102 protein-coding genes, 1 pseudogene and 2 riboswitches (2 of these 105 running past the window's edge) are annotated in these 115,343 nt (G+C 53.3%); of the genes and pseudogenes, 46 read left to right on the forward strand and 57 right to left on the reverse strand.

Features of this window, described 5'->3' with window-relative positions:
- The 3 genes from tehA to OGX84_RS14990 all read left to right on the forward strand — a co-directional run.
- Positions 1–415, forward strand: partial view of a dicarboxylate transporter/tellurite-resistance protein TehA gene (gene tehA, locus OGX84_RS14980; protein ID WP_112002074.1) — the 3' portion only. It extends 587 nt beyond the left edge of the window; 415 of the gene's 1,002 nt are visible here — the last part of the coding sequence; the start codon falls outside the window, past its left edge; the stop codon is at positions 413–415.
- Complete coding sequence (gene tehB, locus OGX84_RS14985) at positions 415–1,011, forward strand: tellurite resistance methyltransferase TehB (RefSeq protein ID WP_012132341.1); 597 nt, start codon at positions 415–417, stop codon at positions 1,009–1,011. The genes tehA and tehB overlap by 1 nt, the downstream gene beginning before the upstream one ends.
- Positions 1,012–1,162: 151 nt before the next feature.
- Positions 1,163–1,831 (forward strand): DUF3313 domain-containing protein, encoded by a 669-nt coding sequence (locus OGX84_RS14990; RefSeq protein WP_047463635.1) that lies wholly within the window; start codon positions 1,163–1,165, stop codon positions 1,829–1,831.
- Positions 1,832–1,863: 32 nt separating this feature from the next.
- On the opposite strand, the gene OGX84_RS14995 is transcribed toward OGX84_RS14990, so the two are convergent.
- Positions 1,864–2,772 carry a DMT family transporter gene (locus tag OGX84_RS14995; RefSeq protein ID WP_012132343.1) on the reverse strand — a complete coding sequence of 303 codons (909 nt, stop codon included), beginning with the start codon at positions 2,770–2,772 and terminating at the stop codon, positions 1,864–1,866.
- Positions 2,773–2,965: 193 nt separating this feature from the next.
- Between OGX84_RS14995 and OGX84_RS15000 the strand changes: the two genes are divergently transcribed.
- Positions 2,966–3,841: an AraC family transcriptional regulator gene (locus tag OGX84_RS15000; RefSeq protein WP_012132344.1), complete on the forward strand. Its 876-nt coding sequence runs from the start codon at positions 2,966–2,968 to the stop codon at positions 3,839–3,841.
- Here the strand turns inward: OGX84_RS15000 and OGX84_RS15005 are convergent.
- Positions 3,818–4,984: a benzoate/H(+) symporter BenE family transporter gene (locus tag OGX84_RS15005; protein ID WP_112002075.1), complete on the reverse strand. Its 1,167-nt coding sequence runs from the start codon at positions 4,982–4,984 to the stop codon at positions 3,818–3,820. The two genes, OGX84_RS15000 and OGX84_RS15005, sit on opposite strands and share 24 nt — an antisense overlap.
- Before the next feature lie 92 nt (positions 4,985–5,076).
- On the opposite strand from OGX84_RS15005, the gene OGX84_RS15010 reads away from it, so the two are divergent.
- The 6 genes from OGX84_RS15010 to patD all read left to right on the forward strand — a co-directional run bounded on the left by OGX84_RS15010 (position 5,077) and on the right by patD (position 11,718).
- Entirely contained in the window at positions 5,077–5,613 is a 537-nt protein-coding gene (locus OGX84_RS15010) for a helix-turn-helix domain-containing protein (protein ID WP_058669186.1), read from the forward strand.
- Positions 5,614–5,691: 78 nt separating this feature from the next.
- On the forward strand, positions 5,692–7,653 hold the full coding sequence (locus tag OGX84_RS15015) for a peptidase U32 family protein (RefSeq protein ID WP_112002115.1): 1,962 nt from the start codon (positions 5,692–5,694) through the stop codon (positions 7,651–7,653).
- A gap of 221 nt (positions 7,654–7,874) precedes the next feature.
- Positions 7,875–8,051: a type II toxin-antitoxin system HicA family toxin gene (locus OGX84_RS15020; protein WP_071818852.1), complete on the forward strand. Its 177-nt coding sequence runs from the start codon at positions 7,875–7,877 to the stop codon at positions 8,049–8,051.
- A 46-nt stretch (positions 8,052–8,097) separates the two neighbouring features.
- Positions 8,098–8,514, forward strand: coding sequence for a type II toxin-antitoxin system HicB family antitoxin (locus OGX84_RS15025; RefSeq protein ID WP_125337124.1), 417 nt, complete (start codon positions 8,098–8,100; stop codon positions 8,512–8,514).
- Between the two features lie 50 nt (positions 8,515–8,564).
- The gene (locus OGX84_RS15030; protein ID WP_110494249.1) at positions 8,565–9,974 is read left to right on the forward strand and encodes an aminotransferase-like domain-containing protein; all 1,410 of its coding nucleotides are present in this window, start codon (positions 8,565–8,567) and stop codon (positions 9,972–9,974) included.
- A gap of 319 nt (positions 9,975–10,293) precedes the next feature.
- On the forward strand, positions 10,294–11,718 hold the full coding sequence (gene patD / locus OGX84_RS15035; protein ID WP_012132353.1) for an aminobutyraldehyde dehydrogenase: 1,425 nt from the start codon (positions 10,294–10,296) through the stop codon (positions 11,716–11,718).
- 98 nt (positions 11,719–11,816) lie between these two features.
- Here patD and yncL read toward each other — a convergent pair whose 3' ends face one another.
- A complete protein-coding gene (gene yncL / locus OGX84_RS15040; RefSeq protein ID WP_071818853.1) occupies positions 11,817–11,912 on the reverse strand; it encodes a stress response membrane protein YncL in 96 nt (31 codons plus the stop codon).
- 191 nt (positions 11,913–12,103) lie between these two features.
- Here yncL and OGX84_RS15045 point away from each other — a divergent pair, with 191 nt between their 5' ends.
- On the forward strand, positions 12,104–12,277 hold the full coding sequence (locus OGX84_RS15045) for a GhoT/OrtT family toxin (protein ID WP_049008504.1): 174 nt from the start codon (positions 12,104–12,106) through the stop codon (positions 12,275–12,277).
- Positions 12,278–12,342: 65 nt separating this feature from the next.
- Here OGX84_RS15045 and OGX84_RS15050 read toward each other — a convergent pair whose 3' ends face one another.
- From OGX84_RS15050 to OGX84_RS15060, 3 genes are read right to left on the reverse strand one after another with little or no spacing between them, the layout of a single operon-like run.
- Positions 12,343–14,505: a virulence factor SrfC family protein gene (locus tag OGX84_RS15050; protein ID WP_012132357.1), complete on the reverse strand. Its 2,163-nt coding sequence runs from the start codon at positions 14,503–14,505 to the stop codon at positions 12,343–12,345.
- Positions 14,502–17,483, reverse strand: coding sequence for a virulence factor SrfB (locus OGX84_RS15055; RefSeq protein ID WP_071258344.1), 2,982 nt, complete (start codon positions 17,481–17,483; stop codon positions 14,502–14,504). Before OGX84_RS15055 ends, OGX84_RS15050 begins: the two co-directional genes overlap by 4 nt.
- A gap of 4 nt (positions 17,484–17,487) precedes the next feature.
- Positions 17,488–18,819 carry an SrfA family protein gene (locus OGX84_RS15060; protein ID WP_112002076.1) on the reverse strand — a complete coding sequence of 444 codons (1,332 nt, stop codon included), beginning with the start codon at positions 18,817–18,819 and terminating at the stop codon, positions 17,488–17,490.
- A 282-nt stretch (positions 18,820–19,101) separates the two neighbouring features.
- Between OGX84_RS15060 and OGX84_RS15065 the strand changes: the two genes are divergently transcribed.
- A complete protein-coding gene (locus OGX84_RS15065) occupies positions 19,102–20,700 on the forward strand; it encodes an ABC transporter substrate-binding protein (protein WP_024130321.1) in 1,599 nt (532 codons plus the stop codon).
- Between the two features lie 17 nt (positions 20,701–20,717).
- Entirely contained in the window at positions 20,718–20,951 is a 234-nt protein-coding gene (locus OGX84_RS15070) for a YdcY family protein (RefSeq protein ID WP_012132361.1), read from the forward strand.
- Positions 20,952–21,033: 82 nt separating this feature from the next.
- Here the strand turns inward: OGX84_RS15070 and OGX84_RS15075 are convergent, their stop codons facing one another.
- A complete protein-coding gene (locus tag OGX84_RS15075) occupies positions 21,034–21,483 on the reverse strand; it encodes a DMT family transporter (RefSeq protein ID WP_071258342.1) in 450 nt (149 codons plus the stop codon).
- Positions 21,480–21,998 (reverse strand): GNAT family N-acetyltransferase, encoded by a 519-nt coding sequence (locus OGX84_RS15080; RefSeq protein WP_049008494.1) that lies wholly within the window; start codon positions 21,996–21,998, stop codon positions 21,480–21,482. The genes OGX84_RS15075 and OGX84_RS15080 overlap by 4 nt, the downstream gene beginning before the upstream one ends.
- 37 nt (positions 21,999–22,035) lie before the next feature.
- On the opposite strand from OGX84_RS15080, the gene OGX84_RS15085 reads away from it, so the two are divergent.
- A complete protein-coding gene (locus OGX84_RS15085) occupies positions 22,036–22,611 on the forward strand; it encodes a helix-turn-helix domain-containing protein (RefSeq protein ID WP_112002077.1) in 576 nt (191 codons plus the stop codon).
- A gap of 48 nt (positions 22,612–22,659) precedes the next feature.
- Positions 22,660–23,697, forward strand: coding sequence for an NADPH-dependent curcumin/dihydrocurcumin reductase (gene curA, locus OGX84_RS15090; protein WP_024130322.1), 1,038 nt, complete (start codon positions 22,660–22,662; stop codon positions 23,695–23,697).
- 75 nt (positions 23,698–23,772) lie between these two features.
- Here the strand turns inward: curA and pqqU are convergent, their stop codons facing one another.
- Entirely contained in the window at positions 23,773–25,896 is a 2,124-nt protein-coding gene (gene pqqU, locus OGX84_RS15095; protein ID WP_286458125.1) for a TonB-dependent receptor PqqU, read from the reverse strand.
- 265 nt (positions 25,897–26,161) lie between these two features.
- Between pqqU and yncE the strand changes: the two genes are divergently transcribed.
- A complete protein-coding gene (gene yncE, locus OGX84_RS15100) occupies positions 26,162–27,223 on the forward strand; it encodes a 7-bladed beta-propeller protein YncE (RefSeq protein ID WP_049009875.1) in 1,062 nt (353 codons plus the stop codon).
- Positions 27,224–27,329: 106 nt separating this feature from the next.
- On the opposite strand, the gene ansP is transcribed toward yncE, so the two are convergent.
- Complete coding sequence (ansP, locus tag OGX84_RS15105) at positions 27,330–28,829, reverse strand: L-asparagine permease (RefSeq protein ID WP_024130324.1); 1,500 nt, start codon at positions 28,827–28,829, stop codon at positions 27,330–27,332.
- Between the two features lie 296 nt (positions 28,830–29,125).
- Here ansP and OGX84_RS15110 point away from each other — a divergent pair, with 296 nt between their 5' ends.
- Together OGX84_RS15110 and pptA are read left to right on the forward strand one after the other, a co-directional pair.
- A complete protein-coding gene (locus tag OGX84_RS15110; protein ID WP_049009879.1) occupies positions 29,126–29,743 on the forward strand; it encodes a glutathione S-transferase family protein in 618 nt (205 codons plus the stop codon).
- Between the two features lie 108 nt (positions 29,744–29,851).
- Positions 29,852–30,079 carry a tautomerase PptA gene (gene pptA, locus OGX84_RS15115; RefSeq protein ID WP_049009881.1) on the forward strand — a complete coding sequence of 76 codons (228 nt, stop codon included), beginning with the start codon at positions 29,852–29,854 and terminating at the stop codon, positions 30,077–30,079.
- Positions 30,080–30,084: 5 nt separating this feature from the next.
- On the opposite strand, the gene OGX84_RS15120 is transcribed toward pptA, so the two are convergent.
- A complete protein-coding gene (locus OGX84_RS15120; protein ID WP_181574540.1) occupies positions 30,085–31,134 on the reverse strand; it encodes a GGDEF domain-containing protein in 1,050 nt (349 codons plus the stop codon).
- A 107-nt stretch (positions 31,135–31,241) separates the two neighbouring features.
- Positions 31,242–31,810: pseudogene (locus tag OGX84_RS15125) on the reverse strand (flavin reductase family protein).
- 234 nt (positions 31,811–32,044) lie between these two features.
- Here OGX84_RS15125 and nhoA point away from each other — a divergent pair.
- Entirely contained in the window at positions 32,045–32,890 is an 846-nt protein-coding gene (gene nhoA, locus OGX84_RS15130; protein WP_110494254.1) for an N-hydroxyarylamine O-acetyltransferase, read from the forward strand.
- A 94-nt stretch (positions 32,891–32,984) separates the two neighbouring features.
- On the opposite strand, the gene narI is transcribed toward nhoA, so the two are convergent.
- The 6 genes from narI to OGX84_RS15160 form a co-directional block, all read right to left on the reverse strand.
- Positions 32,985–33,665, reverse strand: coding sequence for a respiratory nitrate reductase subunit gamma (gene narI / locus OGX84_RS15135; RefSeq protein WP_012132374.1), 681 nt, complete (start codon positions 33,663–33,665; stop codon positions 32,985–32,987).
- Complete coding sequence (gene narW, locus OGX84_RS15140; RefSeq protein WP_112002080.1) at positions 33,662–34,357, reverse strand: nitrate reductase molybdenum cofactor assembly chaperone; 696 nt, start codon at positions 34,355–34,357, stop codon at positions 33,662–33,664. Before narW ends, narI begins: the two co-directional genes overlap by 4 nt.
- Positions 34,357–35,901, reverse strand: coding sequence for a nitrate reductase subunit beta (narH, locus tag OGX84_RS15145; RefSeq protein ID WP_012132376.1), 1,545 nt, complete (start codon positions 35,899–35,901; stop codon positions 34,357–34,359). The genes narW and narH overlap by 1 nt, the downstream gene beginning before the upstream one ends.
- Positions 35,898–39,638 (reverse strand): nitrate reductase subunit alpha, encoded by a 3,741-nt coding sequence (locus OGX84_RS15150; RefSeq protein WP_058669180.1) that lies wholly within the window; start codon positions 39,636–39,638, stop codon positions 35,898–35,900. Before OGX84_RS15150 ends, narH begins: the two co-directional genes overlap by 4 nt.
- 124 nt (positions 39,639–39,762) lie before the next feature.
- Complete coding sequence (locus OGX84_RS15155; RefSeq protein ID WP_012132378.1) at positions 39,763–41,157, reverse strand: NarK family nitrate/nitrite MFS transporter; 1,395 nt, start codon at positions 41,155–41,157, stop codon at positions 39,763–39,765.
- Between the two features lie 215 nt (positions 41,158–41,372).
- Positions 41,373–41,951, reverse strand: coding sequence for a TetR family transcriptional regulator (locus OGX84_RS15160; RefSeq protein ID WP_058669179.1), 579 nt, complete (start codon positions 41,949–41,951; stop codon positions 41,373–41,375).
- A gap of 118 nt (positions 41,952–42,069) precedes the next feature.
- On the opposite strand from OGX84_RS15160, the gene OGX84_RS15165 reads away from it, so the two are divergent.
- Positions 42,070–43,557: an MFS transporter gene (locus OGX84_RS15165; RefSeq protein ID WP_112002082.1), complete on the forward strand. Its 1,488-nt coding sequence runs from the start codon at positions 42,070–42,072 to the stop codon at positions 43,555–43,557.
- Position 43,558: 1 nt separating this feature from the next.
- Here the strand turns inward: OGX84_RS15165 and OGX84_RS15170 are convergent, their stop codons facing one another.
- The 3 genes from OGX84_RS15170 to yddG all read right to left on the reverse strand — a co-directional run bounded on the left by OGX84_RS15170 (position 43,559) and on the right by yddG (position 46,608).
- Positions 43,559–43,999: a GFA family protein gene (locus OGX84_RS15170; RefSeq protein ID WP_024130326.1), complete on the reverse strand. Its 441-nt coding sequence runs from the start codon at positions 43,997–43,999 to the stop codon at positions 43,559–43,561.
- 85 nt (positions 44,000–44,084) lie between these two features.
- Positions 44,085–45,158: a porin OmpD gene (gene ompD / locus OGX84_RS15175; protein WP_112002083.1), complete on the reverse strand. Its 1,074-nt coding sequence runs from the start codon at positions 45,156–45,158 to the stop codon at positions 44,085–44,087.
- 568 nt (positions 45,159–45,726) lie between these two features.
- Positions 45,727–46,608 carry an aromatic amino acid efflux DMT transporter YddG gene (gene yddG / locus OGX84_RS15180; protein WP_012132385.1) on the reverse strand — a complete coding sequence of 294 codons (882 nt, stop codon included), beginning with the start codon at positions 46,606–46,608 and terminating at the stop codon, positions 45,727–45,729.
- A 234-nt stretch (positions 46,609–46,842) separates the two neighbouring features.
- Between yddG and fdnG the strand changes: the two genes are divergently transcribed.
- Genes fdnG through fdnI form a run of 3 tightly spaced genes read left to right on the forward strand, consistent with a single transcriptional unit; the run spans position 46,843 to position 51,437 of the window.
- A complete protein-coding gene (gene fdnG / locus OGX84_RS15185; RefSeq protein WP_077956900.1) occupies positions 46,843–49,890 on the forward strand; it encodes a formate dehydrogenase-N subunit alpha in 3,048 nt (1,015 codons plus the stop codon).
- Positions 49,891–49,903: 13 nt separating this feature from the next.
- A complete protein-coding gene (gene fdxH, locus OGX84_RS15190; protein WP_012132387.1) occupies positions 49,904–50,788 on the forward strand; it encodes a formate dehydrogenase subunit beta in 885 nt (294 codons plus the stop codon).
- Positions 50,781–51,437 carry a formate dehydrogenase-N subunit gamma gene (fdnI, locus tag OGX84_RS15195; RefSeq protein ID WP_012132388.1) on the forward strand — a complete coding sequence of 219 codons (657 nt, stop codon included), beginning with the start codon at positions 50,781–50,783 and terminating at the stop codon, positions 51,435–51,437. The genes fdxH and fdnI overlap by 8 nt, the downstream gene beginning before the upstream one ends.
- A gap of 136 nt (positions 51,438–51,573) precedes the next feature.
- On the opposite strand, the gene maeA is transcribed toward fdnI, so the two are convergent.
- Positions 51,574–53,271, reverse strand: a complete 1,698-nt coding sequence (gene maeA / locus OGX84_RS15200) for a malate dehydrogenase (protein WP_012132390.1) — start codon at positions 53,269–53,271, stop codon at positions 51,574–51,576.
- A 173-nt stretch (positions 53,272–53,444) separates the two neighbouring features.
- The gene (gene sra / locus OGX84_RS15205; protein WP_024130331.1) at positions 53,445–53,588 is read right to left on the reverse strand and encodes a stationary-phase-induced ribosome-associated protein; all 144 of its coding nucleotides are present in this window, start codon (positions 53,586–53,588) and stop codon (positions 53,445–53,447) included.
- Positions 53,589–53,757: 169 nt separating this feature from the next.
- On the opposite strand from sra, the gene osmC reads away from it, so the two are divergent.
- The gene (osmC, locus tag OGX84_RS15210) at positions 53,758–54,189 is read left to right on the forward strand and encodes a peroxiredoxin OsmC (protein ID WP_012132392.1); all 432 of its coding nucleotides are present in this window, start codon (positions 53,758–53,760) and stop codon (positions 54,187–54,189) included.
- Between the two features lie 100 nt (positions 54,190–54,289).
- Here osmC and OGX84_RS15215 read toward each other — a convergent pair whose 3' ends face one another.
- From OGX84_RS15215 to OGX84_RS15245, 7 genes are read right to left on the reverse strand one after another with little or no spacing between them, the layout of a single operon-like run.
- Positions 54,290–55,234, reverse strand: a complete 945-nt coding sequence (locus OGX84_RS15215) for an oligopeptide/dipeptide ABC transporter ATP-binding protein (RefSeq protein ID WP_047463662.1) — start codon at positions 55,232–55,234, stop codon at positions 54,290–54,292.
- The gene (locus OGX84_RS15220) at positions 55,227–56,213 is read right to left on the reverse strand and encodes an ABC transporter ATP-binding protein (protein WP_286458127.1); all 987 of its coding nucleotides are present in this window, start codon (positions 56,211–56,213) and stop codon (positions 55,227–55,229) included. Before OGX84_RS15220 ends, OGX84_RS15215 begins: the two co-directional genes overlap by 8 nt.
- Entirely contained in the window at positions 56,210–57,106 is an 897-nt protein-coding gene (ddpC, locus tag OGX84_RS15225; protein ID WP_115181639.1) for a D,D-dipeptide ABC transporter permease, read from the reverse strand. The genes OGX84_RS15220 and ddpC overlap by 4 nt, the downstream gene beginning before the upstream one ends.
- On the reverse strand, positions 57,103–58,125 hold the full coding sequence (locus tag OGX84_RS15230) for an ABC transporter permease (protein ID WP_012132396.1): 1,023 nt from the start codon (positions 58,123–58,125) through the stop codon (positions 57,103–57,105). Before OGX84_RS15230 ends, ddpC begins: the two co-directional genes overlap by 4 nt.
- A gap of 44 nt (positions 58,126–58,169) precedes the next feature.
- Positions 58,170–59,732 carry an ABC transporter substrate-binding protein gene (locus OGX84_RS15235; RefSeq protein ID WP_049011703.1) on the reverse strand — a complete coding sequence of 521 codons (1,563 nt, stop codon included), beginning with the start codon at positions 59,730–59,732 and terminating at the stop codon, positions 58,170–58,172.
- Positions 59,733–59,748: 16 nt separating this feature from the next.
- Complete coding sequence (ddpX, locus tag OGX84_RS15240; protein WP_049011702.1) at positions 59,749–60,336, reverse strand: D-alanyl-D-alanine dipeptidase; 588 nt, start codon at positions 60,334–60,336, stop codon at positions 59,749–59,751.
- A 14-nt stretch (positions 60,337–60,350) separates the two neighbouring features.
- Positions 60,351–61,217, reverse strand: coding sequence for a MurR/RpiR family transcriptional regulator (locus OGX84_RS15245; RefSeq protein WP_012132399.1), 867 nt, complete (start codon positions 61,215–61,217; stop codon positions 60,351–60,353).
- Between the two features lie 725 nt (positions 61,218–61,942).
- Here OGX84_RS15245 and OGX84_RS15250 point away from each other — a divergent pair.
- The 3 genes from OGX84_RS15250 (at position 61,943) to OGX84_RS15260 (ending at position 65,666) form a co-directional block, all read left to right on the forward strand.
- Entirely contained in the window at positions 61,943–63,886 is a 1,944-nt protein-coding gene (locus OGX84_RS15250; protein WP_286458130.1) for a methyl-accepting chemotaxis protein, read from the forward strand.
- Positions 63,887–64,090: 204 nt separating this feature from the next.
- Positions 64,091–64,405: a helix-turn-helix domain-containing protein gene (locus OGX84_RS15255; protein ID WP_047463672.1), complete on the forward strand. Its 315-nt coding sequence runs from the start codon at positions 64,091–64,093 to the stop codon at positions 64,403–64,405.
- Positions 64,398–65,666, forward strand: coding sequence for a type II toxin-antitoxin system HipA family toxin (locus tag OGX84_RS15260; protein WP_286458131.1), 1,269 nt, complete (start codon positions 64,398–64,400; stop codon positions 65,664–65,666). The genes OGX84_RS15255 and OGX84_RS15260 overlap by 8 nt, the downstream gene beginning before the upstream one ends.
- Before the next feature lie 40 nt (positions 65,667–65,706).
- Here OGX84_RS15260 and OGX84_RS15265 read toward each other — a convergent pair whose 3' ends face one another.
- Complete coding sequence (locus OGX84_RS15265; protein ID WP_286458132.1) at positions 65,707–67,029, reverse strand: glycoside hydrolase family 10-like protein; 1,323 nt, start codon at positions 67,027–67,029, stop codon at positions 65,707–65,709.
- 75 nt (positions 67,030–67,104) lie between these two features.
- Positions 67,105–67,167: riboswitch (Fluoride riboswitch) on the forward strand.
- Positions 67,168–67,217: 50 nt separating this feature from the next.
- On the opposite strand from OGX84_RS15265, the gene OGX84_RS15270 reads away from it, so the two are divergent.
- The gene (locus tag OGX84_RS15270; protein ID WP_286458134.1) at positions 67,218–68,777 is read left to right on the forward strand and encodes a MutS-related protein; all 1,560 of its coding nucleotides are present in this window, start codon (positions 67,218–67,220) and stop codon (positions 68,775–68,777) included.
- Positions 68,774–70,309: a MutS-related protein gene (locus tag OGX84_RS15275; RefSeq protein ID WP_286458136.1), complete on the forward strand. Its 1,536-nt coding sequence runs from the start codon at positions 68,774–68,776 to the stop codon at positions 70,307–70,309. Before OGX84_RS15270 ends, OGX84_RS15275 begins: the two co-directional genes overlap by 4 nt.
- Here the strand turns inward: OGX84_RS15275 and eno are convergent.
- Positions 70,306–71,592 carry a phosphopyruvate hydratase gene (gene eno / locus OGX84_RS15280; RefSeq protein WP_012132408.1) on the reverse strand — a complete coding sequence of 429 codons (1,287 nt, stop codon included), beginning with the start codon at positions 71,590–71,592 and terminating at the stop codon, positions 70,306–70,308. The genes OGX84_RS15275 and eno overlap by 4 nt on opposite strands.
- A gap of 15 nt (positions 71,593–71,607) precedes the next feature.
- A complete protein-coding gene (locus OGX84_RS15285) occupies positions 71,608–72,036 on the reverse strand; it encodes a universal stress protein (protein ID WP_012132409.1) in 429 nt (142 codons plus the stop codon).
- Positions 72,037–72,272: 236 nt separating this feature from the next.
- A riboswitch (Fluoride riboswitch) is annotated at positions 72,273–72,347 on the reverse strand.
- A gap of 202 nt (positions 72,348–72,549) precedes the next feature.
- Here OGX84_RS15285 and OGX84_RS15290 point away from each other — a divergent pair.
- Positions 72,550–73,329 (forward strand): HAD-IIB family hydrolase, encoded by a 780-nt coding sequence (locus tag OGX84_RS15290; RefSeq protein WP_047463680.1) that lies wholly within the window; start codon positions 72,550–72,552, stop codon positions 73,327–73,329.
- Positions 73,330–73,690: 361 nt separating this feature from the next.
- On the opposite strand, the gene OGX84_RS15295 is transcribed toward OGX84_RS15290, so the two are convergent.
- The gene (locus OGX84_RS15295; RefSeq protein WP_275147429.1) at positions 73,691–74,203 is read right to left on the reverse strand and encodes a GNAT family N-acetyltransferase; all 513 of its coding nucleotides are present in this window, start codon (positions 74,201–74,203) and stop codon (positions 73,691–73,693) included.
- A 243-nt stretch (positions 74,204–74,446) separates the two neighbouring features.
- On the opposite strand from OGX84_RS15295, the gene OGX84_RS15300 reads away from it, so the two are divergent.
- The gene (locus OGX84_RS15300; RefSeq protein ID WP_012132412.1) at positions 74,447–75,160 is read left to right on the forward strand and encodes a GNAT family N-acetyltransferase; all 714 of its coding nucleotides are present in this window, start codon (positions 74,447–74,449) and stop codon (positions 75,158–75,160) included.
- 35 nt (positions 75,161–75,195) lie between these two features.
- Here the strand turns inward: OGX84_RS15300 and OGX84_RS15305 are convergent, their stop codons facing one another.
- A complete protein-coding gene (locus tag OGX84_RS15305; RefSeq protein WP_115609309.1) occupies positions 75,196–75,717 on the reverse strand; it encodes a GNAT family N-acetyltransferase in 522 nt (173 codons plus the stop codon).
- Between the two features lie 323 nt (positions 75,718–76,040).
- Between OGX84_RS15305 and OGX84_RS15310 the strand changes: the two genes are divergently transcribed.
- Positions 76,041–76,367, forward strand: coding sequence for a GFA family protein (locus tag OGX84_RS15310; RefSeq protein WP_024130336.1), 327 nt, complete (start codon positions 76,041–76,043; stop codon positions 76,365–76,367).
- A gap of 133 nt (positions 76,368–76,500) precedes the next feature.
- Here OGX84_RS15310 and OGX84_RS15315 read toward each other — a convergent pair whose 3' ends face one another.
- From OGX84_RS15315 to sad, 5 genes are all read right to left on the reverse strand, one after another.
- Positions 76,501–77,952: a tagaturonate reductase gene (locus OGX84_RS15315; RefSeq protein ID WP_286458137.1), complete on the reverse strand. Its 1,452-nt coding sequence runs from the start codon at positions 77,950–77,952 to the stop codon at positions 76,501–76,503.
- Between the two features lie 149 nt (positions 77,953–78,101).
- Positions 78,102–78,461 carry a DUF4186 domain-containing protein gene (locus tag OGX84_RS15320; protein WP_115181650.1) on the reverse strand — a complete coding sequence of 120 codons (360 nt, stop codon included), beginning with the start codon at positions 78,459–78,461 and terminating at the stop codon, positions 78,102–78,104.
- A complete protein-coding gene (gene glsB / locus OGX84_RS15325; RefSeq protein WP_058669100.1) occupies positions 78,461–79,387 on the reverse strand; it encodes a glutaminase B in 927 nt (308 codons plus the stop codon). The genes OGX84_RS15320 and glsB overlap by 1 nt, the downstream gene beginning before the upstream one ends.
- Before the next feature lie 63 nt (positions 79,388–79,450).
- A complete protein-coding gene (locus OGX84_RS15330; protein WP_047457125.1) occupies positions 79,451–81,040 on the reverse strand; it encodes a methyl-accepting chemotaxis protein in 1,590 nt (529 codons plus the stop codon).
- Between the two features lie 102 nt (positions 81,041–81,142).
- Positions 81,143–82,531 carry a succinate-semialdehyde dehydrogenase gene (gene sad / locus OGX84_RS15335; protein ID WP_115614801.1) on the reverse strand — a complete coding sequence of 463 codons (1,389 nt, stop codon included), beginning with the start codon at positions 82,529–82,531 and terminating at the stop codon, positions 81,143–81,145.
- 104 nt (positions 82,532–82,635) lie between these two features.
- Here sad and ptrR point away from each other — a divergent pair, with 104 nt between their 5' ends.
- The 3 genes from ptrR (at position 82,636) to OGX84_RS15350 (ending at position 85,886) form a co-directional block, all read left to right on the forward strand.
- Positions 82,636–83,502 (forward strand): putrescine utilization regulator PtrR, encoded by an 867-nt coding sequence (gene ptrR / locus OGX84_RS15340; protein ID WP_047457132.1) that lies wholly within the window; start codon positions 82,636–82,638, stop codon positions 83,500–83,502.
- Between the two features lie 81 nt (positions 83,503–83,583).
- Positions 83,584–84,528: an L-lactate dehydrogenase gene (locus OGX84_RS15345; protein ID WP_024130338.1), complete on the forward strand. Its 945-nt coding sequence runs from the start codon at positions 83,584–83,586 to the stop codon at positions 84,526–84,528.
- Positions 84,529–84,692: 164 nt separating this feature from the next.
- Positions 84,693–85,886, forward strand: a complete 1,194-nt coding sequence (locus tag OGX84_RS15350) for a sugar transporter (RefSeq protein ID WP_012132421.1) — start codon at positions 84,693–84,695, stop codon at positions 85,884–85,886.
- Positions 85,887–86,547: 661 nt separating this feature from the next.
- Here OGX84_RS15350 and OGX84_RS15355 read toward each other — a convergent pair.
- Positions 86,548–87,213, reverse strand: a complete 666-nt coding sequence (locus tag OGX84_RS15355) for a MarC family NAAT transporter (RefSeq protein ID WP_012132423.1) — start codon at positions 87,211–87,213, stop codon at positions 86,548–86,550.
- A gap of 250 nt (positions 87,214–87,463) precedes the next feature.
- Here OGX84_RS15355 and marR point away from each other — a divergent pair, with 250 nt between their 5' ends.
- Genes marR through marB form a run of 3 tightly spaced genes read left to right on the forward strand, consistent with a single transcriptional unit; the run spans position 87,464 to position 88,549 of the window.
- Positions 87,464–87,898, forward strand: a complete 435-nt coding sequence (gene marR / locus OGX84_RS15360; protein WP_012132424.1) for a multiple antibiotic resistance transcriptional regulator MarR — start codon at positions 87,464–87,466, stop codon at positions 87,896–87,898.
- Between the two features lie 18 nt (positions 87,899–87,916).
- Positions 87,917–88,300 (forward strand): MDR efflux pump AcrAB transcriptional activator MarA, encoded by a 384-nt coding sequence (marA, locus tag OGX84_RS15365; protein WP_024130339.1) that lies wholly within the window; start codon positions 87,917–87,919, stop codon positions 88,298–88,300.
- 30 nt (positions 88,301–88,330) lie between these two features.
- Positions 88,331–88,549, forward strand: coding sequence for a multiple antibiotic resistance protein MarB (gene marB / locus OGX84_RS15370; RefSeq protein WP_058669098.1), 219 nt, complete (start codon positions 88,331–88,333; stop codon positions 88,547–88,549).
- Positions 88,550–88,581: 32 nt separating this feature from the next.
- Here marB and eamA read toward each other — a convergent pair whose 3' ends face one another.
- Entirely contained in the window at positions 88,582–89,481 is a 900-nt protein-coding gene (gene eamA / locus OGX84_RS15375; RefSeq protein WP_047457143.1) for an O-acetylserine/cysteine exporter, read from the reverse strand.
- Positions 89,482–89,676: 195 nt separating this feature from the next.
- On the opposite strand from eamA, the gene ydeE reads away from it, so the two are divergent.
- On the forward strand, positions 89,677–90,864 hold the full coding sequence (ydeE, locus tag OGX84_RS15380; RefSeq protein ID WP_286449518.1) for an efflux MFS transporter YdeE: 1,188 nt from the start codon (positions 89,677–89,679) through the stop codon (positions 90,862–90,864).
- A 46-nt stretch (positions 90,865–90,910) separates the two neighbouring features.
- On the opposite strand, the gene urtE is transcribed toward ydeE, so the two are convergent.
- The 6 genes from urtE to OGX84_RS15410 all read right to left on the reverse strand — a co-directional run bounded on the left by urtE (position 90,911) and on the right by OGX84_RS15410 (position 97,746).
- On the reverse strand, positions 90,911–91,609 hold the full coding sequence (gene urtE, locus OGX84_RS15385) for an urea ABC transporter ATP-binding subunit UrtE (RefSeq protein WP_286458138.1): 699 nt from the start codon (positions 91,607–91,609) through the stop codon (positions 90,911–90,913).
- Positions 91,610–91,618: 9 nt separating this feature from the next.
- On the reverse strand, positions 91,619–92,416 hold the full coding sequence (gene urtD / locus OGX84_RS15390; protein ID WP_112002432.1) for an urea ABC transporter ATP-binding protein UrtD: 798 nt from the start codon (positions 92,414–92,416) through the stop codon (positions 91,619–91,621).
- A complete protein-coding gene (urtC, locus tag OGX84_RS15395) occupies positions 92,416–93,489 on the reverse strand; it encodes an urea ABC transporter permease subunit UrtC (RefSeq protein WP_112002431.1) in 1,074 nt (357 codons plus the stop codon). Before urtC ends, urtD begins: the two co-directional genes overlap by 1 nt.
- The gene (gene urtB / locus OGX84_RS15400; protein ID WP_012132434.1) at positions 93,489–95,063 is read right to left on the reverse strand and encodes an urea ABC transporter permease subunit UrtB; all 1,575 of its coding nucleotides are present in this window, start codon (positions 95,061–95,063) and stop codon (positions 93,489–93,491) included. Before urtB ends, urtC begins: the two co-directional genes overlap by 1 nt.
- A 44-nt stretch (positions 95,064–95,107) precedes the next feature.
- Positions 95,108–96,379 carry an urea ABC transporter substrate-binding protein gene (gene urtA, locus OGX84_RS15405; protein ID WP_286458140.1) on the reverse strand — a complete coding sequence of 424 codons (1,272 nt, stop codon included), beginning with the start codon at positions 96,377–96,379 and terminating at the stop codon, positions 95,108–95,110.
- A gap of 263 nt (positions 96,380–96,642) precedes the next feature.
- Entirely contained in the window at positions 96,643–97,746 is a 1,104-nt protein-coding gene (locus OGX84_RS15410) for a cobalamin-independent methionine synthase II family protein (protein ID WP_012132436.1), read from the reverse strand.
- 329 nt (positions 97,747–98,075) lie between these two features.
- On the opposite strand from OGX84_RS15410, the gene mgtS reads away from it, so the two are divergent.
- On the forward strand, positions 98,076–98,171 hold the full coding sequence (mgtS, locus tag OGX84_RS15415; RefSeq protein WP_000901367.1) for a protein MgtS: 96 nt from the start codon (positions 98,076–98,078) through the stop codon (positions 98,169–98,171).
- 329 nt (positions 98,172–98,500) lie between these two features.
- Here the strand turns inward: mgtS and OGX84_RS15420 are convergent, their stop codons facing one another.
- The 3 genes from OGX84_RS15420 to dcp form a co-directional block, all read right to left on the reverse strand.
- Positions 98,501–99,391, reverse strand: coding sequence for a diguanylate cyclase (locus OGX84_RS15420; protein WP_047457159.1), 891 nt, complete (start codon positions 99,389–99,391; stop codon positions 98,501–98,503).
- Positions 99,392–99,573: 182 nt separating this feature from the next.
- Positions 99,574–100,752 carry a serine hydrolase domain-containing protein gene (locus OGX84_RS15425; RefSeq protein WP_286458142.1) on the reverse strand — a complete coding sequence of 393 codons (1,179 nt, stop codon included), beginning with the start codon at positions 100,750–100,752 and terminating at the stop codon, positions 99,574–99,576.
- Positions 100,753–100,952: 200 nt separating this feature from the next.
- Positions 100,953–102,998, reverse strand: coding sequence for a peptidyl-dipeptidase Dcp (gene dcp / locus OGX84_RS15430; protein WP_286458144.1), 2,046 nt, complete (start codon positions 102,996–102,998; stop codon positions 100,953–100,955).
- A 137-nt stretch (positions 102,999–103,135) separates the two neighbouring features.
- Here dcp and ydfG point away from each other — a divergent pair, with 137 nt between their 5' ends.
- The gene (ydfG, locus tag OGX84_RS15435) at positions 103,136–103,882 is read left to right on the forward strand and encodes a bifunctional NADP-dependent 3-hydroxy acid dehydrogenase/3-hydroxypropionate dehydrogenase YdfG (RefSeq protein ID WP_024130344.1); all 747 of its coding nucleotides are present in this window, start codon (positions 103,136–103,138) and stop codon (positions 103,880–103,882) included.
- A gap of 87 nt (positions 103,883–103,969) precedes the next feature.
- On the forward strand, positions 103,970–104,656 hold the full coding sequence (locus OGX84_RS15440) for a GntR family transcriptional regulator (RefSeq protein WP_012132443.1): 687 nt from the start codon (positions 103,970–103,972) through the stop codon (positions 104,654–104,656).
- Between the two features lie 107 nt (positions 104,657–104,763).
- Here the strand turns inward: OGX84_RS15440 and OGX84_RS15445 are convergent, their stop codons facing one another.
- From OGX84_RS15445 to OGX84_RS15465, 5 genes are all read right to left on the reverse strand, one after another.
- Complete coding sequence (locus OGX84_RS15445; protein ID WP_012132445.1) at positions 104,764–106,236, reverse strand: mannitol dehydrogenase family protein; 1,473 nt, start codon at positions 106,234–106,236, stop codon at positions 104,764–104,766.
- A gap of 175 nt (positions 106,237–106,411) precedes the next feature.
- Positions 106,412–107,791: an MFS transporter gene (locus OGX84_RS15450; RefSeq protein WP_012132446.1), complete on the reverse strand. Its 1,380-nt coding sequence runs from the start codon at positions 107,789–107,791 to the stop codon at positions 106,412–106,414.
- Positions 107,792–107,844: 53 nt separating this feature from the next.
- Positions 107,845–108,864, reverse strand: coding sequence for a Zn-dependent oxidoreductase (locus tag OGX84_RS15455; protein WP_112002429.1), 1,020 nt, complete (start codon positions 108,862–108,864; stop codon positions 107,845–107,847).
- Between the two features lie 13 nt (positions 108,865–108,877).
- Positions 108,878–110,092: a starvation-sensing protein RspA gene (gene rspA / locus OGX84_RS15460; RefSeq protein ID WP_112002428.1), complete on the reverse strand. Its 1,215-nt coding sequence runs from the start codon at positions 110,090–110,092 to the stop codon at positions 108,878–108,880.
- 109 nt (positions 110,093–110,201) lie between these two features.
- Positions 110,202–110,528: a YnfA family protein gene (locus tag OGX84_RS15465; RefSeq protein ID WP_024130346.1), complete on the reverse strand. Its 327-nt coding sequence runs from the start codon at positions 110,526–110,528 to the stop codon at positions 110,202–110,204.
- Between the two features lie 145 nt (positions 110,529–110,673).
- On the opposite strand from OGX84_RS15465, the gene OGX84_RS15470 reads away from it, so the two are divergent.
- Together OGX84_RS15470 and speG are read left to right on the forward strand one after the other, a co-directional pair.
- Positions 110,674–111,015: a DUF1283 family protein gene (locus OGX84_RS15470; protein ID WP_012132450.1), complete on the forward strand. Its 342-nt coding sequence runs from the start codon at positions 110,674–110,676 to the stop codon at positions 111,013–111,015.
- Positions 111,016–111,049: 34 nt separating this feature from the next.
- Complete coding sequence (speG, locus tag OGX84_RS15475; protein ID WP_012132451.1) at positions 111,050–111,610, forward strand: spermidine N1-acetyltransferase; 561 nt, start codon at positions 111,050–111,052, stop codon at positions 111,608–111,610.
- A gap of 4 nt (positions 111,611–111,614) precedes the next feature.
- Here speG and OGX84_RS15480 read toward each other — a convergent pair whose 3' ends face one another.
- Positions 111,615–112,349 carry a YnfC family lipoprotein gene (locus tag OGX84_RS15480; protein WP_024130347.1) on the reverse strand — a complete coding sequence of 245 codons (735 nt, stop codon included), beginning with the start codon at positions 112,347–112,349 and terminating at the stop codon, positions 111,615–111,617.
- Positions 112,350–112,452: 103 nt separating this feature from the next.
- Here OGX84_RS15480 and OGX84_RS15485 point away from each other — a divergent pair, with 103 nt between their 5' ends.
- Complete coding sequence (locus tag OGX84_RS15485; protein ID WP_012132453.1) at positions 112,453–112,761, forward strand: DUF1161 domain-containing protein; 309 nt, start codon at positions 112,453–112,455, stop codon at positions 112,759–112,761.
- A gap of 171 nt (positions 112,762–112,932) precedes the next feature.
- Positions 112,933–115,343, forward strand: the 5' portion of a protein-coding gene (ynfE, locus tag OGX84_RS15490) for a selenate/tellurate reductase subunit YnfE (RefSeq protein ID WP_112002427.1). Its footprint extends 28 nt past the window's final position; only the first 2,411 of its 2,439 coding nucleotides appear in the window; its start codon is at positions 112,933–112,935; the stop codon falls past the right edge of the window.

Raw genomic sequence — 115,343 nt, forward strand, 5'->3', positions numbered from 1 at the left:
ATTACCGGCGGTACTGCGCACATCGCTGGGCATTCAGTTGGCTCCGGCGTTAGTGGCCTGTAGCGCCTGGCTGAGCGTCAACGGCGGAGAAGGCGATACGCTGGCAAAAATGCTGTTTGGCTATGGCTTGCTGCAACTGCTTTTCATGCTGCGCCTGATGCCGTGGTATCTGTCGCAGCCGTTTAATGCCTCTTTCTGGAGCTTCTCGTTCGGCGTTTCAGCGCTGGCGACGACAGGGCTGCATTTAGGGCACGCCAGCGCGTCGGGATTTTTTCATACGCTGGCGATTCCGTTGTTTATTTTTACCAATTTTATCATAGCGTTATTGCTCGTACGCACGTTTGCGCTGCTGATGCAGGGGAAACTTCTCGTGCGCACAGAACGCGCCGCATTACTGAAATCTGAGGATAACTAATGACCCTTCGTGACGAAAATTACTTTACTGAAAAATACGATTTAACCCGCACGCACTCCGACGTCGTTGAGGCGGCAAAGGTGGTCGCGCCGGGTAAAACGTTGGATCTGGGCTGCGGAAATGGCCGTAATAGCCTCTATCTGGCGGCGAACGGCTATGACGTTACCGCCTGGGATAAGAATCCGATGAGCATCGCCAACGTTGAGCGCATCAAAGCGGCGGAAGGGCTGGAAAACCTGCAAGCAAAGGTGGTTGACCTTAACGCGTTAAGCTTCGAAGGCGACTACGATTTTATTCTCTCAACGGTCGTGATGATGTTCCTGGAAGCGAAAACCATTCCGGGGCTGATTGCCAATATGCAGCGCTGCACCAAACCGGGCGGGCATAACCTGATTGTGGCGGCAATGGATACGGAAGATTTTCCCTGCACCGTGGGTTTCCCGTTTGCGTTTAAAGAAGGGGAACTGCGCCGTTACTACGAAGGCTGGGAATTGCTGAAATACAACGAGGATGTGGGTGAACTTCACCGCACGGACGCCAACGGCAACCGCATCAAACTGCGTTTTGCGACGCTGCTGGCGCGTAAAAGCGCATAACGCAATTTTACGATAGCGTTGCAGGCCTGATACGGCCTGCAACTCGCCGTGTTGAATTTGTGCTGGCGATACCATTTATAGTCCATCCAGATTAGTTTCCTTTTGCTACTATTCCAATTGCATATCTGCAAAAACAAAAGGGATAGTTTCCATGCGTACTCATACTTTATTTAAAGTTGCAGTGCTTTCTGGCTTATTGGCTTTATCTGGCTGTGCGTCAAAAATCACTCAGCCGGATAAATATTCTGGGTTCTTAAAAGATTATTCAGGGCTGAAAGAAACAACCTCCGCAACGGGAAAACCGGTGCTCCGTTGGGTTGACTCCAGCTTTGATGAATCTAAATATGACAGCATCGTCTGGAACCCGATAACCTACTATCCGGTGCCAAAACCCACGACGCAGGTCGGGCAGCAGGTTCTGGATAAATTACGAAGCTATACCGATACCCAACTGAAAACGGCCATTGAGAAACGTAAACCTCTGGTAACGACCCCAGGGCCGCGTAGCCTGATTTTCCGCGGCGCGATAACCGGCGTTGATACCAGCAAAGAGGGGCTGCAATTCTATGAAGTGGTGCCGGTCGCCCTGGTGGTTGCGGGTACGCAGATGGCGACAGGTCATCGCACAATGGATACGCATCTTTACTTTGAAGGCGAGCTGATTGATGCCGCCACCAATAAACCGGTGGTGAAAGTGGTTCGTCAGGGCGAGGGTAAAGACCTGAGCAACGAAAATACGCCGATGGCGTTTGAAACGTTGAAAGAAGTGATTGATGACATGGCGACTGATGCCACCATGTTTGATGTCGGTAAAAAATAAGTTCACGCGCCATCTTTGGATGGCGCGTTTTTTTATGCCGCCCGGCGACGGTAAATTAACTTACTCATTAACGCCTCTGGACGCGTGAACATCACCAGATTGCCAACCAGAATCAGCACTAATCCAACAACGGCATTCATTTGCCAGACGTAACCTTCATAGAGTGTGGATATTGTCAGCGCCACCAGAGGAAACAGCAGCGTACTGTAGGCCGCGTTGCCAGGGCCGATGCGTCCCACCAGAGTAAAATACGCGCCAAACGCGATAACAGAACCGAATATTGCCAGATACAGCAGGGCGCCGAGGTAGCTCAACGTCCATTGCGGCGTGAAGTTATCGCCGCGTATACAGGCAATGGCGGCGATCAGCAGCGTGCCGTACAGCATCGCCCAGCTGTTGGTGGTCATGACTTCCAGACCTTTTCTCTGATGGCGCATGCTGATCATATTGCCCAAAGAGAAGCCAAACGTTCCCAGCGCGCTCAGACCAATCCCCAGTAACAGCGAGTGGTTCCAGCCGCTGTTGGCCAGATCCTGCCAGAACAACGTGATAATGCCCGTTAATCCCAGACCAGCAGCGTAATAAAAGCGTAGCGGCGGTTTATGCCCGAAGAACACAAAGCTGTTAACCGCATTAAACAGTACGGCCATTGAGAAAATGACGGACTCCAGCCCCGTGTTGATCCAGGCGGCGGCGCTATAAAAACACCAGAAATTAAAGCAGAAGACGCATCCGCCCTGTAACAGGCAAAACAGGTGGTCGCGCCCGGATAATTTTCGTAATTTCCCGCTCGCCAGCAGGATGAGCATCATTAACGCGCTGGCGACGGCAAACCGCCAGAAAATGGACACGGGCGCCGATACCGGGCCTTGTTGCAGATAAATCGCAATCCAGGTGGTTCCCCAAATGACAACCACCAGACAGTATAATAATGCGTTCATAACACTCTCTTCTTTATCTTTATTATCCGAAGAAGGAATGTGACATGTAAAAAATGCGCGCGCTTGCACCGGTTTGCGGATGACTTGCAAAATCTTGCGCTTTTTTGCCGCTGTCTGACCGGTGAGGGCTGGAAACGGGTCGTGGCTGTTATAGACTGAGATTCTACTTATTACTGCTTTGTGATGTGATGGTATGTCTCAGTCTTATGATGCCTTTGAAAATTTACGCAAACATAATGCCGTGCTGCATGACTCGGTTGCGTTGCATTCGGGTGTCCAGCTGGCGGCATGGTCAAATAAACGTGACAACATTACGCAATATTGCGATCACCATACTCTCAGCCTGTATGTCGCTGACGGCTACGAGAGCTACCACAAAACGCCGGGCGGCTGGAAGAATGGCGGGGGACCGGATCGCTTCTGTCTGATGCCAAAAGAGAGTGAGTCCGTCTGGGACATTCGCGACGACCTGTCGTTTGTCCATCTCTACTGTACAGATGCCCATCTGCGGGATGTTGGGGAAAAAGTCTGGGATAAAAGCCCGTACAGCTTTACCCTGGATGAGCGCACCTTTGGCAACGATCCGGGAATAACGGCGGTTTATCGCCAGTTCCTGCTGGGAAATGACTGGCAGCAACCGGCGAATCATATGACGCTCAGCGCCGCCTCGTCACTGCTGTTGACGCATCTGGTGCAGCATTACAGTAACGTGCAGTGGCGTCTCCCGACGGTTACTGGCGGGTTGGCGCCAGCCACGCTGCGCAATGTGCTGGCGTACATTGAAGCGCATCTTGCTGAGCCGCTGACGTTAAGCGATCTGGCGCGCGAGGCGGCATTGAGCGAATTTCATTTCGCCAGAATGTTTCGCCAGTCGATGAACATGGCGCCGCACCAGTACGTGATGCAGCGTCGTATGGCGCTGGCACAGCAATGGGTCTGCCATTCAACCCGTTCGCTGTCAGAGATCGCGATGGCCTGCGGATTCAGTTCGGCGAGCCATTTCAGCAATCGCTTTAAGCAGGTGACCGGTAAGACGCCGTCGCAGTTACGCGCGGCGAGCAAACGATAGCACCCCGTAGCAGACGCCTCCGACTACCAGTCCCCAAAACGCAGAGCCAATGCCCAGCAGCGTCAGCCCGCTTGCGGTGACGAGAAAGGTCACGATCGCGGCATCACGCTCCGTTTCATTAAGCAATGCCTGGTACAGACTGCCGCTGATTGTTCCCAGCAGCGCCAGCCCGGCCAGCATCTGAATCCAGCTTACGGGCAGGGCGGCCATCAGGGCGGTGACGGAACCGCCGAACAATCCCGCCAGCAGATAGAACCCGCCTGCGACAGCCGCAGCCAGCCAGCGACGCCCGGCGTCCGGGTGCGCTTCGGGACTCTGGCAAATGGCGGCGGTAATAGCGGCAATGCATATGGAGTAGACGCCAAAGGGAGATAAAACCAGCGCCAGCAGCCCTGTAAACACGATCAGCGGCGAAACCGGAAGGGAGTAACCGGAGGCTTTCATCGTGGCGATACCGGGCGCGTTTTGTGACGCCATTGTCACCAGAAATAGTGGAATGGCGACGCCGAGGCTATGAGCAAGCGAAAAATGGGGCGCGATAAACGCCGGTAGCACCGGGGAGAGGGTTATGCCATGCGTGACAATGTCACCTTTCATGCCCGCAACCAGAATACCGACAACCATTGCGGCGATAACCGCATAGCGCGGCGCCAGCACTTTCAGCGCTAACCACGCCAGCAGCATACTGCCGCACAGAAACAGCTCGCCATCCAGATGACCGAACGCCTGCAAACCAAAACGCAATAAAATACCGGCCAGCATCGCGGCGGCAAGAGAATGCGGAATCACCTGCATTAAGCGGGCAAACAACCCGGTTACGCCGCACAGAACGATTAACGCATTCGCGACAATAAATACGCCGATGGCCTCCGCAAGCGTGAGACCCTGCAAGCCGGTAACCAGTAACGCGGCGCCGGGCGTTGACCACGCCGTCAGCACCGGAGCACGATACCATAGGGTTAACGCCAGCGTACTGACGCCCATCGCGATGCCAAGCGCCGTCATCCATCCGGCAATTTGTCCGGTTGATGCGCCGGCGGCAATCGCGGCTTGCCAGATGATTGCCGCTGAGCTTGCATAGCCGACCAGGACCGCAACGAAACCAGACAACACGGTTGGCAGAGGAAGTGAAAATGACCGCATGATTGCCCCTTGTGCGTTATAACGGTCACAAACTGTAGCATTGTGCGCTATAGCGCACAAGTGATAGACTGCGGCTTTACCGGAGGAGAAAAATGGACAACCTGACCCATTATCTGGCGACGACGCTGAAGGCGCTGCGCCAACAGCGAGAATGGAGTCTGTCGCGTCTGGCGGAAGCGACAGGGGTTTCAAAAGCAATGCTCGGCCAGATAGAGCGCAACGAATCCAGCCCGACGGTATCGACATTATGGAAGATTGCCACCGGATTGAATGTCCCGTTTTCAACGTTTATCTCCCCGCCGGAAGCGGAGGATCTCCCGACCTTCGACCCGCAGCAGCAGGCAATGGTGATCACGCCGCTGTTTCCGTGGGACCCGCAGCTCCGTTTTGACCATTTTTCAATATTGATGGCCCCGGGCGCGCTTAGCGAATCGACGCCGCATGAGGCAGGCGTCATCGAACATGTGGTGGTGATTCAGGGAACGCTGGATATGTGTATTGCCGGGGAATGGCGCACGCTCAAATCCGGCGAAGGCGTGCGTTTTGCGGGCGATGCCGCCCATGCGTATCGCAATAGCAGCGACCAGACGGTTCACTTTCACTCCTTGATCCATTACCCACATAGTTAGACGGGAAAAGTATTCCGAAACGTCGCGCTTCTGACTACAATGGCCGCCATTTTGCTGTTATTGGATGATATTAACCGTATGCGCCAGCAACCTCATCACCTTGAACTGTTAAGTCCGGCACGCGATACCGCCATTGCTCGTGAAGCGATCTTACATGGCGCCGATGCTGTTTACATCGGCGGGCCGGGCTTCGGCGCGCGGCATAATGCCAGTAACAGCCTGAAAGATATCGCGGAACTGGTGCCTTTTGCGCATCGCTATGGCGCGAAGATCTTTGTGACGTTAAACACCATTCTGCATGATGATGAGCTTGAGCCCGCGCAACGGCTGATTACCGATCTGTACCAGACCGGCGTCGATGCGCTGATTGTGCAGGATATGGGCATCCTGGAACTGGACATTCCTCCCATTGAACTGCATGCCAGTACGCAGTGTGATATCCGCAGCGTTGAAAAGGCGAAATTCCTTGCCGACGTCGGTTTCACCCAGATTGTGCTGGCGCGCGAACTGAGTCTGAGCCAGATCCAGGCGATTCATCAGGCCACCGACGCTACTATTGAGTTTTTCATCCACGGCGCGCTGTGCGTGGCTTATTCCGGGCAGTGCTATATCTCTCATGCGCAGACCGGTCGCAGCGCTAACCGTGGCGACTGCTCCCAGGCCTGTCGCCTGCCGTACACCTTAAAAGACGATCAGGGGCGGGTGGTCTCGTACGAAAAACACCTGTTGTCGATGAAAGATAATGACCAGACGGCCAATCTGGGCGCGTTGATCGATGCCGGCGTGCGTTCCTTCAAAATTGAAGGGCGCTACAAAGACATGAGCTATGTGAAGAACATCACGGCGCACTATCGCCAGATGCTGGATGCGATTATCGAGGAGCGTGGCGACCTGGCGCGGGCTTCCGCCGGTCGTACTGAGCACTTTTTTATTCCTTCTACGGATAAAACCTTCCATCGCGGCAGTACCGACTATTTTGTTAACGCCCGTAAAGGGGATATCGGCGCGTTCGATTCGCCAAAATTTATCGGTTTACCGGTAGGCGAAGTCGTCAAAGTGGCAAAAGATCACCTGGACGTTGAGGTGACGGAACCGTTATCCAACGGCGATGGCCTGAATGTGCTGATCAAACGTGAAGTGGTGGGGTTTCGCGCCAATACGGTGGAAAAGACGGGACAGAACCGTTATCGCGTCTGGCCGAATGAAATGCCGCCCGACCTGCATAAAGTGCGCCCGCATCATCCGCTGAACCGTAATCTCGATCACAACTGGCAGCAGGCGTTAACCAAAACCTCCAGCGAACGCCGGGTGGCGGTGGATATCGCGTTAGGCGGCTGGCAGGAACAGCTAATTCTGACGCTGACCAGCGAAGAGGGCGTGAGCGTCACCCATACGCTGGAGGGGCAGTTTGACGAGGCGAACAATGCCGAAAAAGCGTTGAACAACCTGAAAGAAGGCGTGGCGAAGCTGGGACAGACGATGTACTACGCACGTAGCGTTGAGGTGAATCTCCCCGGCGCACTGTTCGTGCCGAACAGTTTACTCAACCAGTTCCGTCGCGAAGCGGCAGAAATGCTGGATGCGGCGCGTCTGGCGAACTATCAACGCGGCAGCCGTAAGCCGGTGGCGCAACCAGACCCGGTTTACCCGGAAACGCATTTGAGCTTCCTGGCTAACGTCTACAATCACAAAGCGCGCGCGTTTTATCATCGCTACGGCGTTCAACTGATCGACGCGGCGTATGAGGCGCACCAGGAGAAGGGCGATGTGCCGGTGATGATCACCAAACATTGTTTGCGCTTTGCCTTTAACCTGTGCCCGAAACAGGCGAAAGGGAATATCAAAAGCTGGAAAGCAACGCCGATGCAACTGGTACACGGCGACGAAGTATTGACGCTGAAGTTTGATTGCCGTCCGTGCGAAATGCACGTTATCGGCAAGATCAAAAATCATATTCTGAAAATGCCCTTGCCCGGCAGCGTTGTCGCCTCCGTAAGCCCGGAAGATCTGATGAAAACGCTGCCAAAACGTAAAAGCTAAGTCAGCGGCTGGCCGGGAACGCTGAGCGTCACCCGGCCACGCCTGATGTACCTTAAAACCCCTCTCACCATAGTTAACCTTCCCGCAAAACTGGAACCGGCTTTCCGGTTTTTGAGTGTTAATCAGCCAAAAGCCATTTCGGGGTGTATAACATTCAAAAAAAGAGAAAAGGTAAACAAAAATGTTTACCTTATGGTTATAATACATGGCAGGGAGGCGCGGTGAAGCAGAGCGAGTTCAGACGCTGGCTTGAATCTCAGGGAGTCGATGTAACAAATGGAACGAATCATTTGAAGTTGAGATATCACGACAAACGAAGCGTCATGCCCAGACATCCTGGTGATGAAATTAAAGACACCCTGCGTAAAGCAATACTAAAGCAGCTTGGTTTGAATTAATCATCAGATATATAAGGTTGATCACATGAGAGCGTTACCAGAAACTATGCGTTATCCCGTCAATCTCATTCCCGCAGAAGAAGGGGGTTACGTTGTGTCGTTCCCGGACATTCCAGAGGCGTTAACACAAGGTGACACCCGCCATGAATCTCTCGAAGCCGCGCAGGGCGCATTAGTCACCGCCTTTGAATTTTATTTTGAAGATAACCAGCCAATTCCTTTACCTTCAATGGTTGATGAAGCTGATGATTATGTGGAGATTCCTCTAAGCATTGCGTCTAAAGTCCTTTTGTTGAATGCGTTCCTTGAATCAAAAATCACGCAGCAGGAGCTGGCGAGGCGCATTGGCAGACCCAAGCAGGAAATTACCCGACTATTCGACTTGAAACACGCAACGAAAATCGATGCTGTACAGATTGCGGCCAGAGCATTGGGTAAAGAGTTATCGCTGACTATGCTTTAGCTTTTCCGGTTGTTCCAGCAGGCTTACATATTGTGTGAAATAAAAAAACGATGAAGAAATATCAGCGACTGGCGGAACAAATTTGCGATCAAATCGCCTCCGGCGTGTGGCAGCCTGGCGATCGATTACCCTCCTTGCGTGAGCAGGTAGTCAGCAGCGGCATGAGTTTTATGACCGTAGGACATGCGTATCAGTTGCTGGAAAGCCAGGGGCGCATTATTGCGCGTCCGCAGTCGGGTTATTACGTGGCGGCGCGCCCGGTGCGTCAGCCTGCGATGCCGCCCGTGCAGGTAATGCGCGATGAATCCGTTGATATTAATACCTATATTTTCGAAATGTTGCAGGCCAGCCGGGATGCGTCGGTGATGCCGTTCGCCTCTGCCTTTCCAGACCCGCGTCTGTTTCCGTTGCAGCAGCTTAACCGTTCCCTGGCGCAGGTCAGTAAAACCGCCACGGCCATGAGCGTGATTGAGAACCTGCCGCCGGGGAACAGCGAGCTGCGCCATGCCATCGCCCGACGCTATGCGCAGCAGGGAATTACCGTCTCTCCTGATGAAATCGTCATTACCGCCGGGGCGCTGGAAGCCCTGAACCTCAGCCTTCAGGCGGTTACCGAACCGGGCGACTGGGTTATTGTGGAGAATCCCTGCTTTTATGGCGCGTTACAGGCGCTGGAGCGACTCCGCCTGAAAGCGCTTTCGGTCGCCACGGATGTAAAAGAAGGGATCGATTTAGCGGCGCTGGAACAGGCATTACAGGAGTATCCGGTGAAGGCGTGCTGGCTGATGACCAATAGCCAAAACCCGCTCGGCTTCACCCTTAGCCCGGAGAAAAAAGCGCGGCTGGTCGCGTTACTGGATCAGTACAACGTCGTGCTGATTGAGGATGACGTGTACAGCGAGCTCTATTTTGGCCGCGACAAACCGCTGCCTGCCAAAGCCTGGGATCGCCACGACAAAATATTGCATTGTTCGTCATTCTCGAAATGTCTGGTTCCCGGTTTTCGTATCGGTTGGGTTGCAGCGGGAAAGTACGCCAGACAAATTCAGCGGCTACAGCTGATGAGTACGCTATCCACCAGTTCACCGATGCAGCTTGCTCTGGTCGATTACCTTTCGACACGCCGCTATGACGCGCATTTGCGTCGGCTGCGCCGCCAGCTGGCGGAGCGAAAACAGCAGGCCTGGCAAACGCTGCTGCGCCATCTGCCCGCTGAGGTGAAGATTCACCACAATGACAGCGGCTATTTTCTCTGGCTGGAACTGCCCGAATCTCTTGATGCCGGGGAACTCAGTGCGCAGGCTCTGGCGCATCAGATCAGTATCGCCCCCGGTAAAATGTTTTCGACCTCTGATACCTGGTCGCATTTTTTCCGGTTTAATACCGCATGGGGGTGGGGAGAAAGAGAGGAGCAGGCGGTATCTCAACTGGGGAAACTTATTCGCGATATGCTGAAATAAAATACGCGTTGCCATCTTTTGGTTTTAGCCAAAATAGAGAAAACGTATCGATTATCAGGGCAGAACGTTATTTATCGCTGACTCGCCATAGGAAATATCAATACCCCCCGTCTTTTCCATCCTCAGCCTAACTCCTTGTCTATACTCCGAAAGATGGAACATGCGCGCCGCGTGGAGCGGCGTAATGCGCGTCAGCTCACAACCTGATTAAATTTCCTTATCCCAACAGGTGCGCGACAGACGCGCCGACTATTTTTAGGAAAGGACATATATTTACGGCAAGGCTGCCGCTCAATATTTTGCGACAGGAGTAAGATGTATGCCACATCAATTACTGATTAACGGCGAGCTGGTCAGCGGTGAAGGTGAAAAACAGCCCGTCTACAACCCGGCGACGGGCGAGGTGATTCTGGAGATTGCAGAGGCGTCGCCCGCACAGGTAGATGCCGCCGTTCGCGCCGCAGACCGGGCATTCGCGGAATGGGGGCAAACCACGCCAAAAGCCAGAGCGGAGCTGCTGTTAACACTGGCGGACGTGATTGAGGAAAATGCGCAGACATTCGCCGAACTGGAGTCGCAAAACTGCGGGAAGCCGCTGCATTGCGCGCTCAATGATGAGATCCCGGCGATTGTCGATGTATTTCGCTTCTTTGCCGGCGCCGCACGCTGTCTGAACGGCCTGGCGGCGGGGGAGTATCTGGAAGGGCATACCTCGATGATCCGCCGCGATCCGGTTGGGGTCGTCGCCTCGATCGCGCCGTGGAACTATCCGCTGATGATGGCGGCCTGGAAACTGGCGCCAGCGCTGGCAGCGGGTAACTGCGTGGTGATAAAACCGTCTGAAATCACGCCGCTGACGGCATTGAAGCTGGCGGAGTTTGCGAAGGATATTTTCCCGCCAGGCGTGCTTAACGTGCTGTTCGGGCGGGGCAAGACGGTCGGCGATCCGCTCACCGGGCATGAAAAAGTACGGATGGTCTCCCTGACCGGCTCGATTGCGACGGGCGAGCACATTATTCAACATACCGCGCCCTCCATTAAGCGCACGCACATGGAATTAGGCGGTAAGGCTCCGGTGATTGTCTTTGATGATGCCGATCTGGATGCCGTTGTCGAAGGTGTGCGAACGTTCGGTTTCTACAATGCCGGGCAGGATTGTACGGCGGCCTGTCGTATCTATGCGCAAAAAGGGATCTATGACGCGCTGGTTGAGAAACTCGGCGCGGCGGTCGCCAGCCTGAAAACCGGTTCGCCAAACGACGAATCGACTGAGCTTGGGCCGCTCAGCTCGCAGGCGCACCTTGAGCGAGTGACAAAAGCGGTGGAAGAGGCGAAAGCGCTCGGACATATCAACGTGGTGACCGGCGGCCAGAAACTGGACGGCGCAGGATACTATTTTGCGCCAACGCTGCTGGCTGGCGCAAAACAGGAGGACGCCATCGTGCAGCGAGAAGTGTTCGGCCCGGTTGTCAGCATGACGGTGTTTGATGATGAAGAGCAGGTGCTGGCGTGGGCAAATGATACTCAGTACGGGCTGGCATCATCCGTCTGGACGAAAGATGTGGGTCGGGCGCACCGCCTGAGCGCACGATTGCAATATGGCTGCACCTGGGTTAATACGCATTTCATGCTGGTGAGCGAGATGCCGCACGGTGGGCAAAAACGCTCGGGCTACGGCAAGGATATGTCACTTTATGGGCTGGAAGACTATACGGTTATCCGCCACATAATGGTTAAACATTAAGGATAATTTACCGTTCCGGCGCGGCATGGGAAGATCGTAAATCGATGGCAGAGAGAAGGAACGCTCTCTGCCAGTATGCGCAGCAAGCACTCAGTACATCAGGCAAACCAGCCGAATCTCAATGAGATAAGGCCAAAAAGTCCAATAGCAGCAAAGACATTTATCAGCACCACGGTTTTACTGGAAACATTCATTTTTGCCACCTTTCGTTATGACCCCTTTGTGTATAGTACGGGTTCAGGCAATCCGCAATAAGACAAAATATGAACATGGTGAATGGTGCCGCTATTTCAGCGTTTTGCTGAATAGTACGGATAAAACTTGATGTACGTCAAAAAAAAGAGCATATTGCGCGCGTTTTTCCCCTCTGGTTCGGATGCCCGAAATGTCGCTCTACCAAAAAATGTTGGTTTTTTACGCAGTGATGGCGGCGATTGCCTGCCTGATTACCTGGTTTCTTTCCCACGATAAAAAACGTATCCGCTTTCTGAGCGCCATTCTCGTGGGCGCAACCTGGCCGATGAGTCTGCCCGTCGCATTGTTATTTTCGTTGTTTTGATGAGATGAAGATTGCCGGATGGCGGCGCGAGCGCCTTATCCGGCTTACGATGTTGCGTAGCGCCATCAGGCATTGAGCAGCGCCATCAGCCGTTTTTTGTCGGCGTCGGACACATCCTGCGGATGCTGATACCCCTTATTTTCATTTGCCCGGGTATAGAGCGCGACCAGCCAGTCATACACATAGCGACTGGCGGCATGTACCGGCTGTTCATCCAGTTGGGTGAGCCGGGCCATCGGTTGCAGGCGAGGCGCGCTGAAGATCGCCGATCCTTTCTGGAACCGGCTGGCGGGTCTGGCGTCCTCCGCCACATTTTCGTAGCCAAGCCAGGCGATAAAGTTACCGATCCCTGCATGCAGCTGCGCGCCGCAAACCTCTTCACGCTGCATAATCTGCTGTAACTGCTGAGGCACATTAAGCCGATAGCTGGCGGTAATCAGAATATCCACGACCAGCCTGAGCGTATGCGACTCCAGACCTAAACGACGGGCGTTGCTCTCATTTCGGCTCCACTGGCGCACATGGTTAATCCACATTTTGTGGGCCAGATACCCTGTCTCTTTGTTTTCTGCCGGGCGGGGAGCGTCTGGCTCATCCGCAAACAGATCGATCGCTTCATTAAACAGGCCGCTGACCTGCTCCTCGCGCGGCTGCTGGATACGCAAAAGCGACTCAAAATGGTGTATCGGCGGCAGAAGCCCGTCGAGCAACTCGCCATGCCGGGCGGCCTGCCCCTGAAGCTGGCGAATAACGGATTCCGTCGCCTTATTGCCGCTGTCTTTTGGGGTGATATGGCTCAACAGCAGGTCATGAAGCCGTTGTTGATGCTGCTCACACAGGGAGGCCAGCCGCGCCTGGCGCTGTAACGGCGACGTCGCCTGCGACAGCCATTCCACCAGACGCTGCAAGCTGTGTTTATCCAGCGCCTGAAGGGTGCCCCAGTGAAGGCCGGGTTTCCCCATTAACTGCTGCACGGCTTCATCAAGATTCTGCTGCGTTGTGAAACGCGCATCCTGCGGCGTAATGGCCCAGACCACGCCCGGTAGCGCGGCGTCGCGCAGCGGTTGTGTATCGTTCACCCAGCCCAGCAGCGTGCGGGCGGCAGCGGGCGTCTGCGATCGGGCGGAGGTGGCATTGCAAATGACCAGCACATCGGGCTGCAAATGTTGGCGATAATGTTCCAGCATCCAGCCGAGTTTTGCCCGCCAGAGTGGATGCGGGTGCGCATCCGGCGCCAGCGGAATATCCAGCAGATCGACATTATCCAGCGCCGTGTTTTCAACGCTAAGCACCAGTTCACGCGTCAGCAAAGCCAGTGAATCCAGAGAGAGGCTCACCGCATTGAGTAACTGATGGTGCTCAACAGGATGTACAACGACGTCGCTCTGCGCGTCGTTGCCGGATAACGCGCCCTGGGTCAGAAAACTTTCTGCCGGAAGGCCGAAATGATCGACCAGCAGACTCAACGGCGCCGCTAACTCCTGCGCATGGCCGGTCTGTTGCAGCGTACGCGCCAGCGTTAGCCACTGTTGCGTTAATTCAGGCTGTTCGCCCCAGAGTAATGCCCAGGCGCTGGCGCGGGTCGTCAGATCCACCGAGGGCAGCAGGGAGGCGAACTGATGCCAGAGCGCATCGTCGATTTGCTGTTGCCCGACAGGAACGCAGGCGCGCCAGAAACGGGCAATGGCGGCGACGTCCTCTGCGGTCACGCCCTGAACCGGCTGACGCTGACGCAGCGCCTGCCACTTTTCTAACCGCGTCTCAATAATGGATTTTTCGACCTGCCGGTTATCGGGTGAGGCGCTGGCCCAGGCGATAAACAGTTGTACCAGTTCAGCTTCACTGATGAGCCGCAGACGCAGCGGCCATTCGCTATCAACCGCCGCGCTTTCATCCTGCGTAAAACGGATCGCCATATTGGCTGGCGCATGGCCTGGGTTGATATGGGTAAAATAGTCAAAGCAGCGATCCGGCGTGGCGATGTTCAGTTTTCCCTCGCCGTTACCGCACAGCGCGCCAAGCAGATGCGCTTTTGAGGATTGTGAATGGCCATACAGACCGATGCTGCCTCTTGCCTGTTGCGCGGCATTCAGCGCCGATTCACCGGCAGCGGCGAGTGTGAGCTGCGCCAGCAGGGCGTCCGCTTCATCATCCAGGCGTACTGCGTGCTGACGTGTATGGTTAACCCACGCAATGGCGGCCTGTGTGGTGTTTAACGTCTTGCTCATTTCAGGTACACGCTCCCGCTGTCGATCCAGTAGTGGCTGCCGCTATGACGACGGTCGGCCAGGGTATTCAGTTTTAAGGTCAGGGCATTCGCGGCGACGGGCGTTCCATCCTGTAGCCAGGCGTCACTCAGCACAAACGATTCCGGCCCCGTCTCTTTGTTCCCGCCGCGCAGTTGCAGCCGGACATTGAGAACGCCATCACCGGCGATAGTTTTCGCCAGCTCTGCTGAGTTAATGCTCAGGGTATAGAGTGGGGTCGCAGGCCAGCGGCTGTTCGCCAGTTGGCGGAAACCGAGCGTCACATTGCCGCGAAGCGGGAAGTGCAGACGGGTATCCAGCTTCGCGCCGGGTTTATCGAGATCGATCTCCTGATACCAGACGTTTTCATCGCGCAAGGTATTGACCGTGTTATCCAGAACGCCGAGATAGCGTACGGTGGAATAGGCGCCGATATCGGCGGCTTTAAAGTTAAAGCGCGGCAGCCGTAAATCCAGCGCCAGGCTGCACAGCATCGCCCCCACGGCGGCGGTTGATTTCGGGTTGCCAATCCGCCCCTGTTGGCTGAAGGGATACCATTCATGGACGCGATACTTGTCCATCCAGACGATGCGGTTAACGGGAACCGGCTGTAAATGGCGGATCAGCGCCTGCACGCCGGGCAGGCAGGTTGGTCTGCCCGTCACCAGCAGAATGTCGCAGCGGTAATGAGAAATCGCTTCGCAAACGGCATGCAGCGGCGAGGTCAGGGTAAACTGACCGGCCAGTAATGCCTCCTGTAAGTGACTGAACTGCACCTGCAACGGTACGCTCAGCAGATCGAACGCCGGTGAGCCTGAAGGCAGCGCATGGTCGATCGCCTGCTGGATGTAATTCATCACGTTGCGCGTAGGGCGTTGAGTCAGCAGTTCGCCGAAGGTCGCGTGTAGACCCGCCAGAGGATCGTTAACATCGCTCTGTTCCCAGGCGGCCAGTACGGCGTGTCCCAGCGGCATAAACAGCTGTAGCGCCGTTTGTTGACGCAAAATCGCCTGCGTATCAATGCGGCCTGAATCTCCAAACAGCGTTGCCAGCAGGGCGGCGGCATCCGTCACGCCGGCCTGCTGTAAGCGGGTTTGCAGCGCAGGCAATATGCATTTCTGGATGACGTCCAGCAGCATGTCATCGCCCGCAACTTTAAACCCTTCACGGAACAGTAAGTGCGGGGTGATCTTGACGTTCGCGCCGACGCCGTCATCAAGCTGGTAGTGGACGACCGCCATATCCGTCGTGCCGCCGCCAATGTCGATAGACGCCACGCGTAGCGCCCGACCTTTGGTTTCGCCCGGTTCCGGCAAACGGTCCGGGCGAGCCAGGGCGTTGAAGAACGTCTCCGTGCGCCCGGCGTAATGGGAAATCGCTTCGTTATACAGCCATACCAGTTGTCCGCAGCTGGCTTCATCCCATTCCATCTGAATGTCCGGCACCGGAACAACGCTCTTTTCCTGCTGTTTACGGGAGGAAAAATCCTCATCCTGCGGATGCCAGCCCATCGCTTTCCATACCAGTGCGATGGCTTCGAACATACGCTGGCGGAAAATTTCGCGTTCCTGTTTCGGCATTGCCGATGGCAGGGTCAGAATCAGCGTGCGCAACTGACGCGGCGACGCCGGAAAACCGAGGCGTAACCGCGTCGCCACGCTGTTCATTTGCCCCAGCGCCTGCGACAGAATTTCGCACAGCATGTGCGTCATCAGTGTGCTGCGGCTGTACTGCGGCGAAAAGACCGGCAACCGGTCATCAGGCGGCAGGCTGAATAACGGTTGTCCGTCGTCATTCATCAGATTCATCAGCGGGAAGGCGGTGGCGAGCGGTTCTCGCTGCGTTTTGCTGTTCATCTGGCTGAAGCGCCAGTCCTGTAAAACCGGGGTTTCGTCCCACAAATAACGACGCGGGCTGGAGATCCCGCTGCTGCCTTCCGTTCCCAGACGCTGCATAGCCAGTTTGCGGGCTTCGTCGCCCACGCGCACAATCGATGGCCAGATAAAGGCGTCGTCACGGCCGCTTTCAACCGAAAAATGCTGTTTGCCGAAACGCGCTTCGGAGAACTCCAGTCGGCTGGTGAACAGCGGATCGTTAAGACATTGCGGCTCACTTAAAGAGCGTACCTGTAATTCCGCCGTCTGGCGCAAACCGTCATTGGCGTCGCCGTGATCTTCAATCAATACGCCGCAGGTATGGGTATTGCCGACGTCCAGAATCAGATCCACCGGAATCGCAGGCGTGCTGAGCGTGTGGGTGACCAGCTTCACTTCCGGCACGGAAAGCTGTTCCCCCAGTAACGTCATCAGATTCAACCAGTGCGCCTGGTACTCAAAGTTACGCAGCGCCTGCTGAATCTCCTGCTCGGAGCGGTTCTCCTCCTGGGTGACGTGGTGAAGGAAGGATTCACGCAGCCAGCCGTCAATCCACGTCTGGTCAAGAAAATCGGCAATTTCATCATCGCGCCAGGCCAGCGCGAACCGCGTGCCATTGAGCAGGTCGTTTTCGTTAGGCGCCAGCGCCGCCGGCGCGTTCTCGCTTAACTGGCTGTCCAGCGCCACGGTAATGCGGTGCGTATGACCCGCGCTGTCGGGTTCAGGCAGCTTACGCACCTGTACACGCGCCCAGTTGTCGGGGCCTTCCACAAACGTACGGGGAGGGTTAAAGCGCAGGAAAGGGAGCGGTAACCAGACGCCATCCAGCACATCCAGCGAATAGTGCAACATCTGGGTGCTTTCCGGTTTGACCACTTCAGGTTGCCCCCCCGTGCGCCCCGGTACCGTATAGCGCCCGTTGGTCAGATCAAAGTCGAGCCGGAGCAGGGGGCCGTTCGCCGTTTTACGCACGAAACGACCAAGATGGGCAGACTCCTGCGGCGTCAGGCCGAAGTCGAGGAATTGTACGCCGCTGTTTGCGATGAGCGTTACGCTCTGTTTGTAATCACACAGATTCACCAACATAAAATCAGGCACCTATCTTTTTGATCGTCAACGGGACTTCCGCATGGGCGTCATAACGCGCTGAGCAAGCCGCAACGTCATTCGTGCTGGCTTTACAGGTGATTTCCGGCATCGGGTAGCGCGAACCATCGGTGCAACGTGCGTGACCACGGCTCTTGATCATCAGCTCTCCGGTCTGATGCAGGCCGGAGAAAATGTCCGCCCGGCAGACGATGTTGTCGCCGTGTACCACCCGGGCGGTGCCTTTATTGTTCTGGATCTGGTAACGCAGCGAAGGCGCTTTTCCGCTGACCGGATCTTTAACGTCAATCAGTACGCGCCAGTTTCCATTCAAAAAGCGCGTGACTCCCGCTTTCATCTGACCGGCATCCATCACCAGCGCATCTTTGGGGATGGCGGCGATCACCACCGGTTCATCTGCGGGCTTCGCTTTTTTCACCGGCGGAATCACTTCCGCCTGATGCAGCGGCAGTTGGGCAATCATCTTCGGCAACGGTTTACTGTCTACTTTCGCGGCGACAACCGGCGTACTGACCGTCGTGGCTTCGGCGGCGGGGGCAGACGGTTTCCATAACAGCGGCGCCGCAACGGCGGCGACAATCACGGCGGCAACCGGCAGGCTCCATAGCGGCAGACGCGAAGAGGGCTTCACGGGAGCGGTTGGAGATGGCGAAGGCGCTTGCGGTTCGCTGACAACAACAGGGGCGACCAGTTCAGGTTCGGGTTCCTGGGGGCGTTCAATTATCACCGGCGTCAGTAAGGGCTCATCGGAACGGGCAAACGTCACCTCTGGCAGCGGCTCATCTTCGACCTCCTGCTCGGGTTCAGCGGCAGGCGGCAGGACGGGCGGAACATCAATGGCGCGCAGGCAGTCAAGCACGTCCTCACGGGTGTTTTCATTAAGATTCACAAACCCCCAGAAGGTGATGACCGGTTTGCCATCAACCAGAAAAACGTGGTTTTCCCCAGGGAACTGAACCGCTTTTTCCAGCAGGGAACCGAACAGCTGCAACGAAGTTTTCCCGGATTGCAGACTTTTGCGGCTCAGCGCCGCCGCGTTTTCCAGCGTGCTGCTCAGGTAGCGCAGCGCCCGAAATCGCGCCTCTTCCTCTGCGGCCTTCCATGCGATGGCTTTTCCCTCGACCGGGGAATACCAGTCGACGCGATCGCCGCTGTCATTAATTTGCGGGATCGCCAGACAATCCACCATTGCCTGCTGTTTACGCAGACGAAGCGTTTCACGAATTTGCAATGCGGAATCAAATACGGCCTGACCGCCGCCGCCCACGGCCTGATAGTCGTCCAGATTGCCGCTACGTAAGAGAGTTTTTGCCACGTTGTTGTCCCTTAGACTTCTTCACGCATCTACTTTACGGATTACAAAGACAAGCAAACGGCGGAAGAGAGGCAAAAAGGGGCTAATTTTCATGGCATAGCGCCGGGGGAAAAATCTTGACGTTTTCAAAAAGACTTAAGGGAAATTATTTCACGCCGCAGGACGCATTCATCAGCGAAAAATACCAGAACGGAATAACCTGAGAGTGATTCGTTATTTGTCAGCTTTTGTAAGCTATGCTCATATGACTCTCTTTATAATCAAATGAAAAGGCTTATAACGATGTCTACAGGGAAAACGTTGCTCGCGCTGGCGCTCAGCGCACTTTTACCGGCAGGGGCGGCATTCGCGGCCAATACCGATACCATCATCTACTGTTCTGAAGCCTCACCCGAATCGTTTAACCCGCAAATCGCCAGTTCCGGCCCGTCATTCGTGGCCAGTTCGCAGGTGCTGTACAACCGACTGATCAATTTCGATCCGGTAAAAAATACGCCGGTGCCGTCGCTGGCGACCGACTGGACGATTTCCCCGGACGGGAAAACATACACGTTTACGCTGCGTCAGGGCGTGAAATTCAACAGCAATAAATTCTTTAAACCGACGCGCGATTTTAATGCCGATGACGTTATTTTCTCGGTGCTGCGCCAGAAGGATGCGGATCATCCGTACCATAATGTGTCGCAGGGCAGCTACGAATACTTCAATGATGTCGGCCTCGATAAGTTGATTAAAGAGGTGAAAAAGGTCGACGATTATCACGTCCAGTTTGTGCTGAACGAACCCAATGCGGCATTCCTCGCTGACTGGGGCATGGATTTCGCCTCCATTCTCTCCGCAGAGTATGCCGATGCGATGCTGAAAAAAGGCACACCGGAAAACGTCGATAACTGGCCTGTCGGCACTGGCCCTTACGTACTGCAACACTACAAGCAGGATTCACAGATTCGCTACCTGGCGAACCCGAACTACTGGGATGGCGAAGTGCCGACCAGACATCTTATTTTCTCGATTACGCCGAACGCCCAGACGCGCCTGGCAAAACTGCAAACCAACGAGTGCCAGATTATTCCGGCGCCATCACCCGTACAGTTTGACGAGATTAAAAAGAATAATGCGTTAACGCTGCATTCGGTCGATGCGCTGAACGTCGGCTATCTGGCCTTTAATACCGAGAAAAAACCGTTTGATAACGTACTGGTGCGCCAGGCGTTAAATTACGCCACTGATAAAAAAGCCATTATCAACGCGGTGTTCCTCGGTTCCGGTACGGTGGCGAAATCGCCCATTCCGCCAAATATGATGGGCTTTAATAACAACCTGAAGGATTACGACTACGATCCGCAAAAAGCCAAAGATTTGCTGAAGCAGGCGGGGCTGGAGAAGGGGTTTGAGGCAACGCTCTGGTCGATGCCGGTGCAACGCCCTTATAACCCCAATTCCCGGCGCATTGCGGAAATGATCCAGAGCGACTGGGCAAAAGTCGGCGTGACGGCGAAAATCGTCTCTTACGAATGGGGAGAGTATCTGTCCGGGATGCGTAAAGGCGAGCACGATACCGCGCTGTTCGGCTGGATGTCTGACAATGGCGATCCAGATAACTTTGCCGATGTGCTGCTGGGCTGCAACAGCATAAAAACCGGCTCAAATGCCGCGCGCTGGTGCGATAAAGGGTATGATGATCTCGTCCAGAAAGCGAAACGGGTGAGCAAGCCGGAAGAACGTGCGCAGCTCTACCAGCAGGCGCAGGATATTTTCTATCAGCAAGCGCCGTGGATCGCGCTGGCAAACGGCAAAACGTTCTACGCCACACGCAGCAACGTAACCGGATACAGCGTAAGCCTGATGGGCAGTGATTTTTCAAAAGCTAAATTGAATTGATGGTTTAAGGAGAGTTTATGTCGCACCTGGAAGAGGTCACTGCGCGCGTAGATGCCGCTATCGAAGAGAGCGTCATTACCCATATGAACGAACTGCTGATCGCGCTGAGCGATGACGCCGAACTGAGCCGGGAAGATCGTTACACCCAGCAACAGCGGCTACGGACGGCGATTGCGCATCACGGTCGTCAGTACAAGGAAGATATGGAAGCGCGTCGCGAACAGCTTACCAAAGGTGGTAGCATTCTCTAACGTTGATAAGCACGGCCTGTGAGGGATGTACAGGCCGGATAAGGCGTTTACGCCGCGACGCCGCCATCCGGCGAAGCGGCAGTTAAAACTGACGTCTGGCGACCAGCCACGCGCCGATCACCAACAACACCGCTCCGCAAACCGGGCCTGCCAGCGCACGTAACGGCACGCCATGACTTCTCAAAATGTCCAATACCAGGCCGCCAATAAGCTGGCTGGCAACCAGAACCGCGATAGTCGTCGCCGCGCCAACGTACTGATACCCGCTAATACTGGCGAAAACAAAAAACGATCCGAGCAAGCCGGGAATCAACGTCCACCAGCGCACGCTGGAAGCCAGCTCGCTAAACCCCGCCGTGCCTTGTTTAAACCACAAAATGCTGACAAACAGGACAATCCCGACCAGCGAATTCAGCAGCATGGCGATGAGAATCGTTGATGAGTTCTGTGTAATGCGCACCATAAGCGTGTTTTGCACAACCAGCCCAATACCGGCGGCAATCAGAAAGGCGAGGGTCAGCGTCTGGTTCATCCGCGCGCATCCGGGTCGCGGCGATCGTCAAGCTGAAGCTGCATAAACGTCAGATCCAGCCAGCGGCCGAATTTGGTGCCAACCTGCGGCATTTGGGCGGTAATGCGGAACCCCAGCGTTTCGTGCAGATGCAGCGATGCCTGATTTTGCGACTCGATTCCGGCGACCATCACATGCTTGCCGCATGCGCGCGCTTCCTCGATCAGACGACTGAGAAGCGCCCGTCCGAGGCCTTTCCCCTGATGATCCGGGTGGACATATACGGAATGTTCGACCGTATGGCGGAAACCGTCAAAGTTACGCCAGTCGCCAAAGGAGGCGTACCCGGTGACGACGCCATTCTCTTCACTGACCAGAACCGGATAGCCTGATAGCTGACGCGCATCAAACCATGCGATGCGGTTATCCACATCGACCGTTTGATCGTTCCAGATTGCCGCCGTGTGCAATACCGCGTGATTGTAGATTTCGGCGATGGCGGCGCAGTCTTCTTTGCCAGCAAATCGAATAGACATGTTGAACCTCAGTTGTTGTTCACTATAGTATTACGATATGAATACTATCGAAGACAGCATAAATCAACGGATCAGTGCAAGAATTCGCATTGAGCGTGAATCGCGGGGCTGGTCGCTGACGGAGCTTGCCGAGCGGGCAGGCGTATCGCGCGCCATGATCCACAAAATCGAACGCGGAGAGAGCAGCCCGACGGCCACGCTGCTGGGGCGGCTTTCCGGGGCGTTTGGCATCAGCATGTCAACGCTGATCGCGCGTGCAGAAATGCAGGAGGGCAAGCTGCTGCGTTTTGCCGATCAACCCGTCTGGCACGACCCGCAGACGCACTACCTGCGCCGCCACGTCTCACCGCGCAGCGACCTGCCCATCGATCTCGTACAAATCTCGCTTCCGGCGGGGAGTGACGTACCGATGCCTGCGGCATCCTACGCGCTGGCAAGACAGCTTATCTGGCTACAGCAGGGAGAGCTGGTCTTTGTCGAAGGCGGGGTTCGCCATGAGATGAAAGCGGGCGACTGCCTGGAGCTGGGGCCGCCAAACGACTGCTGTTTTATCAATGAGACGCAGGAAACATGCGTTTACCTGGTTGTGCGCTTAAACCACGCGGGTAATTAATGTTCGGCTACTATTGAGGGATTCATGCCACAAGCAGAGGAGAACATCATGGGCCAACAAGCATACCGTAATCGTCGTTGGGTTCTGGCTTCGCGTCCGCATGGCGCGCCGGTTGAGAGCAACTTCCGCATGGAAGAGGACGACGTGGCGACGCCCGGTGAAGGGCAAGTGCTGTTACGTACAATTTTCCTGTCCCTCGATCCCTACATGCGCGGAAGAATGAGCGACGAACCGTCCTACTCACCGCCGGTGGAGATCGACGGCGTGATGGTTGGCGGAACGGTCAGCCGGGTCGTGGAGTCCAGTCACCCTGATTACCATCCGGGAGAATGGGTATTAAGTTACAGCGGCTGGCAGGATTATGATATTTCCGACGGGAAAGGGCTGGTGAAACTCGGTGACAACCCTGAGCATCCGTCATGGGCGCTGGGCGTGCTGGGGATGCCGGGCTTTACCGCCTATATGGGACTGCTGGATATCGGCCAGCCCAAAGCAGGGGAAACGCTGGTCGTTGCGGCCGCCACCGGGCCGGTCGGCGCAACCGTCGGGCAAATCGGCAAACTGAAAGGCTGTCATGTGGTGGGTGTCGCAGGCGGCGCAGAAAAATGCCGCTACGCGACCGAGATTCTCGGTTTTGACATATGCCTCGATCACCACGCGGCGGATTTTGCGGAACAACTGGCGAAAGCCTGCCCGCAGGGGATTGATGTGTATTATGAAAATGTCGGCGGTAAGGTGTTTGATGCGGTTCTGCCGCTGTTGAATACTTCGGCACGTATCCCGTTGTGTGGTCTGGTGAGCGGGTATAACGCCACAAAACTCCCCGACGGACCTGACCGGCTGCCACTATTAATGGCGACGCTGTTAAAAAAACGCATCCGCCTGCAAGGGTTTATTATTGGTCAGGACTACGGGCACCGGATTCATGAGTTTCAGCAGGAGATGGGGCGCTGGGTCAAAGAAGGGAAGATCCACTACCGCGAGCAGATCACCGACGGACTGGAAAAAGCGCCGGGGGCGTTTATCGGTCTGCTGACCGGGAAGAACTTCGGCAAGGTCGTGATTCGCCTGGCGGATGATGCCTGAGAATTGACGCTGCATGACATTAAAAAATAGCGGGGCGATTCCCCGCTATTTTTTTAGCTTTTTTAGCTCTGGCGCTTACTCAAAACGCCATGCCAGATTGACGCCAACGCCGTAGTTTCTCCCCGGCGCCGGTTCGTAATAGCGTCCGTTTGATTCGTTGACGATCACCGAACCGACATACTCTTTATCAAACAGGTTATCGACCCGGCCAAACACATCGACCGTTAAGTTGCTGTAGTTAAACTTATACCCGGTGTTCAGACCAACCACGGTATACGAGGGCGCTTTTGCCGTGTTGTGATCGTCTGCCATGATGTCCCCCATATAGCGGGCATCGGTGCCGGCATACCAGCCTTCATCCGGTACATATCCCAGCGAGGCGAACCCCATATTACGCGCAATGCCCGGCATGCGGTTACCGTTGCAATCGCCACTTTTGCAGACGTTGCTGCGGTAGGTCGCATCCAGCCAGGTCCAGGAGGCGTTTACCCGCCAGTTACCGGCGAAACGCTGATCCCATGATAATTCCGCGCCCTGGCGACGGGTTTTACCGGCGTTTTTATATGTGGTGCGCCCACCGCCGCTGGTGGCGACGACAATTTCATCATCCGTATCCGTCTGGAAGAGCGCCGCCGTCAGTAAACCATCGCCAATACGCGTTTTACTGCCAATTTCCACCGTGTCATTGGTGGCGGGTTTCAGGCCGAAGTTCAGGCCGCTTTGTCCGTCCGGGCGATAGGAGAGTTCATTGATGGTCGGCGTTTCAAAACCGCGCCCTGCGGCCAGATAAACGTTCCACGCATCGGTGAACGCATACTTGATCGCCCCGGCAGGGAGCCATTGATGGTAGCTGGCCTCGCCGCTGTCATCTCTGTTTCCAGGCGTAACGTAATGATCGTTAGAGTCAAACCAGACTGAGCTGTACCGCACGCCGGCATCAAGCGAAAGTTTTTCGGTCAGTTGCCACTGCGTTTGCAGGTAGGGATCGGCGTTCCACATCAGGTTGCGCTCATTACGACGCAAATCGCCTTTCACGCCAAACTGCGGCACGCCGTTATTCAGGCGGTAGTTCTCGTATCCCTTGCGATTTTCGCTCATATTTTCATAGTTCAGGCCGGTGGTGAACGTCACAGGTACGCCCAGCTCGCCCCGGTGCGTCCAGCGGGTGTCGATACCCTGATAATGCCGCTGAAGCACGATTACGCCGCCTGCATGCGCGGGGTTATCCCGCTGCGGCGTCATCGGTATGGACTGGTATTGTGTGGTTTCACGTTCACCGGCATACATCATCACGCTCAGATCGTCGTGTTCGCTGAGCTGACGCTCATAGCGCAGGCCTGCCTGAGTCTGCTTGATGGTCTTTCGCGTGTTGAACTGTTCGGCGCGCGGCGACTGCTGCGGGTTGGCTTTCCATTCGGATTCGGTCAGGCCGCCGGGGTCGTTCGCGTGAATGTCTACGCTATTGAAAATCAGGCTTAGCTTACTGGCATCATCCAGACGCACCCCCAGTTTTGCGTTAGCCAGATTCTTTTGCGCGCTGCTGCGATCGCGAAAACCGTGGGTGGTGAATCGGGTCGTGGAGACGGTGTAATCCACGTCACCCGCCTGCGTTCCGTCACCCATCGCCCCCGTGGCTTTCATGCCATAGCGCCAGCTCCCGAAACTGCCGTAATAGCTGCTGGCTTCAATCGTCGGCGGCTGGCGTCCGGTTTCCGTCGTCACGTTCATCACGCCGCCGGAAGAGTTGCCGTACAGCGCGGAGAAGGGGCCGCGCAGCACTTCCACATTCTGGACGCTGCTCAGATCGATATTGGACGTCTGCCCTTGTCCGTCCGGCATGGTGGCCGGGATGCCGTCAACATACAGACGAATACCGCGAATGCCGTACGCAGAGCGGGAGCCAAATCCGCGAATTGACAACTGTAAATCCTGCGCATAGTTCTGACGGTTTTGCACCTGCAAACCGGGCACGCCGTTTAAGGATTCAGACAGGTTAATACGCGGCGTCGCCAGTCGCATATCTTCCCCTTCAACCACGGTGACGGCGGCGGGCGTGTCCAGTTCAGACACCGTTTGCGGCGTCGCGCTAACAATCATCGTTTGTTCATCTTCAGCCGTGGCCGCCTGGCTCACCGGCGAGAAAACGAAAGGGAATAAAAGGGCGGGAAATGCGGCCTGACGAGCGGTAATGATCTTCATGAAAAAAAACCAATCACGAGTAAACGTGCCAAATGAAATTTAATGAATACTTTAATTACTTTGTAAATATATGAAAAATTTAATAGCACGATGCGTTAATGGAACATGAAAAAATTAAAGAAATTGTAGACTGCCTGCAAAGAAACACTCCACTTTGCACTAAATAATGATTACTATTCGCATCTACATACAGCGAGTGGGACATGGATTCACTCGCCGAAGCCATGTGAAGCAGCTACAAACGTGTTTATCAAAGGGAGTCGTCATGCATTTACGTCATCTGTTTTCGCCGCGCCTGCGTGGTTCTTTACTGTTAGGTTCACTGCTGGTCGCGTCTTCATTTAGCACGCAGGCGGCAGAAGAAATGCTGCGTAAAGCCGTCGGCAAGGGCGCTTATGAAATGGCCTATAGCCAGCAGGAAAATGCGCTGTGGCTGGCTACTTCGCAAAGCCGCAAAACGGACAAAGGTGGGGTGGTTTATCGCCTCGACCCGGTTACCCTTGAGGTGACGCAGGCCATCCATAACGATCTCAAACCGTTTGGCGCGACCATCAACAACGCGACGCAAACGCTGTGGTTTGGTAACACCGTAAACAGCGCGCTGACGGCAATCGATGCCAAAACAGGTGATGTAAAAGGGCGTCTGGTGCTGGATGAGCGCAAGCGTTCCGAAGATGTCCGTCCGCTGCAACCACGCGAACTGGTCAGCGATGATGCGACCAACACCGTATATATCAGCGGTATCGGTAAAGAGAGCGTGATTTGGGTGGTTGACGGTGAAAAAATCGCCCTGAAAACGACCATCCAGAATACCGGTAAAATGAGCACGGGTCTGGCCATTGACAGTAAAGCGAAGCGTCTTTACACCACTAACGCAGACGGCGAGTTCATCACCATCGATACTGCGGACAACAAGATCCTGAGCCGTAAGACATTGCTGGATGACGGGAAAGAGCACTTCTTTATCAACCTGAGCCTCGACACCGCGGGCCATCGCGCTTTTATCACCGACTCCAAAGCGGCTGAAGTTCTGGTGGTGGATACCCGTAATGGCAATGTGCTGGCAAAAGTAGCCGCGCCGGAATCACTGGCCGTGCTGTTCAACCCGACCCGCAACGAAGCCTATGTAACGCACCGCCAGGCCGGTAAAGTGAGCGTGATTGACGCGAAAAGCTATAAGGTCGTGAAAACTTACGACACGCCGACATTCCCGAATAGCCTGGCGCTGTCTGCGGACGGGCAAACGCTGTTCGTGAGCGTGAAGCAGAAATCAACCCGTGAGCAGGAAGCCACTCAGCCAGATGATGTTATCCGCATCGCGCTGTAACGGTTAAATAACGCTGTAAGCATTAAGTAAAAAAAGGAGGGGCAAGCCCCTCCTTTTTACCGCGTAACAACATCCCGATAAACGTCACGCCACCGGGCTGCCAGTGTTAACTCGCCGTCTCTTCTCGTAATACCATGTCCTGCTTACTCTCTTCCTGCGGCACAACCGGCGCGGTGCGGTGAATTTCCGCCACGCGGTTGCGCACGCCAAACCAGCCAGCGACCAGCAGAATGGCAATCAGCGGAAGTGAAGCGATGGTATAGGTGCCGTTAGGGTAATCAAACGCCATCAGCACCAGAACGCTCAGCAGGAACAGCAGGGTGAGCCAGGAAGTAAACGGCGCGCCCGGTAACTTAAAGCTGACGTCTGCCGCTTTGCCTTCTTTAATCGCCTTACGCAAACGCATCTGGCACACCACGATGAAGCCCCAGGAGGCGATAATACCCAGCGATGCGAAGTTAAGGACAATTTCGAAAACCTGAGAAGGCACCAGATAGTTGAGCAACACCCCGATGACATACACGCCCAGCGTCGCCAGAATACCGGCGTACGGCACCTGCTGACGGCTCATTTTCGCCATAAATTTCGGCGCGGAACCGCCCATCGACATCGAACGTAAAATACGGCCGGTGCAGTACAGGCCTGAATTCAGACTGGAGAGGGCCGCCGTCAACACCACAATGTTCATAATGCTGCCGATGTAAGGCACGCCCAGTTTTGAGAAGAAGGTCACGAAGGGGCTCTGACCGGCCTGATACGCGTTCCACGGCAGCAGCAACACCAGCAGGACAACGGAACCAACATAGAACAGGCCAATACGCCAGATCACGCTGTTGATCGCTTTTGGCACCATCGTTTGCGGATCTTTGCACTCTCCGGCCGCCGTACCAACAAGCTCAATCGACGCGAAGGCGAAGACAACGCCCTGAACCAGCACCAGAGCAGGCAACAGGCCATGCGGGAAGAACCCGCCGTTATCGGTGATCAGATGGAAGCCTGTTGTGTTGCCATCCAGCGGTTTGCCGCTTCCTAAAAAGATTGTGCCGACAACCAGAAACAGGACAATCGCCAGCACTTTTACCAGCGCAAACCAGAACTCCATCTCGGCGAACCACTTCACGCCAATCATGTTCATTGTGCCCACAATCGCCAGCGCGCCCAGGGCAAACACCCATTGCGGAACGTCACCGAATGCGCCCCAGTAGTGCATATACAGCGCCACTGCGGTGATATCGACGATCCCGGTCATCGCCCAGTTGATGAAGTACATCCAGCCTGCGACGTATGCCGCTTTCTCGCCTAAAAATTCACGGGCGTAGGAGACGAAGCTGCCGCTGGAAGGGCGATGCAAAACCAGCTCGCCGAGCGCGCGAAGAATAAAGAATGAGAAAATACCGCATACCAGATAAACCAGCGCCAGGGCAGGGCCAGCCATTTGCAGTCGTGCGCCAGCCCCTAAAAACAATCCGGTGCCAATTGCGCCGCCAATGGCAATCATTTGTACCTGTCGGTTGCCCATCGCCTTGTGATAACCCTCTTCATGGGCGTTCAACCAGCGTCGTTTCGCGGCATGTTGTTCAAGCGCGTTTGTATTGTGTGTTTTCATTGTGTTACCTGTTGACCTGTCGGACAGAAGAGATACTTTTTGTGCCGCACCTTTTGCTAACCAAACGATTGCCTGGCTAACGCTGAAACGGTTTTTCCCATCATTCTGTGGTAGGGATAAAACCATCGGCGGAGCATCCTACCTGCAATTGTTAAACGACGCAAAACATACCCGGAAACGCAGCGTTAAGACGTCGTGCTTTTACGTGTGGTCAGCTCAGCCGCGCTGTGGTCACGATTCAGCCAGTAGCACGGTGAATCAACTACACTTAGCGTTTTACACGTTGTGGAGGCCGCATGATCAAAGTTTATGGCGTACCCGGCTGGGGCTCGGCAATTAGCGAAGTCATGCTGACTCTGGCGGAGATTCCGTATCAATTTATCGATGTGAAGGGGTTTGATGCCGAGGGGCCGCAGCGGGATCTGCTCCAGAAGCTCAACCCGCTGTGCCAGATTCCAACGCTGGCGCTGGAAAACGGAGAAATCATGACGGAGAGCGCCGCCATTGCGCTGATGATCCTCGATCGCCGTCCCGATCTCGCGCCGCCGGTCGGACACGCCGAGCGTCAGCAGTTTCAGCGTTTGTTAATCTGGCTGGTAGCGAACGTTTATCCCACATTCACATATGCTGATTACCCTGAACGCTGGGTGCAAAATGCCCCGGAGCAGTTGAAGAAAAGCTGCCTTGAATACCGTAAGGCGCTGTATATGTGGCTCAACGATCGGCTGATAGCGGAACCCTACGCCTTTGGCGGACAGCTAACGCTGCTGGATTGTTATCTGTGCGTGATGCGCACCTGGGGGCCGGGTCATGACTGGTTTCAGGACAATGCCCCGAACATTAGCGCGATTGCCGATGCGGTCTGCCAGCATCCACCGCTCCAGACGGTGCTGAAAAATAACGACATCATTTAGCACGGGCGGCGCCGATGATGGCCGTTAGCGCGCATTAACGGACACACCGTTCGCCGTTCCTGTGATAACGTGATATTCACTCAGACAATAAAAGAACAGGAACCTGCTATGCCGCACATTGATATTAAGTGTTTTCCTCGCGAACTGAATGACGAAGAGAAGGCCGCCCTGGCTGCGGAGATTACCGACGTCATTATCCGCCATCTGCAAAGTAAAGACAGCTCGGTAAGCATTGCGCTCAGTCAGGTTCAGCCGGATGCCTGGAAAACCGTCTGGGACGCGGAAATCGCCCCGCAGATGGACTCGCTGATTAAAAAACCTGGCTACAGCATGTAACGCTGTCAGCGCGCCCAACGATTCCGTCCGGCCTCTTTGGCCCGGTACAGCGCAGCATCGGCATCCGCTATCGTCTGTTCAGCGGTTTTGCCTTTCTCTGAGCAGGCGATACCCTGACTTACCGTGACGCTGTCACTTACCGTTGACGCCGGGTGAGGGATCGCCGCCGCTTCCAGCGCTTGTTGTATTCTCACCGCCACGCGTTCTGCGTCTTGCAACGTCGCGTCAAACAAAATAACAGCGAACTCTTCGCCGCCATACCGGGCGACCACATCTTCCGGGCTACGCACCGACTGAGCGAGTATATCCGCGACCTGACTCAGGCAGGCATCGCCGGCCGGGTGCCCGTAGGCGTCGTTATAGCGTTTAAAAAAATCGACATCGAGCATGATCAGCGCAAACGCATTTTGCTGTGCCGTTGCGCTATGCAGCAGTTTTTCCATTGCGCGCCGGTTTGCCGTACCGGTGAGCGGGTCGCGATGCGCAAGGTTATCCAGGCGCGAAATAAGCAGGTTGTTGTGTTGGTTCTGTCGCCAGGCTTCATCAAACCAGCGAATCAGCATAAAACGGCCGCCCAGCAAAATAAGCGAGAAAATGCCCCAGATCACCGCGAAATGAATATTCACTTTCTGATTCAAAACAACGCTGGCGACGGGGACGGTCAGCCATAGCGGGAGCAGAAAAGCGAGTACGCTCGGCGTATGAAAATAAAGTGCGATCACGGCGCTGAGTAATAACACCGCACAGAGAGGATAGGCGAACGTTAATTGCCAGTGGCTGATGAAATAATAACTGCACCAGGACCAGAACAGGCTAAGGGTGATTAATAATCCCTGCGTCAGCCAGGATTGCCGCCGGGAGGTAATCAACAGCAGGGCACAGACCAGCATAATGCCGATAACGGCGTCATCAATAGTGCGGACAATACGCATCTCTGCCAGATAGCGCGCGTGGGTATCGTGGAATAACGCGTCACGAAAAAAGATCATCAGCGCAAAACTGATATTCACAAAAGCAAACCACGGCAGGCTGAGAGTCATTCCTCGTCTCACCATATCCTCGCGAGTGGTCCAGATGGTATGTTTCGCTTTTCTGTTATCCTGAGCCATAGCGTTATCTGAAAAGTGGATGATAAACGGGGATGCCGGGGGGCATTTCGCCTTCAGCCCGCGGTAATTTTTTTGCCCGAGGTAACGAAGGTTCCCGCGCCTAAATGATGCAGGGTATTCAGTTTATCGTCATCAAACTGCCAGCGGCCTTCAATAAAAACACGTTCATCCGCCGCCGCCGAAACCACTTCGCCAAAAAGCGTGTCATATTTTTCCTGTGCCGACGTTGCGGGCAGCAGTCGGCATTCCATCCAGGCGAGGCATTTCTCTTCGATCATGGGTAAACCGAGCACCGGGCCTTTTACCACCGGGATGCCATAGCAGTTGAATTTATCTTCTTCGCGGCCAGAGACGCTGCCTACCGCATACGTCCAGTTCGTTGCCGCTACGCCGGGAATCACGATGCCAAACATACCGCTGCGTTCTATAAGCTCGCGCGACCAGGTGGTTTTATCCAGCACAATGGCAAGACGAGGAGGCTCAAACTCGACGGCATAGACCACGCCGCCGCCATAACATTCCGCCGCTCCGTGCGATCGTCCCGGCTGGTGATCAGAACCGTCGGGCCGTGATTTAACAGACGGCTGGCATGATGTAGCTCTACAGGACGAAAACGACTCATAGGTATGCCTCGTTCAGGGGGATTATCGTCTTATCGTAACGACACTATTGAAAATAGTGGCTAAAGGATACATGTGCAACGCACGTTATTGTACGTAATACCGCCAAAAATAAATCATACTCCAGGTTGAGAACCGCATCCGTGACATATTACGCCAGGCGGCGGGGTAACAGATTGCCGCCATCAGCGTAGAATCAGTTTTTTTGCGTGAACCCCTACAGACAGGAATGCCTTATGACGTCTTTTTTGACCGCCTATTTTGCCCGCATAAATTGGTCGGGCGCTGCCGAAGCTAATCTTGACACTTTACGAGCGCTGCATTTGCAGCATAACAGCACCATTCCGTTTGAAAATCTGGATGTCTTACTGCCGCGCGAAATTCAGCTCGACGATTTGTCGCTGGAGGAAAAATTGCTGACCGCCCGTCGCGGCGGCTATTGCTTCGAACAAAATGGGCTGTTTGAACGTGCTTTACGGGAGACAGGCTTTACCGTGCGCAGCCTGCTGGGGCGCGTCGTACTAACAAACCCGACCAGCTTGCCGCCACGCACGCACCGACTGTTACTGGTCGAACTGCAAGGCGAGCCGTGGATTGCAGACGTCGGATTTGGCGGGCAGACATTGACCGCGCCCATCCGTTTGCAGGCAGAATGTGAACAACAGACGCCGCATGGCGAATACCGTTTGCGACAAGAGGGGAATAACTGGATTTTGCAGTTTCGCCATCACGATCACTGGCAGTCGATGTATTGCTTCGATCTGGGGGTTCAGCAGCAGAGCGATTACGTGATGGGCAACTTCTGGTCAGCGCACTGGCCGCAGTCGCATTTTCGCCATCACCTGTTGATGTGCCGCCATTTGCCGGATGGCGGTAAGCTGACGCTGACCAATTTCCATTTCACCCATTATCAGGAAGGCCATGCGATAGAACAGCGTAATGTGCCGGATGTGGCGTCGCTTTACGCGCTATTGCAGGAGCAGTTTGGGCTGGGAGTCGATGATGCGAAGCACGGGTTTACCGAGGCGGAATTAGCGGCCGTTATGGCGGCGTTTGATACCCACCCGGAGGCAGGGAAATAACGTTTTGCGCCGGATGGCGGCTTACGCCTTATCCGGCCTACAGGGAGTATTTTGTAGGCCCGGTAAGCGTCGCGCCACCGGGCATGGGGTCAGGTCAGCGACGTGAGCGGACAATCTGGTAGCGGCGAGTGAAATACTCAAACGGCGCGCTCCAGACATGCACCAGACGCGTGAACGGGAAAATCAGGAAGATGGTCATTCCCAGCACCAGATGCGCACGGAAAATTGGCGCCACGCCGTCCAGATGCGCCGAAGCGCCGCCCTGGAACGTCACAACCGCCTGCGCCCAACCGACCAGTTTCAGCATCTCGCTTCCGTCCGGGTGTTGCGCGGAGAACGGTATTGTCGTCAGCCCGAGGATGCACTGGATCAGCAGGATACAGAGGATCAAAATATCCGCCGTGGATGAGCTGGCGCGCACGCGCTGATTAAACAGGCGCCGAATCAGCAGACCTGCGCCGCCGACCAGCGTCAGCACGCCGCAGACCCCGCCAAGAATCATCGCCATTTGCTGTTTCACCGCAATGGGCAGGAACCAGGCGTACATCCAGTGGGGCGTTAGCATACCGAACAGATGGCCGAAGAAGATCCCCAGGATGCCGATATGGAACAGGTTTGACCATAGCACCATGCCGCGTTTGTCCAGCATCTGGCTGGACGAGGCGCGCCAGGTGTACTGTCCGTAGTCATAGCGCAACCAACTGCCGAGAATAAACACCGTGCCGCAGAGGTAGGGGTAGATGTCGTAAAAAAAGACGTTCAGGTACTGTATCATTTCGGGCCTCCCGCGCTGACGTCGACATACTGTGGCGCCACGTCCTGGCTAAAGCGTCGTTGATAGTGTTGTAACGGAGAACTGTCACAGGCGGTGGCGTTATCTTCGATAAACTTCACCTGTTCCTCTTCCCAGACAGCATCCAGCGCCTGACGGGTATCGTCACGCGCCTCGCCGCCGATCTGCTGTGTGACACTGTCACTGGAAAGTGGGCTACCCGCTAGCGATAGCAGGGCGTCAAACAGCTGATACCACGGCGTTTCCCGTTGTTTTAAACGCCCGCCCAGCAGCGCGAGGATCGGCGCGATGTTCTGCAATCCCTCCCGCGCTTCTGCTTCCGGCAGCACGCTCAAATACTCCAGATAGAGCGGCAGATGGTCGGGTAACTCGCGGCAGTCAAGTTGCAGTCCCACCTTTTCATACTGGGCCAGCAGATCGACCATCGCCTGGCCCCGATCGCGCGATTCCGCATGAACGTGTTCAAACAGCAACAGCGACGTCGCGCGCCCACGATCAAAGATTTCGCACCACTGCGCCTGCTTATCCAGCAGCGGGGCGTTTAACAGCTCAGTGGTGAAGTCGGTGAGCATTGGCGCGTCATGGCGAATAAGCGCGATGGCGTCGTCACGGCACTCCCACAACAGCTCATCCGGGTACTCCATCAGCAAGCCAATAATCTTGAGGATCTGCATTATTCGCCCTCCGCCTTATCGCGTACTTCGGTGATGTTGATGGCGTCAATGCGGCTGCTGTTAAACAGGTTAAATTTGGTGTCGGAACCGTGGCAGCCATCGCCGAAGGTGAAGCCGCAGCCGTTACGCTCAGGGAAGGCGTCACGCGCCATTTCACGGTGGCTGGTTGGGATCACGAAACGGTCTTCGTAGTTGGCGATCGCCAGGTAGCGATACATCTCTTCCACCTGTTCCACACTTAAGCCGACTTCCTCAATAGCACGGGTGTCCGTAACGCCTTCCACCGTCTGCGAACGCATATAGTGGCGCATCGCCATCATCCGTTTCAGGGCGCGCAGCACCGGGCCGGTATCGCCTGCGCTCAGCATATTGGCAAGGTACTGCACCGGAATACGCAGGCTTTCGATCGCCGGAAGCACACCTTCGGTTTGCGGCAGGCCGCCAGCATCGGCATAAGACTGAATTGGCGACAGCGGCGGCACGTACCAGACCATCGGCAGGGTGCGGTATTCCGGGTGTAACGGCAGCGCCAGCTTCCAGTCCATCGCCATTTTGTAGACCGGGGAACGCTGAGCGGCCTCAATCACGTTTTGCGGAATACCCTGTTTCAGCGCTTCTTCAATCACCGCCGGATCGTTCGGGTCAAGGAACACGTCGCACTGACGCTCATAGAGATCGGTTTCGTGTTCGGTACTGGCCGCTTCTTCAATGCGGTCCGCGTCATACAACAACACGCCGAGATAGCGAATACGGCCAACACAGGTTTCCGAGCAGACGGTCGGCTGACCGGATTCGATACGCGGATAACAGAAAATGCATTTTTCTGATTTGCCGCTTTTCCAGTTGAAGTAGATTTTTTTGTACGGACAACCGCTGATGCACAGACGCCAGCCGCGACATTTGTCCTGGTCGATCAGCACAATGCCATCTTCTTCACGCTTATAAATCGCGCCGCTCGGGCAGGTCGCCACACAGCTTGGGTTAAGGCAGTGCTCGCACAGACGCGGCAGATACATCATGAAGGTGTTTTCGAACTGGCCGTACATCTCCTTTTGCATCTTCTCGAAGTTACGATCGCGGGCACGTTTTGAAAATTCGCCGCCGAGCAGCTCTTCCCAGTTTGGCCCCCAGACAATTTTGTCCATCCTTTTGCCGTCAATCAGCGAACGCGGGCGGGCGGTGGGCTGGTTTTTGCTCTCCGGCGCGCTGTGCAGATGCTGATAATCGTAGGTAAACGGTTCGTAGTAATCATCGATTTGCGGGATCACCGGGTTGGCGAAAATTTTGGTGATAACGCCCATCTTGCCGCCCAGACGCGGTCTTATCTTGCCGTTGACATCGCGAACCCAGCCGCCTTGCCACTCCTCCTGATCTTCCCAGTTTTTCGGATAGCCGATACCGGGTTTTGTCTCAACGTTGTTAAACCACGCGTACTCCATACCTTCACGCCCGGTCCAGACGTTTTTACAGGTGACGGAGCAGGTGTGGCAGCCGATGCACTTATCAAGGTTGAGAACCATGCCTACCTGTGAGCGTATTTTCATTTTTTCGCCTCCTGTACCTGATCCCGACCTTCATCATCCAGCCAGTTAATATTTTTCATTTTTCTAATCATGATGAACTCGTCGCGGTTCGATCCGACCGTACCGTAGTAGTTAAAGCTGTAGGCCAGCTGCGCATAGCCGCCGATCATATGGGTCGGTTTCGGGCAGACGCGCGTAACGGAGTTGTGGATCCCGCCGCGCATCCCTGTGACTTCAGAACCCGGGATATTCATGATGCGTTCCTGAGCGTGGTACATCATGGTCATACCCGGCGGCACGCGCTGGCTGACCACCGCACGCGCGGTGAGGGCGCCGTTGGCGTTGAAGGCCTCGATCCAGTCGTTATCCTCAATGCCCAGCTCACGGGCATCAGTTTCACTGATCCAGACAATCGGCCCGCCGCGCGACAGCGTCAGCATGAGCAGGTTTTCGCTATAGGTGGAGTGAATGCCCCATTTCTGGTGCGGCGTGAGGAAGTTCAGCGCTTTTTCCGGGAAACCGTTCGGCGGGATTTCGCGCATTTCGCTGACGCTACGAGTGTCAATCGGCGGACGGTAGGCCACCAGACTTTCCCCGAAGGCGCGCATCCAGGCGTGATCCTGATAGAGCTGCTGACGACCGGACAGCGTGCGCCACGGGATCAGCTCATGAACGTTGGTGTACCCGGCATTGTAAGAGACATGCTCGCTTTCAAGACCGGACCAGGTCGGGCTGGAGATAATTTTGCGCGGCTGGGCCTGAATATCCCGGAAGCGGATTTTCTCGTCTTCTTTGTTCAGCGCCAGATGAGTATGATCGCGCCCGGTAATCGCGCCCAGCGCCTCCCAGGCTTTGACGGCCACCTGACCGTTGGTTTCCGGCGCCAGCGCAAGGATGACCTCAGAGGCGTCCAGCGCGGTGTCAATCAGCGGGCGACCTTTCGCCGGGCCTTCGCGTTTGGTGTAATTGAGTTTACCGAGGAAATCGACTTCGTTTTCCGTATTCCAGGAAATGCCTTTCCCGCCGTTGCCCAGCGTATCCATCAACGGGCCGAGGGAGGTGAACCGCTCATACGTCGCCGGATAGTCGCGTTCCACCACCGCGATGTTCGGCGCGGTTTTACCGGGGATCAGATCGCATTCGCCTTTGCGCCAGTCGAGAATATCAAACGGCTGCGCCAGCTCCGCCGGGGAGTCATGCTGTAGCGGTTGCAGCACCACATCGGTTTCTTTGCCAAGATGCCCCACGCAGACATCGGAGAACACTTTGGCGATCCCTTTGTAGATTTCCCAGTCGCTTTTCGATTCCCACGCCGGGTCAACAGCAGCAGACAGCGGATGAATAAACGGATGCATATCCGAGGTATTCATGTCGTCTTTTTCATACCAGGTGGCGGTCGGCAGCACAATATCCGAGAACAGGCAGGTGCTGGACATACGGAAATCCAGCGTCACCAGCAGGTCGAGCTTGCCTTCAATGGCGGCCGTTTGCCACTCCACATCTTCCGGTTTGACGCCGTCACTGGACCCCAGCGCCTCTCCCTGAATGCCGCTTTCAGTGCCCAGCAGGTATTTGAGCATGTATTCATGCCCCTTGCCGGATGAACCCAGCAAATTCGAGCGCCAGACGAAGAGGTTGCGCGGGTGGTTTTTACCGCTGTCCGGCTGCTCGCAGGCAAAACGAATATCCCCCGACTTCAGCGCCTGTACGGTGTAATCGGCAGGGGATAATCCGGCCTGTTCCGCTTTGCTTTTCAGCGTGAGCGGGTTGAGATTGAGCTGAGGCGCGGAGGGCAGCCAGCCCATACGTTCAGCTCGTACGTTGAAATCAATTAAATGGCCGGTAAAGCGTGAGGAATCAGCCAGCGGCGACAGCAGTTCCTGCGCGGTCAGTTTTTCATAACGCCACTGGCTGGCGTGATTATAGAAAAACGACGTGCTGTTCATCTGACGCGGCGGGCGGTTCCAGTCCAGCGCAAACGCCAGCGGCAGCCAGCCGGTTTGCGGGCGTAACTTTTCCTGCCCCACGTAGTGCGCCCAGCCGCCACCGCTTTGCCCCACGCAGCCGCAGAACACGAGGATGTTAATCATCCCGCGATAGTTCATATCCATGTGATACCAGTGGTTCACACCGGCACCGAGGATGATCATGGAACGGCCATGCGTTTTATGCGCGGTATCGGCAAATTCCCTGGCGATCGTTTCGATGTGACGACGCGGTACGCCGGTAATCTGTTCGCCCCAGGCGGGAGTGTAGGCCTTAATTTCCGCGTAATCTTTGGCGCTGTGATCGTCATCCAGACCACGGTCCAGGCCATAATTCGCCAGCACCAGGTCGTAGACGCTGACGACCGGGCAGAGGCTGCCATCGGCCAGGGTAAGACGCTTCACCGGCAACTGGCGCACCAGAACCGGTTCTTGCTTCACGCTGCGAAAATGCGGGTTCTCATTACCGCCAAAGTAAGGGAACGCCACGCCAGCGACATCATCATGCTGGCCCAGCAAGGAGAGGGTCAGTTCCGTTTCGTTGCCTGCCGCCAGCGGCTCAAGATTCCACTTGCCTTTCTCGCCCCAGCGAAAGCCGATGGAACCGTTCGGCACCACCAGTTCACCCGCGCGGTTATAAGCGACGGTTTTCCATTCCGGGTTATTGGTTTCACCCAGCCCGTCGACCAGATCGGACGCCCGCATCATGCGACCCGGCACATAGCTGCCGTCTTCGCGCGCTTCAAGCATGACCAGCATCGGCATGTCGGTATAGCGGCGACAGTAATTCAGGAAATAGTCGCTGGGGTTATCGAGATGAAACTCTTTGAGGATGACGTGGCCCATTGCCATCGCCAGCGCGCTGTCAGTACCTTGCTTCGGCGCCAGCCACTGGTCGCACAGCTTGGCAACTTCTGAGTAGTCCGGCGTAATGGCAATCGTCTTGGTGCCTTTGTAACGCACTTCTGTGAAGAAGTGTGCGTCCGGCGTGCGCGTTTGCGGCACGTTAGAGCCCCAGGCGATGATATAGCTGGAGTTGTACCAGTCTGCGGATTCCGGGACATCGGTTTGCTCGCCCCACGTCATCGGCGATGCGGGCGGCAGATCGCAGTACCAGTCATAGAAACTCAGACAGGTTCCGCCGAGCAACGAGAGATAACGAGTCCCGGCGGCGTAGGAGACCATCGACATCGCCGGAATCGGCGAGAACCCGGCGACACGGTCAGGGCCATAATTTTTGACGGTCCAGACGTTGGCCGCCGCGATCAGTTGATTAAGTTCTTTCCAGTTAGAACGAATAAACCCACCGCGTCCACGCACCTGCTTGTAGCTTTGGCACTTTTGCGGATCGTTCATGATCGACTCCCACGCCAGTACCGGATCAGGCTGGCGGGAAAGGGCGTCACGCCACAGTTCAATCAGGCGTTTACGCACCAGCGGATACTTCAGGCGGTTAGCGCTATAGAGATACCAGGAATAACTGGCGCCGCGTGGGCAGCCGCGCGGTTCATGATTAGGCAGATCCGGGCGGGTTCGGGGGTAGTCCGTCTGCTGCGTTTCCCAGGTCACCAGACCATTTTTAACGTAGATTTTCCAGCTACAGGAGCCGGTGCAGTTCACGCCATGCGTGGAGCGCACGATTTTATCGAACTGCCAGCGCTGACGATAACTGTCCTCCCAGTCCCGGTTGGTGTGCATCACCTGACCGTGACCGTCCGCAAAAGTGTCGCCTTTTTGCTTAAAATAGCGAAAGCGATCCAACAGTTTACTCATGACATTTCTCCTGCTCCATAATGTGTCAGGCGGTCTTGTAGGCCGGATAAGGCGCTGCGCGATTGCCTGATGGCGACGCCCGGCGTCTTATCCGGCCTACGTCCGAACCTGTGATGAATATGTTTTATTTTTTTGTTGCTGCCGGTTTACGGCGACCATAAACCAGCCAGGTCACCAGTACGCAAACGATGTAAAACACCAGAAAGATTTTCATTGCGCCAACCGGCGAGCCGGTCAACGCCAGAGAAGAACCAAAAGCTTTAGGGATAAAGAAACCGCCGACTGCGCCAATCGCAGAGATAAAACCGAGGGCGGCGGCCGTATCGGTCACGGCTTCACGCTGGGCCTGCGCATCTGAGCCGCCGCGCAGTTTCACCCTGTAGATCGTGATCTGGCGGAAAATGACCGCAATCATCTGGAAGGTCGAGCCGCTTCCCAGGCCCGCCGTCAGGAAAAGCCCCATAAACACCAGATAGAAGGCGATAAAACTTCCTGAGCCGGAGCCCGGTAATGTCAGAAACAGCAGGGCGGTAAACAGCGCCATGAAAACGAAGTTAATCAGCGTGACGCGAACGCCGCCAAACTTGTCAGAAATAACGCCGCCCGCAGAACGCGCAAGCGCGCCGATAAACGGGCCAAAGAAGGCCAGTTGCAGAATATTGACGTCGGGAAACTGGGTTTTCGCCAGCATGGCGAATCCTGCGGAGAAACCGATAAAAGAACCAAAGGTGGCGAGATAGAGCAGGCTGAGCAGCCAAAGGTGAAAGCGTTTCAGCACCGGCAGTTGAGACGCGACAGAGGCTTTCGAACTGGCGATATCATTCATCCCGGTCCAGGCTGCGAGGGTCGCGATAAGCAATAACGGCACCCAGATCCACGCGGCGTTCGTCAGCGAAAGCAGCGAGCCATCGGGCTGCGGCACGCCCTGTACGCCCAGAAAAGTGAACATGGGCAGGAAAATCACCAGCGGGGCGACAAGTTGCATCACGCTGACGCCAAGGTTGCCTAAACCGCCGTTCACGCCGAGGGCGCTACCTTGCTTTGCTTTCGGGAAGAAAAAACTGATGTTGCCCATGCTGGAGGCAAAGTTAGCGCCAGCAAAACCGCACAGCAGCGCAATGATAATAAATACTCCAAAAGGGGTGGATGTGTTTTGCACCGCAAAACCGAGCCAGATACAGGGAATAATCAGAATAACTGTGCTAAAAATCGTCCAGCGACGCCCGCCAAATATAGGTACCATAAAGGAGTAGGGCACGCGTAATATAGCCCCGGACAGCGAAGGTAAAGCGGTTAATAAAAAGAGCTGGTCAGTGGTGAAATTAAAACCAATCTTATTCAAATTAACGGCGACGGCACTAAATAACATCCAGACGCAGAATGCGAGCAATAAACAAGCCACTGATATCCAAAGATTTCTTCGGGCAATGTGTTTACCTTTGTTTTCCCAGAAAGCGGGTTGTTCTGGCCTCCAGTCACTCAAAAGATAACGATTATTTTTCTCATTTTGTAGCGCCATATTGCCCTCACACGCACACGTCGTTCATGAAAAAAAAGAAATAAGTCCAGGAAGGGCGCGCGGGCCCTTTTTAGAATTTATTGAAGACTTTTAAGAATATTGATTGAAAGGATAGATAAAAAAGCGAGACCACGAGGAGTGAAGGGCGGTTAATAAGTTGCTTAAGTGTTACTAAATGTAAACATAAAAGACACATCGTTAACTAACGCATAACATCAGCGAAATAACTCCAGCGTAATCATGCGGTCCAGATGCTGCTGGTAGGCAGGGTCGGTCATTTCAGGCATACCGAGGGCGTACATGCCGTCCAGTCCGCAGGCTAATGCGATTAATCGCCAGGCGACATCAGCGGCGGCTGAGGCCAATGAAAATTCACCCGCTTCCTGACCGCCTTCAATGATGGCAGTCGTTTCTTCATGCCACATTTGCATGGTCAGCAGGTAGGCGCTTTTAATTTCCGGGTCGTTATCCGCCAGGATCTGCGCTTCCCGCCAGAGTTTAATGTAGGGCTCTAATCCGCCATCGTCACTCCCCAGCATGGCGTGCAGCCGCATGCGCCAGGTGCAGTGCTCGGGCACCAGACTGGCATCCAGCAAGGTGCGAATCAGACGAACGAATACCTGAGATTTAAGCTCGCCCGAACTGCTGAAATGGTGGTGGAGTTGCCCGGTCGCGACGCCGGCTTCCTGCGCGATTCGCCTTACCGTCATGCCGCTCAATCCCTCTTCCAGCGCGACGCGCATTGCCGCTTGCAGGATCACCTCACGGCGCTCATCCCGATTCAGATAACTCATGGCTTTCTCCCATTTTCGCAGTTGGCGCAGTGTAACAAAAAGCTGGACATGCGTTCAACTTTCCGTAGGATCGCGAGAGTTGAACATGTGTTCAGTTTTTGCTTTCAAAGGACGTTTTATGTTTCGTCAGTGGTTAACGTTAATGATTATTGTACTGGTCTACATCCCTGTTGCGATTGATGCAACGGTGCTGCACGTTGCCGCACCCACGCTGAGCATGACGTTGGGCGCCAGTGGCAACGAGCTGTTGTGGATCATTGATATTTATTCTCTGGTGATGGCAGGGATGGTATTGCCGATGGGCGCGCTGGGCGATCGAATCGGCTTTAAACGCCTGCTGTTGCTGGGGGGAGGCTTATTCGGTCTTGCGTCGCTGGCGGCAGCGTTCGCCCACAGCGCCAGTTGGCTGATTGCTACCCGCGCGATTCTGGCTATCGGCGCGGCGATGATTGTTCCGGCGACGCTGGCCGGTATCCGCGCCACGTTTTCTGAGGCCCGTCACCGTAATATGGCGCTTGGCGTCTGGGCGGCCGTAGGGTCGGGCGGCGCCGCGTTCGGCCCGCTGGTCGGCGGTATGTTACTGGAGCACTTTTACTGGGGATCGGTCTTCCTGATCAATGTGCCCATTGTCCTGGCGGTGATGGCGTTAACGGCGCGCTTTGTGCCTCGCCAGTCCGGTCGCCGCGATCAGCCATTGAACTTTAGCCATGCGGTCATGCTGATTATCGCCATCCTGCTGCTGGTATACAGCGCGAAAACCGCGCTGAAAGGGCAACTGGCCAGCGGCGTTATCGCCCTGACGCTGATGATCGGCGCGCTGTTGTTGGGCATATTTATCCGCACGCAGCTCGCGGCAGCGCGCCCGATGATCGATATGCGTCTGTTTACGCATCGCATCATTCTGAGCGGCGTTGTGATGGCGATGACGGCGATGATCACGCTGGTCGGCTTCGAGTTGCTGATGGCGCAGGAGCTTCAGTTTGTTCATGGCTTAACGCCGTATGAAGCAGGGCTGTTTATGCTGCCGGTGATGCTCGCAAGTGGATTCAGCGGCCCCCTTGCCGGGATGCTGGTTTCACGACTGGGATTGCGAACAGTGGCGACTGGCGGCATGGCGCTAAGCGCGCTGAGCTTTTATGGCTTGGCAATGACGGATTTCAGCACGCAGCAATGGCAGGCCTGGTGCCTGATGGCGCTGCTGGGTTTTAGCGCCGCCAGCGCGTTGCTCGCCTCTACTGCCGCCATTATGGCCGCCGCGCCCGCAGAAAAAGCGGCGGCGGCCGGGGCGATAGAAACCATGGCCTATGAACTGGGCGCCGGGCTTGGCATTGCAATCTTTGGCTTGTTGTTAAGCCGCAGCTTTTCCGCATCTATCCTGCTTCCTTCCGGCCTGAATGCAGAGGAAATCGAACGCGCATCGTCGTCAATGGGAGAAGCGGTGCAGCTGGCGGATACGCTCTCGCCTTCACTTGGTGAGGCGATACTGGACGCCGCCAGACAGGCGTTTACCTGGTCGCACAGCGTGGCGCTGAGCAGTGCCGGAAGCATGTTAATTCTGTTAGCGGTAGGGATGTGGTTTAGTCTGGCAAAAGTAAAACGCGGCTAACCTAATGTGCTAATTGACAGGGGTAATCCATCGCTTCGATCTCTTTACCGCTCAGGCGAGCGTATTGCCCCGTCAACCGCCAGAACGCAGGTTGCGTTTCGGTATAGATTTCGGCTGCCAGGATCAGACGACGCCGCTCATCTTCGGTTAATTCCAACAGCGTCCAGGGCATAAAATAGCGGTCGCTTTCCGTCAGCCGGAACCACAGCGGACACCCACAACCTGAACAGAAGTAGCGTTCGCCACGCAAAGAAGAAGAGAAGTGAGAGGGCTCTGGTGAATGGGGAGCCATAAGCGGACGACCGCAGGCTTCCAGGTACATCGCAATACCACCAGACCATTTTTGACACAGCGTGCAGTGACAGGCATAAACATCGAGCATTTCAACGTCAACGGTAAAATGACTCTGCCCACAGAGGCAACGTCCTGTGAACGTTTGCACGGCATACTCCTTATGACCGAGGCATACAAAACAAGATAAAAAGCCAGCCCGCTATGGACTGGCTTAGAATTACGCTACAACAGACTTAGAACTGGTAGTTCAGACCAACAGCAACCACGTTGTCAGTGCTCACACGAGCATCTTTAGTGAAGTTGGTATCGTCCAGCAGGTTGATTTTGTAATCAACGAAGGTAGACATGTTTTTATTGAAGTAGTAGGTCGCACCTAAATCAATGTATTCAACCAGATCCTGGTCGCCCCAGCTACCGATGTCTTTACCTTTGGATTTCAGGTAAGCGATGGACGGACGCAGACCGAAGTCGAACTGGTACTGAGCAACAGCTTCAAAGTTCTGAGTCTTGTTAGCAATATGATCGTCACCGAAAGTGGTCATGTTCAGCGTTTCAGAGTAAGTTGCAGCCAAATAGATGTCGTTTGCATCATATTTCAGACCTGCTGCCCATACTTCTGCATTTTTACCGTTAGCGTTAAAATTGCTTGCTGCATTGACTTGTTTGTCAGTACGGTCAGATTTCGCATAGGTAGCACCTACACCGAAGCCTTCGTATTCATAAGTTGCAGACAGACCGAAACCATCACCATTAGCTTCTTGAACACCGTCACGGTCGTTTTTGCCCTGGTACTGAGCAGCAAAGTTCAGACCTTCAACCAGACCGAAGAAGTCAGTATTACGGTAAGTTGCAACGCCGGTAGTACGGCCAGTCATGAACACGTCAGTCTGGGTCCAGGTATCGCCACCGAACTCAGGCAGAACGTCGGTCCATGCGCCGATGTCATATGCAACACCGTAGTTACGACCGTAATCGAAGGAACCAAATTCAGCGAATTTCAGGCCTGCAAATGCCAGACGAGTTTTGTCTTTGTCAGAACCCTGGTTTTCAGAACGGTTGCCTTTAAATTCATATTCCCACTGGCCGAAACCGGTCAGTTGGTCGTTAATCTGAGTTTCACCTTTGAAGCCCAGACGCGCATAAGTTTTATCACCATCATTACCGGTATCATCAGAGAAGTAATGCTGAGCGTGAACTTTACCGTACAGGTCCAGTTTGTTGCCGTCTTTGTTATATACCTCAGCTGCGTTTACCGCACCTGCTGCCAACAGGGTAGTCACTGCCACTGCAACTAATTTAAGTTTCATTTTAATTAATCCTTATAATTTTCTTAGCGTGTTTCCTAAACCATTTCTAAACGAGGCCGCTTGTCAATGGCAGACTATTTTTAATAGACGTCGTGGTACTAATTCAATAATAAGTTTCATAAGATTACAAATTATTTGAAGTTGTGTGATCCAGATCTACATAATAGATCTCATGGTATTAATTTTAGATGGGTATATCCTGAGATAATATATTTTCAAAAGGAATTGTTTTGCGGGTGATGGTTTTATTGTCTCTAGTCACGCTTGCTGACTATATACGAAAATACAGTTACAAATGAACATAAAATGCTTTATTTTATCAATTGAATATCATAATTTTAACAAAAACAAAACAAGTGATGAAGTATTATACACTCCGTTCGCCATTCATCAGCAACAACAAATTTTCATTTAAATAACTATATGGCAAGAAGCCAGAAAAAAAGCAAATAAGAATTTTCGAAGAAATAACGCCGATCGCAATATTCATTTAACCGAAATTAATACAGCAGGAAGAGAGTCGGGGCAGCCACAGAACTCGAAAGATAATCCGCCCCGACCACTTACTTCAGGCGCGACGCGTCGCTAACCAACAAAGCAGGGAACCCGCACACACCATAACCGCACCTTGCCAGAATGAAAATGACAGCGGCGCGCTTAACAGGACAGCGGCCAGCGCAGATGACAGTACCGGGGTAAAATAGGACCCCACAGCCATAATCGTGACGTTGCCATGCAAAATACCCACGTTCCATGCTGCATAAGCAAATCCTAACGTCAGGGCAGCAGAAAACAGTTTGATAACGACAGGCGTGCTAAAAATCATCTCCGGCTGCGGCGTCAGAAAATAATGTACCCATAAACTTGCAGCAGTGAGGAGGACAAATATCGTAATGCCATTAAACCCTCTGGCATATTTGTTAGTGACGGTACAGTAGGTTGCCCAGATAAATGCGCCGAGAAAAGCGAGAAAATAGCTTAATGGGCTGGTTGCAATATTGCTGATAATTTCATCAGCATGGAGTCCATGTTCACCGCCTAAAACCCAACAGACGCCGGTTAACGCGACAATTAATCCAGGAACAACCAGCCAGGTTGTTTTTTGTCCATTGAACAAAATAGCAAAAAGAATCGTCAGGCTGGGCCATAAATAGTTGACCATGCCGACTTCAATCGCCTGGTGACGCGTTGCTGCATATCCCAGCGAGAGCGCCAGACATATTTCATAACTGACAAACAGTACGCTGCCAGCGATTAAATAACGAACAGGAAAACGACGAATATTGGGGAACCCAACGGTAAAGATGAGCAATAATCCGCTTAGCGAATAAATAGCGGCGGCGCCGCCAACAGGCCCAAGTCCTTCACTTACCCCACGAATAAGCCCGACCATCGTGCTCCAGAGTACGATGGCAATAAGTCCAATTAACGTTGCTTTTTGTGTCGTCATTCTCTCCGTTTATCCCCATTCCTGGTCAAAAAAATATCGCTGAAATTTATAGCACTTTTACACCTTCCCGCGCTAATTCATTGTCTTTCTGATACTCCTTTGGTGGTATATAAACTCGACAAAAAGAACTATTTAGTAGCGGAACCGATTCGTTATTGATTTGACGCAAAAAAGTTATGGATATTGCTGTTAGTTTCCTCGCGAAGTTACATCCCTGGAAAAAAGAGGAAAGCAATGGACGTCAGCCGCAGACAATTTTTTAAAATCTGCGCGGGCGGTATGGCGGGAACAACAGTCGCTGCTCTGGGTTTTGCACCCAAAATGGCACTGGCTCAAGCGCGAAATTATAAGCTGTTACGCGCTAAAGAGATCCGAAACACCTGCACATACTGTTCCGTAGGTTGCGGGCTATTAATGTATAGCCTGGGCGATGGAGCAAAAAACGCAAAAGAAGCAATTTATCACATCGAAGGGGACCCGGATCATCCGGTCAGCCGTGGCGCATTGTGTCCGAAGGGCGCAGGTTTGCTGGACTATGTACACAGTGAAAACCGCTTGCGTTACCCGGAGTATCGCGCGCCCGGTTCAGATAAATGGCAACGCATTAGCTGGGATGACGCGTTCACCCGCATCGCAAAGCTGATGAAAGCCGACCGTGACGCCAACTTTATTGAAAAGAACGAACAGGGCGTAACGGTAAACCGCTGGCTTTCCACGGGGATGCTTTGCGCCTCCGCCGCCAGTAACGAAACAGGCATGTTGACGCAGAAATTCGCGCGTTCCCTCGGCATGCTGGCAGTAGACAACCAGGCACGCGTCTGACACGGACCAACGGTAGCAAGTCTTGCTCCAACATTTGGTCGCGGTGCGATGACCAACCACTGGGTTGATATCAAAAACGCCAACGTCGTTATGGTGATGGGCGGTAACGCCGCTGAAGCACATCCGGTGGGATTCCGCTGGGCGATAGAAGCGAAAAACAACAACGACGCCACGCTGATTGTCGTCGATCCACGTTTTACACGTACAGCCTCGGTCGCGGATATTTACGCGCCTATTCGTTCCGGTACGGACATTACCTTCCTGTCCGGCGTACTGCTGTATCTGATTGAAAACAATAAAATCAATGCCGAATACGTTAAGCATTACACCAACGCCAGCCTGCTGGTGCGGGACGATTTTGCTTTCGATGATGGTCTGTTTAGCGGCTATGACGCCAAAAAACGCCAGTATGACAAGTCATCCTGGAACTATCAGTTCGACGAAAACGGCTATGCAAAACGTGATGAGACGCTGAGCCATCCGCGCTGCGTATGGAATCTGCTGAAACAACACGTTTCCCGCTATACGCCAGATGTTGTCGAAAACATCTGCGGTACGCCAAAAGCCGATTTCCTGAAAGTGTGTGAGGTGCTGGCCTCCACCAGCGCCGCCGATCGTACTACTACCTTCCTGTACGCGCTGGGCTGGACGCAACATACCGTTGGCGCGCAGAACATCCGTACGATGGCGATGATCCAGTTGCTGCTCGGCAACATGGGGATGGCAGGCGGTGGCGTCAACGCCTTACGCGGCCACTCTAACATCCAGGGGTTAACGGATTTAGGTCTGCTTTCCACCAGCCTGAGCGGTTATCTGACTCTGCCGTCTGAGAAGCAGGCGGATCTGCAAACCTATCTGAGCGCAAACACGCCGAAAGCCACGCTGGCTGACCAGGTGAACTACTGGGGCAACTATCCGAAGTTCTTCGTCAGTCTGATGAAATCGTTCTACGGCGATGCGGCGCAGAAAGAGAATGACTGGGGCTTTGAATGGCTGCCGAAGTGGGATCAGGCCTACGACGTCATTAAATACTTCAACATGATGGATAGCGGTAAAGTGACCGGCTACATCTGTCAGGGCTTTAACCCGGTTGCGTCCTTCCCGGACAAAAACAAAGTGGTGCAGTCGCTGAGCAAGCTGAAGTACATGGTGGTCATTGACCCGCTGGTGACGGAAACCTCCACGTTCTGGCAGAACCACGGCGAGTCTAACGACGTCGATCCGGCGTCGATCCAGACTGAAGTATTCCGTCTGCCGTCAACCTGTTTTGCCGAAGAAGATGGCTCTATCGCCAACTCTGGCCGCTGGTTGCAGTGGCACTGGAAAGGTCAGGATGCGCCGGGCGAAGCCCGCAACGACGGCCAAATTCTGGCCGGTATTTACCACCGTCTGCGTGAGATGTATCGCAGCGAAGGGGGTAAAGGCGTTGAACCGCTGCTGAAGATGAGCTGGGACTACAAACAGCCGGATCATCCTGAATCTGAAGAGATTGCGAAAGAGAACAACGGCTACGCGCTGGAAGATCTCTATGACGCCAACGGCGTCCTGCTGGCGAAGAAAGGCCAGTTGCTGAGCAGTTTTGCCCAGTTACGCGATGACGGAACGACGTCGTCCTCCTGCTGGATTTATACCGGCAGCTGGACCGAGCAGGGCAACCAGATGGCTAACCGTGACAACGCCGACCCGTCAGGTCTCGGCAATACGTTGGGTTGGGCATGGGCATGGCCGCTGAACCGCCGCGTACTGTATAACCGCGCCTCGGCAGATCCGCAGGGTAAACCGTGGGACCCGAAACGGATGCTGATTCAGTGGAACGGATCGAAGTGGACGGGGAACGATATCCCGGACTTCAACACCGCCGCACCGGGTAGCGCAACCGGGCCGTTTATCATGCAGCCGGAAGGGCTGGGACGTCTGTTCGCCATCGATAAGCTGGCGGAAGGGCCGTTCCCGGAACACTACGAGCCGATGGAAACGCCGCTGGGCACCAACCCGCTGCACCCGAACGTGATCTCCAGCCCGGTCGTTCGTCTGTACGAAGAAGATGCGCGGCGTATGGGCAAGAAAGATCAGTTCCCGTATGTCGGTACAACCTATCGTCTGACCGAACATTTCCACACCTGGACCAAGCACGCATTGCTGAATGCGATTGCTCAGCCAGAGCAGTTTGTGGAAATCAGCGAAAACCTGGCGGCCTCGAAAGGGATTGCCAACGGCGACGCAGTGAAAGTCAGCAGCAAACGTGGATTTATCCGGGCGGTTGCCGTGGTGACCCGACGTCTGCAAACGCTGAACGTCAATGGTCAGCAGGTTGAAACCGTGGGTATTCCGCTGCACTGGGGCTTTGAAGGGGTTGCGCGTAAAGGCTATATCGCAAACACCCTGACGCCAAATGTCGGTGATTCCAACTCGCAAACGCCGGAATATAAAGCGTTTTTAGTTAACATCGAGAAGGCGTAAGGGAGGCGAACATATGTCTTTGGAAACGCAGGACATCATCAAACGGTCTGCAACAAACCCGATCACGCCGCCTCCCCAGGCGCGTGATTATAAAGCGGAAGTCGCAAAACTGATCGACGTCTCCTCCTGCGTAGGCTGTAAAGCCTGTCAGGTGGCTTGTTCCGAGTGGAATGACATTCGTGACGAGGTAGGTCATTGCGTCGGGGTGTATGACAACCCGGCCGATCTCAGCGCGAAATCCTGGACGGTGATGCGTTTTAGCGAAACCGAACAGAACGGCAAGCTGGAATGGCTGATTCGTAAAGACGGCTGTATGCACTGTGAAGATCCGGGCTGCCTGAAGGCATGCCCGTCTGCCGGCGCGATCATCCAGTACGCTAACGGGATTGTTGATTTCCAGTCCGAACATTGTATTGGCTGCGGCTACTGCATCGCCGGGTGTCCATTTAATGTTCCGCGCCTCAATAAAGAGGACAACCGCGTCTATAAATGTACGCTGTGTGTGGATCGCGTCAGTATCGGTCAGGAACCGGCTTGCGTGAAAACTTGCCCAACCGGGGCAATCCATTTCGGCACCAAGAAAGAGATGCTGGAGATGGGGGAGCAGCGCGTGGAGAAACTCAAAGCGCGCGGTTTCGAACATGCCGGTGTTTACAACCCACAAGGTGTGGGCGGTACGCACGTCATGTACGTTCTGCATCACGCGAACCAGCCGGAGCTGTATCACGGCTTACCGAAAGATCCACAGATTGATACCTCTATCAACTTGTGGAAAGGGGCGCTGAAACCTCTGGCTGCCGCCGGGTTTATCGCCACCTTCGCCGGGCTTATCTATCACTACATTGGTATTGGCCCGAACAAGGAAGTGGACGATGAAGAGGAGGACCATCATGAGTAAGTCGAAAATGATTGTGCGCACGAAATTTATCGATCGCGCCTGTCACTGGACGGTGGTGATTTGCTTCTTCCTGGTGTCGCTGTCGGGAATTGCGTTTTTCTTCCCGACGCTGCAATGGCTGACGCAAACCTTCGGGACGCCGCAGATGGGGCGTATTTTGCACCCGTTTTTCGGCGTAGCGATTTTTGTCGCACTGATGTTCATGTTTGTGCGCTTTGTACACCACAACATCCCGGACAAGAAAGATCTTCCGTGGCTGAAAAATATTGTGGAGGTTCTGAAGGGCAATGAACACAAAGTCGCCGATGTCGGTAAGTACAATGCCGGGCAGAAAATGATGTTCTGGTCGATCATGAGCATGATTTTCGTGCTGCTGGTGACGGGCGTGATTATCTGGCGTCCGTACTTTGCGCAGTTCTTCCCGATGCAGGTCGTGCGTTACAGCCTGCTGATCCATGCGGCGGCAGGCATCATCCTGATGCACGCCATCCTCATCCATATGTATATGGCATTCTGGGTGAAAGGATCGATTAAAGGGATGATCGAAGGTAAGGTGAGTCGTCGCTGGGCGAAGAAACACCACCCGCGCTGGTATCGCGACGTCGAGAAGGTCGAAGCGAAAAAGGAAAGCAAAGAGGGATTACAATAACCCGCTTTCAAAAGACAAAAGCGCTACGTCTGTAGCGCTTTTTTTTGCCAACAGAATGCCGGATGGCGCTGCGCTTATCCGGCCGACAACCGTATAAAACACAGGCCCGGTAAGCGTAGCGCCACCGGGCAAACACTCAGATAGAGGTACGGCGGTAATCGCGGTATTCCGCTTGCCAGAAATTCTCGTCGATGGCTTGCTGTAGCGCTTCTGCGGACGTTTTTACCGCCACGCCCTGTTGCTGCGCCATTTTACCCACGGCAAAGGCAATCGCTCGTGACACGGTCTGAATATCTTTCAGCTCCGGCAATACCAGACCTTCGCCGTTGAGCACCAGCGGAGAGTATTTCGCCAACGTTTCGCTTGCCGACATCAACATTTCGTCAGTAATACGCGACGCGCCGGACGCAATCACGCCCAGGCCGATCCCCGGGAAGATGTAGGCGTTATTACATTGCGCAATAGGGTAAATTTTATCTTTCCAGGCCACCGGCGCGAAAGGACTGCCGGTCGCGACCAGCGCATTACCTTCGGTCCAGGCGATGATGTCCTGAGGCGTGGCTTCAACGCGGGACGTCGGGTTAGACAGCGGCATCACGATCGGACGTGGGCAGTGCTTGTGCATCTCGCGAATGATCTCTTCAGTAAAGAGCCCAGTTTGCCCCGACACGCCGATCAGAATGTCCGGCTTCACGTTGCGCACGACATCAAGCAGGGAGAGCACTTCGCTTTCGCTGTCCCAGTGTTGCAGGTTCTCGCGTTTTTGCACCAGCTTCGTCTGGAATGAGAGCAGGTTAGGCATCTGGTCCGTCAACAGACCAAAGCGATCCACCATAAACACTTTCTGGCGAGCGGCTTCTTCGCTGAGCCCTTCGCGTTGGGTCTGCGCGATGATCTGTTCAGCGATCCCGCAACCGGCAGAACCTGCGCCAAGGAAGACGATTTTCTGCTCGCTCAACTGGCTGCCCGCCGCACGGCTGGCGGCAATCAGAGTACCGACGGTCACGGCTGCCGTTCCCTGAATATCATCGTTGAAAGAGCAGATTTCATCGCGATAGCGATTAAGCAGCGGCATCGCGTTTTTCTGCGCGAAATCTTCGAATTGCAGCAAGACGTCCGGCCAGCGCTGTTTCACCGCCTGAATAAACTCATCGACGAATTCATAGTATTCGTCATCGGTGATGCGCGGGTTACGCCAGCCCATATAGAGCGGATCGTTCAGCAACTGCTGATTGTTGGTGCCGACGTCCAGTACCACCGGCAGGGTATAGGCCGGGCTGATGCCGCCACAGGCGGTGTACAGCGACAGTTTACCGATTGGAATCCCCATTCCGCCAATGCCCTGGTCGCCAAGACCGAGGATGCGTTCCCCGTCCGTCACCACAATCACTTTGATATTGTGGTTAGGCACGTTTTGCAGGATATCGTCCATGTTGTGGCGGTTCTGATAAGAGATGAACACGCCGCGCGCGCGACGGTAGATCTCAGAGAAGCGCTCACAGGCGGCGCCCACCGTTGGGGTATAGATAACCGGCATCATCTCATCGAGATGGTTTTGCACCAGTCGGTAGAACAGGGTTTCGTTGGTATCCTGAATGTTGCGCAGATAGATATGTTTATCGATTTCCGTTTTGAATCCCTGATACTGGATCCAGGCGCGCTCCGCCTGTTCTTCAATCGATTCGACCACTTCCGGCAGTAACCCCAGCAGGTTGAAGTTACGGCGTTCTTCTATACTGAAAGCACTTCCTTTATTCAGGAGAGGAAATTCCAGCAGCACAGGGCCAGCGTAAGGAATATAAAGGGAACGCTGTTTCTTGATTTTGGTTTCCATGTCACTCACTCTTTTTCGAATATCCGTTCCTGGTGCTGTTTTATGGGCGTACTTAGGTTTTCACCAGGGCGTCGGGCAAAGAGTATAAAGCATTGTGAATGAATCCAGGCTTTTGTAAGCAAAAACACCATTGCGGTTGCAATGGTGTTTATCGTCATATCAGAACAGGGCGCTTACTTTTGGCTGTCAGCGTGACGTTTTCTGCCAGTAGGGTTGTTGACCACGCTGACTTTGTCGCCTTCGGTCACGAGCTTGCGTTGGTTGGAAATTTTATGGTCCAGTCCAAGAATATGACGGGCCTGACGGTTCGATTTCATTTTAACTCCTCAATCCTGTTGCTAGTTTTAAGGACAAATTCGCAATCGCGAAAGAAACGTAACCCCTTAGGTTGCTGGTACAGCATAGCAGGTTTTCCCCGGAAGGCGACCGAACGCGTGTAACAGAGTTGGTCTATACTTTCTGTTTTGAGCCAACAGGAGAGCAAGAATGACAATCCATAAGAAAGGTCAGGCACACTGGGAAGGCGATATTAAAGGTGGAAAAGGTACGGTATCGACCGAAAGCGGCGTGTTGAATCAACAACCCTATGGCTTTAATACACGCTTTGAAGGCGTAAAAGGAACCAACCCGGAAGAGTTGATCGGCGCGGCCCACGCGGCCTGTTTCTCGATGGCGCTTTCGCTGATGCTGGGCGAGGCGGGTTTTACCCCATCGTCAATCGACACGACAGCCGATGTCTCGCTGGATAAAGTCGACGCGGGTTTTGCGATCACGAAAATTGCGTTGCACAGTGAAGTGGCCGTACCCGGCATTGATGCGTCCACCTTTGACGGCATTATTCAGAAAGCAAAAGCCGGATGCCCGGTTTCGCAGGTGCTGAAAGCGGAAATCACGCTGGATTATCAGTTGACGTCATAACGGCATCGTTCTTGACGGCCCGGTGATTGAGCGTCGGGTCGCCCCCACAACACCCTGTAGGCCCGGTAAGCGACAGCGCCACCGGGCGATTGTCTGGCTCTTACTCCACCGCTCGCCAGCAGCGAACGTCGCTCTCCGATCCTCGCGTCAATAATGCCTGCGGTTTTTCACAGCCACGGGTTGCCAGCGGACAGCGATCGCGAAAATAACACCCTTGCGGCAGGTGGCGGTTCCCCGGTAATTCCGTTTTGCGCAGCACCAGATCTTCTGCCAGCGGCGCACCCGTTTTCGGCACGGAATCCAGCAACAGCCGGGTATAGGGATGCGCAGGCGTGGTCAACACCTGTTGCGCGTCGCCCAGTTCAACAATTTGCCCGAGATACATCACCGCCACCCGATCGCTCATGTACCGCACAACCGACACGTTGTGTGAAATCAGCACATACGTCAGTTTACGGCGCGTCTGTAGCGCAACCAGCAGATTCAGGATCTGCGCCTGCACGGAGATATCCAGCGCGGAAGTTGGTTCATCAAGCACGATAACGTCCGGCTCTGACGATAAGGCGCGGGCAATGGCGATGCGCTGGCGTTGTCCGCCGGAAAACGCATGGGGAAGCCTGTCGAGGTACTCAGGCCGGATGCCAACCTGTAAGGCCAGTTCCTCCGCCAGCGTCCGCCGCTCGCGTTCGCTGTTATGCTTCTGGAGCCAGACGGGCTCGGTGATAATCCGCCAGACGGGTAATCGGGGGTCCAGCGAAGAGAGCGGGTCCTGAAAGACCATCTGCATCCCGCTGTTGGCGCCGGTGCGCGCAACGCCAGGCCGCGAGCACTCGCCGTGGCTGGGTTTTAACATTCCCATCAGCAGTTGCGCCAGCGTACTTTTCCCGCAGCCGGATTCCCCCACGATGCCAAGCGTTTCTCCCTGGCGAATCTGCAAATCCATACCGTTCAGGGCATGTACGCGTTCCGTCACCCGGCCCAACCAGTTTTTACGGGCGGGGAAGGTGATATGGACATCCCGTAACGAGAGCAATATGTCAGACATGCGTCATCTCCTGTTGTGGATACCAGCAGGCGGATTGTTGTTCAGGTTCGCCATGATTCTCCAGCGCCGGGACAGCCTCGCACAGCGTCCCGGCGGCAAAACAGCGTTCGCGGAAGGCGCATCCGGTTGGCAGGCAGGTCAGGTTAGGCACCGTCCCTGGAATCGCGGGCAGCGGCGCGCGAGGTTCGCCGTGCTCCGGCGCGCATTTCAACAAACCAATGGAATAGGGATGCGTGGGGCGGCGAATAACCGTCTGCGTGAGGCCGCTCTCAATCACGCTTCCGGCATACATGACATACAGCCGATCGCACAACTGCGATACCACCGCCATATCATGACTGATAAACAGCACCGCAGTACCGCTGGCTCGCGCTTTCAGTTTCAGCAAACGCAGAACCTGTAGCTGCACCGTGACGTCCAGAGCGGTAGTGGGTTCGTCGGCAATAATCAGCTCCGGCTCGCAGGAGAATGCCAGCGCGATCATCACCCGCTGGCGCATCCCGCCGGACAGCTCAAACGGAAATCGCGCCATAACCTGCGCCGCATCGGGAATTTGCATCTCTTCCAGCAGGGCGATGGCTTTTTCCCGCGCCGTCTGGCGGCTCACCGCCTGATGATGGCGAATGACTTCCACCATTTGTTGCCCAATGCGCCGGGTGGGATTCAGCGCCGTCATTGGCTCCTGGAAGATCATCGACACGCGCGCGCCGCGCCATTTACGCATCTGCTTTTCGCTGGCATTCAGCACGTCCTCGCCCAGCAGCGATACGCGGCCCTGATGAATGTGATAGCTGCCTTCCGGCAGCAGCCGCATTGCCAGCATGGCGGTGACGGATTTACCTGACCCGGACTCGCCGACCACGCCGACGATTTCGCCCCGGTCGATACGCAACGATACGTGGTTAAGGGCGTGAACATCGGCTTTGTAACCCGGAAAGCTCAGGTGTAAATCCTCAATTTCCAGCACGGGTTGGGTCATGACTGTTTTCCTCCGGCTTTAGGGTCAAGCAGATCGCGAATACCATCGCCAAACAGGTTAAACCCGACAGCGGTAATCAGGATCGCCGCCCCAGGAAAGGCGCAATACCACCACTGGTCTAGGACATAGTTACGACCAATAGCCACCATTGCGCCCCATTCAGCGGTGGGCTGTTGTGCGCCAAGGCCAATAAAGCCCAGCGTGGCGGCCATCAGGATCGCACTGCCAATATCCAGCGACGCCTGCACGATAAGCGGCGGCAGCGAATTACGTAAGATATGCCAACTGATAAGGTGCCAGCGGGAAGCGCCATACGTTCGGGCAGCCTGTACATAGGTAAACTGGCGCACGACCAGCGTTTGCCCTCGCGCCAGGCGCACATAAAAAGGAATACGGACAATGGCGATCGCCATCATGGCGTTAAACAGGCTCGGCCCCAGCGCGGCGGCCAGCGCCATCGTCAGCACCAGCGAAGGAATCGACAGCATAATATCCATCAGGCGCATAATAATGGCGTCGGCGCGCCCGCCCATGACGCCGGACAGACAGCCAAGCAAGGAGCCGATTCCACCGGCAATCCCCACGACGACCAGCCCGGCGACAATGGATTGCTGGCTACCGACCAGTACGCGGCTGAACAGATCGCGTCCCACTTCGTCAGTGCCGAACCAGTGCGTCGCAGAGGGCGCAAGCAGGCGCGCGGTCAAATCAATGGCATTGGGATCGTAAGGCGTTATCCAGGGCGACAGCACCATCAGTAGCAACATCAGGATGATAATCACGCCGCCAGTCAGCGTCAGCGGGCTGCTTTTCATCAGCCAGAAGAGTTTTGCCCAGTCGATCCGGCGGCGGGCGGTCTGCGACGGGGCGGGCGTCTCTTGCGTTAACATCATTCAGCACCTCCGCGACCGATTCGGGGATCGATCCACAAATAGAGTAAATCGACGACCAGGTTTACCAGCACATAAGCCAAAGAGACCACTACGGCGAATCCCATCACCGCCGGAAAATCCAGCGCCTGAATAGAGGTGACCACCCACGCCCCCATTCCCGGCCAGGCAAAGACCGTCTCGGTAAGCACGGCGCCATACAGCAAATCGCCCAGCGCCAGCCCCAGAACGGTAATCGACGGAATCAGGGCGTTAGGCAAGGCATAGCAGAGCACGATGTACCAGCCAGGCAGACCGCTGGCACGCGCGGTACGAATGTAGTCCTCGCTGAGTTGCTCCAGCATGGCGGAACGAATCTGACGGGCGACAATTCCCAGGTGGACAAACGCCAGAGTCAGCGCCGGTAAAATAAGGTGTTGTAACGCGTTGAAAAAGACCTCGCCATTCCCCTCCAGCAGCGCGTCAATCAGGTAGAACCCGGTGACGTGGGCGGGCGGGTCCAGCCAGTCATCAAGCCTTCCGCCGCCGGGCAGAATTTGCAGATGCCCGTAAAACAGAACAATAACGCCCAGCCCCAGCCAGAACGCCGGGGTGGAAATGCCGGTTATCGCCATCAGCCGCACCAGATGGTCCAGCCAGCGGTTTCGCCAGACGGCGGATAAAATCCCCAGCGGAATTCCGATCACCAACGCCAGCAGCAGGGAACAGAAGGCCAGTTCAAGCGTGGCGGGGAAAAACACGCGCAACTCTTCCATTACCGGGCGGCCAGTGCGTATAGACGTGCCCAAATCACCGTGAAAAACGTCGCTGACATAGCGGAAAAATTGCACATACAGCGGCTGATCCAGCCCCAGCTGCTGGCGAATGTTTTCGACAATTTCATCACTGGCGCGATCGCCGGCCAGCAGTCGCGCAGGGTCGCCAGGAATCAGGTGAGAAATAATAAACGTAATTACGCAAACACCGGCGACCACCAGAATAAGTCCCCAGCATCGCTGGCGTAAAATGCTCCAGAACGTCATAGGCTTCCCCTTGCGGAGCCATAACGGCCCCGCATCAACGTGGCTTATTTACTCATGGCGCCAATGTTAAAGACCTGTTCCAGCATGGGGTTGAAAACAAAGCCTTTGACCTCTTTGTTCATCGCCAGCTGGTAGTTTTTCTGGAAGAGGTAGACGTAGGCGGCCTCATCAATCACGATGGTTTGCGCCTGCTGGTAATCCTTCGTTCTGGCCGCCTGATCGGTGGTGGTCAGCGCGCTGCGCAGAAGTTTATCGACCCCGGCGTTTTCATAAAACGAACGGTTACCCGGCAGACCTTTCTTATCAGACTCAAACCAGTAGTTCATGAACATGTACGGATCGGCGAAGTCCGGGCTCCAGTTGCCGATGGCAATGTCGTAATCACCTTTGCCGATCCGGTCGCGCATGGTGGCATTCGCCAGTTTTTCCAGCTTCACCTTAATGCCCAGCTTGCTGAGGCTGGCCTGCGTGGAAAGCGCAATCGGTTCCCAGTTCGGATCGTTATCAGAGTAGAGGAAGCTCAGGCCATCGGGCTTGGTCGCGACTTGCTCCCAGGCGGCTTTGGCTTTCGCTTCATCAAAACTGTATTGCATTGCCTTCGCGTCATAGCCCCACATACCTTCAGGAATCGGGCCGCGCATCTGCTTGCCGTTACCGCTGAGGATACCCGTCACCATGCCCTGATAGTCCGTTGACCATGAGATGGCCCGGCGCAAATCCACCTGATTCAGCGGCGCTTTACTGTTGTTCAGATAGAGATAAGTCACGCGCAGCGAAGGGTAATCCGCCACGTTGACTTTCCCTTCCTGTTTTAACGCGTTGAGCTGGTCTACCGGGAGAGCATCGGCAATGTCGATGTCTCCCCGCGACAATTGCAGGCGGCGGGAGGCGCTCTCACCAATGATTTTTACCGACACGCGCTTAAAGGCAGGTTTGGCTCCCGCATAATGCGGATTCGGCACCAGAATCAGCTGCTGTCCTTTCTGCCAGCTTTTCAGCATAAACGGGCCAGAACCTGCGGTGTTCTGCGCCAGAAAACCGCGCGCATCATCTGCGGCATGTTCTTTCAGAACCGCCGGGTTAATAATGGAGGCGCCGTCATTCGCCAGCGTGTACAGGAAGGGCGCAAACGGCTGGCTCAGCGTAAATTTCACCGTATAGTCATCGACGGCTTCGACTTTCAAATCTTTTGGAAAGGCTTCTGCCGGGCCTTGTCCAATTTTCAGCAGACGCGCAAAAGATTGTTGCACCGCATCTGCCGTAACGGGCGAGCCATCAGCGAATCGGGCATCTTTATTAAGGGTAAACGTCCACTCTTTCTGATCGTCTGAGGCCTTCCAGTCGCTCGCCAGATCGCCTTCAACCTCCGTGGAACCTTTACCTCCCTCGGTTTTGTACTGCACAAGGCGTTGATAAGACGGGTAGGTCACCGTCCAGTCGTTGTTATCAATAGTGACGGCAGGATCAAGCGTTTGCGGATCGGCCGCTTTACCAATCACCAGCATATCTTTGGGTACAGCCGCCTGAGCGGCGGGCAGGGCAACAGCCAGTGCCACGGCAATCAGGGCGGGACGAAACAGCGAAGTTAAAGCGTGTGTTGTCTTCATGACCGTGCTCCATCATTTACAGGGAGGGTTGTGTTGTTGTGCGTGATGCCGGGAAACAGGCAATGCAGTCGTCGAGCAAGGGGTAGCTGGCCGCGTCCGGCAATTCGAAATGCCACCATTCACTGCTGATGCCGACAAAACCACCGCCAAACATAATGGCGTTCAATAACAATCGATTACGTTGCGCTGCGGGTGGAACAGAAGGGTGATACGAGTGCGAGCGATCGTGCATTTCATCAAAACCGGCTCCCATATCAAGCACGTTGCCATGCTCATCCATCAGAGTGACGTCAATTGCCGTACCACGGCTATGGTTTGAACCGATGGCTACATCCACCACGTATTGCGGATCGGGACAGACATGCCACAGAACCGACTGCGCCTGCTGCGGACGATAGGCGTCGTATACCACCAGAGACAGCCCTGCCAGCTGCGCGATGCTGATACTTTTCGCCAGCGCGGTGACGGCATCCGTATGCAGCAGGCAACGGGCCTCCCGGTAAATGGGCGCGCCGGTGAGGTTATCGGCGGTGGCGTATTTGAGATCGATATGCAGCGAGGGGAAAATCACTGACAGATCGACCAGTTCAGGGGTTTCTGACATAGCACGTTTCCTGTTTATTGTTCGAATTGACCAAACTCTTGTTGCAGCTGGCGATTGGTTCGCAGCCGTTCAGCAAGCGTATCGCCCAGTTGATCCACCACGCCTGACAGCAATAAGTTGAACAGGCAGCTCACGGGGGCGAGTGAATCCCAGAAGTGCCCGGTGTCGGTTTTTACCTGCAATAAGTCGATGGCGTAGTCTCTGGCCCACGGACACCAGACATCGGTGATTAACGCCAGCGGAATGCGCCGCTCGCTGGCAACGCGACAATACTGACGGGCAGCGGCGGAATAGGCGCGGGTATCCGTGATCACCACATATGGCCGTGCGAACCCGGAATTCAGCGACTCAACCCAGCTCCCGGATAGCCCTTCGGAATAACTGACTTTGGGCCGCAGGTATTCCAGATGGCTGAAAAAGGCGTTAGCAATGCCGCGCGTGGACTGAATCCCCAGAACATACACGGCCTCCGCATGCGCCAGTTGCTGAGCGATGCGCAAGAACGTTTCACTTTGCGCCAGCTGATAGACGTGGGTGATGGCATCAATTTCCAGCGACAGCGACTGACGCGCTCTGTCGGGCAGCCGCTGCTGCTGTTGCCAGGAGTCAAGGCGTTCATTCATCCCCCAGGGCTGATAGGGCACGGATGGCAGTTCCCGCAGGCTGGCCTTGGCGTCCTCAAGATTACGAAAACCAAGCTTCCGTAAATAACGTCCCACCGTGATGCCGCTGGTGCCTGTCGCTCTGGCGATACCGTCTGCCGTTTCAAACGGTATCTGCGCCGCGTGCGCTAACAGCCAGCCTGCAACGCGCTTTTCGCTGGGCGTATGCTGGCTAAAACTCTTCTCAATTCGGGCAAATAACTCAGGTTTTGATGTCATTACCGTCTCGCTGTTAGTGAGCTGTCAGAGAGCGTTCCGCTGTTACTGAATTAACAATGCAGGACGCATGCCAACCTGGAAACCACGGCATCGCCGTCTTTTTTGTTAAATTAAGGTGATATTTAATTAACGAATGATCAACATTTGTGCAGATTAGTTCACTTTTGGTGCAGCGATCGTCAGAGAGGGCATGAATGTGTCGAATCCGTCGCAGGGATCACATTGTGATGCCAGAAATTGCAAGGTCAAAAATGGCAAACGCCAACGTGGATAGCAGAGAAATATAAAAGCGTGAGACACATTATTTATCGGCGGAAAGAACGGTGTATTATTTTTGTAGATTTAATAAATATTCATCAGGCAAGTAATCTGTTCATTTTACGCATTAAAATACAACGCGATATTAATTCTTCTTTTATAACAGACAGGTTTGTAGCAACGTATGAAGGCAGGCGAAGCGTAAAACCCCTGACTTATGAAGTGCGGCACAACCAGGAGAACACAAGGCCTGGCGCGTAAGTGATTAAAACAACGCATTAAAAATAATATTCAAAATAAACTTATCACGCTATTTAAATCAGGTGAAAGTGCAGGATTTTGTTATTGGTGACAACGTCACATTTAAGGGTGTGTTAATATTTCTTAACGAACCATAAAACCGCATAAAGATATAAATTTGTGTGCCGATACTGAATAAAAGAGAGTCGTTTACATAAGGGGTTTGTATGGTCTGGTATCCATCACGTATTTCCACCCGTCTGACGATTGGGGGGATTGCGCTGCTTGCAGTGACCACGCTGGTTATTGTTGCCATTATGCTCTGGCGCGGTCAGCCGCGCGTTGTTGAGATCAACTCCGCCCTGATAGAGGAGACAGGGCAAGGACTGACTCGCCAGTTAGGTACTGTTTTATCGCGTATTGAAGGTGAAACGGTAAGCCTGTCGCGCCTTGCCGAAGTGCTGCCAAACGACGAATCGCTATACCAGCATGTCGTTCCGCATCTTATTGGCGGACAGAATGATTCCATCATTACCGGCGGCGGCATCTGGCCGGAGCCGGATGCCTTTACGCCCGGCATTGAACGACGCAGTTTCTTCTGGGCGCGTGATGCAGAAGGGAAATTGATCTTTTCCGACGACTACAACGTTGCCGGAGGAAGCGGTTATCATAACGAAAGCTGGTATCTCCAGGCGAAAGGGCACTCACAGAACAGCTGCGTCTGGTCTGATGTTTACCAGGATACGATTTCCGGGGTTAACATGGTGACCTGTAGCATTCCTTATCAACTGGCAGGGAAATTTGCCGGCGTCGCCACAACCGATATCCGACTGGATAACGTCGCCACCTTTATGCAACAGCAGGGGAATAGCACGGGCGGTTATGCCTTTGTGGTGGATAAACAGGGGCAAATCCTCTATTTCCCGCAGGCCGATCACGCGCAGTTTAAAACGTTTACTGACCTGGTCAAAGCCTCTGACTGGCTCGCCCCGGTAGCCGGATCGCTGAAAACGCTGAATGCCTCGGCCGATGTCGCCACCATTCCTCTTGCACACGACGGCATACTGGACGGGCCTTCCCGGGTGATGCTTTTCCCGATGGCGGATACCGGGTGGATCGTTGGGCTGGTGACGCCTGAAGAACGCGTTGTCGGACTGGCAAAAGTGATGATGAAGGATGTACTGGAAGTGCTGATTCCGATCATGGCCATTCTGCTGGTGGGCTCCTGGCTGGTGGTGCGCCGTCTTATCTCTCGTCTGGACGATACGCGTCGCGCGCTGGATGATATCGCCCAGGGCGAAGGCGACCTGACTCGCCGCCTGGACGTCCGGGGTAAAGATGAGATTTCCGATATTGCTCAGGCCTTTAACCTCTTTGTGGACAAAATATCCGCGATCCTGATTACCGTTCGCAGCAGTAGCGTGGTGGTTGCGAATAACGCCGTCAGTCTGGCTGACAGTAATATGGAGTTATCCTCCCGCGTAACGCAGCAGGCTGCCGCGCTGGAGGAAAGCGCGTCGGCGATGGAGCAATTAAATGCGACCGTTCATCAAAATACCGGGAATACACAGTTAGCCGATGAGCTTTCCGAAAACACGGCGCAAACGGCTAACCGCTGTGGCGATGTCATGCAGGGCGTGATTTCCACGATGGATAACGTCAGCGCGTCGTCCGGCCGGATGGTGGAAATTGTCGCCGTTATCGACAGCATCGCGTTTCAGACCAACATTCTCGCGCTGAATGCGGCGGTGGAAGCCGCACGAGCGGGTGATGCCGGTCGCGGATTTGCCGTCGTCGCCTCTGAAGTGCGCACGCTGGCACAGCGCAGCGCCACCGCCGCACAGGAGATCAAAGCGTTAATCGATGAGTCGGTTTCACACGTAGACAGCAGCAGTCAGCAGATCCATAACGCCGGGGATCGTCTTGGCGAGTTGGTCGGCAACGTGCGTCAGGTCAGACAACTGATGGGTGAAATTCGCGTGGCGGGTGAAGAACAGCGTAAAGGTGTCTCTGAGGTCACGCTGGCAGTAACCGAAATGGACAGTACGGTTCAGCAGAACGCGTCGCTGATTGATGATGCCGCTGCGCGAACCCAGGTCCTGAAAGAAGAGGCTGAACAACTGGCGCTGCTGGTCTCTTCATTCAGATTGCCTGAACCCACTGCGGCATAATTTTCTCTCTCCCTCACAGAACGTCTGCAAATTGCAGACGTTTTGCTTGTGTCAGTCAGATAACTAAATCCATTATTTAGTGTTTTATCTCCATAAATAGCTAATAACTCCATTATATAGTGATTTATGCTTTTTGCCTTCGTTGCACATTAACTCTATAATATGGTGTATTACGTCAGAAATATTGCGATAAGGGACACTATGATGGATTTAACCCTTAGTTCTCCAGCCGAGATTGTTACGCTGCTGTGCGACCGGTTACGCAAAGAACGCCTGGCAAAACAGATGACTCAGGCTGACGTGGCCGCCCGGGCGGGAGTTGGCGTCAATACGGTTTCAAACCTTGAAGCAGGCAAAAATGTGGGCTTCGAGAATCTGGTCAGAGTGGCGGTGGTATTAGGTTATGGCGACGCGTTGAAAGCGCTGTTCAAGCCCAAAATTGATAGCCTGGATGATATCTTACGTTATGAGAAGAGCGCGACGCGTCAGCGGGTGAAGAGGAAAAATAGCGATGCCTGAGCAGATAGACGTCTTCTATGAAGGATGGGGGGAACGATGGCTCTGGGGCAAGCTGGCCTCATCAACGGCATTGACCGGTCGGCCAGTCATCGCCTTTGAATACAGTGACGAGGCCGTTCGCAAAGGTTTTGAGCTGTCCCGCTTAACATTACCGCTTGAGGGGCCGCGATTACGCAGGGACTTTCCGGCTCATCAGTTACATCTTCCGGGGCCGGTTTACGACGCTCTGCCTGATGGCTGGGGAATGCTGCTGATGGATCGCTTATTCAAACGCAGAGGACTCAATGCCGCCCGGATTGGCCCCCTGGAGCGGCTTACCTGGGTGGGCGGCAACGCAATGGGGGCAATGACATTCCAGCCGGTACAGGCTGAGGCAGAACTCACCTCGCAAGAAGAGATCCCGCTGGTGCAGCTGGCCGCAGAGGTGCAGGAGGTTCTGAGCGGAGAAGGCGGGGAGTTCCTGCAAAAATTATTGCAGATGGGCGGTTCACCACAGGGGGCACGGCCAAAAGCATTACTCTACCGTGACACTGTCACGTCAAAATTCACAACCTCGCCGTTAGCAGGCGCGGAAAGCTGGCTGGTCAAATTCCCGGCCAGACAGGAACATGCCGAGGTCTGCGCCATTGAAGCCGTCTATTCAGCGTGTCTGCGCAAATGCGGCATCCAGACGCCTGACGTTACGTATTTCGCCTTGCCGGAAGGGCAAGCGGCATTCGCCACCCGCCGTTTTGATCGTGAACAAGGGATGCGTGTGCCCATGCAAAGTCTGGCCGCCTTCACTGGCGCGAATTACCAGACGCCGGGTTCGCTCGACTACCGAAGTTTTTTACGTGCGACGCAAATATGCACCAACGATATTCGGGAAAAAGCGCTTGCCTTCGAACGAGTGGTCTTTAATGTCGTGTTCAACAACCGGGACGATCATCCTAAGAACTTCGCTTATCTGATGTCCGCAGATGGGCAATGGACCCTGGCGCCCGCCTATGATGTGACCTATTGCGATGGGCCTGGCGGCTATCATCAGATGGATGTGATGGGTGAAGCTCTGGATATTGAAAGAAAGCATCTTCAGGCGCTGGGTGAACAGGAAGCCGAATTGCCAGCCACCAGAGTCGCGGAGATCATCGCGACTATTTGCGACGTTGCGGCGACGTTCAGCGCAATTGCTACCGACCTCTACCCGGGGCAAATCACGAGCGACACGCTGAACTATATCCAAAAGCAAATTGATGGGAATATCAGCCGCCTGAAGGGATGACGGCTGAGTCAGTCTCACGGAACAAGAGGGTGTGGGGAGGTTAGCTTCCCCACCGGCTTTTCAGATAGTTCACCGCTTGCTGGGTTTGCGGCCGATCAAGATAGCTTTCTCTGAACAGAATTGTGCCTTTGATTTGTGAGACGGATTCATTCAGATCCAGTTGCTTCTTAAGCTCCGGGACGCCGCCATTAATCATCCAGTCCGGTTCATTCTTTGACGGTTCGCCGACTTTATACAACGCCACACCAATATAGAGATGGGTATTCGTGGGTTTCACCACATCCGCCCACCATTTCGCCAGCACATCATAACGGGCCGCGTCACGCGCAAAGGGCCAGTAGAGCTGCGGCGCAATGTAATCCAGTAATCCCAGTTGCACCCAGCGGCGAGTATCGGCATAGGATTCATCATACGCCGCCGCGCCCCTCGTATCCGAACCTGCCGGATCATGCGAGCGGTTACGCCATACGCCAGCGGGGCTGACGCCAAATTCAACATCCGGTTTCAGGTTTTTGACCGTGCGGGACACCTGCTCAATCAGCAGTTGCGTATTGTGTCGCCGCCAGTCCGCTTTTGAGGCAAACGCCTGACCATATCGGGCAAAGATGGAATTGTCGTTAAGCGTGGAGCCTGGCGTTTCGGTATAGAAATAGTCATCAAACTGTACGCCATCGATGGGATAACGTGTGACTACTTCCGCCACGATACTGGTGATCCAGTCCCGGACGTCAGGAATGCCGGGATCAAGAACAAAACGGTCTCCAGAGATGCGCACCCAGTCGCGATGCAGCACAAACACGCTCGCCGGATTTGACGTCACCGTCGCGTTTAACTGCGCTACCGTTGCTGGTTTGGTGTTTACTGATACGCGGTAGGGGTTAAACCAGGCGTGTACTTTCATTCCCCGCTTATGCGCTTCATCAAGCATAAACTGTAGCGGATCGTAGCCCGGATCTTCACCAATCTTTCCGGTCAGCATATCTGACCACGGTAAAATTTTTGACGGCCAGAGCGCCGTTCCATCCGGCTTGACCTGGAAAAACACGGTATTGATTCCCAGACTTTTTAGCTTATCCAGCTTTTCGATCAACGCGTTCTGTTGTTGACGCACCCGAACCGCCGCGTTACTCGTATTCACGGAACTGACCGGAGGCCAGTCAAGACGCGAAACGGTTGCCAGCCAGATACCACGAACCGGCTGCTGATTTTTCTGGGATGAAGCTGGCGTCGCGGAAGAAGGGGGCGTAACCAGAGAAACGGGAGGTTTTGAGGCGCAACTGGCAAGTAAAAACGCGGTGGCGACAAGCGTAGCCCGTTTTTTTACTTTGCTGACAAGACGAGCGTGACGAGAGCTGATGATCATATTTGCCAATTTTCCGTTTGGTTAATCCAAAAAATCTTACACGAGATCTGGCTAATTACAGAGTTCATTGCTACGTTTTTTACAGGAGATGGCATTCCTCCTCATAACCGCCCTCTGGCTGATGATGCCTGCACATTCTGGACGTTGCCCCGCGTGGACAAGTCAACGTGTATTGTGTAGGAGTCATTATGCGCCGTACCTCAACAACATCGCTGCAATTTATTACCGTTTTGTATGCCTCTGGTCGTCGTCATACACCCCCTTCGGGCGATCGTGCTCCTGCATATTTTGTCGATCTGAATCTTGATAAAATCGTCGATCGCATTGTTCAGGGACGGGAAGAGTACGGCATCAGCGCTTTCTTTTATTCACCGCTTGAATGTCTGGAGGATATCCTCTATCGACAGGAAATTATTCAGGATGTGACAATACATGCGCTCTATAAGGCGCTAATGGCATATTCCACAGATATGAAGAATATCAGGGATATTTCAGAAGAAAAAACAAACCGGTTTTACTTCTATCAACAGCGGCGCTGGGAGCTTGAGTGCATTTTGTTGTATTGCCAGGCCGTTACGGCGCTGTATGAGCGTATAGCGCCGCTGTCTTTGTCTTCCGATGGTATGATTAATTTCAGGCATTATCTTCGTCAGTATATCGAGAGTGAAAATTTTACCGGGTTATATTCAACCGCCACTATGATAAGAAAAAGTCTGGAGGCGGTTCAGTACGGCCTGAAAATTAAAGGCGACGCCATTATTGTTGAACGGTATCACCAGGAGAAAAACTATAGCGATGAGATCCTCGATGTGTTCTCAAAATTTAAGCAGCATGATGTGAATGTCGAGGTGGAGAATAGACATCACAGCTTCGGGATGAACCATATTCAAGCACAAGTTCTGGATTGTGTTGCCAGACTATTTCCCACCGAGTTTCATCAACTTGATGTGTTTATAGATGCCAACAAACGCTACAGAGATAACACGCTGGATCTTTTTGAACGTGAAGTGCAGTTTTATCTGGCTATTGTGGAATACATTGAAAAATTTCGGCAGAAAGGGCTGCCATTTTGTATCCCGGAGGTACAACGAGATGAAAAGGCTATTTCGGCTGTTGCGGCTTTCGATCTCGCGCTTGCAGAGGTCATCCTTGAGAAAAAGGAGAAGGTTGTCTGCAATGATTTCAGCTTCCAGGAGCATGAACGTATTTTCGTCATATCGGGCCCCAACCAGGGCGGGAAAACCACCTTTGCCCGCATGATAGGGCAACTGCATTTTCTTGCCTTGCTGGGCATTTATGTCCCTGCCAGGCAGGCAAAGCTCTTTCTGACAGACACTATTTTTACGCATTTTGAGAAAAGCGAAAATATTTATAATCTCCGGGGAAAACTGTATGACGACCTGGTGAGAATAAAAGCGATCCTTGATACTGCCACATCACACAGTTTGATTATCATGAATGAGATTTTTACGTCAACCACATCGCGGGACGCTATTTATCTGGGAACACGGGTAATCAAGAAAATAATCATGCTCGATGCGCTTTGTGTCTGCGTAACGTTTATCGACGAGCTTACGGCATTAGACCCGTCCATCGTCAGCTTAATGAGTACGGTTGAGCATAATAATGCGGCATTAAGAACCTATAAAATCACCAGGAAACCGGCCGATGGTATCGCATGGTCAACGACGCTGGTGATAAAGCATGGGCTGACATATGAGCAGATAAAAACGAGGTTAAACGGATGAACGCGTATCTGATGTATAAAGATAACGATTTTATCGTTGACGATAATATCCCAGAGAACATCAAATTTGCCATGAAAGGTCTGGAGCTGGCGGTGTTGTTTCATGCGTTGTCTGATGGAGATGATTTTCTTTATTCCGTCGTCAGGAAGGCATGTTCTGTGCTGCTATCGGGCATTCCTGACATTGAGTACAGGCAGGCTATTCTGCGGGATTGTCTATATAACGAGGACGTTATCAGAACATTCTATAACGTGGTGGTTGAATGTCTGCAAATGGAAAAGGAGAAACTTCACTACGGCGTTTTTGGTCATTATCCTTCCGCTGTGCTGCATCAGTCTCTTTCGTTTACCCAATTCCTGATGACCTATTTACAGAAAATAAAAATTATCGCACAAGAAAATATCCATCACGTTGAATCTCCGGGGATGGTTCGTCTTTTCTCGATGCTTGTTCAGGAGTTAAACGATGATTATATGAGCACTATTGAAAGACATCTGAAACAGATGTCTTTCAAAAAAGGCGTATTAATCAGCGCGCGATTAGGGCAGGGGAATCAGGGCAAAGACTATGTACTCAGGCGGCCCAATCCCCCGCAAAAAGGATGGCTTCGGCGTCTTTGGACAAAAAGGCCAGCGCATTACACCGTACAGCTAGCCGCGCGTGATGAAAATGGCTTCAGGGCATTAAGCGACTTAAAGGATGAAGGGCTCGTATTGATCGCCAATGCAATGGCGCAATCCACCGCGCATTTGCTTAATTTTCTAAAGTCACTGCGCACTGAATTAGGATTTTATATTTCATGCCTTAATCTTGCGCAGGCCTTAAACAAACGCAATATTCCACTGTGCTTTCCTGTCCCGATATATCAAAGAGAACGCCATCATGTGTTTGAGGCACTCTTTGATCCCTGCCTTGCACTGACATCGGATCGGGAAATCGTTAGCAACACATTAAGAACGGATAATAAAAATACTTTTATTATCACTGGCGCAAACCAGGGAGGGAAATCCACGTTTTTACGCAGTATCGGGCTGGCGCAGATAATGATGCAGACAGGGATGTTCGTTTCTGCTGAATGTTATAGCGCAGATATTTGTCGACAGATATTCACGCATTACAAATGTGAAGAAGACAGCCATATGGTCAGCGGAAAGCTGGATGAAGAGCTCCGACGAATGAGTGATATTGTTGATGCTCTACAACGTGATGACCTGGTGCTGTTTAACGAATCGTTCTCTGCGACAAACAGTCAGGAAGGGGCCGAAATCATCAGAGGCGTGGTAACCGCACTGGCAGAAAGCAACGTGAAGCTCTTTTTTGTTACGCATACTGCGGAATTTGCATGTTCGTTTTATCAGGAGGATCGCCAGGACACGGTATACCTGTGCGCCGAACGACGCGACGATGGAGAAAGGACATACAAAATAGCAGAAGGCGTGCCTCTGGATATCAGTTATGGCGAAGATCTGTACCGGGATGTTTTTGATGCCTCTCCCGTATACCGGAATACGGGAGAGGTTTCAGAGCATTAACCTTTTCTGAAAGCAGATTTACCGGCAAAAACGGCGGCATCGCCAAGTTCATCTTCAATACGCATTAGCTGATTGTATTTCTCGATGCGTTCTCCACGGCTTGGCGCTCCCGTTTTGAGGTGTCCAGCGCGTAAGCCTACCGTCATATCAGCAATGAAACTGTCTATTGTTTCTCCGCTACGGTGTGAGATAAAGCTGCCCCAGTGATGATCATGACACAATTGAACCGCTTCGATTGTCTCGCTTAACGTACCAATCTGGTTCAATTTGATCAGCGCGGCATTCGCCAGATTTTCATCAATTCCTCGCTGGATATATTTTACGTTAGTCACAAAAAGATCGTCACCCACCAGTTCAATCTTATTGCCAAGCGTATCACTCAGAATTCGCCAGCCAGCCCAGTCATCTTCGGCCAGGCCATCTTCGATCAGAACAATGGGGAATTCGTTGACCAGCCGCTCATAATAGCGCGTCATCTCTTCCGCACTGAATTGCGCATTTTCGCTGCGCAGGGTGTATTTTCCGTCTGAATAAAATTCGCTGGATGCGGGGTCCATGCAAATAACAATATCCTCGCCGGGTTTATAACCGGCTTTTTCGATCGCTTCGACAATCAATTCCAGCGGTTGCCGGTTTGACGAGACGGCTGGCGCGAATCCACCTTCATCGCCCACACCAGTAGACAAACCTTTCTCCAGTAAGACCTGACGTAAATTCTGATACACCTCGCTACCCCAGCGAATGGCTTCCCGAACAGAGCTTGCGCCCCAGGGGGCAATCATGAACTCCTGAAAATCGGCGCCTTGCCAGCGAGCGTGAACGCCGCCATTGATGATATTCATACAAGGAACCGGGAGGAGGTTAGCGCCAACGCCGCCGAGGTAACGATACAGCGGAATGTTTGATAGCTGCGCGGCCAGACGCGCCACGGCAAGCGATACCCCGAGAATAGCATTGGCCCCAAGACGACTTTTATTTTCCGTACCATCAAGAGTTATCAGGCGGTTATCGATATCTTTCTGGCGGCGGACATCATATCCCCGCAGCGCATTATCGATCTCAGTATTGATACTCTGAACCGCGCCCAATACACCTTTGCCGCCAAAACGCGACTTATCTCCATCACGGCGCTCAATGGCTTCGCGCGAACCGGTACTGGCACCGGAAGGGACTGACGCGCGCGCAACACCGCCGCCGATGGCGGAGACTTCGACCTCAACGGTCGGATTACCTCGGGAGTCCAGAATTTCTCTTGCGATCACACGTTCAATTTCATAGCTCATAGAAATGACCTTATTTTATGGAGTGGATATATGTTTAATCAGCACATCAACCGAGAGATGATTGATGAACTCAAAAGAGAACGAGGAAAAAACCCCAAACAGGCGATTCTTATGACCCAGCATGACCAGGTCGATATCCTCATGTTGGATAACCGCTTCAACGTCTTTGAAACGTTGAATGCTGATAATTGATTTCACTTGCACATGAATACTGCTGGATTCCGCCAGGCGACTGAGCATCGCTTTGGCCTCGATCACTTCATGTGATTGCCGATCCCGGGTTAAAGCATCACTCGTGTAATCCAGCTCCCGGTAATCAGAACTGATATGCCCGAGGGTGATCTGAGTCCCCATTTCTTTTGCCAGACGTTCAGCATGGTGCAGCAACAGCACACCATCGATTTCATTCTGGACCAGTAATAATGCGTGTTTGTACATATGCATACGCCACCTCTCAAGTAATGAGAAACGTTCAGCATCGCAAATGAACAATGTGTTGCAGACGGGCCGATGGACATAACAAGAGCCGGTGAGCGCTACGTTGTTGCAGATGTTGTGATAGTCAAAGGCATGGATAACATCTTTCTTTTCAAAAAGATGAGATTCAGGAAGTAATGAAGTGGTTGTTTTACTATTCATAGCGATACCCGACATACATGCCTAAGAAAAACAGCAACAGTTGTATATCAGGCGTCATCATCCGATTCGAGCGAACCGGCGGTTGGGAAAGGTGGAACACCATCACCTTGTGAACTAAGCGTATAGCAGGTTCAGGCGGAAATCAATGAGAAGTAAATCTGTTGCGCATGGATCGCGAAGAAGGAGAGGGTAGTCAACGAAATCTGCGGCGTAAATAACGCAATAAAAATTATAACTTAGTACGATTTTGACTTTAACAATTCCATAAGTCGTTTAATTATAGACAATTATTGTATCTACAAGTCTTCGAGTGTGCTTATGAAAGAGATCTGTTCCGCAGATTCGTCAACATTTAAACATGTGCGTTTTGTTCTCACAGACATGGATGAAACGCTGACTTACAAGGGGCGCCTTGCGGCTGAAACCTATCTGGCGCTGGAACGGTTGCAGAACGCGGGAGTCAAAGTGATACCGGTCACAGCCGCGCCCGCAGGCTGGTGCGACCAGATGGCACGGATGTGGCCAGTTGATGGCGTCATTGGTGAAAATGGCGGTGTGTTTTTCAGAAGGCGAAATGACGGTCATGGCATTGAGCGTTTCTTCTGGCACGGCACAGAAAAATATCCTGACGTCGCTGAGCGCCTGACGCAAATTGGGGAACAGATAAAAAGGGAAATTCCTGCCGCTCATTTTGCCGACGATCAACCTTTCAGGATGACGTCCATTGCCTTTGCTAAACCGTCAGAAGCCCATCAGTGTTCATTAATACTTAACGCATTGACGCAAGCAGGCGCTACAACCACCGTAAACAATCTCTGGATTCTTGGCTGGTCTGGAGAATATGACAAGTTATCTATGGCCCGACGAGTGCTCAGGGATTTTTACGATCTCGACATTGATGCCGAACGTTCTGCCGTATTGTATAGCGGCGACTCGACGAATGATGCGCCAATGTTTTCATTCTTTGAACATACGGTAGGAGTGAGCACGGTATCAGATTACCTTGATCAAATCCCGAAACCTCCGCAGTGGATTACCCGTGGCCCGGGAGGTGCTGGTTTTGTGGAAATTGCAGATGCGGTAATTGCCGCCAGATAGTGAGAAACGCAGATCCCATTGGCTTATCCGGTCACAGTGGCCGGGTTTTTAATGCGTGCGCTACATGAAATCTGACGCAGGGTAACCGCCAACAGTTTGCAGAATTCACACAGGACACGATGGAAGGTATGCATAAAAAGGCGAGGGATGCGTTATGAGTCAAGGGAGTAAGCCCGTATTGGGCGTCATAAATTCAATTTAACATAATATACATTATGCGCACCAAAGAGGATAAAGGGAAAATCTGTGGTTTTGTAGTCATCCTTGTGCTGGCCGCTATAGTCTCTGAAGCACTTTCTCCAGCACGACTCTCCGTTGATTCTGAGGCTCTGTTTCACAGCTCCAGCACTTCCCGCGATGTCTAAATACATTTTCCGAATACATGTAACACGTTTTTTTGCTTAGGCGTTGTGAATTCCTCATCCGCAAGATGCTGCATCCCCAGGGATTCATAAAACCGACGCCCGCTGTCGTTACCCTTAAGAACCTGCAACCAGAAAAAATGCTGCTCCTTATGCCTTGCTATCTCGATAGCTTTTTCGAAAAGAATTCGGCCATATCCTTTCCCGGTTTCTCCGGGTGCAAAATACAGTTTGTTTAAGAGCGCTCCTGAGTGATTACCACCGCTAACTGGACGGTCCCAGCTTATCTTTGCAAAACCTACTGGCTTATCGCTTTCCGCAATGAGCCAGGTGACTGACGGATCATTTAAACTATTTTCAAGTTGGTCCGGCGCGTACTCACTGTCAATAAATTGTCGAAGCTCTACAGGACAATCCCATAACTCTTTGAAATGATGGTAATAACTTGACTTCCCAAGCGTTTGCAATATCGGGGTATCGGCAGGTACAGCATAACGTATGGTCAAGTTCATACACTCTCCTGAAACGGCTTAAATTTAAGTTAACGCACAACATAATGCTGAATATGATATTTATCACAAAGCGCTCAGAAGTGCTGTAGCAAGATTAAAATATGCTATGGTTAATATATAATGTTTTCATCGGGTACATCCACCAGTTGTTGTTAACATACTAAGGAACCTGTCGCTTACTCACATAAACATACCGATATTACTCGTTTAAATCCTTGTCGTTATTATTTTAAGGAGAAGAGTATGAAAGAGCTTAATATCTTCGGTCAATATGTAGGCAGACATCTTGAGGGTAACCTTGATTTTATTTTACCTGACACGCGCCAGTTGTCAGGCCGTTATTGTCACTTACAACCCCTTGCGACTTACCACTGTGATGATCTTTATCAGGGCTGGCATAGCATAGAAGACCCACGGGACTGGACTTATCTTCCTGATGAACGCCCCGAGACAAGGCAAGCAACCTTTGACTATATCAAACGCATCATCAGTCAGGGCGGAATTTCATATTATGCCATAATAGAAAATAAATCTGCGAAAGCCCGAGGCACCCTCGCCCTTTTTAATATAGACAAGAATAATGGCGTTGCGGAAATCGGATATGTACATCTCACGCCAGCGATAAAACGCACCTTTTTAAGCACGGAAGCAATTTATCTTTTACTGATGTATGTTTTTGATGTTCTTAAATATCGTCGTTGTGAGTGGCAAACAGACACGCTTAATCATGCTGGAATGAATGCTGCTGAAAGAATTGGGTTTCGGAAAGAAGGCATCTTACGTGATAAGCAAATCATAAAATCAAGGAGCGTGGATATCGCAACATATTCAATTATTAGCGCCGAGTGGCCGAAGATATCCAGTGCGATATCTGTCTGGCTAAGAACGGAAAATCTCGACGAGCGCGGACATCAGATTCACCCTTTACGGCACTACCTGGCGGAGCCTGAAGTGTAATCTGGAATACGGGGCCGTGACGACGGCCCATGCTTTTATTTATCCCATAAGCATTCAAGTTTTAAACACTCAGCGCCTTTGTATAAGCATTCATCATAAATACGGTAGCCCACATGCTCAGCAACACGAATGGACGGAATGTTATTCTTTGCGATAAGACAAATTGTCTTCGAAGGTGAAAACGAATGGACAAACCACTGATGCGCAGCGACGGCGGCTTCCTTTGCTACGCCAGCCCCCTGAGCTGAACGTGAAATAACCCATGATGCCTCGACACAGTTCTCAAAGTTTTCATCAATGCCACGATGAAAATTAGCCAGCCCTGTTTCGCCTAAAAACGTGCCGTCAGACTTTTGAAAAATAGAAAATATACCGTAACCAAAAACAGACCAATGCCCGATGTTTCTCAACAGGCGGTTCCATGCCTCTTCTGGCGTAAAGCCTGGGGCATTAACCAGATGAAATATTTTAGGGTCTGAATACATCGGATACCATACATCATAATCTGTGATGACTTGAGGGCGCAAAATGAATCTTTCCGTGACGATAGCAGACATTATTTTCCACTCATTATGCTTACGTTGCTTCTATTGTAACTGAGTTATCCACTCATTCCGTCCAAAACTTTCTGTGGATAACGCGTTGGCGTTAATCCCGTGTGTTGACGGAAAAACGCAACAAATGCGCTGTCGCTGGCAAATTCCAATAAACAGATAGACACGGTTTTCCCGCCATTGAGATATCTGTTTAGCCTCCGTTGTAACACAGATCCCGCTTTGTCATTATGATCCTGCGTCTGTTCTCCTTTCTGCCATTCATCACTGGTTGAGTGTGGGATCATCTGATAGTGTCGGGAAATGAATGTTTAACGGAAATGACGATGAGCAAAGTCTATACTGGCGGCTGTCTGTGCGGTTTTATCCGTTTTTCGGCGGTAGCGCCGAAAAATCCACATACCTGTTCCTGCTCGATTTGCCAAAAACATACAGGTGCATATTCTGTCAGTTGGGTCGAGTTCGACGCTCAGGATGTGACGTGGACAGGACAAGGAGACAAGCCTGCGGTCTGGCGCTCTTCGGATATCTCCAGTCGGGCATTTTGTTCTCACTGCGGAAGTTCAGTAGGCGCAATTGATGATGCGCCTACCGTTGCGTTGTTAACTGGCGTATTTGACGAGCCTCAGGATGAAGATCTTCATGCGCATTAAGCGCATCGCCCTCCCTTTTCTGCCTGACGGGTAAACGCACGGAAGTTTCAGACAGCGATTAACTTCCCCCTTCAAAAGTATGTTGTAACTAAATAACATGAAAACAAAACCCGGCCGCAGCCGGGTCAGATGATTAGCACAGCGGTTTTACCGCTTCACGCATCCCTTTCGCCAGGATTGCATCCAGGTCGGTCGTGACCTGTTCGACCAGACCTGCAACGTGCGTCAGATCCTGCTCCCAATGCGCGTCCACGGCCAGCACGGTATGAACCAAATCCTGTGTGCTGATAAGACCGTCGCTATGTTGATGCCACAACTGTTGATAGCGCTCAATCCAGCGCGCATCATCCTGGAGCGGATACGTCTCGCCGCGACGTTCACCACGATAAAATGCGATCAGCGCCGCAAGCGCAAACGTCAGGCGCGCCGGTAAAACGCCGCTGACCTGCTGCCCTGCCAGTAGCTGCGGTAAAATACGGGTGCGAAACTTAGTCATGCCATTTAACGCAATCGACAACAACTGGTGTTTAATATACGGATTCTGGAAACGCCCCGTCACCGCACTGGCGAACGACATTAATTCGTCGCGAGGTAAATCCAGTACCGGAATAATCTCTTCATAGATGGCTTTTTCAACAAAGGCGCAAATGTCGCGGTCATTCATGGCTTCACCAACGGTATCCAGCCCGGCCTGGAACGCAACGGGCACCAGCGCCGTATGCGCACCATTCAGGATCGCGACCTTACGCTCTTTGTACGGCTTGATGTCATCAACAATCAGCACGTTGAGCGGATACTTATCAAGACGCAGCTCAGACGCTACCTTTTTTGGCCCCTGAATCACAAACAGATAAAAATGCTCCGCAGTATCGAGAAAAGCATCGTGATAGCCAAGTTCCGCTTCAAGTTGCGTCACTTCATCACGCGGATATCCGGTCACAATCCGGTCAACCAGCGTGGAACAAAAGGTGTTCGCCTGATCCAGCCACTGCACAAACGCAGCGGACAAGCTCCACTCCTGAGCGTAACGCAGTACCAGCTCGCGCAACGCCTCGCCATTGTAATCAATCAGTTCACAAGGAATGATAATCCAGCCTTTATCAAGCGCGCCGTCAAAACAGGTATAACGTTCAAACAGCAGCCGCGTCAGCTTCGCGGGGTAGCTGACCGCGGGCGTGTCATCAAATGCGTCACCGGCATGGTAGCTAATACCGGCTTCTGTGGTATTAGAGAAAACAAAACGCATGTCCGGGTTATGCGCCAGTTTCAGGAATTCATCGTAATCCTCATAGACGCTGATTTCACGGTTAACAGAACGGATCAAACGCGCGTCGCTAACCGCCTCGCCCTTTTCATTCAAACCACGAATAATCGTGGTATAGAGCCCGTCCTGGGTACTCAATGACGGCGGAAACGTGCTTTCGATAGGGCGAACAATGACCACTCCGGCGTTCAAATCGGTATGTTCATTCAGCAGATCAACTTGCCAGTCAACAAAGGCGCGCAGGAAGTTTCCCTCACCAAACTGAATGATGCGCTCAGGATAGCTGGCACCGGGAAAATCGCGACGGTTTAGAGTTTTCACAATGGGTTCCCTTCTTAATTAGTCATACAACCTGTTTGAATTGGTAGAACAGGTTAGCAAACTTTATGATATTGAAACCCTGTTTTGATCAAGTAGTCACGATTAATCAAAACTGTTTTATGCTTTAACATCTCTCACGACGCGGAGATTTACGGCTGAGTCATCTGGATAACCAGCCAGTGGTGAATGACGGCAACAACATACTGCTGCTGTTCTTCACTCAGCGGTTCTCCCTGGGGAATGTTGTGCCATTTCGCCAGACAACCACGGCAGCAGGTCGCCGTCGCGTGTTGGGCAATAAATACGGGGTGGCCGCGCATCGGCGTTTGTTTACCATCGTTGCGCGGAAAAGCCGGGGCCAGCCGCTTAGCAATAAACTCGGCGGCATGTTGTTCAATAACCTGCGCGCCTTTATCCCAGCAATACTGCCTTTCTTTTGCGCCAAGACGAAACCGCGCGCGAAATGGCGAACGTGACAGGCGAGAAAAAAGTGGATCAAGCGCGTTCATCAGTAAACCGAACGACCTAATTGTTGGGTGAGTTGTTCGAGTACCGCAATACCCGCCAGGGAGTTGCCCGCCGGGTCCAGTTCAGGGCTCCATACCGCAATCGCCATTTCGTGCGGGACAATCGCCACAATCCCGCCGCCAACGCCTGACTTGGCAGGTAATCCTACTCGCCAGGCAAATTCGCCTGCGTTCTGGTACATTCCACTGGTCGCCATCAGCGCGTTGATTTGTCGGGCCTGCATCGGCGAGACAACCGGTTCATCAAGGTGAAACGCCTGCCCCTGTCTGGCCAGAAAAACAAATGTACGCGCCAGTTCCGCACAGCTCATTTTCAACGCGCAGTAGTGAAAGTAATTTTGCAAAACGGTAGTGACATCATGCTGGAAATTACCAAATGACTTCATCAGCCAGGCAATAGCAGCATTGCGTGCGGAGTGCTCAAATTCAGAACGGGCGACCGTGACGTCATACGCAATATCCGACACGCCGCTAAGCGCCCGGACCACTTCCAGCATACGCTGGCGCGGCGCGCTCAGTCGCCCTTGCAGCATATCGCAGACCACCAGCGCGCCAGCATTAATGAAGGGGTTACGCGGTATCCCTTGCTCCAGTTCCAGTTGCACCAAAGAATTGAATGGCGACCCGGAGGGATCTTTTCCGACACGTTGCCAGATTTCCTCTTCCGGGTAGTGACGCATCGCCACTACCAGACTCAGCACCTTTGATATGGATTGTATTGAGAAGCGTTCCTGCGCATCGCCAGCCTGATAGTATTGCCCGTCAACGGTGCAAATGGCGATCCCCAGTTTTGACCCATCGACAGAAGCCAGCGCAGGGATGTAATCAGCCACTTTCCCCTGTCCAATCAACGGGCGCACCTGCTGAAGGATGGTCTCTAAAATTGAATTGTCCATGGCCCTGGCCACAATGTGCTCCTTGCTCGCAGGTCTGAAAAGGCCTGCGAGTATAACAGAGCTGAATGTGCGGCGTCAGGCAGAAAGACGAAATCGCGCCACCGCGTTCAGAAGCTGATGAGATTCATGATGCAGTTGCAGCGATGATGCCGATGCGGTATTCACCAGGCTGCTGGTCTCTTGCGCCGCACGGTTAAGCGCCTGTAGCTGCCCCGTCATCTGGTGGATGCTGTCCCCCTGGCTTAACGTGGCGCCAGAGATGTCATTCAACAGTATGCCCAGATTGTCTACTAACGAAATCACCTGCTGTAAATTCTCTTCCAGCCGATTAACCGCATGTGAACCCTCCTCGATTCCCTGCAAGGAGTGGTGGATAAGTTCCTGTATGTTCTGCGTGGACTGACTGCTTTTACGGGCCAGCAGCCCCACTTCTTTTGCCACCACGGCAAATCCGCGACCTTGTTCTCCGGCATGGGCCGCTTCGATAGCCGCGTTCAGCGCCAGGATATTGGTCTGGAACGCGACGCTGTCAATCAGAGAGATGATCCCGCGCATTTCTGACGATCGCTCAACAATCGCCTGCATCGAACGGTTAACGGTCTCCATCATACGATCGCCGCCAGCCGCTACCTGACGCGCCTCGGCTGCACGTTGATTAGCCAGTCTGGCAAAGCCGCTATTGTCCTCGACATGCGTTTCCAGAAACGAGATATGCGAGGTGACACTACTTAACTCTTCGCTCTGTTTCGCCGATTGCTGATAAAGCTGTTTGTTGCTCTGCGCAAGCTGATCGATGTTGCCGACCATTGCGGTGGTGGCATCGCTCACCTGCTGCACCAGCTGCCTCAGCCCCTGTTGCATCGCATCAATGCGTGAACTGAGTTGCGCGACCTCGCGGTTAAACCCGCTCACCTTCGGCATTGGTTCGGACAGATCGCCTGCGGCCAGAATATTAATATGGGCGATCAGGCGGCGCAGCGGAGAAATAACCCAGCGAGACATGCCGCTCCAGACCAGCAGGGCAATCACCACCAGCACAAACGGGATGAACAAAAAGAGGTGCTGCAACCCTTCCAGGCTGGCAATCAGCTGCTGCCTGCCACCTTCTGTCTGACGCCCACTCTCTTGCTGAAAGCGAGCATAGTTTTCATTGAAATCTGTCTGAAACGCCTGAACAGGAACAGCAAAGAACGCGTCGATGGCGTTAGTCTGGCTCAAACCATCCGCCTGTTCCTGAATACCACTATAAAAACGCTGATAACTCTCAATCAGGCCGTCGTCTTTATGAGGGGCCATTGCAAGCCAGGCATCCCAGGCCGTTTTTGACTCTACCAGCGCCTGCTGAGCTTCATCCATCAACGGGCGCCAGCTGCCTTCTGATCCCGTTGCGGCATCCTGCATAAAGTAAACGCCCGCCCGGTTCAGCAGATCGCTTGCGGACAACAGCGCTACCCTCGCCTCATCCACCTTCGTTTGTTGCAGCAGTGCCTGCTGGTTACGTTGTTCGTTGCGCTGAGCGTCTCGCACGGAAAACGACAGCATCAGGGATGACGCAACCTGCAAAATAGAAAACAGCGCGATAATGCAAAATATTCCCGTTAACAGACCAAACTGGCGGGGAGTGAAACGACGAATTAAGCCTCGAAAAATTTGCGTTAAGTTCATGATATTCTTCTGTATCAATGCGTTATGCGCGAGTGTACGGAGAGAAAATGACAGAACTATTGCAGTAATGTGACATGGCGCCTCAAGAAGACGCCAGAATGATCACAGACGGTTTTTCCAGACAGTTTGTACGTTGCAAAACTCATGCAGGCCAAAATGAGAGAGCTCGCGACCAAAGCCGCTTTTCTTCACGCCGCCAAATGCCACACGCGGATCGCTGGCGCTGTATCCATTGATAAACACCCCGCCGCATTCCAGGCGCGATGCCATCTCCTGAGCCAGTGCATCACGCGCAGTGAACAGCGTCGCCGACAACCCAAAGTCGCTGTCATTAGCCAGTTGCAAGGCATGTTCGGCGTTCTTCGCTACGGTTATCGCCGCCACGGGCCCAAACAACTCCTGACGAAACGCCGTCATCTCAGGCGTCACATCGCCCAGCACCGTAACGGCATAATAGTTGCCTTCCCCGGCGAGCTTCTCACCGCCCAGTAATAAACGCGCGCCTTCTGCTATTGATGCCTCCACTTGCTGATGCAGCTCATCCCGTAGATCAAAACGCGCCATAGGACCGAGATCGTTCTCTTCCGCCAGCGGATCGCCCATTTTCAGTGCGCTGGCGGCGGCAACAAACCGTTCAGTAAATTCCCCGGCAATCCCCTCTTCAACAATAAAGCGCTTCGCCGCCGCGCATACCTGCCCGGTATTTTGATAGCGACCGGCGACAGCGGCTTTAACAGCCAGATCCAGGTCGGCATCGTTAAGAACGATAAACGGATCGGAGCCGCCCAGTTCAAGCACGCATTTTTTCAGCGCTGCCCCGGCCTGCGCGCCAATCGCGGCCCCGGCACGCACGCTGCCCGTTACCGTCACGGCGGCAATACGGGGATCGTTAATCATCTGGCTAACGCCGTCGTTACTGGCATTTACCCAGCCATAAACGCCCGCCGGAATATCGGCATCGGCGAAGATCTGCGCAATACGTTCAGCGCAACCGATCACATTCGGCGCATGTTTTAGTAAATAGCCGTTACCCGCCAGCAGGATGGGAATCGCCCCGCGTAATACCTGCCAGAGCGGAAAGTTCCACGGCATGACCGCCAGTATTGTCCCCAGCGGACGATATGCAATCACCGCCTGCTGATTTTCCACCAGCGTCGGTTCCGGGTTAAGCATCGCGGGGCCATGTTCTGCATACCAGTCACAGAGCGCCGCAGATTTCGCCACCTCGGCGCACGCCTGCCGGATCGGTTTTCCCATCTCACGGGAAATACTGTGCGCCATCTCGTCTGTACGGTTACGCAGCGCTTGCCCGATATCGCGAAGTTTCTGCGCCCGGTATGCCACCGTCGTGCGTTTCCATTCCTCAAATCCACGGGCAGCCAGAGTGAGTGCATTTTCAATATCATCAGCGCTGGCCCACGGCATCATCGCCAGCGTTTCACCGGTTGTCGGGTCCACGGAAATCGCATGTGTAGCAGGTGTCATCGTCATCGGTTTGTCTCTCTACGTTGCGGGATATGCCTGCATAATGGGCGCATTTACTCTTTCTGAAAAATGAATAATATTAAGCACCGCGTTCACAAAAAGAGAAAACCATGGATCTGACTCAGTTGGAAATGTTCAATGCCGTGGCTGAAACCGGCAGTATTACGCAGGCGGCGGCGAAGGTGCATCGCGTCCCGTCGAACCTCACTACGCGAATCCGCCAGCTTGAGGCCGATCTTGGCGTGGATCTGTTTATTCGTGAAAGTCAGCGGCTGCGCCTTTCTCCCGCCGGGCATAACTTTCTGCGCTACAGCCAGCAGATCCTGGCACTGGTTGATGAAGCGCGAATGGTGGTTGCTGGTGATGAACCTCAGGGACTGTTTTCACTCGGCGCGCTGGAAAGCACCGCAGCGGTACGCATCCCGGCCACGCTTGCAGGGTACAATCAGCGTTACCCCAAAATTCAGTTCGCCCTCTCTACCGGGCCTTCCGGGACAATGCTCGAAGGCGTTCTGGAAGGCAGACTTAACGCAGCGTTTGTTGATGGCCCGATTACTCATCCGGGTCTTGAAGGTATGCCGGTATACCGTGAAGAGATGATGATTGTCGCCCCTCATGGGCATTCCCCCGTACGGCGGGCAAAAGACGTGAATGGCAGCAATATCTACGCCTTTCGCGCAAACTGCTCTTATCGCCGTCACTTTGAAAGCTGGTTTCATGCCGATCGCGCGATGCCCGGCACCATTCATGAAATGGAGTCGTACCACGGCATGCTGGCGTGCGTTATCGCCGGAGCGGGCATCGCGCTGATCCCTCGTACCATGCTGGAAAGTATGCCCGGGCATCATCAGGTCGAAGCCTGGCCGTTGAGCGAAGAGTGGCGATGGCTGGACACATGGCTTGTGTGGCGTCGCGGGGCAATGACCCGTCAACTGGACGCGTTTATCGCCCTGCTGAATCCGTCCTCGCAGCCATAGCATTATCCTATGGGTTTGGGGCTACGCCTGCCGGGAGAAGCGTTTTATACTGCGCAAGACGAAAACGGATATGGAACAGTCATGAACACCAAAGCGCGTAAAGTGATGATCATTGGGGCAGGTAATGTTGGCGCATCAGCAGCTTACGCTCTGCTCAATCAGAATATTTGTGAAGAACTGATTCTGGTCGATTTGAACAGAGATCGTTCGGAAGGCCATGCTTTGGATCTCGCCGATGCAGCGGCCTACATGCCGGGGATGATGACCATTTCCACCCGGGAGGCGCATGAATGTGCCGATGTCGATATCGCCGTGATTACCGTTTCCGGCGGCGCATTAAAACCAGGGCAAACACGGCTTGATGAGCTGAACAACACCGCGCGGATCGTCCAAAAGATCGTACCGGAAATGATGGATGGCGGCTTTAACGGCATCTTTCTTATCGCCACCAATCCTTGCGATATCATTACCTGGCAGGTATGGACGCTATCAGGCCTGCCGCGCAGCCAGGTAATCGGCACCGGCGTCTGGCTGGACACCACCCGTTTACGGCGCGCACTGGCGCAGGAACTGGATATCGGCGCGCAAAGCATCGATGCCTTTATTCTGGGAGAGCATGGCGATACGCAATTCCCGGTCTGGTCCCACTCTTCCGTCTACGGTTCTCCGATTGCGGATGTTTATCAACGCCGTACGGGTAAAATCCTGGACGTCGAGGCGATGGCGGAAAAAGTGCGCAAACATGGGTTTGAAATCTATAACCGCAAGGGCTGCACTGAATATGGTATTGCCGGAACCATTGCGGAAATTTGCCGGAACGTCTTCACCGGAAGCCATCGGGCGCTGGCCATCTCCTGCGTACTGGAGGGGGAATACGGCGTTGACGGCGTCGCTATCGGCGTACCGGCGGTGCTGACTCAAAGCGGTGTTCAACAAATTATCGAATTACAGTTAGCCGATGATGAGCTGGCGAAATTCAGATACTCCGCCGAAGTCATCAAAGCGAATATCGCAAAACTCCCCTGAATACGGTGTCCGGGATGATTTCCATACCCGGACGCCATTTCGTTTGTTTCATCAATCGGCTCACCAACGATAATGAGACATACATCACAAAATGATTGTATTTTCGCCAGCAAACGTTTTAAGATCGTGACCTCGCCTTTTCGCAACTAACCCGATTTACTCTTATGACAACAAACACTGTTTCCCGCAAGGTCGCGTGGCTACGGGTAGTTACGCTTGCTATTGCCGCTTTTATTTTCAATACCACAGAGTTTGTCCCTGTTGGCTTACTGTCGGACATCGCCCGAAGTTTTGCTATGCCGACCGCGCAGGTCGGGATTATGCTGACGATCTATGCCTGGGTTGTGGCGCTGATGTCGTTGCCCTTTATGTTGCTGACCAGTCAGGTTGAGCGGCGTAAGCTGCTAATCTGCCTGTTTGTTCTCTTCATTGCCAGCCATGTGCTCTCCTTCCTGGCATGGAATTTTACCGTGCTGGTAATCAGCCGCATCGGGATCGCGTTTGCACACGCCGTCTTCTGGTCTATTACCGCTTCGCTGGCCATTCGCCTTGCGCCGCCAGGCAAACGTGCGCAGGCACTGAGTCTGATCGCCACCGGAACCGCGCTGGCGATGGTGCTGGGGCTGCCTATCGGGCGTATCGTTGGTCAATACTTCGGCTGGCGAACAACGTTCTTCGCCATTGGTATAGGGGCGTTAATCACGCTGGTATGCCTGATCAAACTGCTGCCGAAATTGCCCAGCGAACATTCTGGGTCACTAAAAAGTCTGCCGCTGCTGTTCCGTCGCCCGGCGCTAATGAGTATTTATTTACTGACGGTCGTGGTGGTCACCGCACACTATACGGCATACAGCTATATTGAACCGTTTGTACAAACGGTGGCGGGTCTGAGCGCAAACTTTGCCACGGTATTACTGCTGATCCTCGGCGGCGCCGGGATTATCGGCAGCGTGGTATTCGGCAAACTGGGTAATCAGTACGCCTCGCCGCTTATCAGCATTGCCATTATGCTGCTGGTGATTTGCCTGATGCTCCTGCTGCCCGCAGCAGACAGCGAAAGCCATCTTGCCGTGCTGAGTATTTTCTGGGGCATCGCCATTATGGTGATAGGCCTGGGGATGCAGGTGAAAGTCCTGGCACTGGCGCCGGACGCCACCGATGTGGCAATGGCGCTGTTCTCAGGCATTTTTAATATTGGCATTGGCGCTGGCGCATTGGTGGGGAATCAGGTGAGTTTACACTGGTCGATGTCCACTATTGGCTACGTTGGCGCAGTGCCAGCCCTGGCGGCGCTGGTGTGGTCGATCATTATCTTTCGCCGCTGGCCTGTTTCACTGGAAGAACAGCCGCAGCATTGAAGTAAAACCCCAATAAAATGACTTTTTTATAAAGGGCCAGAGCAGGTAAGTTCTGGCCCTTTACTCGTTTCTTATCAATGTTACTTAATGAACGATAAGATCAGTTGCAATGATGCAACGATGAACTCAAGAACCACAATAATCGTGCTTAAGATATTCACCACGCTTTCTTCCTCTTAAAGAGGAATGCGATTACTCCGGCTTAGCCTCTCCTTGCCCGTCCACCGAAGATCAAGTGTGTTAAGTTTGGTTTATCGCATTCCTGGCCCAGGCGCTCGCAGGTACCACCCCGTAAGCCAGGACTTAGAAACTTTTTCTGCACAGGAGCAAAAGCCAGTAAAACGATAATCAACACACCTGTGCAGTATAACCCTCCCCGAAAAAAACGCATCAACACAATGATTTTTATACATTAATTCACAGGGTGTATATAAAAGCATAAATAATTCAGCACCGAATATAAGACGGCTTAGCGATGTAATCATTAACGGTTAGATTTGTATGATGGCCTGATGTGGCGTAAGATAATGCGCGTGTTAAGTTTGGTTTATCGCACTTTTTATAAGTGCTGAAGCCTTTCCTGAATCAATGACTGGCTTCAAAAATAAAAACCACCGCTACCAACGGTGGTTTTTATTTTTTTCAGGGCAACACATGTCACTTAATGGTAAGTCTTAATAATTTCCAGCACGCCGTTAATGATAAACTGCACGCCCATACAGACCAGTAAGAAGCCCATCAGCCGGGAAATAGCTTCAATTCCCCCCTTGCCGACCAGTCGCATAATCGCCCCTGAGCTGCGCAGAGAACCCCACAGAATCACTGACACCGCCAGAAAAATAAGCGGTGGCGCCACCAGAATAACCCAGCCGGGAAAATCGACGCCGTGACGTACGGTAGAGGCCGAACTGATGATCATCGCGATCGTCCCCGGCCCTGCGGTGCTCGGCATCGCCAGCGGAACAAAAGCGATATTGGCGGAAGGCTCATCCTCCAGCTCTTCTGACTTGCTTTTCGCCTCCGGCGATTCGTGCGCCTTCTGCTGCGGGAACAACATCCGAAAGCCGATAAAGGCGACAATCAGCCCACCCGCAATGCGCAAACCGGGGATGGAAATTCCAAAGGTGTTCATCACCAGTTGACCGGCGTAATACGCAACCATCATGATGGCGAACACATACACGGAGGCCATCAGCGACTGACGGTTACGCTCCGCGCTGTTCATATTACCGGCCAGGCCTAAAAACAACGCCACCGTGGTTAGCGGGTTCGCCAAAGGCAGCAGGACAACCAGCCCAAGCCCTATCGCTTTAAACAAATCCATCATAATGCCATCTCTTCCCCATCAAGCTCGTTGTAAGCGGCAAGTATAAAGGGAAAACGCGGCGTTTCGCCATTAAGCATTCATTATGCCGAATAAGCATAACCAGTAATTATTATTAATAAATTACCCCGTGATACAGCCCCTGCACTGACGCGTTTTAGCAAATCGTGGCATCCCCTTATTCATTCGATTGACTTATATTTGCCTGGGCAATAGTATCTGCCGTGACTAACTACTTGCCGGGGCAACCATTGTGAAAAGCACCAGTGACCTATTCAACGAAATCATCCCGCTGGGTCGCTTGATCTACATGGTCAATCAGAAAAAAGATCGTCTGTTGAACGACTATCTGTCGCCGCTGGATATCACCGCATCGCAGTTTAAGGTGCTCTGTTCTATCCGTTGCGCGGTATGCATTACCCCGGTCGAGCTGAAGAAAGTGCTGTCTGTCGATCTCGGCGCATTGACGCGCATGCTTGATCGGCTGGTCTGTAAAGGCTGGATCGAAAGACTGCCAAATCCACATGACAAACGCGGCGTGCTGGTGAAGCTCACCGAACACGGCGCGGCAATTTGTGAGCAATGTCATCAGTTAGTAGGACAAGACCTGCACCAGGAACTAACAAAAAACTTAACGGCGGATGAAGTGGCAACACTTGAGCTTTTGCTTAAGAAAATCCTGCCGTAAACAGAAAGAGGTATGACGATGTCCAGACGCAATACTGACGCTATTACCATTCATAGCATTTTGGACTGGATCGAAGATAACCTGGAATCGCCGCTCTCACTGGAAAAAGTGTCAGAGCGTTCAGGTTACTCCAAATGGCACCTGCAACGGATGTTTAAAAAAGAGACCGGTCACTCATTAGGCCAGTACATCCGCAGTCGCAAAATGACTGAAATAGCCCAGAAATTAAAAGAAAGTAACGAACCGATCCTGTACCTGGCGGAACGTTATGGCTTTGAGTCACAGCAGACGCTGACCCGGACATTTAAAAACTATTTCGACGTTCCACCGCATAAGTACCGTATTACCAATATGCATGGCGAATCCCGGTATTTGCATCCACTCAACCATTGTAATTGCTAATCGCCTGTTAATGACGTAATCGAGGAAATCATGAAATCTCTGTCTTCCGCAATGCTGGCTGTGCTGTTTGTCGTCTCTGGCCCAAGCATTGCGGAGCAAACCGCACAACCTGGAACACAAAATGATCGCGATGCGATGGTCATGCCGTCTGCGCATGATCAGTCGCCATTCGATTTCAATCATATGGGTGCGGGAAGCGATAAGTCCGACGAATTAGGCGTGCCGTATTACAACGGACACAGCCTGTAATTCGTTTTTGCCCCGCCACTGCGGGGCTTTTTTTATCCCCTTACCTGCGCCGCTTTGCGCAGCCGAAAACCAAACACGTTGATGTACAAACCCGCCATAATCAGCACCGCGCCAAGAAACTGTAACCCGGTAAGCGTCTCATTGAGCAACACAGCCGCGCTGGCCAACCCCACGACCGGCACCAGCAAAGACAGCGGCGCCACGCGCCAGGTTTCATAGCGTCCGAGCAACGTTCCCCAGATCCCGTAACCGACAATCGTGGCGACAAACGCCAGATACACCAGCGATAAAATCGTCGTCATATCAATCGCAATCAGGCTCTGAACCATCTGCGCAGAACCGTCCAGAATCAAAGAGGCCAGAAAGAAGGGAATAATCGGGATCAGCGCGCTCCAGACCACCAGCGACATCACCGCCGGGCGAGTGGCATGTTGCATGATCTTCTTATTGAAAATATTCCCGCACGCCCAGCAGAACGCCGCCGCCAGCGTTAACATAAACCCGAGCATCGCAATATGTTGCCCATTGAGGCTGGCTTCTATCAGCAGCAGAACGCCAAACACCGCCAGCGCGATACCGGCCACCTGTTTGCCCTGCAAGCGCTCGCCGAACGCAAACGCGCCCAGCACGATGGTAAAAAACGCCTGCGCCTGTAGCACCAGTGACGCCAGGCCGGCAGGCATTCCGAATTTAATCGCACAAAAGAGAAACGCGAATTGACCAAAACTGATGGTCAGACCGTAGCCGAGTAACAGCGACAGCGGGATTTTCGGACGCGCAACGAAGAAGATAGCCGGAAACGCGACCAGCAAAAAACGTAATCCCGCCAGCATCAGCGGCGGCATATTGTGCAGCCCGACTTTGATGACGACAAAGTTAAGCCCCCACACCACCACGACCAGTAATGCCAATAACCCGTCTTTACGCGACATACCACGGCCCCTGCAAATATTAAATTTTTGTAAACAAGTTAAGTTAACGGAAATCATCGCCCCGGAACAGATCATTAATTCAGGTAGGGCGGGACGAGCACTTTCGAACAACATCCCGGGTATACATCACACTTTTGCCGTGCTATTGCTTTAAATCACCAATAAATATAATGAAACGCATTGTCGGGCAGGAAAATGAACACAACGCTGAGACGCTCCACCCTCGCTTTACTCGCCTCATCACTGTTATTGACCATTGGGCGCGGCGCCACGCTTCCGTTCATGACGATCTATCTTAACCGCCAGTACGATCTGAGCGTCGATCTGATCGGCTATGCCATGACGGTAGCGTTAACCATCGGCGTGATTTTCAGCCTGGGTTTCGGCATCCTCGCGGATAAGTTCGATAAAAAGCGCTATATGCTTCTGGCAATTTCGGCGTTCTTGCTGGGCTTTATCGCCATCCCCCTGGTGCACAGTGTCACGCTGGTGGTGCTGCTTTTCGCCCTGATAAACTGCGCCTACTCCGTCTTTGCCACCGTGTTGAAAGCCTGGTTTGCCGACAATCTTTCCGCCACAACCAGGAGCAAAATATTTTCCCTCAACTATACCGTGCTCAATATTGGCTGGACCGTCGGGCCGCCGCTTGGCACCCTGCTGGTCATGCAAAGCATCAACCTGCCGTTCTGGCTTGCGGCCATTTGCTCTGCTTTCCCGCTGGTGTTTATCCAGACCTGGGTGAAGCGCGCAGAGACGCCCGTTGAAGGAACAACGGCGTCAGTCTGGTCGCCATCGGTGCTGTTACGCGATAAAGCCCTGTTCTGGTTTACCCTGTCGGCCTTCCTGGCGTCATTTGTCAGCGGCGCGTTCGCCTCATGTATTTCCCAGTATGTCATGGTCGTCGCGAACGGTAATTTTGCCGAAAAAGTGGTGGCTGTCGTACTCCCCGTCAACGCGGCGATTGTTGTTAGTCTGCAATATGCCGTAGGCCGTCGGTTAACGACCGCAAATATCAGACCCTCGATGGCGGCCGGCACAATCTGTTTTGTGGCTGGGCTGGTTGGTTTTATGATTTCAGGAAACAGCCTTCTGCTCTGGGGGCTCTCCGCCGCCGTATTTACCATTGGCGAGGTTATTTATGCCCCGGGCGAATATATGCTGATCGATAACATTGCTCCGGCGGGGATGAAAGCAAGCTACTTCTCAGCGCAGTCGCTTGGCTGGCTCGGCGCGGCGGTCAACCCGCTGGTCAGCGGCGTGATCCTCACCACCTTGCCCCCCTGGTCCCTGTTTGCGGTGCTGATCGTTGCGATTATTCTTGCCTGGGCGCTAATGCTAAAAGGGATGCGGGCCAGACCCTGGGGGCAGCCCGCAATGTGCTGACGGCACGCCAGACTGTGCCGGATAACGTCCGGTACAGTCCCGGAACTCAGATCGCGACCAGCCCGCGAACGCCCTCCGCTTCCATATTCTCGCCCCTGCCGCTCTGAATAATGCTTCCCCGCGACATCAATAAGTAGTGATCCGCCAGTTGGGCGGCAAAATCATAGAACTGCTCCACCAGCAAAATCGCCATATCCCCCTGACGCGCCAGATGTGCAATCACCTGCCCAATCTCTTTGATCACCGACGGCTGTATCCCTTCGGTCGGTTCATCCAGAATTAACAGCTGAGGACGGCAGGCCAGCGCCCGGCCAATTGCCAGCTGCTGCTGTTGCCCCCCGGAAAGATCGCCCCCTCGCCGGTGCTTCATCTCTTTAAGCACCGGGAAAAGCGCGTAAATGTCATCCGGCACCTGTTTTGCATCGCGGGCGGAAAAACGCGACAGCCCCAACAGCAGGTTTTCCTCTACCGTCAGGCGAGGAAAAATCTCCCGCCCTTGCGGCACATAGGCGACACCGGCCCGCACGCGCTGATGCGGTTTACGCTGGGTGATGTTCTTCCCCTGCCAGACCACATTGCCGGTGCGTGCCGGGATTAACCCCATCAGACACTTCAGTAAGGTGGTTTTTCCCACGCCGTTACGCCCAAGCAAACAGGTTACTTCGCCAATGCGGGCCTCAAAACTTACCCCGCGCAGGATATGACTGCCGCCGTAATATTGATTCAGTTCATTCACCTGTAACATCCGTCCTCCCTATCGCCCGAGGTAAACTTCAATAACCTGTTCATTGGCCTGGACGTCGCGCAGGCTCCCTTCCGCCAGCACGCGCCCCTGATGCAAAACGGTAACATGGTCGGCAATGGTTTCGACAAACCCCATGTCATGCTCCACCACCATCAGCGAGTGTTTCCCCGCCAGAGTGCGAAACAGCTCAGCGGTATACTCCGTTTCCGCGTCCGTCATCCCCGCCGCAGGTTCATCCAGCAGCAGCAGGTGCGGTTCCTGTACCAGCAGCATACCGATTTCCAGAAACTGCTTTTGTCCGTGCGAAAGCAGCCCGGCGCGACGCCCACGCTCCGCGCCCAGGCGCAATAACCCGAGCATCTCGTCAATGTGATCCCGCTGCTCGCCCGAGAGGCGCGCTCTTAACGTGGCCCAGACGGATTTATCCTCTTTCATCGCCAGTTCCAGATTCTCCTCCACCGTCAGGGCCTCAAACACGGTCGGTTTCTGAAATTTACGCCCAATGCCCTGGCGGGCAATCGCGATAGGATCGAGCGAAGTTAAGTCCGTGGACTGATCGTAAATCGCGCGTCCGCTTTGCGGCCGGGTTTTACCGGTAATCACATCCATTAAGGTGGTTTTTCCGGCGCCATTAGGGCCAATAACGCAGCGCAATTCCCCTACGCCAATGTTCAGGGTTAAATCCGTCAGCGCCTGGAAGCCGTCAAAATTGACGTTGATCCCTTCCAGTTGCAGAACCGGGTCTGTTTGATCGCGAAAACGATCCCCCGGCAACTGGCGGGTAAAAAGTCCGTCATCCGGTTGCATCATTTTTCTCCTTTGCGAAACAGACCAATGACACCGCGCGGTAAAAACAGCGTAACGCCAATAAAGATCAGGCCGAGAAACAGCTGCCAGTACTCCGGCATGATCACCGTAAACAGACTTTTAGCGCCGTTCACCAGCACTGCGCCAAACACCGGGCCAATTAAGGTGCCGCGACCGCCCAGCGCGACCCAGATGGCCGCTTCAATAGAGTTGGTCGGCGACATTTCGCTGGGGTTAATGATGCCGACCTGAGGAACGTACAGAGCGCCCGCCAGACCGCACAGAACAGCGGAGAGCGTCCATACCAGCAGTTTGAAGCCACGCGGATCGTACCCACAAAACATCAGGCGATTTTCCGCATCGCGCACGGCGGTCAGAACGCGGCCAAACTTACTGCGTGCAAGGAGATACCCCAGACACAGCGCCAGCACCAGTAATATGACGGTCGCGAGAAACAGCGCTATGCGCGTGGAGGTCGCCGCAACAGGGAAGCCCAGCAACGTGGTAAACCCCGTAAACCCGTTATTGCCGCCAAACCCGGTTTCGTTACGGAAAAACAGCAGCATGCCTGCAAACGTCAGCGCCTGGGTCATAATGGAAAAATAGACGCCTTTGATTTTTGAGCGGAAGGCAAAATAGCCGAACACCAGCGCCAGCAGTCCCGGAACCAGCACGACCAGCAGCATCGCCCAGGCGAAGTGCTGCGTTCCCCACCAGAACCACGGTAATTCACTCCAGGAGAGGAAAGACATAAACGCGGGAAGTCCGTCGCCAGAGGCCTGACGCATCAGATACATTCCCATCGCATACCCGCCCAGCGCGAAGAAAATACCGTGCCCCAGCGACAGCATTCCGGCATACCCCCACACCAGATCCAGCGCCACAGCGACAATGGCGTAACAGAGGATCTTCCCGGCCAGCGTTAACACCCAGACCGGGACAGCCAGCGGGTGATCCGCAGGCAGCAGCGCCAGAAAAGGCAGAATCAGCAGCGCCGCCAGCAGGCAAAGGCCAAAAAACTGGACAGTACGCGGCGCTCTACGCGCCAGTGTTAATGTCATTGGCATGGTCATTAATCAATAACCCTCCCTTTCAGCGCAAACAATCCCTGAGGCCGTTTCTGGATAAACAGAACGATCGCAATCAGAATGACGATTTTGCCCAGCACCGCGCCCATTTGCGGTTCCAGAATCTTATTGAAGATACCCAACCCAAATGCGGCGGCCACGCTCCCCGCCAGTTGTCCGACGCCACCGAGCACCACCACTAAAAATGAATCAATAATGTATCCCTGACCCAGTTCCGGCCCGACGTTGCCCAGTTGCGACAAGGCCACGCCACCCAATCCAGCGATCCCCGAGCCGAGGCCAAACGCCAGCATGTCCACGCGCCCCGTCGGCACGCCGCAACACGCCGCCATACTGCGGTTCTGCGTTACCGCGCGAACGCGCATCCCGAGGCGGGTTTTATTCAGCAATAGCCAGGTGAAAAACAGCACCAGCATGGCGAACCCCAGCACCACGATACGGTTCCAGGGCAACGTCAGGTTGGCATAGACCTGCACCCCGCCAGAAAGCCACGCAGGGTTGGCAACCTCCAGGTTTTGCGCGCCAAAGGTCATGCGTACCAGTTGGATCAGCATCAGGCTAATCCCCCAGGTCGCCAGCAGCGTTTCGAGAGGACGACCATAAAGATGGCGAATAATGCCGCGCTCCAGCGCCATTCCAGTTCCGGCAGCGATCAGGAAGGCAACCGGCAACGCCACAACGGGATAAAACGCCAGCCACTGTGGCATGAACTGCCCCATAAACTGCTGAACCATCCATGTGCTGTACGCGCCAAGCATCAGCATTTCACCGTGCGCCATATTGATTACGCCCAGTAATCCATAGGTGATTGCCAGCCCCAGGGCCGCCAGCAGCAGAATCGATCCCAGCGACAGCCCCATAAATGCCTGCCCCAGGAGATCGCCAATCACCATCCGCTGCGCGATTGCGTTCAGGCTTTCTGTCGCGGCCTCGCGAACACGCGCATCCGGTTCATGTTCAGCATCCGTAAAGGGTTGCAGGCGTGATTGCGTTTCCGGGTCGCCCGACTGCCCCAGTAGGACAATCGCCTGACGCCGGACGTCAGCGGAAGGACTCACCAGTTGCAGGTTAGCCAGCGCAATCTCCAGACGTGATGTCACTTCGCTTTCCGTTTCCTGCGCCAGCCGCTGCTGTAAAAGCGGCAGCATCGCGGGCGTGGCCTCCCGCTGTAACAGGCTGGCGGCAGCGGCTCTTTCCGTGACATTGTCACTTAATAGTTGATGCGTGGCTAACGCCCCGCTGACCAGGTTTCGCAGACGGTTAGTCAGACGAACCTTTTTCAGTTCGCCATCGGGCGCGGCGACAGCGCCGAGCGGCAGAACCTGCGTACCCTGCCGAATGAAAGCGTGCTTTGCGCTATCAGTCAGCACATTCTCACGCGCTAATGCGTTCAACAAAGGCAAACGCTGCGCCTCAGGCGTGATGGCCCATTGTTCTAATAACGTCGCCTGTTGCGCCCGGCTGGCGCCAACAAACACATCGGCATCGGTTGCCTGCACGATCCACGGCACCAGCCACGTCATTAGCAACACACCCCGAATAAAGCGCATGGCTTTCATGAAAGTGTTCTCCAGAATGTGCCCTCCCGCAGGAGGGCAAAAGATCAGTTGCTGGCGGTTTTAACAGGCTGGTCTGATTTTTTATCGTTACCGGCGATAAACGGGCTCCAGGGCTGGGCGCGAACCGGTTCGTCAGTTTGCCATACCACATTGAACTGGCCGTTATCTTCAATTTCGCCAATCATGACGGGTTTATGCAGATGGTGGTTGGTGGCGTCCATCGTCAGGGTAAAGCCAGACGGCGCAGCGAAGGATTGCCCCGCCATCGCCTCGCGGACTTTATCGACGTCGGTCGTACCGGCTTTTTCTACTGCCTGCGCCCACATATGCAGGCCCACATAGGTCGCTTCCATCGGATCGTTGGTCACGACGGTGTCGGCATTCGGCAGCTTATGCGCTTTGGCGTATGCCCGGTAATCCGCAACGAATTTCTGGTTAGTGGGGTTGTCGACAGATTCAAAATAGTTCCACGCCGCCAGGTTGCCCACCAGCGGTCTGGTATCGATACCGCGCAACTCCTCTTCACCGACCGAGAATGCCACGACCGGCACGTCTGTCGCTTTTATCCCCTGATTCGCCAGCTCTTTGTAGAACGGAACATTTGAGTCGCCGTTAATGGTGGAGACCACCGCCGTTTTGCCGCCCGCAGAGAATTTTTTGATATTGGCGACGATAGTCTGGTAGTCGCTGTGTCCGAACGGGGTATACACCTCTTCAATATCTTTATCCTCGACGCCTTTGGCATGCAGCCAGGCGCGAAGGATCTTATTGGTGGTACGAGGATAGACATAATCGGTTCCCAGCAGGAAAAAGCGTTTCGCGCTGCCGCCGTCTTCACTCATCAGATATTCGACAGCCGGAATAGCCTGCTGATTTGGCGCTGCGCCGGTATAGAAAACATTCGGCGATAACTCTTCCCCTTCGTATTGCACAGGGTAAAACAGCAGCCCATTTAACTCTTCAAATACCGGCAACACCGATTTACGCGATACCGACGTCCAGCAGCCAAACACGACCGCGACTTTATCCTGGCTCAGCAGCTGACGCGCTTTCTCTGCAAACAACGGCCAGTTTGAGGCCGGGTCAACCACCACCGGTTCCAGCTTTTTGCCCAGCACGCCGCCTTTAGCATTGATCTCATCAATCGTCATCAACGCCATATCTTTAAGCGGGGTTTCTGAAATGGCCATCGTGCCGGATAGCGAATGCATGATGCCGACCTTAATCGTATCGGCCGCCTGAACGCTAAAGCTCAGCCCCATCGCAACCATCGAGGCGGACAGTGCAAAGGCTTTTAATAATGTACGACGCTGCATAGTTTCACTCCTGAAATTAAGCTTGCTGGAAGTCCCGGTGCAACCGGACGGGCAAATGGTGCAAATTAAGGATGTTCAGAAGTGATAAGGCAAAATCGATGCCAGATTTTTAAATGTCTATAAATATCAATTTATTAACCGACAACAGGGCTGAAACAAGAAAATCGGAAACCACAAGGCAGGAAATACAGCGAGGAAAATGATCCAGAATGAAACAGCGTTGCATTACGAATGTGCAACGCTGTGTAACAAAGAAAGGCAACTTACCAGACCTGACTGGCGATTTCGGTGATGAGGCGTACTTTGCCCCATTGCTGGGCCTCCGTCAGCGTATTCCCCTCTTCCGTGGAGGCAAATCCGCACTGTGGGCTAAGGCAGATCTGCTCTTTTGCGACATAGCGCTCTGCCTCCTGCAAGCGGGCTTTCACCCCTTCCGGGTTTTCCAGCTCGCCGTTTTTCGTGGTCACCAGACCCAGAACCACCTGCTGACGTCCGGGCCGAACAAAGCGCAGCGGCGCGAAATCACCGGAGCGATCGTTATCATATTCCAGGAAAAACGCATCAACGTTCACCGTGCCGAACAACACTTCCGCCACCGGTTCATAGCCCCCTTCAGAGATCCACGTCGAACGGAAATTTCCCCTGCAAACATGCAGCCCGACCGTCAGATCGGCTGGTTTATCCTCCAGCGCACGGTTAATCACGCGGGCATAAATCTGCGCCAGCTCGTCAGGATCGTCACCCCGCTCACGAATCTGCTGACGTTGCTGGTCGGAGCACAAGTAAGCCCAGACGGTGTCATCCAATTGCAGATAACGACAGCCTGCTTCATAAAAAGCATGAATCGCATCGCGCCAGGTGGTAGCCAAATCATCAAAATAAGCGTCCAGATGCGGATAAACGGTAGCATCGATATCTTTGCGCCCGCCACGGAAATGCAGCACGCTGGGGGATGGAATGGTCATTTTGGGCTCGGCTGCACCGCTAATGCTTTTCAGATAGCGGAAGTCTTCCAGCATAGGGTGATCGCCAAACCCCAGTTTTCCGGTAACGCGCACGCCGTGCGCTTTTGTCTGCACGCCATTAAACTGGATCCCCTTCTCAGCGTCATAGCGTTCAACGCCTTGCAGTCCATCGAAGAAATCAAAATGCCACCAGGCGCGGCGAAACTCGCCATCCGTGACGACATGCAGCCCGCAGGCACACTGCTGCTCCACAACGGTGCGGATAGCGTCATCTTCTACCGCGCGCAATTGTTGCGCCGTTATCTCACCGCATGCAAATTGCAAACGAGCTTGTTTGATCGTGTCCGGGCGTAAAAAACTGCCGACGATGTCTGCGCGAAATGGGGCCTGTTGTTTTTGCATGTGATCTCCTCATTCACCCGGCATTAGTTGCCTGACGTGATAATTTATTATTTGAAGTTTAGACTTCTGGATGGCTATGCGTCTAAAAATGACATGCAACCTGCTCACTGACAACCGAGAAAAATTCATCACCCTTGAAATAAATTCACATTGCCTCATCGTTTTGTGACGCTTTTTCATAGTCTGAAATCCCATACCGGAAAAATCCTGACGTTAACGTTGAAATAATCACCTAATTCAGCATTTGTTTAGATTTAATCTGCTACTATGGGTGCTCATGAGGTGAATTAAGGTAAGAGAGGAAACACACAAATAAAAGGAGGCATTATATGCTGGGTAATATGAACGTTTTCATGGCCGTTCTGGGAATTATTTTATTTTCTGGTTTTCTGGCCGCGTATTTCAGCCATAAATGGGATGATTAATGAACGGAGATAGCTCCTCACCGACAAGGCCCCTTGTAGCGTAACTGCACAAGGGGCCATTTTTTTACCCGCCCGGCAGACAGACAAAAAAAACCGCCGGATAAACCAGCGGTGAATGCTTGCATGGATAGATTTGTGTTTTTACCTTATGCGTTATCAGGCAATTCCCTGCGCAGATAACGGATCGTTTACCATCCTGACACAGACAATATCAATGAAGGTTAAACAACATAGAACTAAACCAGCAAAACCGGCGTTTCGCGCTTCCATCCCTTTGCACACTTATGTCAGTGAACCGGTTATGTAAAGAGCGTGCCGTTCGGCTCATGTTACACACGCGTGATTTGCTGATCTTTGTCCATAAACATGCAGCGATTCCTTCCGGTTTGTTTACCCCGGTACATTGCCCTGTCTGCGCGTCCGATGACGACATCCAGCGGTTCTCCCTGCTGCGCCTGGGTAATGCCCGCAGTTACCGTTATCGAAAGTTCTCCGTCAGGGTAGTTAATCGGATTATCCGCCACTAGCTGGCAGATACGTAACCCTGCCCGACAGGCCTGTTCATCCGTTTTTGTACGGATGATAATCACAAACTCCTCCCCGCCATAGCGGTAAGGCGTTTCATCGTAGCGCGTCCAGACGGATAAATTCGACGCCAGGGTGCGCAGCACGCTATCACCGACCAGATGACCATAGTTGTCATTGACCAATTTAAAGCGGTCAATATCAAAAAGCAGCAAATATAAATTAAGCGGTTGTGCATCAATAAGCTGACGATCGAAAGATTCATCAAGGACTCTGCGCCCGGGTAATCCGGTTAATATATCCATATTACTGCGAATATTGAGCAGATATATTTTGTAGTCCATCACCGCCGAGGTAAATGCTAATAACGCTTCCTGAAAGCTGTCAAAATGGTGATCTTCCGAACGTTTTTCCGCGATCGCCCGCAGTAATTCCCGACCTCGTGTGTGCATGTGTTCATGAGCAATAATAATCTTGATAACAAAGCCCTTTTCTTCAGGTTCGTGTACCGGATGATTATTTAGCCATTGGCTGAACTGACACAGACAGTGAGAATTGATATCGAAAATATCGGGTTGATTGACATCGCCAGACACTGTGCAACGAAACATTTTCACCAGCCACTGATAGTGGGCATCAATAGACTGGTTCAGATCTAACAAGATGGTATCGATTTCTATCGTTTTTTTAATCATTGCCACTCCTTGGGCATACATCCTTGATGTACCGTAGTCTAGCGGTACAAAAGCAAATTTATGTCAATTTATTAATAGAAGGCCGAGCCAGGAAATGGAGAATCTATAACGCTATGATTTTAAAGTGGTAATAAAGGAAAAAAGTGAATAATCCTGGAATATTTGCAATGCGCTTAACATCTTTAATCGCCCTTCCCCTGCTGCGCCAGGCGAGTCAGGATCGTCTGACCGATATAATTACTCCAGTTGAAACTATTTTGCAAAACCACTACCGCGTTGCGATTTCTTTTATCAAACCCAATATAGCTGGAATACCCACCAATATATCCGACCTGATAGGTGATCTTTTGCGCAGAAAACTCATCACTCACCCACGCAATATTCGCTGCTTCTTTCTGTCGATAATAATAAGTCTGTGTGGCTTCAGCAAAAGCCCGATCGATGGCCGAAACGGTTTTGGATGTAAAATGCGCGCGGGCATAATTAGTCAGATCGCGGGCGCTACTGTATAAACTGGCCGCCCCCATCATATTTTTGTTAAAAACCCAGTCTGGCGTCAGATGACCACGGGTAATGAGCTTGGGCTGATCGCCAGCATGGCCCAGCGCTCTTCGCGGGTATGCCTTCAATAACATGGGCGTATAACTGCTGTTTGTCATCGCCAGTGGTTCAAATATCATGCGTTGCGCCAGCGCCTGGATCGGCTCTCCCGTTCTGCGCTGCAAAATATACCCCAGGATGGCGTAGCCGATGTTGGAATACTGCGGAACGCGCACGTCCGGCGCAGTAAAATCACTGAGATAACCCAGCACGGCGTCGCTGTCCAGCTGCGTATAAAAGTTCTCGCCGTTACTGAAATAGCGCATTAAGTTTTCCAGCGTCAGCAAATCCATAGGCTGCCGGGGCAAACCGGAAGTGTGAGTCACCAACTGGAGGAGCGTAATATTTTTGGCGTCAGGGCTTAAAGGCGTATTCTGTGGAAGCAACGTTTCCAGTGTATCCGTCCAGTTAAACACCCCTTCATCCACCAGCATCGTCGTCACTTCTGCCATCACGCCTTTACTCAGCGAACCTAAAGCGAACAGCGTATCTGGCGTGATGGGATAACGATTTTTATCATCGGTTATCCCGTAACTGTGAAATTCTGCCGGGCCATTATTCTGAATAACAGCAACAACGACGCCAGTCACCTCTTTTTCCCGCATATATTGCCGAATCATCGGATCAATACCGCGCCCGTAGTATCCCACCACAACTTGCGCGCTTTTTTGCGCAGGCATATCCAGCTGTGAAAGCGTACTGTTGCCACACCCGATGAGCGCAAATAAGGATACGCAGAGCATCTGGTGTTTAATTTTCATTGTTCTCATCAGTTCTGATTCACAGACACAACAAGTTTTTTCTCAAACAAAGAGAAAAGCGGAAGAGAATACGAACACATGAAAACAGGGGCCCCGGATAAAAAGAAGCCCGCATTGTACACCAGTATCCCGGCGGCTTACTTAACATTGACAAAAAATCAGAGCGTTGCCTGATAAACATTCAGGCAGCGCCCTTGCGCTTAGCGGTCTAAACCCCGGTGTTTTAACATGGGTTCGATACGCGGTTCATGACCCCGCCACGCCGGGTAGAGGCGTTCCAGGTCCGTACTGTTGCCGCGTGACAAGATGGCATCACGGAAACGCTGTCCGTTCTCACTCGTTAACCCTCCCTGTTCAACAAACCACTGGTAGCCGTCGTCTGCCAGCATTTGCGTCCACAAATAGGCGTAATAGCCTGCCGCATACCCGCCACCGAAAATATGGGCGAAATAGCTGCTCCGGTAGCGCGGCGGCACTGCCGGAAGATCGAGTTCTTCCGCCGCCAGCGCCTGCTGTTCAAAGAGATCGACCGACTGCGATGCCGAAAAGGTTTCAAGACTGTGCCAGCGCATATCCAGCAATGCGGCGCTGAGCAGTTCCGTCATGTCATAGCCTTTGTTAAACAGGCTTGCCCGCCGCATTTTTTCCTGCAACGCTTCAGGCATTTTTTCACCCGTCCCGACGTGGCGCGCATAGCGTTCGAACACCTGCGGATGACTCGCCCAGTGCTCATTAATCTGCGAAGGAAATTCGACAAAATCGCGCGGGGTGTTCGTCCCCGACAGCGTCGCATAGCGCTGTGTCGCAAACAGGCCGTGCAGCGTATGACCAAATTCATGGAACAAGGTGATCACATCATCCCAAAGCAGCAATGCGGGCTGCCCTGCCGCTGGCTTCTGGTAATTACAGACGTTGTAGATAACCGGTCTGGTTTCGTTAAGCGTGGATTGTTCAATAAAATTGCCCATCCATGCGCCGCCGCTTTTTGACTCGCGGGCAAAGAAATCACCATAAAACAACGCCAGACCGACGCCATCATGATCGAAAATTTCCCAGACGCGCACATCAGGATGGTAAACCGGGATATCAAAGCGCTCGATAAACTTAATGCCGAACAGCTGGTTTGCCGTCCAGAACACCCCGTCGTTCAGTACCGTATCTAACGCAAAGTAAGGTTTGAGCTGCGCTTCATCCAGCGCGTATTTTCCACGGCGTACCTGCTCAGCATAGTACGCCCAGTCCCACGCCTGGGTCGTGAATCCTCCCTGCTCATCATCGATCACTTTCTGGATCTCAGCCTGCTCATCCAGCGCGCGCTGACGCGCGGCCGGAACAATGGCGCGCATAAAAGCGAGCGCCGCGTCAGGCGTTTTCGCCATCTGATCGGCGGTTTTCCAGGCGGCATAACTGGCAAACCCGAGTAATGTTGCCTGCCGGGTACGGATGTCCACCAGACGCTGAACAATCGCACGCGTGTCGTTGGCGTCGTTCTTTTCCGCACGAGTCCATGCGGCGTTGAACAGATTTTCACGGGTCTGGCGATCGCGTAAAACGGCCAGTGTCGGTTGTTGTGTGGTATTGAGAAGCGGAATAAGCCAGCGATCCGCCAGCCCTTTTTCTCTGGCGGCATCAGCGGCAAGAGCGACCTCCTCCTGACTCAATCCGTCCAGTTGATGGCGATAATCAACCACCATCCCACCGGATTTATTCGCCGCCAACAGCCGCTGATTAAACTGGCTGGTCAGCGTGGCGGATTCGGTATTCAGGCTCCTGAGCTGCGCTTTATCGTCATCGCCAAGCTGCGCGCCGGAAAGTACAAAACGCTGGTGGATAATCTCCACAAGACGCAACGACTCGGCATCCAGCGCCAGCGTCTCCCGCTGTCGCCAGACCGCATCCACACGCGCAAAGAGCGTACTGTTGAGATAAATATCATTTGCCAGCGCCGCCAGTTCAGCGGAAAAGGCTTCATCAAGGCGCTGTAATTCGTCATTGGTATGCGCCGCTGTCATGGCGAAAAACACGCTTGTCACACGGGTGAGCAACGCGCCGCTTTGCTCCAGCGCCAGATACGTGTTCTCAAAATCAGGCGCTTGCGGGTTTTGGACAATCGCATCAATTTCAGCGCGCTTTTGCCGCATCCCTTCGTCAAACGCCGGGCGGTAATGGCGGTCTTCAATCAGATCAAAACGCGGGGCCTGGTAAGGCAATACGCTCTGGCTAAAGAATGGATTCGTTAACGACATTTTTCACTCCTGCAAACGATTTGTTCATTAGAGTAGGTCTCCCTTGAAATGACCGCAATCCCATTAACGAGGATTACCCCTGAACAGAGATGGCGTGCTATGGTAATACAACACAAAAAGCGTTGAGGAACAGTGAGATGATCGTTTTAGTCACCGGTGCGACCGCAGGTTTCGGCGAATGCATTACACGTCGTTTTATTGAGAATGGACACAAAGTGATTGCCACTGGCCGTCGCCAGGAACGCCTGCAAGAATTGAAAGATGAGCTGGGCGACAATCTGTTTATCGCTCGTTTAGATGTGCGTAACCGTGCATCCATTGAAGATATGCTGGCGTCATTACCCGCAGAGTGGCGCAACATTGATGTGCTGGTCAACAACGCCGGGCTGGCGCTGGGGCTTGAGCCCGCGCATAAAGCCAGCGTGGAAGACTGGGAAACCATGATCGACACGAACAACAAAGGTCTTATTTACATGACCCGCGCGGTTCTGCCAGGCATGGTGGAGCGCAATCGCGGCCACATCATCAATATTGGCTCTACCGCAGGTAGCTGGCCATACGCGGGTGGCAACGTATATGGCGCAACCAAAGCGTTTGTGCGCCAGTTCAGTCTGAATCTGCGCACGGATTTACACGGTACGGCGGTACGCGTCACCGATATTGAACCCGGTCTGGTCGGCGGCACGGAGTTTTCTAACGTCCGCTTTAAAGGCGACGATGACAAAGCGGGTAAAACCTACGAGAACACAACCGCGCTCACGCCGGATGATGTCACTGAAGCGGTATGGTGGGTCGCTAATCTGCCTGCGCATGTGAACATTAATACGCTGGAAATGATGCCGGTTACGCAGTCTTTTGCCGGACTGAGCGTTCATCGGGGTTAATTTTTATACCCGGCCTACGGGTCGGGTATAGATAGTGACAAAAAAGTGGTAGAGTACTCTGGTTAACTCTCTAAAAAGTAAGAACGAATGACCGTTGAAACCCAACTCAATCCTACGCAGCCTGTAAATCAGCAAATTTACCGCATTCTCCGACGTGACATCGTGCACTGTCTGATTGCGCCAGGCACACCGCTTTCCGAGAAAGAGGTTTCCGTGCGCTTTAACGTGTCGCGCCAGCCTGTACGTGAAGCGTTTATTAAGCTGGCGGAAAACGGTTTGATTCAAATCCGCCCTCAGCGCGGCAGCTATGTGAATAAGATTTCATTATCGCAGGTGCAGAATGGGTGCTTTGTCCGACAGGCCATCGAATGTGCGGTCGTTCGTCGCGCGGCGTTGATGATCACCGACAGCCAGTGCTATCAGCTGGAGCAGAACCTTCACCAGCAGCGGATCGCCATTGACCGCAAGCAGCTCAACGATTTCTTCCAGCTTGATGATGAATTTCACCAGAAACTGGCATTAATTGCCGATTGCCAGCTGGCGTGGGATACGGTTGAAAATATTAAAGCCACCATTGACCGCGTGCGTTATATGAGTCTGGATCATGTGTCGCCGCCTGAAATGTTGCTGCGCCAGCATCATGATATTTTTGCCGCCCTGGAAAAGCATGATGCCGACGCGGTGGAACGCGCAATGACTGTGCATCTACAGGAGATTGGCGAGTCCGTTCAGCTTATCCGCCAGGAAAACAGCGACTGGTTCAGCGAAGAGTAATCCCGCTGACAAACAAGCCGGATGGCGGCGTAACCGCCTTATCCGGCCTACAATAGTCAATGATGTTGAACGTTGCAGGCCTTATCCGGCCTACAACCATGCAGAGATTACGCTGATGCGATATTCGCCGCATATTTTGCAACGGTTGCTTTCGCGCCGTTGGCAAGCAGCGACAGATACGCTTCTTTCACCTTATTCGCAAACAGCTCAACGTGCGGCAATTCGTTACCGAAAATCGCATCAATGGCCAGCAGCGCCTGAACGCGACTTTCCCCTTCTTCACTGCCCTGAACCGCTTGCTGAATAACCGGCAGCAGCGGATCGCTAATTTCAATCGGATTCCCCTGCTCATCAACGCCGCCAACGTAACGCATCCAGCCCGCCACGCCTAAGGCCAGCAGGTCGAAACGGCTGTTATGCGCGATATGCCAGCGAACGGAGTCCAGCATACGCTGCGGCAGTTTCTGGCTACCGTCCATCGCAATTTGCCAGGTACGGTGACGCAACGCCGGGTTGCTGTAGCGCGCGATCAGCAAATCGGCATAACGCTTCAGATCCACCCCCTTCACTTTCAGCGTCGGCGCCTGTTCCTGCAACATCAACGCATGCGCGGCCAGGCGGTAATTTTCATCTTCCATGCAGTCATTAATGTGCTGATAGCCCGCCAGATACCCGAGGTACGCCAGGAATGAGTGACTGCCATTAAGCATACGCAGTTTCATCTCTTCGAACGGGATAACATCTGCCACCAGTTCAGCGCCCGCTTTTTCCCATTCAGGGCGACCCGCGACAAAATTATCCTCAATCACCCACTGGCGGAACGGTTCACACGCCACACCCGCAGGATCGCGTACGCCGGTTAACTGTTCGATCTTATCCAGCGTGTCAGCCGTCACCGCCGGTACAATACGATCAACCATCGTGGACGGGAACGTCACATGTTGCTCAATCCACGCGGCCAGCTCTGCATCTACCGCACGGGCATAGGCAGTAACTACATTGCGCATGACGTGTCCATTTTCAGGCATGTTATCGCAGGACATCACGGTAAATGGCGCCAGGCCAGCCGCTTTACGACGCGCCAGCGCTTCCACCACCACGCCAGGCGCGGATTTCGGCTGCTGCGGGTTTTGCAGATCGGCGGCGATCATCGGGTGATCCAGCATCAACTGACCGGTCGCCGGAGAGTGGCAGTACCCTTTTTCTGTAATCGTCAGGGAAACAATCGCCACCTGCGGCTCGCACATGGCAGCCAGGACGGTTTCCAGACCGTCAACCTGCGCGTGCAGCGCGTTTTTTACCACCCCAACAACCCTTGCGGTCCAGGCATCCGCTGACATTTCCGCCACGGTATACAGGTTGTCTTGCTGTTTCAGGTCGGCAATCTGCTGCTCGCCGCCAATCAGGTTGACTTCACAATATCCCCAGTCGCTGTTGTGTTCCGCCGCGAGGATATCCGCGTAGACACCCTGATGCGCGCGATGGAATGCGCCAAAGCCCAAATGCACAATGCGAGGAACCAGTCTGGCGCGATCGTAATGAGGAAGCGAAGCCTTAGCCGTTAAGAGCTTGTTTTGCATGGTATGACCTATTGTATGAATGAATTCAGGACTGTCTCAGAGTAACGCCTGTAGGGTTGTATGATTTGATTTGAATTAAGCTTTTTGCAATTGGTATGACATCATTTTAAAGTTATGTGACAACATGACCGAAATTCAACATTCCCTGTCCATTCCGGTCATGCCCTGTGCGACGTTACCCTACCTGCGTTGCCGAACCCTGAACGCTACTTGCCGCCTTTAGGTCCGCTGCATCCTCCAGCACGCTCAGATCGCGATCTCTCACTTCCGGCATCAAAATCGCTGAAATTAAGCCGATAAGAGAATAGGCAATGATCATCGCTAATATAGGCAACCAGGAATCGGTCATATTACAGAAAATACCTGCCAGTACAGGACCAAATCCAACGGCGACTAAGCCACCGGCTTCTTTTGAAATCGCCATCCGGGTAAAGCGATTACGCGAACCAAACATCTCGGCCATCGTAATGTTTTCCAGCGCGAAGAGACCCAGCACGGCAAAGTTATGAATAACAATAAGCGCGGTCATAATCACGCCGGGGCTATAGGTTTTATCCACGATGATAGACAACATCGGGTACGCAAGAATAATCGCAGATATATTCAATAAAATATAAGGTAGGCGGCGACCATATTTATCAGATAACCACCCCAAAAGTGGAATAGTAATAAAACCAATGACAGAGCTAATCATTAACGCGTCGGTAGGAATCGCCTTATTGAATAATAACGTCTGCACTAAATATCCTGCAAGGAATGTCTGAATTAATCCAGAATTGCCCGCCTGACCGAAACGTAAACCGGTTGCCAGCCAGAAGGATTTACTGCTAAACATGGCACCCAATGTGTTTTCTGATGCGTTGTTTAACGCCGGCGCATTTTCGCTTTCATTGACCTTTTCAAATACCGGGCTTTCTTTGAGGTTCATACGCAGCCAGATAGCGAAGATCATGACAACAACGCTCGCCAGGAATGGGATACGCCATCCCCAGGCCAGAAGCTGTTCTCTGTCAAGTGCAAAGAACATCACCGCCCAGATTGCCGTTGCGCTCAGCGTACCGCAGTTTGTTCCCATTGCGACAAGCGAGGAAATAATGCCGCGTTTCCCTTTAGGCGCATACTCAGCCAGCATCGTTCCTGCCCCGGAGATCTCCGCCCCGGCGCCTAACCCCTGAACAATACGTAACGTCACCAGTAAAACAGGCGCAAATATACCAATTTGCGCATAGGTCGGCAGAACCCCAATGAGGGTTGTACAAATCCCCATCATGGTGATAGTGATAAACAAGACTTTTTTACGCCCAATACTATCGCCCATTTTGCCGAAAATAAACGCGCCGACAATACGTGCGATATATCCTGCGCCATAGGTTCCCATCGCCAGAATAAGCGCCATTGCGGCGGACTGTTCCGGGAAAAATATTTCATGAAAAACTAATGCAGCGCCCAGAGAATATAACTGGAAATCCATAAATTCAAGGGCGGTTCCCAGCCAACCGGATACGGCGGCTCTGATTAAATCTTTTGTTGACCGTTCATGTTTTTGTTGAGTCATATTGGCAATCTCTAAGAGGTAAGATGCGTACCACTCTCTCGCATTTATTAATATTATTCAGAGAATGTGAGTAAAACCTTGCAGCAGTGCCGTTGGTCTTTCTCAAACAATTCAATCGCGTCAGTGACATGGTGGTAATTAAACGTATGCGTGACGAGCTTATCGGGATCGATCAGACCTTTTTCCAGCCAGCCAATAACGACCGGGAATTTATTCGCATTCAAACGGGAGGAATAAATTGACAGCTCCTTGCCGGTAATCCCCTGCTGCACAATCTGGCAAGGATCGCTGGAGAACCCCATCAGTACAATGCGCGCGGCGGGCGACGCCAGCGAGATAGCTTCTTGTAAAATAGACGGATGACACGCCGCATCGACGATCAGCGTCGGTTTTAACCCTTTTTCATCCAGGAAATCTTGCAGAGATTGCTGTCCATTATTGATAACCCAGTCGGCGCCGCTTTCTTTCGCCATCTCCAGTCGTTCATCAATACGATCGGCAACAATCACCTCTTTAACGTTATAAACGCCCTTCAGCGCCTGAACCGTTGTCAGTCCCATCGGCCCTGCGCCATAAATCAGCGCAATATCGTTCTCTGTCGGATTAACCTGCCCGGTGACGTTCGCCGCAATGGTGAAAGGTTCAACCATCACCGCGTGCTTATCAGCAATGGCATCCGGGATCGTAAACGCGTTTTTCTCCGGAACGACCGCATATTCACTAAATCCGCCGTCGCGGTGTACGCCCAGAACAACCAGCGAGGTACATACATTGGGCTTGCCTATTGAACAGGGATAGCAATGCCCGCAACTGATGACGGGATCGACCGATACGCGTTCCCCCACTCTGGCGCGGCTAACACCTTCGCCCACGGCGTCAATCACACCAAAAAATTCATGCCCGATAACACGCGGATACTTTGCAAAAGGATTATGCCCACGATAGATATGGCTATCAGAACCGCAGATCCCCGCCAGTTTCACTTTAACCCGAACGTCCCCGGCCGCAGGCTCAGGGATAGGACGCTCCGCTAAAACCAGCGTGTCAGGTTTTTCAATCACTATACTTTTCATGTCATATCACTCCTTACCAGTTCCACAACGTGCCATCTTCCAGACGGGCGACCGGCAAATACGCAGGGTCATACGGATATTTCGCCGCCAGTTTTTCATCAAACTCAATACCAAGACCCGGCTTGTCGCCTGGGTGCATATAGCCGTTATCGAACGTCCAGCTATGCGGGAAGACATCAAGCATTTGTTCGGAGTACCCCATGTATTCCTGAACGCCAAAGTTAGGCACCCACAGATCAAAGTGAAGCGCTGCGGCCATGCAAACCGGCGACAAATCAGAAGGCCCATGAGACCCTGTGCGCACCTGGTAAAGCGAGGCAAAATCCGCAATGCGGCGCATCCCCGTAATGCCGCCGGCATGGGTAATGGTGGTGCGGATATAGTCAATCAGTTGCTCCTCAATGAGCTGCTTGCAGTCCCAGATGCTGTTGAACACTTCCCCGACGGCAATCGGCGTCACCGTATGCTGACGAATCAGACGGAAGCATTCCTGGTTTTCCGCAGGCGTCGGGTCTTCCATCCAGAACAGACGATAATCCTCAACGCGCTTACCAAAACGGGCGGCTTCAATCGGCGTCAGGCGGTGGTGCATGTCGTGAAGCAAATGCTCTTCAAAACCAAATTCAGCACGTACGGCGTCAAACAGTTTCGGCGTGAAATCGAGGTATTTCTCGGTTGACCAGAGTTGCTCTTCCGGCCACTGGCCTTTCGTGGCGGGCTCGTAGGCCAGACCTTTGCCTTTAGACATGCCGTAGGTGGTTTGCATACCCGGCACGCCGCACTGCACGCGAATCGCTTTAAACCCCATCTCTTTGTGACGCGCATAATCTTCCAGCACATCATCAATGGTGTGACCCGTCGTGTGGCAATAGACCATCACGCCTTCACGGGATGCGCCGCCCAGCAACTGATACAGCGGCATGTTGGCGGCTTTCGCTTTGATATCCCACAGTGCCATGTCAACGGCAGAAATAGCAGACATCGTGACCGGCCCGCGACGCCAGTAGGCGCCTTTATAAAAGAACTGCCAGATATCTTCGATACGGTGCGCATCGCGGCCAATAAGCTGCGGGCAAAGGTGATCTTTCAGATAGGATGCCACCGACAGCTCACGGCCATTCAGGGTAGCGTCGCCCAGGCCGGTGATACCGTCCTCGGTGGTGATTTTCAGCGTGACAAAGTTACGTCCCGGACATGTGACAAAAACTTCAGCCCCTACAATCTTCATTGTTGTTCCTTACATCTCTTCTGTGCGATGCAGGAAATTTATACACCTGAACTACTACCATACAAGTATAATGATCAAAAAATCGCTCATCGATCACAAAATAAGGCGCTTAAGCGCGCCCCCACCCGGCAACGATAATCAGCATTCCACAGAGTGCGATCAGTGCGCCTGACCAGTCATAAAGACTGAGTCTGACGCCGTCAACAAAGCGTAACCATAACAGCGCAGTACAGACATAGACCCCGCCATAAGCCGCATAGACGCGGCCGCTGGCGGCCGGGTGCAACGTCAGCAGCCAGACGAATAACGCCAGTGAGACTCCCGCCGGAACCAGCAGCCAGGCCGTTGCGCCCCGCTTCAACCATAGCCAGGGCAGAAAACAGCCCACGATTTCGCACAGTGCGGTCATGAAAAAAAGAAGTGTTGTTTTTAGCATCATCATCATTGCGTTACGTCAGGTTTAAGCATGATACGCCAGAATAGCGCCTTCGTATCCATACCCGCAGGATGGGTATGCCCTGCGCCAGGAATGGTGTAGAATTTAAACAAGTTTTATCCCTCTATCATGAAAGGAATTAACCATGAACAATACACTTAGCAAACGCCTGTGCCTGACGGCAATGCTTGCGCTGGGTGCTGTCGTGTATACCACCTCCGCATTCGCGAATACCAGCAAACTGATCATTGAATCTGGAGACAGCGCGCAAAGCCGCCAACACGCAGCCATGGAAAAGGAACAATGGAATGATACCCGCAGCCTGCGCCAGAAAGTGAACACGCGCACGGAGAAAGAGTGGGACAAAGCCGACGCCGCGTTTGATAACCGCGACAAGTGCGAACAGAGCGCCAACCTTAACGCCTACTGGGAACCGAATACGCTGCGTTGCCTGGATCGTCGTACTGGCCGTACCGTTGCGCCATAACAGTGCGTTGAGCGACAGACGGTAAGGACACAAAATGACCCACGCCAACAGTGTTAAGTTGCGCCCGCTGGAGCGCGAAGATTTACGATTCGTCCACCAGCTTGATAACAACGCCAGCGTAATGCGTTACTGGTTTGAAGAGCCGTACGAAGCGTTTGTCGAGCTGTCTGACCTGTATGATAAGCACATTCATGACCAGAGCGAACGGCGCTTTGTCGTGGAGTGCAACGGCGAAAAAGCCGGTCTGGTCGAACTGGTAGAAATTAATCACGTTCACCGCCGGGCTGAGTTTCAAATCATCATCTCGCCGGAATACCAGGGAAAAGGGCTGGCTTCGCGCGCAGCGAAGCTGGCGATGGACTACGGATTCACCGTACTCAACCTTTATAAGCTGTATCTGATCGTTGATAAAGAAAACGAAAAAGCCATTCACATTTACCGTAAGTTAGGTTTTATGGTTGAAGGTGAACTGATTCATGAGTTCTTTATCAATGGCCAATACCGCAACACCATTCGTATGTGCATTTTCCAGCAGCAATATCTGGACGATCACAAAACGCCAGGCTCAAGCCTGCTGAAGCCTACCGCACAGTAAGCCGCTACCCGGCTGTGTCAGACGCAGCCGGGTAATAATCAATCGTATTTTTAATGGTATAGCTCCGCGCAACGGCGGGTTCGACGCTTTCATCAACGATCACAAGCTGGCAGTTGATCGGATTGGCGTAATTATCATATTCACACGTCTGCTTCACATTGCCTAACGGGCGATCGTTCAGCAGGCTGACCGCCGTATAGTCGAGCTTTTTAAGCGGGTCCGCCGACGGTTTTGCATCAATGGATAACGTTTTGTCTTTACTGATGGTGGTCTTACCCAACGGATACCCTTCCGCATCATAGCGGTATTGTACCTTCGTCTCTCTTCCCGTTGCGGAAACAACAAAACCGTTATCGTCCGTATCCCAGACCACGCCTGCCGAGGGCAACTCCGCCAACTGACATTTCCCCTGCAAGCGCACTCTTTTCTCCATCGTCTCGGCATCGCGGTAGTAGTTTGCATCCAGTACCAACGCCAGCCCGGTATTGTTTTCCAGATCGTGCAGTTCCAGCGTATCAAAGCAGCCTTCCTGCGAAAGCGTTCCGCTGATGCGCTTCGTCACTTCCCCTTTGTCGTTCATCAACGTCTGGCTGAAATCTTTAACCGGGCCGCGCAACGGATCAAAATCGAACTCATTGGAAAAGCTGGCCATTTCCGGGGTAAAGGAGACCAGAACAGTGGCGTTATCACATCCAACAAGCAGCACACACAGAAAGCTCACCAGGGTCTGTTTCTTCACGTTATTCACCAGGATAAGGAGATGATTCTCAATCATATTAGCAAATACAGTTGTTTACACTAGAAATGCTAAGCTTTCATTATCGTGTTCATAAAAGGAGTGAATGATGAAAATCTCAGCAGGAATTGCAGCGTGTCTGCTCATCGTCGCCTCCCCGCAGGTACTGGCGGCGCCGGAGTCATGTGAAAGAGTCAAAAGCGACATCGAACAGCGCATCATTAACAATGGTGTGGCGGAGTCCAGTTTTACGTTAACTATTGTTCCTAATGACCAGGCGGATCAGCCCGATTCCCAGGTCGTAGGCCACTGTGCAAACGATACCCATAAAATTTTGTATACCCGCACCAGCAGCGGAAACGCTCCTGCCAGTACCAGTCCTTCTCAGGACGGGCATGCTGTCGAACCTCAGTAACAGATAAGAGCCTGATATACCAGGCTCTTACTCCCTCTTAGAAAGATTCCCTCAATTTTGACATGGATTAATAACCCCTACCTATAAGGGGTTAAAATCACTCTTTCATTAGTATCCTATTAATTTCGTTATAAACATAATTATATAACGATAACTATAATGGAGTGAATTATGTCCGATGTTGAACAACAGGGAGGCATCAGCCGCAGGACGTTAGTGAAATCCACCGCGATAGGATCGCTGGCGCTCGCTGCCGGAGGACTCTCCTTGCCTTTCGGGATGCGTACCGCGGCGGCTGCCGTGCAGCAAGCAATCCAGCCCGTTGAAGACAAAGTGGTCTGGGGAGCATGTTCGGTCAACTGCGGTAGCCGCTGCGCCCTGCGTCTCCACGTCAAAGATGATGAAGTCTGGTGGGTGGAAACCGACAACACCGGCGAAGATGTCTATGGCAATCACCAGGTGCGCGCCTGCCTGCGCGGACGTTCAATCCGTCGGCGAATTAACCATCCTGATCGCCTCAACTACCCGATGAAACGCACAGGCAAACGCGGCGAGGGGAAATTTGAGCGCATCAGTTGGGAAGAAGCGCTGGATACCATCAGCAACAGCCTGAAAAACACGGTCGATAAATACGGTAACGAGGCGGTGTACATTAACTACACTTCCGGTATCGTCGGCGGCAACATCACCCGCTCCTCGCCTTATGCCTCTCTGGTGGCCCGCCTGATGAACTGTTACGGCGGTTTTCTTAGTCACTATGGCACCTACAGCACCGCGCAAATCGCGGCGGCCATGCCCTACACCTATGGTTCGAACGAGGGTAACAGCACCTCCGATATCGAGAACACCAAACTGGTGGTGATGTTCGGTAATAACCCGGCAGAAACCCGTATGAGCGGCGGCGGAATTACCTGGTTCCTGGAACAGGCCAGGGAACGTTCAAATGCGCGCATGATCGTTATCGATCCACGCTATACCGATACCGCGGCAGGACGTGAAGACGAATGGATACCTATTCGTCCCGGCACCGATGCCGCGCTGGTCGCCGGACTGGCCTGGGTGCTCATCACCGAAGATCTTGTCGACCAGCCTTTCCTCGACAACTACTGCGTGGGTTACGACGAAAAAACGCTACCGGCCGATGCGCCAGCGAATGGCCACTATAAAGCCTATATTCTGGGCCAGGGCGAAGACGGCACGGCCAAAACGCCTGAGTGGGCGTCACGCATTACCGGTATTCCGGCGGATCGCATCATTAAGCTCGCCAGAGAGATTGGCGCCGCTAAACCGGCCTGTATTTGTCAGGGATGGGGCCCGCAGCGTCAGGCGAATGGTGAACTCACCGCACGCGCGATTGCGATGCTGCCGATTCTGACGGGCAATGTCGGTATTCACGGCGGGAACAGCGGCGCGCGCGAATCCACCTACACCATCACCATTGAACGCATGCCGTTACCGGAAAACCCGGTAAAAACGCAGATCTCCGTGTTTACCTGGACGGACGCCATTGCCCGCGGCCCGGAAATGACCGCCCTGCGCGACGGCGTGCGCGGTAAAGAAAAGCTGGATGTGCCGATCAAGTTCATCTGGAATTACGCGGGCAATACCATCACCAACCAGCATTCGGATATCAATAAAACACACGCGATCCTGCAAGACGAATCAAAGTGCGAAATGATCGTGGTCATCGACAACTTTATGACCTCTTCCGCGAAATACGCCGATATTCTGTTGCCGGACCTGATGACGGTCGAACAGGAAGACATCATTCCTAACGACTATGCGGGCAATATGGGTTATTTAATCTTCATCCAGCCCGCGACCGCCCCTAAATTCGAGCGTAAGCCCATTTACTGGATAATGAGCGAAGTCGCGAAGCGGCTGGGCCAGGACGTGCACCAGAGGTTTACCGAGGGGCGAACCCAGGAACAGTGGCTGCAATATCTGTACGCCAAAATGCTGGCTAAAGACCCGGAGTTACCGGGCTATGACGAGCTGAAAAAAATGGGGATCTACAAGCGTAAAGATCCCAACGGCCATTTCGTGGCCTATAAAAAATTCCGTGAAGACCCACAGGCAAACCCGCTGAAAACGCCGTCCGGCAAGATAGAAATTTACTCCAGCCGCCTGGCTAAAATCGCCCAAACCTGGGAGCTGGAAAAAGACGACGTCATCAGCCCGCTTCCCATTTATGCTTCAACGTTCGAAGGATGGGACGATCCTAAGCGCAGCGTATTCCCACTGCAACTCTTTGGTTTTCATTATAAATCACGCACGCACTCCTCTTACGGCAACATTGATGTTCTCAAATCCGCCTGCCGTCAGGAAGTCTGGATTAACCCCGTGGATGCGCAAAAACGCGGTATCGCCAACGGGGATATGGTGCGGGTATTTAACGATCGCGGCGAAGTCCGCATTCCGGCGAAAGTTACGCCACGCATTCTCCCCGGCGTGAGCGCGATGGGCCAGGGCGCCTGGCATGATGCCGATATGTCAGGCGATCGCATCGATCATGGCGCCTGCGTGAATACGTTAACGACGCAGCGCCCCTCTCCGCTGGCGAAAGGAAATCCGCAGCACAC

Source organism: Citrobacter sp. CK202 (assembly GCF_030333225.1).
In the GTDB taxonomy this organism is placed as follows: Bacteria; Pseudomonadota; Gammaproteobacteria; order Enterobacterales; family Enterobacteriaceae; genus Citrobacter_B; species Citrobacter_B koseri.

Coding starts and splice junctions, on each gene's coding strand:
- eamA (WP_047457143.1), bottom strand. CDS start 89,481: ATGTCGCGTAAAGACGGGTTATTGGCATTACTGGTCGTGGTGGTGTGG.
- sra (WP_024130331.1), bottom strand. CDS start 53,588: ATGAAATCGAACCGTCAGGCCCGTCATATTCTTGGACTGGACCATAAA.
- OGX84_RS14995 (WP_012132343.1), bottom strand. CDS start 2,772: ATGAACGCATTATTATACTGTCTGGTGGTTGTCATTTGGGGAACCACC.
- OGX84_RS15305 (WP_115609309.1), bottom strand. CDS start 75,717: ATGTCTGCTATCGTCACGGAAAGATTCATTTTGCGCCCTCAAGTCATC.
- narW (WP_112002080.1), bottom strand. CDS start 34,357: ATGCAGATCCTCAAGATTATTGGCTTGCTGATGGAGTACCCGGATGAG.
- OGX84_RS15030 (WP_110494249.1), top strand. CDS start 8,565: ATGAAGAAATATCAGCGACTGGCGGAACAAATTTGCGATCAAATCGCC.
- OGX84_RS15055 (WP_071258344.1), bottom strand. CDS start 17,483: ATGTTGGTGAATCTGTGTGATTACAAACAGAGCGTAACGCTCATCGCA.
- osmC (WP_012132392.1), top strand. CDS start 53,758: ATGACAATCCATAAGAAAGGTCAGGCACACTGGGAAGGCGATATTAAA.
- ydeE (WP_286449518.1), top strand. CDS start 89,677: ATGAACACAACGCTGAGACGCTCCACCCTCGCTTTACTCGCCTCATCA.
- OGX84_RS14990 (WP_047463635.1), top strand. CDS start 1,163: ATGCGTACTCATACTTTATTTAAAGTTGCAGTGCTTTCTGGCTTATTG.
- OGX84_RS15275 (WP_286458136.1), top strand. CDS start 68,774: ATGAACGCGTATCTGATGTATAAAGATAACGATTTTATCGTTGACGAT.
- OGX84_RS15120 (WP_181574540.1), bottom strand. CDS start 31,134: ATGGTGAGACGAGGAATGACTCTCAGCCTGCCGTGGTTTGCTTTTGTG.
- OGX84_RS15245 (WP_012132399.1), bottom strand. CDS start 61,217: ATGACATCAAAACCTGAGTTATTTGCCCGAATTGAGAAGAGTTTTAGC.
- OGX84_RS15000 (WP_012132344.1), top strand. CDS start 2,966: ATGTCTCAGTCTTATGATGCCTTTGAAAATTTACGCAAACATAATGCC.
- eno (WP_012132408.1), bottom strand. CDS start 71,592: ATGAGCTATGAAATTGAACGTGTGATCGCAAGAGAAATTCTGGACTCC.
- ydfG (WP_024130344.1), top strand. CDS start 103,136: ATGATCGTTTTAGTCACCGGTGCGACCGCAGGTTTCGGCGAATGCATT.
- OGX84_RS15160 (WP_058669179.1), bottom strand. CDS start 41,951: ATGAGTTATCTGAATCGGGATGAGCGCCGTGAGGTGATCCTGCAAGCG.
- urtB (WP_012132434.1), bottom strand. CDS start 95,063: ATGAAAGCCATGCGCTTTATTCGGGGTGTGTTGCTAATGACGTGGCTG.
- narH (WP_012132376.1), bottom strand. CDS start 35,901: ATGAAAATACGCTCACAGGTAGGCATGGTTCTCAACCTTGATAAGTGC.
- OGX84_RS15455 (WP_112002429.1), bottom strand. CDS start 108,864: ATGAAAAGTATAGTGATTGAAAAACCTGACACGCTGGTTTTAGCGGAG.
- OGX84_RS15345 (WP_024130338.1), top strand. CDS start 83,584: ATGAACACCAAAGCGCGTAAAGTGATGATCATTGGGGCAGGTAATGTT.
- narI (WP_012132374.1), bottom strand. CDS start 33,665: ATGATACAGTACCTGAACGTCTTTTTTTACGACATCTACCCCTACCTC.
- OGX84_RS15045 (WP_049008504.1), top strand. CDS start 12,104: ATGTCGCTCTACCAAAAAATGTTGGTTTTTTACGCAGTGATGGCGGCG.
- OGX84_RS15425 (WP_286458142.1), bottom strand. CDS start 100,752: ATGAAAATTAAACACCAGATGCTCTGCGTATCCTTATTTGCGCTCATC.
- urtE (WP_286458138.1), bottom strand. CDS start 91,609: ATGTTACAGGTGAATGAACTGAATCAATATTACGGCGGCAGTCATATC.
- OGX84_RS15355 (WP_012132423.1), bottom strand. CDS start 87,213: ATGATGGATTTGTTTAAAGCGATAGGGCTTGGGCTGGTTGTCCTGCTG.
- OGX84_RS15220 (WP_286458127.1), bottom strand. CDS start 56,213: ATGACCCAACCCGTGCTGGAAATTGAGGATTTACACCTGAGCTTTCCG.
- urtD (WP_112002432.1), bottom strand. CDS start 92,416: ATGCAACCGGATGACGGACTTTTTACCCGCCAGTTGCCGGGGGATCGT.
- nhoA (WP_110494254.1), top strand. CDS start 32,045: ATGACGTCTTTTTTGACCGCCTATTTTGCCCGCATAAATTGGTCGGGC.
- marB (WP_058669098.1), top strand. CDS start 88,331: ATGAAATCTCTGTCTTCCGCAATGCTGGCTGTGCTGTTTGTCGTCTCT.
- OGX84_RS15465 (WP_024130346.1), bottom strand. CDS start 110,528: ATGCTAAAAACAACACTTCTTTTTTTCATGACCGCACTGTGCGAAATC.
- maeA (WP_012132390.1), bottom strand. CDS start 53,271: ATGGAAACCAAAATCAAGAAACAGCGTTCCCTTTATATTCCTTACGCT.
- OGX84_RS15470 (WP_012132450.1), top strand. CDS start 110,674: ATGAACAATACACTTAGCAAACGCCTGTGCCTGACGGCAATGCTTGCG.
- OGX84_RS15155 (WP_012132378.1), bottom strand. CDS start 41,157: ATGGCGCTACAAAATGAGAAAAATAATCGTTATCTTTTGAGTGACTGG.
- OGX84_RS15295 (WP_275147429.1), bottom strand. CDS start 74,203: ATGAACTTGACCATACGTTATGCTGTACCTGCCGATACCCCGATATTG.
- pqqU (WP_286458125.1), bottom strand. CDS start 25,896: ATGAAGATCATTACCGCTCGTCAGGCCGCATTTCCCGCCCTTTTATTC.
- OGX84_RS15445 (WP_012132445.1), bottom strand. CDS start 106,236: ATGCAAAACAAGCTCTTAACGGCTAAGGCTTCGCTTCCTCATTACGAT.
- ompD (WP_112002083.1), bottom strand. CDS start 45,158: ATGAAACTTAAATTAGTTGCAGTGGCAGTGACTACCCTGTTGGCAGCA.
- OGX84_RS15260 (WP_286458131.1), top strand. CDS start 64,398: ATGCCTGAGCAGATAGACGTCTTCTATGAAGGATGGGGGGAACGATGG.
- OGX84_RS15015 (WP_112002115.1), top strand. CDS start 5,692: ATGCGCCAGCAACCTCATCACCTTGAACTGTTAAGTCCGGCACGCGAT.
- fdnI (WP_012132388.1), top strand. CDS start 50,781: ATGAGTAAGTCGAAAATGATTGTGCGCACGAAATTTATCGATCGCGCC.
- ptrR (WP_047457132.1), top strand. CDS start 82,636: ATGGATCTGACTCAGTTGGAAATGTTCAATGCCGTGGCTGAAACCGGC.
- ddpX (WP_049011702.1), bottom strand. CDS start 60,336: ATGTCAGAAACCCCTGAACTGGTCGATCTGTCAGTGATTTTCCCCTCG.
- yncL (WP_071818853.1), bottom strand. CDS start 11,912: ATGAATGTTTCCAGTAAAACCGTGGTGCTGATAAATGTCTTTGCTGCT.
- OGX84_RS15070 (WP_012132361.1), top strand. CDS start 20,718: ATGTCGCACCTGGAAGAGGTCACTGCGCGCGTAGATGCCGCTATCGAA.
- OGX84_RS15110 (WP_049009879.1), top strand. CDS start 29,126: ATGATCAAAGTTTATGGCGTACCCGGCTGGGGCTCGGCAATTAGCGAA.
- OGX84_RS15085 (WP_112002077.1), top strand. CDS start 22,036: ATGAATACTATCGAAGACAGCATAAATCAACGGATCAGTGCAAGAATT.
- dcp (WP_286458144.1), bottom strand. CDS start 102,998: ATGTCGTTAACGAATCCATTCTTTAGCCAGAGCGTATTGCCTTACCAG.
- yncE (WP_049009875.1), top strand. CDS start 26,162: ATGCATTTACGTCATCTGTTTTCGCCGCGCCTGCGTGGTTCTTTACTG.
- ddpC (WP_115181639.1), bottom strand. CDS start 57,106: ATGATGTTAACGCAAGAGACGCCCGCCCCGTCGCAGACCGCCCGCCGC.
- urtA (WP_286458140.1), bottom strand. CDS start 96,379: ATGCAGCGTCGTACATTATTAAAAGCCTTTGCACTGTCCGCCTCGATG.
- ansP (WP_024130324.1), bottom strand. CDS start 28,829: ATGAAAACACACAATACAAACGCGCTTGAACAACATGCCGCGAAACGA.
- OGX84_RS15235 (WP_049011703.1), bottom strand. CDS start 59,732: ATGAAGACAACACACGCTTTAACTTCGCTGTTTCGTCCCGCCCTGATT.
- fdxH (WP_012132387.1), top strand. CDS start 49,904: ATGTCTTTGGAAACGCAGGACATCATCAAACGGTCTGCAACAAACCCG.
- OGX84_RS15350 (WP_012132421.1), top strand. CDS start 84,693: ATGACAACAAACACTGTTTCCCGCAAGGTCGCGTGGCTACGGGTAGTT.
- OGX84_RS15065 (WP_024130321.1), top strand. CDS start 19,102: ATGTCTACAGGGAAAACGTTGCTCGCGCTGGCGCTCAGCGCACTTTTA.
- OGX84_RS15250 (WP_286458130.1), top strand. CDS start 61,943: ATGGTCTGGTATCCATCACGTATTTCCACCCGTCTGACGATTGGGGGG.
- OGX84_RS15330 (WP_047457125.1), bottom strand. CDS start 81,040: ATGAACTTAACGCAAATTTTTCGAGGCTTAATTCGTCGTTTCACTCCC.
- OGX84_RS15080 (WP_049008494.1), bottom strand. CDS start 21,998: ATGTCTATTCGATTTGCTGGCAAAGAAGACTGCGCCGCCATCGCCGAA.
- OGX84_RS15230 (WP_012132396.1), bottom strand. CDS start 58,125: ATGACGTTCTGGAGCATTTTACGCCAGCGATGCTGGGGACTTATTCTG.
- OGX84_RS15010 (WP_058669186.1), top strand. CDS start 5,077: ATGGACAACCTGACCCATTATCTGGCGACGACGCTGAAGGCGCTGCGC.
- OGX84_RS15265 (WP_286458132.1), bottom strand. CDS start 67,029: ATGATCATCAGCTCTCGTCACGCTCGTCTTGTCAGCAAAGTAAAAAAA.
- OGX84_RS15075 (WP_071258342.1), bottom strand. CDS start 21,483: ATGAACCAGACGCTGACCCTCGCCTTTCTGATTGCCGCCGGTATTGGG.
- OGX84_RS15050 (WP_012132357.1), bottom strand. CDS start 14,505: ATGAGCAAGACGTTAAACACCACACAGGCCGCCATTGCGTGGGTTAAC.
- OGX84_RS15150 (WP_058669180.1), bottom strand. CDS start 39,638: ATGAGTAAACTGTTGGATCGCTTTCGCTATTTTAAGCAAAAAGGCGAC.
- OGX84_RS15290 (WP_047463680.1), top strand. CDS start 72,550: ATGAAAGAGATCTGTTCCGCAGATTCGTCAACATTTAAACATGTGCGT.
- curA (WP_024130322.1), top strand. CDS start 22,660: ATGGGCCAACAAGCATACCGTAATCGTCGTTGGGTTCTGGCTTCGCGT.
- speG (WP_012132451.1), top strand. CDS start 111,050: ATGACCCACGCCAACAGTGTTAAGTTGCGCCCGCTGGAGCGCGAAGAT.
- tehB (WP_012132341.1), top strand. CDS start 415: ATGACCCTTCGTGACGAAAATTACTTTACTGAAAAATACGATTTAACC.
- OGX84_RS15450 (WP_012132446.1), bottom strand. CDS start 107,791: ATGACTCAACAAAAACATGAACGGTCAACAAAAGATTTAATCAGAGCC.
- sad (WP_115614801.1), bottom strand. CDS start 82,531: ATGACGATGACACCTGCTACACATGCGATTTCCGTGGACCCGACAACC.
- OGX84_RS15025 (WP_125337124.1), top strand. CDS start 8,098: ATGCGTTATCCCGTCAATCTCATTCCCGCAGAAGAAGGGGGTTACGTT.
- OGX84_RS15310 (WP_024130336.1), top strand. CDS start 76,041: ATGAGCAAAGTCTATACTGGCGGCTGTCTGTGCGGTTTTATCCGTTTT.
- rspA (WP_112002428.1), bottom strand. CDS start 110,092: ATGAAGATTGTAGGGGCTGAAGTTTTTGTCACATGTCCGGGACGTAAC.
- OGX84_RS15215 (WP_047463662.1), bottom strand. CDS start 55,234: ATGTCTGACATATTGCTCTCGTTACGGGATGTCCATATCACCTTCCCC.
- OGX84_RS15285 (WP_012132409.1), bottom strand. CDS start 72,036: ATGCATATGTACAAACACGCATTATTACTGGTCCAGAATGAAATCGAT.
- OGX84_RS15485 (WP_012132453.1), top strand. CDS start 112,453: ATGATGAAAATCTCAGCAGGAATTGCAGCGTGTCTGCTCATCGTCGCC.
- OGX84_RS15410 (WP_012132436.1), bottom strand. CDS start 97,746: ATGCAAAAACAACAGGCCCCATTTCGCGCAGACATCGTCGGCAGTTTT.
- urtC (WP_112002431.1), bottom strand. CDS start 93,489: ATGACCATGCCAATGACATTAACACTGGCGCGTAGAGCGCCGCGTACT.
- OGX84_RS15255 (WP_047463672.1), top strand. CDS start 64,091: ATGGATTTAACCCTTAGTTCTCCAGCCGAGATTGTTACGCTGCTGTGC.
- OGX84_RS15320 (WP_115181650.1), bottom strand. CDS start 78,461: ATGAACGCGCTTGATCCACTTTTTTCTCGCCTGTCACGTTCGCCATTT.
- OGX84_RS15440 (WP_012132443.1), top strand. CDS start 103,970: ATGACCGTTGAAACCCAACTCAATCCTACGCAGCCTGTAAATCAGCAA.
- patD (WP_012132353.1), top strand. CDS start 10,294: ATGCCACATCAATTACTGATTAACGGCGAGCTGGTCAGCGGTGAAGGT.
- OGX84_RS15005 (WP_112002075.1), bottom strand. CDS start 4,984: ATGCGGTCATTTTCACTTCCTCTGCCAACCGTGTTGTCTGGTTTCGTT.
- marA (WP_024130339.1), top strand. CDS start 87,917: ATGTCCAGACGCAATACTGACGCTATTACCATTCATAGCATTTTGGAC.
- yddG (WP_012132385.1), bottom strand. CDS start 46,608: ATGACGACACAAAAAGCAACGTTAATTGGACTTATTGCCATCGTACTC.
- OGX84_RS15165 (WP_112002082.1), top strand. CDS start 42,070: ATGTTTCGTCAGTGGTTAACGTTAATGATTATTGTACTGGTCTACATC.
- OGX84_RS15420 (WP_047457159.1), bottom strand. CDS start 99,391: ATGATTAAAAAAACGATAGAAATCGATACCATCTTGTTAGATCTGAAC.
- OGX84_RS15270 (WP_286458134.1), top strand. CDS start 67,218: ATGCGCCGTACCTCAACAACATCGCTGCAATTTATTACCGTTTTGTAT.
- pptA (WP_049009881.1), top strand. CDS start 29,852: ATGCCGCACATTGATATTAAGTGTTTTCCTCGCGAACTGAATGACGAA.
- OGX84_RS15300 (WP_012132412.1), top strand. CDS start 74,447: ATGAAAGAGCTTAATATCTTCGGTCAATATGTAGGCAGACATCTTGAG.
- mgtS (WP_000901367.1), top strand. CDS start 98,076: ATGCTGGGTAATATGAACGTTTTCATGGCCGTTCTGGGAATTATTTTA.